This is a genomic window from Paenibacillus cremeus (assembly GCF_007786445.1).
Classification (GTDB): Bacteria; Bacillota; Bacilli; order Paenibacillales; family NBRC-103111; genus Paenibacillus_G; species Paenibacillus_G cremeus.
Genome location: NZ_VNJI01000013.1, coordinates 1 through 115,343, shown reverse-complemented (window position 1 = coordinate 115,343; position 115,343 = coordinate 1). Strand labels below are relative to the sequence as shown.

Genomic DNA, 115,343 nt, shown 5'->3' with positions numbered 1-115,343 from the left:
AGCAGCTGCTTGATGCATTAATCGTTCAAGCGCCGGATATTTATTCGCGACTGGAGTACATCAGTATTGAATCAAGCGGCTCTCATCGCCGGCTCCAGGAGGAAGCGCTTGCAGCCCATGCAGCCAAGCTGCGGTTTCTAACCGCAGATGATTGGTATGAGGAGGGGCCATGGCGGAGCGTGCTGCTCTTCTCTAATGAGCTGCCGGATGCCTTTCCTGTTCACCGCATCGTGGCGAGGGACGGAGCTTGGTATGAAATTTACGTGTGCTGGGATGCCGAGTTGAGCGCATTGAAGGAAATCGAGCTGCCATTGAAGAATGCTGCTGTGCAAGCCTATCTTCATGATGAAGCGCTCCCGATGCGTGATGGCCAGCAGTTTGAGGTGAATTTGGCTGCGCTGAGTTGGTTGAAGAGTGTTGCGCTAGGGATTGGCCAAGGAACCGTAATGACGATCGATTATGGGGATGTGAGGGAGGAGCTGTACGCAGCCCATCGAATGCGCGGCACGCTGCTATGCTATTGGAAGCATCAGGCGGAGGATGCGCCGCTTAGTCGGCCAGGCGAGCAGGATATGACGGCGCACGTGAACTTCAGCAGCTTGATCCGGGCCGGTGAGGAGGCAGGCCTGACGTCTTCGCAATTACTTACGCAGAAGCAATTCCTAGTCGAGAATGGGCTGCTGCTGAAGCTGCAGGATCACGATGCCAGAGATCCGTTCTCGCCCGCGGCAAAGCGCAACCGTGCGATTCGTCAGCTGCTGATCAGCGACCAGATGAGCGAACTGTTTAAAGTATTGATCCAAAAAAAAGAAGAAGCGCGGCCTGAGTAGGCGGTGCTTCTTCTTTTTCGTTCTTAGGCGGGCAAGCTTGTCTCGTTCGTACCGTTGGTTTATACGGTCAATCGGAAGAAAGACCAGTAGGTAAACCCTACGAATGAAACGATCATGTACCCCCAAAAAATCAATATGTAGGCACGTTCGGTCAATTTCATATATCCTAACAGCACAAAAATCGCCGTTTGGGCGAAAAAGATCAGAGCCATTGGAATGAAATCCCCTGCTAACGCCATAAGCCCGATCGCGAGTGTCCAAAAGCCGAGAACTCGAAACATGCGATCCATCCTGCATCCCCCTCTCTTCGGTCGCGTCTACGATACATTATAACTTCTCTCACTTCGAGTGTAAACGACAAAACAGTGACGAAATTAAGTCAATTTAGCCTGCTTTGAATATGATTCCCTTTTCCGATTGAATTCATGTATGCCGACCTTGAAAAATGGCAATACAAAATACTAGAAAAGTATTCTATGAACTCTACTATGGGCATAGAGATAAAGTAACGCAACATACCACGAATAACCACTATAGATGTGATGATACCCCAGGGGTTAGGAGGACTGCTTCGATGACAGCAATCAGACAAGACGCATGGAGCGAGGAAGACGATTTGATTTTAGCGGAGGTGACGTTAAGACATATCCGGGAGGGCAGCACGCAGCTCTCTGCATTTGAAGAAGTAGGGGAAAAGATAGGTAGAACGGCCGCAGCCTGCGGATTCCGGTGGAATAGTTTTGTGAGGAAAAAATACGAGGCAGCTATTCAAATTGCCAAGGCCCAACGTCAAAAGCGCAATCAGCAGAAGAAGCATACCGCAGCTGCATTCGCTTCCGTTGCGGGCGGAGGGATGACAGCTACTCTGACAGCCGAGGGCTCGGTGCGAAGCGACGGCATTGTGGAGGAGCTATCGATCGACGCAGTCATTCGCTTTTTACGGCAGTGGAAAGGCAGCTATCAAGAGATGGTGCGCCATATCCGTCAGCTCGAGAAGGAAATAAACGACAAGCAGGATGAGTTGGAACGGCTTCGGAACGAGAATGATGTGCTGAAAAGTCAAGTAAATGAAGTGTCCACAGACTATCGTGTCGTTAACGATGATTATAAGGCGTTGATTCAAATTATGGATCGGGCGCGCAAGCTGGCGTTTCTAGCGGAAGAAGATGAGGAAGCCAAGACGAGATTTAAAATGGATGAGAACGGGAACCTGGAGAGAATCGAATAGCCTGTAACACCTAAACCTCTGCTTTCCATGAAAATGGATGCCAGAGGTTTTATTCATTTCAGAGGATTTGCTATGATAGAAACAGATTTGGACAAGGAAGTGAGCGCAAAATGTCGGAAGCTCGATTCACGATCGTAGGGGCGGGCAGCATGGGCTTGCTATTTGCGGCGAAGCTTGCTTTATCCGGGCACGCCCTGGAGGTAGAAGTAGGCGTCAAGCGCCGCGAGCACAAGGAAGCGTTAATCGCAGAAGGCATCAAGCTGCATGATGGCAATGTTGACGAGGGAAAGGACAAACAACCTGCCATCGTTCACCCTGCAATTGGCTTGTTGACGGAGCTTGGACAAGCCCACACGCTGGGGCAGGTGCATTTTATCGTGCTAACGGTGAAGCAGTCTGCATTTAACCCGGAGTTTGTTCGAGAAATTCGCGCGATGATGGGACCCGAGAGCTGGGTGGTTTGTATGCAGAACGGGATTGGACATGTCGAGCTCCTTGAACTTGAAATACCACGAGAGCGGATTTTGCTGGGGATTACGACGGAAGGAGCGATGAAAAGCTCAGACGTCGAGACTTGGCATACGGGCAAAGGAGAGACGAGCCTAGGCGCAGTGGTGTATAACCCTGCTTCACCGGCTCTAGCTGCACAAAAAAAACTAGCTGAATGCTTAGAGCGTGCAGGATTTCGTACGTTTTTGTCGAAAGACATCACTAGAAGAGTTTGGCAGAAGCTGGTCATCAATTCCGTGATCAATCCACTGACTGCGATATTACAGGTTCGTAACGGACAGCTTCCGGAAATCCCTTCATCCTTGCAGCTGATGAGAGAGCTGTTCGATGAGGCAATGGCGATGGCTGCCGCGCTGCAGCTGAAGCTGGACACGGAGCTTTGGGAGCAGCTGCTTGAGGTATGCCGCAAGACGGCGGGGAACCGCTCCTCCATGCTTCAGGACTTACAGTCCGGAAGGCCGACCGAGATCGAAGCGATCACAGGCGGGTTGGTAAGGGAAGCGGGCAAAATGGGCATGACGCTTCAGACACATCAGACCGTGTACCGGCTGGTGAAAGCGCTGGAAGGCAGCGCAACGGGCAGAGACTAACCACGATTCACCCCAAACCCGAAGCAGCCGTCTAAAGCAGGGTATTAATTCGCAGCGATCGGGTGGGAAGTATGGATACTTTGTTCCGATGGATTCATCAAATTTATACGATGCTGTCGCTGGTTCCCTTCGTAGCCTTTTTTATTACTTGGTTTATTGTATTTATGATAAGCCGGAATAAACGCCAAGCGACCTATATGAGCATGGACATCACAACGCTGTTTCTGATTGGCTCCGTGGCTTATATGAGTCGTAATTTGTTCGGGTCGGCCATGCTGTTGTGGACGATTGTGCTTCTGTTTTTGGTCGCCGCGGGACTGCTCGGGAACGTGCAGAATCGGATGAAGGGCCGGATCGACCTAGTCAAAATTGCCCGCATGCTAAGCCGGGTGGGGTTCCTGGCGCTTACGGCTTGCTACGTGGTCTTGCTTATATTAGGCATTGGAAAATATATGCTCAGCCACTAGAAGGCGACCAAGCAGTCTGCAGGGACGCCGCTTAAATCCGCTGATGGTTAAGGAGATGTTTGTATGCCCATTCATAATTTGATGGAAGAAATCGTGAAGTCTTGCTTGAAAGAGTTGATGCAGCACCAAGATCAGCTGTCCAGTCTCGATGAGAAAGCTCAAAGTGATGTCATGGCGATCGCGTTGAATCATCTTCCTGCGCGCTATGTGTCTACCGATAAAGGCGAGGTGCTCGCCAAATCGCAATTGCGGCTGCAGGTCGAAACCGATGTATACCGGGAACTGACCAATGCCATCGATAAAGTGCTGCATAATAATCGGAAATCAGATATTTAACGGAACAAGTATAAAAATACGAGTGGTTTGAGAGCCTATTTTATAGGCTCTTTTTGTGTTGTTTAGGGACGTTGTGCATCAAATGGAGGCGAAAGTTCGTCTGACTTTAGTGGACTGTAAAAAATTTACCTAGATTTAATTGACCACTGGTTGTATAATTTCTATTTGGTAACGGTTACACGCTTTACTTTTTGATATAAATCTTATATTATCAATAAGGCGAAAATTTTGGGTGTTATCTCCACGTCATATTAACTAACATAGTGGTGGGATGTGGGGTTGCCATATATTTACATAATTTGAAGGAGGAGTCTTTTTTAATGAAGATTCAAAAACTTCTTGTTTTTGCAACGGTAACGGCGATGCTTAGCGCACTCGCGGCCGGCTGCGGAGGCAACAATGCGGCACAACCAGGGGGAGCTGCAAATAATACAAAGGCGCCAGCTCAGGAGCTTCGCATAAACCTGAATGCTGAACCGCCAGCAATTGATAGCTCGCTTGCAACAACCAACCCTACATTTACTGTATTGAACGCAGTCAATGAAGGCTTGTACCGTTTGGATGCAGACGGAAAAGCACAGCCGGGTCTGGCCAAAGAGCTTCCGAAAATTTCTCCAGACGGTCTGACTTACACCATCACCTTGCGTGACGGACTGAAATGGGCAGACGGAACGCCGTTGAAAGCCAGCGACTTCGTATGGTCCTATCAGCGCACATTGGACCCAGCTACCAAAGCAAAGTACGCTACTATGCTGTCTTGGATCAAGGGTGGAGCCGCTTTGAACAAAGCGAAGCCTGAAGAGGTGGAAGCGAAGAAAGCGGAGCTTGGCATTAAAGCTAAAGATGACAAGACACTGGAAATTACACTGGAAAGACCAGTAGCGTTCTTTACCGATCAATTGGCGATGCCGACATTCTTCCCGCAACAACCTGATTTTGTGAAGAAGCAGGGCGACAAGAACGGTGCTGATGCTGACAAGATCATGGGCGCAGGTCCGTTCAAGATGGAAAAATGGGATCATGAGCAATCTTTCGTCATGGTTAAAAACGACAACTACTGGGATGCAGCGAACGTGAAGCTGACCAAAGTGACTGTCAATATCGTTAAAGACCCGAACACATCACTTAACATGTACGATACAAATCAGGTGGATGTGACTCAATTGACCGGCGAGCAGCCAAAGGCGTTCCAAGGTAAGCCGGATCTGGTCTTTAAGAAAGAATTTGTTACGGCGTACGTAATGTTCCAAAATAAGAAGGTGCCTGCCTTTGCCAATGCGAAAATCAGACAAGCTCTTAGCATGGCTATTGACCGTAAAACCTTTAACGACGTTGTTCTAGGCGGTACGTCAGTTCCATCGACGGGTCTGGTACCAGGTGTCGTTCTTGACGGGAACAAACAAGAATTCCGTAAAGTAGCTGGCGATACTGAGCCTGCGTTTGACGCTACCAAGGCAAAGCAATTGCTTGCTGAAGGCTTGAAAGAGTTGAATATGACTTCCTTGCCGAAGTTTAAGCTGACATCCGACGACACAGATACGTCGAAGAAATCCATTGAGTTCATCCAAGCCCAATGGAAGCAAAACTTAGGTGTGGATGTTGATGGAGAACCGTTGCCTTTTGCGCTGCGCGTCAAGAACATGGAGTCCAACAACTTTGACGCACTGATCGCTCTTTGGGGCGCGGATTACAACGATCCGATGACCTTCCTTGATATGTGGCTGTCTGACAACAAATCGTTTAACTACGTGGAATACAACAGCAAAGCCTATGATGATCTTGTGAAAGCGGCCGATAAAGAAGTTGACCTGGCTAAACGTTCCAAAATGCTGGTCGATGCTGAAAAGCTGTTGATGACGGATCTGCCGATCTCCCCACTTTATTTCCGGATGAGACCATACGCGAAAAGACCGAACGTAGATGGATTGATTTTGCCATCGATGTCTAAAGAGTGGGAGCTTAAGTGGGTTTCCATTAAGTAAGCAATGAATTCATGTTTCAGCTATGGTAAGCTTTGAGTGCGGGGCCGTTCTGATGAATCGTGTTGGAACGGCTTCGCTTTTTCTCTCATTTCGCTATGAGAAGCGGAACTGCTTCGCAAACATAGTCCACCTTAGATTTCGCGTCTATGCTTGCGAAGCAGTTTGGCTTGCGCATTCGGACCTTTGCGTTGCCTGAACTGTTTTGATTTGCGTTTTATCATGATCAGGAGGTGTGCCATGCTTCGCTATTTCACGCGTCGTTTGGTTTATATGTTAATAACCTTGTGGTTAATCGTCACATTTACATTTGTTCTGATGAAAAACTTGCCGGGCGATCCGTTCGGTGAAGAGTCTCAGAAGCTGACGATTGAGCAGAAGCAGCTTTTGTATGCTCAATATGGCTTGGACAAGCCAGTTTGGGAGCAGTATCTGAAGTATATGAATAATGTCATTCATGGCGACCTTGGCGTTTCCTATGCTTTCCCGACGCGTAAAGTAACGGACATTATTTCTCAGGGCTTTCCTGCTTCGCTTGAACTGGGACTTTGGGCGCTGGCCATTGCTATTGCAGTTGGCTTGACGCTGGGTGTTATTGCCTCCCTTAACCATAATAAAGGCTTGGACGTAGCTGCGATGTTCACAGCGGTTGCTGGTATTTCTGTACCATCCTTTGTGCTTGGTCCATTATTGTCGTATTTCGTCGGTGTTAAACTGGGCTGGCTGCCTCCGGGTATGTGGCAAGGCCCACAATCAAGAGTCCTGCCGGCGATTGCATTGTCTTTTGGTACAATAGCCATCTTAGCCCGGTTGATGCGGACGTCCATGCTGGATGTGCTCAATCAGGATTACGTTAAAACAGCAAAAGCCAAAGGTTTGTCCCAACCTCAGATGGTTTTCCGGCACACTTTGCGAAACGCAATTTTACCGGTTGTAACGGTGCTTGGTCCGGTATTCGTTAACTTGATCACTGGTACGCTTGTAGTCGAGCAAATTTTTGTCGTTCCTGGTCTTGGCAAGCATTTCGTTCAATCGATTTATTCAAACGATTACACCATGATCACCGGCCTTACTATTTTCTACTCGTTTATTCTAGTGGTAGTGTTGTTTTTGACGGATCTTGTGTATGGATTCATTGATCCGCGCATTCGTCTGACCAAGGGAGGGAAGTAAGCATGGCAATGTCGAAAGAGATGTTTCAGCCGCTGGAAAAAGATGCGGTTAGTAAAGAAATCATTGTCCGCCCTTCCCTGACGTATTGGCAGGACGCTTGGCGCCGACTCAAGAAAAATAAATTGGCCATGTTCGGCTTGATCGTATTGATCACACTTTCTTTGCTTGCGATTTTTGGACCTTTACTCTCGCACAATGACTACGCAACGCAAAATTATGCGATTAAAAACGAGAGCCCTTCTGCTGCGCACTGGTTTGGTACCGATGATTTTGGCCGTGACTTATGGGTACGTGTATGGTGGGGAACTCGTATCTCCCTCATGATCGGTCTCACAGCGGCGCTGCTTGATTTGATTATCGGGGTTGCGTATGGCGGTATTTCCGCTTACTATGGCGGTCGAATCGATGATTTGATGCAGCGTTTCATCGAAATTATTTATTCGATTCCATTTTTGCTGATTTCAATCCTGTTGATCATTGTTATCGGTCCAGGCTTTAAGACGATCATCATCGCCTACGCGATTACTGGATGGGTTCCTATGGCACGCCTTGTTCGCGGTCAGATTTTGACCCTCAAGGAGCAGGAGTATGTCCTCGCGGCTAAAACTTTAGGCGCCGGCGGCGCTCGTATTATATTGAAGCATTTAGTGCCGAACGCACTCGGCTTAATTATTGTTCAGATTACGTTTATCGTTCCATCCGCTATTTTCGTGGAAGCATTCCTCAGCTTTATCGGCTTAGGTATCCGAGTACCGCTTGCTTCGCTTGGATCGCTGTTGTCTGACGGCGCGAACAATATTCGTCTGTACCCGCACCGGGTTATTAGTCCGACGATTGTGTTCAGCATGATCCTAATGAGCTTCAACCTGCTCGGCGACGGGCTTCGCGATGCGCTTGATCCGAAAATGCGGAAGTAATCAAGAGCTAATGGGGGTGTAATAATCATGAGTAACAATATTTTAGAGGTTCGCGACCTTAAAGTATCCTTTCGCACGTATGCCGGTGAAGTACAGGCCGTCCGCGGAGTCACCTTCGAATTGAAAAAGGGTGAAGTGCTTGCGATCGTAGGCGAATCGGGTTGCGGCAAATCGGTAACAGCGCAAACGATCATGAGATTGAATCCTTCGCCTCCTAGCATGATCAAGAACGGCTCCATCAAATTTGATGGCAAAACGGAAATTACGAAACTTTCAAATAGAGAAATGGAAAAAATCCGCGGCTCTGAGATGGGCATGATTTTCCAGGATCCGATGACCTCGCTGAATCCGACGATGACGATCGGGAAGCAGATCACGGAAGGTCTGGTGAAGCATCAAGGGCTAAGCAACGCGGAAGCAACCAAGCGTGCAATTGAAATTTTGAAGCTGGTTGGAATTTCTAATCCGGAAGGCCGTGTGAATCAGTACCCGCACGAATTTTCCGGCGGGATGCGCCAGCGGGTTATGATTGCCATCGCTTTGGCCTGTAACCCGAAGCTGCTGATAGCCGATGAGCCGACGACAGCGCTCGATGTTACGATTCAAGCTCAAATCATCGAGTTGATGGTGAAGCTCTCTGAGCAAACGGAAACTTCGATTATCGTCATTACGCATGATTTGGGCGTCGTCGCTGAAATGGCACAGCGCGTCATTGTCATGTATGCTGGGAAAGTAGCGGAACAAGGCACGGTGGATGAGATTTTCTACAATCCGAAGCACCCGTATACTTGGGGCTTGCTTCGTTCCGTTCCGCGTCTTGACCAAGATAAAGACAGCGAGTTGATTCCGATTCCGGGGACACCTCCGGATTTGTTCGCCCCGCCGAAGGGCTGTGCCTTCGCTGCGCGTTGTCCATACGCGATGAAGGTTTGTCTTGAGATTGATCCGGAGCATACGACGCTCTCCGATACGCATTCGGCCGCCTGTTGGCTGCTGCATGAAGGAGCTCCAAAGGTTGAGCGTCCGGTTGAAATAGGAGGTGCGGCACGATGAGTCAGAAACAACCTTTATTAGAGGTTCGCAATTTACAGAAGCATTTCAATTTGGGAAACGGTAAAATCCTGAAAGCCGTCGATAACGTAAGCTTTGCGATTCAGCAGGGCGAAACGTTCGGTTTGGTTGGGGAATCCGGCTGTGGTAAATCGACCACTGGCCGTACCATTATCAATTTGTACGATACAACCGGTGGAGAAGTGATTTTCAACGGCGAAAACGTACACAAGATGAAGGGCAAGAAGCAGCAGGAGTTCCGCCGCAATATGCAGATGGTATTCCAAGATCCTTATGCTTCTTTGAATCCGCGGATGACCGTTGGTAATATTATTGCCGAAGGTATCGACATCCATGGTCTGAATTCTGGCAAGGAGCGCAAAGAGCGGGTACTCCAGCTGCTGCGCGACGTAGGCTTGAACGAAGAGCATGCCAGCCGTTTCCCGCATGAGTTCTCAGGTGGTCAGCGCCAGCGGATCGGGATTGCGCGTGCACTGGCGATCGAGCCGAAGTTCATCATTGCCGATGAGCCGATTTCGGCGCTTGACGTGTCCGTACAGGCTCAGGTCGTGAACTTGTTCAAAAAGCTGCAGAAGGAGCGCGGCTTGACGTACCTGTTTATTGCGCATGACCTTGCGATGGTGAAGCATATTTCCGACCGGATCGGTGTTATGTATCTCGGGAAGCTGGTTGAGGTTACAACTTCGGAAGAGCTGTATGCGAAGCCGCTGCATCCGTACACGCAATCGCTCTTGTCGGCGATTCCGATTCCAGATCCGGAGATTGAGCGTACCCGCGAGCGGATTATTCTCGAGGGAGAAATTCCAAGCCCGCTGAACCCGCCTAGCGGCTGTCCTTTCCGGACCCGCTGCCCGCATGCGATGCCGGAATGTGCGGCGGCCATGCCGGAATTTAAAGAAGTGGAGCCTGGCCACTACGTAGCCTGCCATTTATATTAAGATCATTCATTGCAGCCCTTTTTCCTTCGGGAAGGAGGGCTGTTATTTTTTGACGATATGTAGGAACATGTGTACAATATATAAAGTTGCTATTCGTAAGTAAGTGAGTGAACCGCGGCTCATATGGGGCCGAATTATTAATAAGCAAGGCATGAAATCATTACATACGAGGGGCGGCGTCAGAATGCAGGTGGAAGCATTTCATTGGGAGTCCGGCCAGCCATTAACGGAGGACTATATTCACCGGTTTGACCAAACGGGCGGCCTGTATGAATATAATCCGTGGGATCCTGCGAGCTGGAAGGAACGAGCCGCTTGGCTGGACTGCGCGAGGGGGATGTCTGCAGATCGCTCAGAGCTTGTCCGCGTGCTGGCGAGCTTTAACGAGCGAGCAGGGGCATCGCCTGAAACGCTGGCTAACGTGCGTCTTCTGGGCGAGTCGAACACCTTGGCGGTGGTAGGCGGGCAGCAGGCCAGTTTGTTTACAGGACCACTCTTAGTTATTTATAAAGCCATTACTCTAATCAGTATGGCTCGTCAAGCTTCGGAGAAGCTGCAGAGGCCGGTTGTTCCGGTGTTTTGGATTGCTGGGGAGGACCATGATTTTGATGAAGTCAATCATCTGAACTGGTTGACCTCCGAGCTTAAGGTAGAAAAGGTGAAGCTGGAGCATCCGACCGGCATTCGGACCTCCGTCAGCCAGACGAAGATTTCCCCAGAACAGTGGGAGACCGTGCTGGAACAGCTGGAAAAGTCATTGCTGCCAACGGAGTTCCGCGCAGATCTGATGGCATCGTTGCAGGCGATGGCCGGAGAATCTGTGACGCTAGTCGATTTGTTCGCGCGTTTCATGGCTCAGCTGTTCGGCCCCTCGGGACTTGTGCTGCTGGACTCGGATGATCCGGAAATTCGGCAGCTGGAGGCGCCGATGTTTCGACTGTTAGTCGAGCGCAATGGCGAGATGAATCAAGCGCTTCTAAGAAGCCGTGCGCGGCTCGTTTCCAATGGGTATCAGCCGCAGGTTGAACTGCATGATAGGGGAGCTAATCTGTTCGTCTACGATCAGGGAGAGCGCGTGCTGCTCTATTCGAATGAAGAAGGCGGATTTACCGATCGGAGAGGGGAACGTCAATATACACGTGAGCAGCTGCTCGATTGGGCTGTCTCATCCCCTGAACGACTGAGCAACAACGTCATGACGCGTCCGCTCATGCAGGATTTCTTGTTTCCTGTACTGGGCACGGTGCTGGGGCCGGCTGAGATCGCCTATTGGGGGCTCACGCGCGATGCCTTTGAATGGGCTGCAATGCAGATGCCGATTTTAATTCCGCGGTTTGCCTTCACGCTGCTGGAGGGCACCATCCAGAAAAATATGACCAAATATGGTCTGACGCTGGACGATGTGCTATATCATTTAGAGGAGCGGCAGCAGGCATGGCTTCGGGAACAGGATCAGCTGAAGCTGGACGATCGATTTGCCGAAGTGAAGACGCAATTTAGAGAGCACTACGAGCCGCTGATCGAGGCGCTGGCTGGCATTAATCCCGGGCTTAAGAAGCTGGGGGACACGAATCTTGGCAAAATCATCGAGCAGATCGAGTTCCTTGAGCAAAAAGCCGGAGACGGGCTTCGTCAGCAGTTCGATTCGGGCCTCCGCCAGTTCCAACGCATCGGCATGTCGGTGCTGCCGGGAGGCAAGCCGCAAGAGCGACTGTACAATGTCATTGCGTATTTGAATAAATACGGTGATGGCTGGCTGAAAACGTTACTGGAGCTTCCAATTGAGATGGACGGCAAGCATCGGATATGTTATATGTAAAGAGTCAATTCTACATATAGATGGATTATCCAATTGATTTGTACTTGTGGAATTTTTAATTAGGAGGAACGAATTTAATGGCTAGCACTAAAGACCGCAGCATTATCCGCGACATTGCGCTCGCGCCGGAAGGACATTTAAAAATTGACTGGGTTAACGCCCATATGCCGGTATTGAACCGGATTCGTGAGCAGTTTGAGAAGGAGCAGCCGTTTAAAGGGCTGAAAGTGGCGATTTCCCTTCACTTGGAGGCCAAAACCGCTTACCTGGCAAAGGTCGTGCAAGCCGGTGGTGCGGATGTAACGATTTGCGGAAGCAATCCGCTGTCGACACAAGACGATGTGTGCGCGGCGCTCGTCGAAGACGGGATTACCGTTTTCGCCAAATATAACCCGGATCCGCAGGAGTACAAGGATCTGCTGATCAAGACGCTGGAAACCGAGCCGGACCTGATCATCGACGACGGTGGTGACTTGGTGACGATTCTTCATTCCGAGCGTAAAGACTTGCTGAAAAACGTGCGCGGCGGAGCCGAAGAAACAACGACAGGCATCCTGCGTTTGAAGTCGCTTGAAAAAGAGGGTCAGCTGCAGTTCCCGATGGTTGCTGTAAACGACGCATTCTGCAAATATTTGTTCGATAACCGCTATGGCACGGGCCAATCCGTATGGGATGGCATCAACCGGACGACCAACCTGGTCGTAGCAGGTAAAACGGTGGTTGTAGTCGGCTACGGCTGGTGCGGTAAAGGCGTGGCGATGCGTGCTAAGGGACTTGGTGCGAACGTCATCGTTACCGAGATCGATGCGATCAAAGCGGTTGAAGCTTACATGGACGGTTTTGCCGTCATGCCGATGGTGGAAGCAGCAAAAGTGGGCGATTTCTTCGTCACGGTAACCGGTAACCGGGATGTCATCCGCGGTGAGCATTACCAAGTGATGAAGGACGGCGCGATTTTGTCCAATGCCGGTCACTTCGATGTGGAAGTGAATAAGCCGGAGCTGGAGGCACTGGCGGTTTCCAAGCGTACTGTACGCCGCAATATTGAAGAATATAAACTGGCGGACGGCCGCAAGTTCTACATTTTGGCGGAAGGTCGTTTGGTTAACCTGGCGGCAGGCGATGGTCACCCGGCGGAAATCATGGATATGACATTCGCGCTGCAAGCGATGTCGCTGAAATATGTGAACGACAACTATAAGCAAATCGGCAGCAAAGTCGTTAACGTACCTTATGAGCTGGATGAGCAAGTGGCGCGCTTCAAGCTTGCGGCGATGGGTATGGGGATCGATACGCTGACGGAGCAGCAAAAATCGTATTTGGACAGCTGGGCGGAGCACTAAGCCGCATAAGTAAGCCAACACCTCTTTCTTGGACGTAAGTCTGAGAGAGGGGTTCTTTTTTTTCCAAAATCATGCAACAACGTCATCACCCATCCCGTCTATGGGGTAAGCGAATCCAGAAATTCATGGTCGCTGGAAAGCCATCAGACCAGGGGGGAAGAAGATGGAAGAGAAAGAAAGAAGAGTGTGGCCCAGGCATGCTAGGGGGCTTGCGGGTGCGGTAGCATTGCTGCTGCTTCTGTCGGGCTGCAGCGCCTTGTCGTCAAAGGCGGACATGGCGGTATCAACCGGAACGGCGGGCCACGCCGAGAGTAAAGCTGTCGCTCCGCAAGGGGCGGCCGATAGTGCGGGGGGACCGGCTGCGGTGGCGGACATGGCCAAGATGGCTAATGCAACGGCATCGAACACCGTGAGTGCGCCGGCAGGAGCACAAGGCAGCTTCACGGGGCAAGCATTACCTGACAACTCAGACGCGTACACCCGCAAAATCATTTACACCGCCCATCTTGTGATGCAGGTAGAGAAATATCAGGACGTCGCGCAGCAGGTGCAGGAGACGGTCAAACAGGCCGGTGCGTACATTTTACAGTTCAATGAAAATACGATGACGAACGAGAAGAGCGGGACATTCACGATCAAGGTACCGGCGAACGGCTTTCAATCGCTCTTATCGCAGCTGGAGAAGCTTAATCCGACGATGCAGAAAAGCCTGCAGGGGCAGGATGTGACAGAAGAATACGTGGATTTGACTGCGAGGCTGAAAGCCAAACAAGTGGTGGAAAGCCGCTTGACCGCGTTTATGGAAAAGGCGACTAAGGCGGAGGAGCTGGTGTCGTTCTCGAACGAGCTTGGTAAGGTGCAGGAGGAAATCGAGCGGATTAAAGGCCGAATGCGTTATCTGGAGCAAAATGTCGCCTACTCCACCATCGAGCTGCGGGTAACGCAAAAAATCGGCTCCGCGGAGATCATCCAGTCCCGGGATCGGGGGCCATTAATCACACGCTCGGCCGCCGCATTGAACGGAAGCGTGGTGGTTCTGTCTGTTGCGCTGCAGTGGCTTGTGGTCATTTTGGCCGGGGCGCTTCCGGTCCTAATCCTGCTGGCTCTCATCGGAATTCCTTTGTGGATGGTCCGCAAGAGGAGGCTGGCAAAGCTCGTCAGTGTCCGCAGCACTCTTTTGGAACACAACCAGGCACAAGCGAATACTCAAACCGAGACGAAAGACCCCAACGAGTAACCCAAAAAATCCTGCTTACGTCATACGACGAAGCAGGATTTTTTGTTAATGTGGCGAATAATTAGTTTACAGGTGGTGGAAAGTGGGTTAAAGTGGTGGAAAGGGGGTGCAATGTGGGATGTTTATGGGGGAATATCAACACACCGTTGATGAGAAAGGCCGGATGATCGTGCCTGCCAAGTTTCGTGAAGCCCTCGGAACATCGTTCATTGTCACTCGCGGATTAGACCAATGCTTATTTGTATACCCCATGGATGAGTGGGCTGTGCTGGAGCAGAAGCTTAAAGCGCTCCCGCTTATGAAGTCTGATGCTCGGGCATTCACCCGGTTTTTTTTCTCCGGGGCGACGGAGTGCGAGCTGGACAAGCAGGGCAGAGTCAATCTGCCGAACAATTTGCTCGAACATGCCAAGTTAGAGAAGGATTGCGTAGTCATCGGTGTTTCTAATCGGGTGGAGATTTGGAGCAAGGCAATCTGGGAAAACTATGCCGAGCAATCGGAAGAATCGTTTAACGAGATTGCGGAAAAATTGGTCGATTTCAACTTCGATTTGTAAATGCAGGAGGACACTAGACGATGTTTCATCATGTGACGGTTTTAAAGGACGAAGCAGTGCAAGGATTACATATAAAGCCAGACGGTGTTTACGTGGACTGTACGCTAGGCGGCGCAGGCCACAGCTACGAAATCGCTTCCCGGCTCGGACCGGAGGGGCTCTTGATCGCCTTTGATCAGGACGATGCGGCGCTAGCCAATGCAGCTGAGCGACTGGCTCCGGTGGCGGATCGCGTTAAGCTGGTCCGCAGCAATTTTCGCTTTTTGGAGCGGGAGTTGTCCCGCATTCCGCAAGCGATGAAGGACGGACGACCGCAGGTGGACGGCATCTTGTTCGATCTGGGCGTCTCGTCGCCGCAGCTGGATGAAGCGGATCGCGGCTTCAGCTATAACCACGACGCGGAGCTCGATATGCGGATGGATCGCACCGCGCCGCTGACGGCCAGAGATATCGTGAACGATTGGTCGGAGAAGGAAATAGCCGATATTTTGTTCGAATACGGCGAAGAGAAGTTCTCGCGGCGCATTGCAGCCAGCATTGCCGCGGCTAGGGCGAAGAAGCCGATCGAAACGACCGGCGAGCTCGTGGAGCTGATCAAGGAAGGGATTCCCGCAGCCGCGCGCCGCACGGGCCCCCATCCGGCGAAACGCAGCTTTCAGGCGCTGCGCATCGCGGTCAATGATGAGCTGGGCGCTTTCGAAGACGCGCTGGAGCAGTCGATTCGCTGCCTTGCACCAGGCGGCCGGGCGGCCGTCATTACGTTTCACTCGCTTGAGGATCGCATTTGCAAGCAAACCTTTAACAAGTACGTGGCGAAGTGCACCTGCCCACCGGATTTTCCAATGTGCGTTTGCGGCAACGAAGGCGTAGTCAAATTAGTCAATCGTAAGCCGATCGAGGCGAGCAGTGAAGAGCTGGAAGCTAATAACCGCGCACGTTCGGCCAAGCTTAGAATAGCGGAGAAACTTTCGACCTAAGGGGGAAACCATTTTGCCGGCATACATGCACGGAAGTTTAGCTGTAGAACAGCGGACAACGACGAAGAATCAAGTGAAGGTGAACTTGAATGAACCAAGCAAACCGGCGGTACGTGCGAAGGTGGGCCTGCCGGTGCAGGAGAAGCTGCTCTATTTATTCACCGTGGCGATTTGCGTCGTAGTGGCAGGTTTAATCATCTGGCGCTACGCGCAAATCTATGAAATGAACACGAACATTATGAAGATCGAGCAGCAGCTGAAGAAGCTGGAAGCGGAGAACAGTGTACTGAAGCGCAAGGTGGAAACGCTCTCTAGTCCGGAGCGCTTCGAACAAGAGGCTAAGAAGTACGGATACACCGTTCCCGATGAGAAGCAGATCAAAGCGGCGGGTCCGGCGAAGACGAATGCACCTGGCACCGGATCACAGGGAATTGCACCAGGCAGCACGGCAAGCGCCAAAAAAACCAAGGAACAGCCTTGATGTAAGGGGCGAGATGAGATGACAAAAAAAGTTAAATTACGGTCGTTACTTGTCGGAGGGCTATTCACCCTCCTTTTTGTTTTCCTGGTTACGCGACTCTATTGGGTACAGGTGGTCCAAGGAGCGGAACTGCTCTCGATGGCTAAGGAGCGCTGGGCGGCGGATGATGAGCTGCGAGCGGTCCGAGGAGCGATTTTGGACCGGAATGACAAGGTGCTGGCGGAGGATGCCCCGGCATTCACATTGGCACTGAATCCGAAGACCATTCACGATAAGCACATTGAGAACGATGTGGTCAGAGGACTGGCCGCGATCCTGGCACCGCCTCAAAACAGTGGCGCGGCAGCAGGTCTGGAGGATAAAATCCGGGAGCGGATCAACAAGAAGAAAGACAACGGCGATTATTATACGCAAATTGAACTTGGCAATGAAGGGTGGAAAATTGACGCAGATGTAGCTGACCAGATCAACAAGCTGGTCGAAGATTTGCAGAAGCGTATCGATGGGAAGAACAAAAGTGTCGGGATTTTGCTGCTGCCCGAGAGCAAGCGGTTTTATCCTGGCGGCAAGCTGGCATCGCATATCCTCGGCTACACCAGTAAAGAAGGAAAGCCGATCATGGGGATCGAGGCTCAGCTCGACAATTTTTTGAAAGGGACGCCGGGCTTCTTAAAGACCGAAACGGACCGCTACGGCGTGGAGCTGCCCAATTCAACGGCCAACTTCCAGAAAGCGATCAACGGAGACAACGTTCGCTTGACGATCGATAAGAACATCCAGTTTTATATCGAGAACGCGCTGGACAAGGTGAATGAGAAGTGGCATCCGAAAAGCTTGACGGCCATCGCAGTGGATCCGAAAACGATGGAAATTTTAGGGATCGCCAACACGCCTTCGTTCAACCCGAACCGATATTGGGATACGAAGCAAATGAGCGATTTTCAAAATCACGCTGTCGCATCGCAGTACGAGCCGGGGTCAACCTTTAAGCTGGTTACGTTGGCCGCTACGGTGGAGGAGGGGCTGTTTAACCCGACGGAAACGTACCAATCTGGCTCCATTCAAGTGCCGGGGCGCAAGCTCCATGACCATAACGTAACCGGTTGGGGGAAAATCACTTATCTGGAAGGCTTGAAGCGCTCCAGTAACGTGGCATTCGTGAAGCTGGGCTACGAGAAGCTGGGCGAAACCAAGCTGCGCCAATACATAGACAAATTCGGCTTTGGCGCCAAAACGAACGTCGATATTCCCGGCGAGGTACCCGGGCTCGTGAACATGAAGTATCCTGCGGAGTTTGCAACGGCAACCTACGGACAAGGCTTAACGGCAACGGCAATCCAGCAGACGGCGGCCTACGGGGCGATCGCCAACGGCGGTAAATTAATGTGGCCTCATATTATCAAAGAAATTTATAACCCCGAAACCGGCGAAGTCATTCAAAAAAATGAGCCTCAAGTTGTCCGTCAGGTCGTTTCAGAGAAAACGGCCAAGCAAGTTAGCGACTATTTGGAAGGTGTCGTGTCGGACAAGGATATTGGTACCGGCCGTAAAGCTTATATCGAAGGCTACCGCATTGCAGGTAAAACAGGAACCGCCAACCTCGTTGATCCGGGGGAAAAAGGCTATGCTGAAGGCAAGTGGGTTATTTCGTTCATCGGGTATGCGCCGATTGAAGACCCTCGGATTCTTGTGACGATTATTGCCGATCAACCGGATCTCGGCGGCGACTATCACTTGGGCGGCGACGTGGCAGCTCCCGCGTTTAAGGAGATCGTATCCCAAACGCTGCGCTATATGGGCATCGCGCCATCGACCGTGCAGCAACAGCAGCAGATTCAAGCAACGGAGCGGGATACACGGACGACGACGCCGGACTTAACGGGCATGCCGCTGGATCAAGTGAAATCTACGATGAACAAATTCGGTGTCACTGTGGAAGCTCTTGGCAAAGGCGCGAAAGTCCTCGCCCAATCTCCGGTCCCTGGTACTGAAATCGGCAGCTCGCAGCGAATTTATGTATTGATGCAGGAAGGCGGCAGTGATATCTCGGTGCCCGATCTAAGCGGCAAGTCGCTGCGCGATGCGCTGGAGGTGTGCTCCTTCATCAAGCTGCACTGCAGCTCTACGGGAGAAGGCTATGTTACTTCGCAGACACTCGATGGTACCGGCGATAGCCGAGTGCTGACACTGCAGCTGAAACCACTTAACCAAATCCAGGATACAACGGATAACGATAAGCAGGATAAATCGGATAAATCGGATAAAACCGATAAACCGGACAAAAAAGTGAAAGCCGAAAGCGTGTCAGTAAAGCCGCAGAACGGTACGACGGCGAAAAAGCCCTAGCTCCTCTGCAGGACCGACTTTGAAAGCGGAAAAGAGCTTGTTCTAACCCCTGGTTGTCCCGAATAGGGATGATATGAACGATTCTCTGTTCAGGGAGGGATTAGCGAGCATGAGGGCATCGAACGTTACGGTACGCCGACGATTATTCGCCGCACTGGTCGTAGGAACGCTACTTTTCTTGGCGCTGGTAGTGCGGCTCGCGTACGTGCAGTTGTGGATCGGTCCGGAAATATCGGACAAAGCAGAGGACTCTTGGCGCAGGGAAATTCCGGTCACGGCCAAGCGGGGGGAAGTTCTCGACCGCAATGGCGTGCAGCTCGCCTACAACATCAGTACACCGACGGTGATTGCGATCCCGGCGCAGATCGAAGACGCGCAAGGAACCGCTGCAAAATTAGCTGCTGCTCTGCAGATGAGCCAGGACGAGGTTTATAAGCTGATTACGAAGCGGGCAAAAGACGTGTTTATTAAACCGGCGGGCCGCAAGATGACGCAGGAAAAAGCAGAGGAAATTCGCAAGCTGGAGCTTCCGGGCATACGAGTGACGGAAGATAATAAACGGTATTATCCATTCGGCGGGCTGGCTGCCCATGTGCTTGGCTTTACAGGGATTGATAATCAAGGGTTGACGGGCATAGAATTGAAATACGATAAAAACCTGCGTGGTATCGAAGGCAATATTTCGTATTTGGCTGCGGCCAATGGAGACAAGATGCCTGGCTCGACGGATGCCTACAAGCCTCCGCTGGATGGTATGAATCTGCAGCTGACGATCGACAGTCACATCCAATCGATCATGGAGCGAGAGCTGGATCAGGCCATGGTGAAGTACCAGCCGAAGCACGTCATTGCGATTGCGATGGATCCGAACAACGGCGAAATATTGGCAATGGGCTCGCGTCCGGGGTATGAGCCGGGCAATTACAGGAATTATCCGGTAGAGAATTATAACCGGAACTTGCCGATCTGGATGACCTACGAGCCCGGTTCCACGTTCAAAATCATTACACTCGCCGCAGCGCTGGAAGAGAAGAAGGTTAACCTCAACGAAGGCTTCTACGATGACGGCTCGATTGAAGTCGCTGGCGCACGGCTCCGCTGCTGGAAACGGGGCGGACATGGAAGTGAGACGTTCCTCGGTGTCGTAGAGAACTCTTGCAACCCGGGCTTTGTCGTGATGGGTCAACGTCTTGGCAAAGACACATTATTCAATTATATTTATAACTTCGGCTTCGGCAAAAAGACCGGCATCGATCTCGGCGGGGAAGAGAACGGAATCATGTTCAAGCCGTCCCGAGTAGGTCCGGTCGAGCTGGCAACGACGTCGTTCGGTCAAGGGGTTTCGGTCACGCCGATTCAGCAGATTACAGCGGTTTCCGCTGCGATTAACGGCGGCAAGCTGTTCAAGCCGCATGTGGGCAGAGCGTGGTATAAACCGGACACCGGGGAGCTGGTCGAGACGATCAAGCCGGAGCTGGTACGCCAAGTGATCTCGGAGGCGACCTCCAAGCAAGTACGAGAAACCCTCGAGAGCGTCGTCGCCAACGGGACCGGTCGCAACGCATTTATCGACGGCTACCGCGTCGGAGGCAAGACGGGGACCGCGCAGAAGGTTATCAACGGCCGCTATTCCGCTGACGAGCACATCGTTTCTTTCATCGGCTTTGCTCCGGCAGACGATCCGAAGGTGGTCATTTACGCTGCCGTCGACGATCCGCAGGGCATTCAATTCGGGGGGCTGATCGCTGCGCCGCTCGTTAAGAACATCATGGAGGATACGCTTCGTTACATGAAGGTGCCGCCCCGCAAGGATCAGATGGAGCGGACGAAGTACTTGTACGGTGAACCGAAGGTTGTAGAAGTGCCTAACCTGATCGGGATGAGCATTACCGATATTTATGAGGATTTAAACATGAACTTCCAGCTGGCCAAGTCGGGAGCAGGCAAAAACGTTATTAATCAAGTGCCGAAGCCAGGGGCAAGGGTAGAGACAGGCTCGACCATCCGCATCTACTTGTCTGACGCTGCGCCGCCTCCGGAGACCGACGGAGCAAAGCCGCAAAGCAATTAATCGGTTGTTCGGTCGGGTGCCCAGGCTGTTTTTGGCAACCTTGACATAGACGCTCTTTAGAGCCTGATGGTACCCCGATGGTTCACTGACTTTTTGCAAAAAAGGCTTTTCATTGCGCACTTTTTTGTCCATAATAGATACCACGTGCAAAATGGAGGGGGACCTTGTATGCAATTAAAGGAACTGGCGGCGCTCTTGACCGTAAGTCGACTTTCGGGAGATGGCGATACGGAATGTACCGGAATCCAATTCGATTCCCGCAAAGTAAAGCCTGGAGATTTATTTTTCTGCTTTTCCGGGCTCCATTTTGACGGCCATGATTTCGCTGCCGAAGTCATAGAGAAGGGCGCTGTCGCTTTGGTAACGGAGCGTGATCTGCAGGCCGGGGTCCCCGCTTTGATCGTGAAAGACGCCAGATATGCCATGGCGGTGATCGCCTCACACTTTTACGGCTATCCAAGCCGGGAGCTGAAGGTCATCGGCGTTACCGGCACGAATGGGAAAACGACGACGACCTATTTGCTGGAGCAAATGTTTAGAGATCAAGGCCTTCGGACCGGTCTCATGGGCAATATTCACGTGAAGATCGGAGAGACGTTCATACCGAACCAAGCGACGAATACGCAGGAAGCGCTTGAACTGCAGCGCATTTTACGCGAGATGGTGAACGTTCAAACCGATTACTGTGTGATGGAGGTCACCTCGCAAGGGATCGATCGGGGACGGGTGAAGGGCTGCAGCTTCCGGACCGGAATATTTACGAATTTGACCCAAGATCATTTGGATTATCATAAAACGATGGAGCAGTACCAGGCGGCTAAGGGACTTCTGTTCTCCAGGATGGGCAACGAGTTTTCAGCGGATCCGGATCGCAGGCATTTCGCTGTGTTGAATGCGGATGACCCGGCGTCAGAGCAATTTGCAAAACAAACGACGGCCGAAGTGATCACGTATGGCATTGAGAGTCCGACAGCAGATGTGCGCGCGGTAAATATTGAAATGACTGCCGGAGGCACGCGGTTCGATTGCGTCACCTTCAAGGGAGCGGTACCGATGCAGCTTCGTCTCGTAGGGCGGTTCAACGTGTACAACGCGCTGGGCGCCATTGCGGCCATTCTGGTTGAAGGCATTGAACTGGGGCGGATTGCCGAGAGCTTAAGCCGGATTCAATCGGTTGAAGGGCGCATGGAAATCGTCGACGAAGGACAGCCGTTTCTTGTGCTAGTCGATTATGCCCATACCCCGGATGGCCTTGAGAATGCGTTATCCACGATTCGTCAGTTCGCGGAAGGAAAAGTGTACTGCGTCTTCGGCTGCGGCGGAGACCGCGACCGCGCCAAGCGCCCGATTATGGGAAGGCTGGCGGCGCAATACAGCGACTATGTCCTCGTGACGTCCGATAATCCGCGGACAGAGGATGCGCTGAGCATTTTGCAGGATATCGAGCCTGGCATTACTGAAGCGGGCTGGACGAACGAACGGTATGAGATGATCGTGGACCGCCGGCAGGCGATTCAAAAAGCCATTGATTTGGCAACCCCAAAGGATGTAGTATTGATTGCGGGGAAAGGGCATGAAGCCTATCAAGAAATCGGAGGCGTGAAGCACGATTTCGACGATCGGCTGGTGGCTAAGGAAGCGATAAGGGGACGATGACGTGATCAAACGGACGCTGGCAGAGATCGCCGTAATGGCGGGAGGCAGATTAGCGGAAGGAACGCCCGCGGATCTAATGATTAGCGGCGTGTCGAAGGATACACGGACGATCGGAGCAGGCAATCTCTATGTGCCGCTCATTGGGGAATCGTTCGACGGGCATGACTTTGTGAGCGATGCCATAGAGAAGGGGGCGACAGCCGCCTTATGGCAGATCGACCACGCGGATGCTCCGGTAGGTGTGCCGCTTGTCATCGTGGATGACACGCTTGGCGCATTGCAGCGGCTGGCCAAAGCCTATCGCCGGGAGCTTGCAGTACGGATTGTCGGCGTGACCGGCAGCAATGGGAAAACAACGACCAAAGACATGACGGCGGCGGTTTTGTCGACCGGATTTCAGGTGCATAAGACGGCGGGCAATTATAACAATCATATCGGTCTTCCGCTGACGCTGCTTGCCTTGTCGGAGGATACCGAGGTTGCTGTGCTCGAAATGGGTATGAGCGGCCGATGGGAGATTGATTTGCTATCCCGGCTCGCCGAGCCGGAAGTGGCTATTATTACGAATATTGGCGAAGCGCATCTGCTTCAGCTCGGCTCACGCAAGGAAATCGCCCGGGCGAAGACGGAGATTTTGGCCGGTCTGCGGAATGGCGGCGTGCTGGTCTATAACGGCGATGAGCCGTTGATCGAAGAAGTGCTGCCCGAGATGGCCGAGAGCGGACGGATGCAGAACGGTTCGTATAGCAAAATTCGGTTTGGCACCGCAGCGGATAACGACCTTTATCTTAAACATATGAGGCTGGATGCAAAGGGCACGCGGTTTACCGTCCATTCGGAGCCGGAGGCTGCCTTTACGATTCCGGTCCTAGGAGCACACAATGCGGTGAATGCGCTGGCGGCCATAGCTGTCGGCAGGCATTTCGGGCTCAGCGATGAGCAGATTGCTGCGGGGCTGGAGAGCGCGGTGATGACGGGCATGCGGATCGAGGTCATGCAGACGCCTAGCGGCATCACTTTGCTTAATGATGCCTATAATGCGAGTCCGACTTCGATGCGGGCGGCCATTGAGCTGCTGCACGAAATGAAGGGCTATCATAAGAAATTCGCGGTTCTCGGCGATATGCTGGAGCTTGGGGATCAGGAGGCGGAGTTCCACCGCGAGGTCGGAACCTGGCTGGATCCGCAGGAGATTCAAGCCGTCTTTTTATTTGGCCCGCTCTCCCAGCATACAGCGGCAGGTGTGCAGGAGCACTTTGACGGGGAGCGAGTGAAGCACTACACAGATAAAGCAGAGCTGGCAGAGGCGCTGTCCCAAGTCGCTGCTGCGCAGGATCTGGTCTTAATTAAAGGCTCGCGTGGAATGAAAATGGAGCAAGTCGCAGCCTTCTTAGGGGGATTTACCGGTGGATTTTAATATCGTCATGATCACGCTCGGAGTGGCCTTTTTACTTGCGGTCATTATGGGGCCGTTATTCATACCATTGCTGCGCAGGCTGAAGTTCGGACAACAGATCCGGACCGACGGTCCGCAAGGGCATCTGAAGAAGGCTGGCACGCCAACTATGGGCGGGATCATTATATTGCTGGCGCTAACGCTGGCTGTGCTTCGTTTTGGAGAGAAGAACCTGGAGACGGTGACGCTGCTGGTTGCAACGCTAGGGTATGGCCTGGTCGGATTTTTGGATGATTATATCAAAATCTTATTCAAACGCTCTCTCGGTCTTACCGCGAAGCAGAAGCTGATCGGCCAACTTACCGTTTCGGTTATCGTGTGCGTGATGCTCTCAATGTTAGGGCACAGCACGGATATTCGAATCCCGTATGTCGATATCTCTTTCAACCTCAGCTGGCTGTATTTCCCATTCGTCTGCTTCCTGATGCTCGGCACCTCCAATGCCGTCAACTTCACCGATGGACTTGACGGGCTGCTTGCAGGTACGAGCGCCATTGCTTTTGGTGCATATGCGGTTATCGCGCTGAATAACTCGCAGCCGAATGTGGCGATATTCTCGGCGGCTATGGTAGGCGCTGTGCTCGGATTTTTGGTCTTTAACGCGCATCCGGCCAAAGTGTTCATGGGAGACTCCGGTTCGCTGGGCATCGGCGGAGGTCTGGCGGTGGTCGCCATTTTGACCAAGGCGGAGATTTTGCTTGCGCTGATCGGCGGTGTGTTCGTCGTAGAAGTGCTCTCGGTTATCATTCAAGTAGTATCGTTTAAAACCCGCGGAAAACGCGTATTCAAAATGAGCCCGATTCACCATCACTTTGAGCTGGTAGGCTGGTCGGAATGGCGCGTGGTCATTTCGTTCTGGGCGGCGGCGTTGATTTTGGCGGGCATTGGACTATATCTGGGCGAGGTGTTATAGGCATGGAGCATCTAGACAATTATCGGGGCCGGCAGGTCGTCATCCTAGGCCTCGCCCGAAGCGGCGTCGCTGTGGCAAAGCTGTTTCACGAGGCCGGTGCGTTAGTGACCGTCAATGATAAAAAGGAACGCCATCTATGCCCTGAGGCTGATGAACTTTCGGCCCTGGGTATTTCTGTTGTTTGCGGCAGTCATCCGTCCGGGCTCGTTCATGAGGGCGTAGCGCTGGTCGTGAAAAATCCGGGTATTCCTTACACGATTGATCCGATTCAAAAGGCAGAGCAGCTCGGAATCGAAGTGATCACTGAAGTGGAGGTTGCTTACCACATTTGCAAGGCGCCGCTCATTTGCATTACTGGCTCTAACGGGAAAACAACCACAACGACGTGGACCGGACTGATGCTGGAAGCCGCCGGACTGAAGCCGATCGTGGCAGGAAACATTGGCCGGGCGCTGACAGAAGCGGCACTGGAAGCGGAAGCGGACAATCACTTGGTAGTGGAGCTGAGCAGCTTTCAGCTGAAAGGAACGAATGCGTTCCGTCCGCAGATTGCTTGTTTAACCAATGTATATGAGACGCACCTGGACTACCATCAGACGATGGAAGACTATGTCAATTCGAAGCTTAAGCTGTTCGCCAATCAGACGGAGGAGGATACCGCCGTGCTGAATTGGGATAATCCCGTATGCCGCAGAGTGATGAGTGAGGTTCGTTCCCAAGTGCTTCCTTTTTCCACAACAACGGAGCTGGAGTACGGCTTGTTCGTACAGCCTCCGCTGGGCGCGAAGGATGACGGAGTCGAACGGACGCTGGTATACCGTGATCGGCAGGGCGAGGTGCATACCGTTGTGAAGTCCGATGAGCTGGGCATCCCAGGCAGCTTCAACATCGAGAATGCGTTAGCGGCCAGCGCTTTGGCTATTACCGTCGGCGTACCGATCGAGACGATTGCCGAAGTCCTGAAATCATTCCGCGGCGTGGAGCACCGTCTGGAGTATGTCGGAAGCAAAGACGATGTCGCGTTCTACAATAACTCCAAGGCGACCAATCCTACGGCTACGATCAAAACGATCGAGGCGATGAAGCAAAATATTATCCTGATCGCAGGGGGCCTAGACCGGGGCTCGGATTATATGGAGCTGCTGCCGGTATTCCAGCGTCAGGTTCACGGCTTGGTCACACTGGGCGAAACGAAAGAAAAGATCGAGCATGTGGCTCGCTTGGCAGGTCTGAGTCAAGTGAAAACGGTCGATACTGCTACTAATGTGCAGGACACGGTGACCGCTGCGGTTCGGGCGGCCTTCGAGATGGCGAAGCCGGGCGATGTTGTGCTGCTTTCTCCCGCGTGCGCCAGCTGGGACATGTTTCCTTCCTACGAGGAAAGGGGAAGAATGTTTAAGCAGTCCGTGCATAACCTTTAAAAGGGGGGTATACAAGCTGTAGTTGGTGTGCGGTTTACGCCGCATGCAATCTATCTGCTGTTGCCTGCCCTAGTAACCAAAGGTTAGAGGTGTGGGCGGTATGGTCAAAGCGCGTTCGACTCCGGATTTGTTATTGTTAGGCTCTACTTTGATGCTGCTCGTGATCGGCATCGTGATGGTGTACAGCGCGAGCGCCGTGCTCGCGTTTCGCGAATTCGGCGACAGCTTCTACTACTTGAAGCGCCAAGCGTTGTTTGCCGTGCTAGGCGTGGTAGCTATGATTTTTACGATGAACACCGATTACATGGTCTGGAAAAAGTATGCCAAAATCGCGATGATCGTTTGCTTTATTTTGCTCATCGGTGTGCTCATCCCAGGAGTGGGCGTAGTGCGCGGCGGTGCACGCAGCTGGCTGGGCATCGGCGCGTTCGGGATTCAGCCGTCCGAGTTTATGAAGATGGGAATGATCATCTTTTTGTCCAAGTGGCTATCGGAGCAGCAAAGCACGATTACGCAATTTACCAGAGGACTGCTTCCTCCGCTGGGATTGGTCGGACTAGCCTTCGGTCTGATCATGCTGCAGCCGGACCTGGGCACCGGCGTGGTGCTGGTTGGCGCATCGCTGCTGATCATATATACGGCTGGCGCTAGACTCTTGCATTTGTCTTACCTGGGCTTTGTCGGCATCGCCGGCTTTGTGGGCCTCATTATTGCGGCTCCCTATCGCTTGAAGCGAATTACCGCGTTTCTCGATCCATGGCAGGATCCGCTCGGCGCAGGCTATCAGGCCATTCAGTCGCTTTATGCGATCGGACCTGGCGGGCTAGTCGGACTTGGCCTCGGAATGAGTAGGCAAAAATACAGCTACCTGCCCGAGCCCCAAACGGACTTTATATTTTCCATTATAGCCGAAGAGCTCGGCTTTATCGGCGGCTCGTTCGTCTTGATATTATTTACAATGCTGCTTTGGCGCGGAATGCGCACGGCGATTACAGCGCCAGATACGTTCGGCAGCCTGCTTGCAACAGGTATCGTCGGGATGATTGCCGTTCAGGTCATCATTAACATCGGCGTCGTCATCGGCATGTTCCCGGTCACCGGCATCACCCTTCCTTTGATCAGTGCGGGAGGGTCCTCTCTTACGCTCATGCTGACCTCCATCGGCGTACTGCTTAATATTTCCCGATATTCGAGGTGACCTTATCAATGAAAAAAATCGTCTTCACCGGAGGCGGGACAGCGGGCCATGTGACTCCGAATTTGGCGATCATGGCCAAGCTCCGCTCGCAGGGCTGGGAGATGGAATATATCGGCTCGAAGGATGGAATTGAGAAGGAGATTATCGACCACGAGGGCATTCCTTTTCATCATATTTCGTCCGGAAAGCTTAGAAGATATTTCGATTTGAAAAATTTTAAAGATCCATTCAAGGTGCTCCAAGGCGTAGTCGATGCGTATCGGCTGCTCGGCACCATCAAGCCCCACATCGTCTTTTCGAAGGGGGGCTTTGTTGCTGTCCCGGTCATTTTGGCCAGTAAGCTGCGCGGGATTCCGGTCATTTCCCATGAGTCCGACCTGACGCCGGGGCTAGCGAACAAAATTTCCATGCCGTTCGTCTCCAAAATTTGCGTCACCTTCCCGGAAACGCTGAAGCTGGTTCACAGCCCGAAGGCGGAATGCACAGGGCTGCCCATCCGCGAGCAAATTACGCAGGGCAAACGGTCCCGCGGACTGCAGCTGTGCGATTTTCATTCGCAGAAGCCTGTTCTTTTCATTATGGGCGGAAGTCTGGGCGCTCAGCGGATCAATGCAGCGATTCGTCAATCGCTGGATGCACTATTGCAGCGATTCCAGCTGATCCATATTTGCGGAAAAGGACACGTCGACCCGTCGCTGACCTCGGTTCGTGGGTATCAGCAGTTCGAGTATGTGAAGGATGAGTTGGCGGATTTGCTGGCTTGCTCCGATGTGGTGGTGTCCCGGGCTGGCTCCACCTCGATCTTTGAATTTTTGGCGCTGCGCAAGCCGATGCTGCTTATTCCGCTTTCGAGGCAGGCCAGCCGCGGAGATCAAATCTTGAACGCGGAATCGTTTGAACGGATGGGGTACGCGAAGGTCCTCTACGAAGAAGATTTAACCCCGGACACGCTGTTAAAGCAGCTTTCCGAGCTGCAAGACAGCGTTTCTGCCGTACAAGAGCGCATGGCTATGAATCCGTTCGGCAACGGGACGGATACGATTGTAAGCCTAATTGAGAAGCACCGTCGTACCGGCATTTGACGAAAAATGCGATGGGCGATTGTCACACTCTATCCGATTGCACATAAACTACACTATAACCGTGACAGACACCTGGCGAAGCAGCAGATACGAGCGAAAGACATGGAGAACCCGCTTGTGAAAAGCTCAATCCGCCTTGCTCATAACGGAGATGGACCAACCATGTTTCCGCTATAGCATTGCGATTCGGGATTTCAATTGAAGTCCGCGCGCCTTGCCGTTCTGTGAAGGAGGATTTCCCATGCAACAGGTCATTTCAGAACTTAGGAGCGGCTCCTACGGTGACGTTCGATTGAACGAACCGCTTGCTCCCCATACCACATGGAAAATCGGCGGCCCCGCCGACGTCTTGCTTATTCCACAAACGAAGCAGCAGCTGGTTGATGCGGTGAAATTGTTCTATACCCATCAAACGCCATGGTTCGTTCTTGGAAGAGGCTCCAATCTGCTGGTGTCCGACAAAGGCATTCGCGGAGTCGTCGTCAAGCTGGGTGATGCGCTCGAGACCATTCGGATCGATGGGGAGCAGGTGACGGCCGGAGGGGCTTGTTCGTTCATTGTCCTGTGCCTTACCGTAGCGCGGGAAGGGTTGACCGGATTGGAATTCGCAGGTGGAATTCCGGGAACCGTGGGAGGCGCCGTCTACATGAACGCGGGGGCGCACGGGTCTGATGTGTCACGCATTTTACTGCGAGCTGAGGTGCTGCTGCCGACAGGAGAGTTGGTTACGCTGCAGAAGGATGATCTGGCTTATGCTTATCGGCATTCGTTGCTGCATTTGCAGCCGGGCATCGTAACGGAAGCGGTCTTCCAGTTAAAGTATGGAGACCGGAAGGAGATCGGGGCATCGCTTGCGGCGTTTAAAGACCGGCGTCTGCGGACGCAGCCGCTGCAGCTGGCCTGCGCCGGCAGTGTGTTCCGTAATCCGGAGGGCAATTTTGCCGCCAAGCTGATCGAAGAGGCCGGGTTAAAGGGTCTACGGGTCGGAGGCGCCGAGGTATCCCCGCTGCACGCCAACTTTATTGTCAACACCGGGCAGGCTACAGCTCACGACGTGCTCACCTTAATCGAACAAGTAAAGGATACCGTACTGAACGTTTACGGTGTGCGTCTTGTGCCTGAAGTATTGGCGGTGGGGGAGCGGTAAATCGGAGGTGGGACTTTGGAAAAGTTGGTAATCGAAGGTGGGAAACCTCTTACGGGAGCCATCAAGATTCACGGTGCAAAAAATGCGGCACTGCCCATCATGGCAGCCAGCATTATGGCGGAAGGTACGATTACGATTGAAAATGTGCCGGAGCTTTCCGACATTGGGGTCATGCTCGACATCTTGCGTTCGCTCGGATGTAAAGCAGAGCACCAAGGCGAGAAAGTAACGGTCAACACGATTGACGTGCATCAGTTTCACATTCCGGAGCATTTGATGAGCCAGATGCGCTCTTCGATTTTTTTGATGGGGCCGCTTCTTGCTAGGGTCGGTAGAGTAGAGCTGTATCAGCCCGGCGGGTGTGCGATCGGAGAGCGGAAGATCGACCTGCATCTTCGCGGTTTGACCGCACTGGGCGCGGAAATCGAGGAGAGCGGCAACAAAATTGTATGTACGGCCAAAGAGCTGCAAGGCACCGAAATCGTACTGGACTATCCAAGCGTGGGCGCGACCGAGAATATTATGATGGCGGCCGTGATGGCCAAAGGCTTGACGACGATCACAGGTGCGGCCCGCGAGCCGGAAATTCAGGATCTGCAAAACTTCCTGAACGCGATGGGGGCCAAAATTATAGGAGCCGGCACAGATACCATAACGATCGAGGGCGTTTCGCAGCTTACCCCTTGTACTTATCGAATTATTCCAGACCGCATCGTGGCAGGAACGCTAATGATCGCTGCAGCGGTTACCCGAGGCAACATTACTTTGAACCGGGTGTGCCCGGCTCATTTGACCTCCGCCATCCATGTTTTAAAACGGGCGGGTGTTCAAATTACAATCGACGGTGATATAATGAACGTATGCGCGCTAACCCGGCCTAAGTCGGTGGAGCGGATCGTCACCTCACCGTATCCGTCATTTCCGACGGATTTGCAATCGCAGATCATGGTGCTCTTAAGCTTGGCAGATGGAGTCAGCATTGTGAAAGAAACCGTATTTGAAGGCAGATTTAAGCATGTGGATGAACTTTCGCGCATGGGTGCAGATATTCGAGTCGATTTGAACTCGGCCTTTATCAGAGGGGTACCGAGACTGTATGGAGCCACAGTAGAGGCTACCGACTTACGTGCCGGAGCTGCCCTGGTTATCGCGGGGCTTGCCGCTCAAGGAACGACGATCATAGAGCAGATTCATCACATTGATCGTGGATATGACCGCATCGAGCAGATGCTCGGCCGATTGGGCGCCAGCATTCACCGCACGACCCCGGTAGCCACAGAGTAAGCATTTATTAATCCTTATGCACGCTGCCGCTGAATTATCCCTTTTCCTTCCATTGAGGTTGAAGAGGGATATTCGGCGGTTTACATAGGTTTAAGACAAGATCGCTCTTTACATCCTTTAAATCCCAACCCGAGTAGACTACTCGGGTGCTTTATTTTTATTATCCCGCTTTTGAATGTAACGTTTTTTTATCCGCCAGGAAGGTGGAGGGCAATGTGTCTGCTGTAGAGTTTAAGTGCCGCCTTTGAAATGGGATTATCACCGCTCAGGTCTAGTAATAATAATCCCATTTCAACAGCGGCCGAAAGCAGATACAGTTGCCCCGGAACCACACCCAAGCGGTTAACGAAACCCCACATTCAAAGCGCCCCCTCAGGAGGCAACCATGCCAGAAGACCGCTTACCCATCATCAAAAATCCAAGCCCGAGAGGCCGAGGCCGCAGCAGCAAGAAGCTGCTCACCTTTCTGTTCATTTTTTTCGTGACCCTGCTGGCGGTGCTGTTCTTTCAATCCTCGCTCAGTAAAATTACGGTAATCGAGATTCAGGGAGAGGAACTGGTGTCGGAGGCTGAGATTGGACAAGCCGCTGCGGTCAAGCCGGGGGATCATTTCTTTTCGGTGTCCTCTAGCAGCATTGAGGAGCAAGTCAAAGCGCTCAAAATGATAGAGTCGGTAACGGTATCCAAGCACTTCCCCGGCCGGATTTTGATCGAGATTAAAGAATATCCCAAAGTCGCGTATCAAATTGGTGACGGTGGACAGATTGAGGCGCTCCTGGCTGATGCCAGCGTAGTTCCTATTACTGTGCAAGGCGTGGCGCTGGATAAACCGATTTTAACCGGCTGGGCGAAGGACGATCCGCTCAAGACCAAGCTGTGTCTCGCCATGGCTTCGCTGTCGCCAGCGTATTTTTCCGATATTTCCGAAATCAAGCCGGCGTCTAGCGATTCGTATCCGGATAAGATCAAGATGTATACGCGATCCCAATTCGAGGTTCAGACCACGATCGGGTATTTACCGCAAAAAATGAAGAATCTCGAGTCCTACATTGCCAGCCTGCACGAAAACAAAATTAATAGCGGCATTATTAAAATGCTAGAAGCGGACTCCCATATGCCATTCGAAGCGGAGAGCGCTCCTTCTAAAGACAATGGAAACGGGAAACCAGCTGGCCCGCAGACCAAAGACCCAGGCAAGCCGGCATCGGGCGCAGCCTCGAACAGCGCACCCGCAAGTGGAGCAACTGGAAAAGATGCAAAGCCGCCAAGCAAAGACACACCTCGAAACTAAAGGATTTTCATAGGCTCAATAGGCCAAAATACTCTACTCAATAGTCCAAAAGAATGATAGAATTACAATTATGGTATAAACTTGTGTAAATTATGAAATTGTTTTGAAAAAGTTTGCGCAAAAAAGAGGGAATTCGTGAGCCATGTGGAATAAATACAGGAGGTTTGCTGACCAAGGCTCATTTATTACATTAGTCACAGGAGGTGCCACGGGTTGAGCAGCAATGACATCATTGTTAGTTTGGACATCGGTACATCCAAAGTTCGTGCTATTATTGGGGAAGTCGTAAACGGCGCCATTAATATAATTGGAGTTGGATCTGCCGACTCCCAAGGAATACGCAAGGGAGCTATTGTTGATATCGATCAAACGGTGCAGTCGATCCGAAGCGCCATCGACCATGCGGAGCGCATGGTTGGAATTCAAATTTCCGAAGTATACGTGGGCATTTCAGGCAACCATATTTCTTTGCAATCGAGCCATGGCGTAGTAGCCGTCTCGAACGAAGACCGGGAAATCGGAAACGACGATATCGAACGCGTGATTCAAGCGGCCAAAGTGATTCCTTTAGCACCTGAACGGGAGATTATCGGTGTGGTCCCCAACCAGTACGTAGTGGATGGAACGGATCAAATTCATGACCCAAGAAGCATGATCGGGGTACGTCTCGAAGTAGAAGCAACGATTGTAACAGGAACGAAGACAGCCATACATAATTTACTGCGTGTGGTGGAAAAATCAGGGCTGAAAGTGACAGGATTAATTCTGATGTCGCTTGCCGCAGGGCATTTGGCCTTGTCCAAGGATGAGAAAGCCGTTGGAACAGTGCTAGTAGACATCGGAGCGGGTGCTACTACGATCGCCGTCTATAACGAAGGCAATCTGGTAGCGACATCGACATTGCCGATCGGCGGCGAATATATCACCAATGACATTGCATACGGATTAAGAACGCAAGCGGATATTGCTGAGAAAATTAAGCTGAAATTCGGCTGCGCCGTCGTCGAGCACGCAGCAGCGGATCAAGTGTTTAAAGTAAACCGAATCGGCAGCAATGTGGACAAGGAGTTTTCCCAAGTCGACTTGGCTAACATTGTAGAGCCTCGCGTACAGGAAATTTTCCACCTGATTCTGCTTGAAGTGCAGCGCTTAGGATTTACCGAGCTTCCTGGCGGTTATGTGCTGACGGGCGGAACGGTATCGATGCCGGGGATGCTGGCCGTTGCACAACATGAATTAGGTACCTCCGTACGAATCGCGGTGCCGGACTTCATCGGAGTACGCGATCCATCGTTCACAAGCGGTGTAGGAATCATCCAGTATGCATCCAAATATTTGCGCAATGCCAAACAAAGCGCGGTTAAGAAAATGGTGACCAGCACGGCAAAAAAAGCGTCGTCCTCTCCGGAAGAAGCAAAGCCCTCGGCTATGGAACGGTTTAAAAATTGGCTAAGTGAATTTATTTAAGACATAGTAAGGCTACGAAATAGATAGCCGAATGAAGGGGAAGACGCTGAAATGTTTGAACTTGACATGGACTTGGACCATCTGGCGAAAATTAAGGTCATCGGCGTAGGAGGCGGCGGCAGCAACGCAGTCAACCGAATGATAGATAACGGCGTTAAAGGCGTTGAATTCATTACGGTGAACACTGACGCTCAGGCGCTTCACTATGCGAAATCGGAGCAGAAGTTGCAAATTGGCGATAAACTGACTCGAGGATTAGGCGCGGGTGCGAATCCGGAGGTCGGCAAGAAAGCGGCTGAAGAAACCCGCGAGCAGATCATTAACACGCTCAAAGGTGCGGATATGGTATTCGTTACAGCGGGGATGGGCGGAGGTACTGGAACGGGTGCTGCTCCGGTCATCGCTGAAATCGCCAAAGAGTGCGGAGCATTAACGGTGGGCGTAGTGACTCGTCCCTTTACCTTTGAAGGTCGGAAGCGTCAATTGCAAGCAGAGCAAGGGATCGCTGCGCTGAAAGAGAAAGTGGATACATTGATCGTGATTCCGAACGATCGATTGCTTGAAATTATCGACAAGAAGACGCCGATGCTGGAAGCATTCCGTGAAGCGGATAACGTACTCCGTCAAGGGGTTCAAGGTATTTCCAACCTGATTGCCATTCCAGGTCTGATCAACCTGGACTTTGCGGACGTGAAGACGATTATGACCGAGCGCGGCTCCGCGCTGATGGGTATCGGTGTCGCTACGGGAGAAAACCGTGCGGCCGAAGCCGCGAAGAAAGCTATTTCGTCCCCATTGCTGGAAACGTCCATCGACGGCGCTCGCGGCGTGCTGCTCAACATTACTGGCGGAACAAGCCTCTCCTTGTATGAGGTCAATGAAGCGGCCGATATCGTGGCATCCGCTGCGGATATGGAAGTGAATATGATTTTCGGTGCGGTGATCGACGAGAACCTCAAAGATGAGATCGTCGTAACGGTCATTGCCACCGGCTTTGAATATAAGTCGGTCACCCCAGGCCTTCGCAAGCCTACAGGAACCGGTACAGCAGCACCACAAGCGCAGCAGCAGGAAACAGCAGACTCGCGTCTGAATAACTTGCGTCCGTTTGGGAACCAACCATCGAGCGACCAGCTCGACATCCCAACCTTCCTGCGCAACCGCAACCGCAACGGATTTGATAAGTAAGTATTTAAAGTATAAAAATGAGCCGTCTCCAGCACCCCCTGGAGACGGCTTTTTTGTCTTTCCTACCCCAACTCAGAGGCAGTTGGAGAAAGTAGATCATGGATCCCTTGGAGAGTGGAGAGCAGTGTATGTGCCGCAGAGTTTACGTGCCGCCTTTGAAAACGGGTTATGACCACAAGCTAAATTCAAGATAACCCGTTTTCAACAGCGGCCGAAGGCACATACAGCTGTCTCGCAGCGAACGGAAGGATCTAGAACTCTTTTTCCAACTGCCCCCTCTCGACAAAAATAGTCTCTCCCAATCGGCACAATTAGACAGACTTCGGAATAAGTTTCCAGTATACTTGTCTCTATCGAGTGAAGTAGAGTGCTCCGAAAGGCAGGTGGGCAAGGGGAATGGTCGTATACATCGATATCATTTTCCTGTTCAATCTGCTGGTAGACGGGGCGCTGCTGTGGACGACGGCGTGGTCGCGAAGAATCAAAGTGCGATTCTGGCGGCTGGCTGCGGCAGCTGGGATCGGCGCAAGCTATGCCGTGCTATTGTTTTTTCCTCCGTTAACCTTTCTGTACACGATGGCTATTAAGTTTCTCCTCTCCCTGATCATGCTGCTGGTAGCCTTTGGCTTTAGCGGAATGCAGCATTTTATACGCAATTTGGGCGCGTTCTACGTGATCAACTTCATTGCAGCCGGCGGCGTGCTTGCGGTAACGTACTTTTGGCAATCCTCCAGTGAGCTAGTCAGCGGCATCTTAATGAGCCGGGATGTGAAAGTAACCGCACCGCTGCTCGTGCTCTCCATCCCCTTTTCCATATGGGTGTACCGGCAAGTCGTGGAGGGACTGAAGCGGAAGCAGGAAATCAGCGCATTCATGGCACAAGTCGTGGTGCATATCGATGAATTTGCTTCCAGCTGTACCGGGCTTATTGATACGGGCAATCAGCTCTATGATCCGCTGACCAAGACACCGGTGATGGTGATGGAGGCAGGACAGTGGGTCGAGCAAATCCCGGAGGCCTGGATGCAAAAAATACGCCGCTCGGAAGTGGATCAACTAGTGTCGGCCATTGGTACGGAGCCTTTTATATGGCAGGATCGGCTTCGGCTGGTTCCCTATCGGGGGGTGAACCGAAACACGCAGTTTATGCTGGCGATCAAACCGGACCGCGTCGTCATTACGACGGAAGGCAAACAGGTTGAAGCGAGCAAGGTGCTGATTGGACTCGACGGCGGGCGACTAAGCTCGGACAATGCGTATCAAGCGATAATTCATCCTTCTTTGCTGCAGCTGTAATCGATAGTTTGGCATTCGAAGTCGCTGCCCACCCAACATAACTCAGCCTAATGCTGACGATGCCGCTTTCTGCGGAAAGCCTTTAGGAGGTAACCTACTATGCTGATCAAATGGAAGCTGATGCTGCAAATTAACTATTTCCGTCTGCTGCTGCTGCTCGGGCTCAAAGGCGAAGAAATCTATTATATCGGAGGCAGTGAAGCGCTGCCGCCCCCGCTCACCCGCGAAGAGGAAGAGTATTTGCTGGAAAAGCTTCCATCGGGGGACGCGGCGATCCGCGGGATGCTCATTGAGCGCAACCTCCGGCTAGTGGTTTATATTGCTCGAAAGTTTGAGAACACCGGAATCAATATCGAGGATTTGGTATCCATCGGTGCCATCGGACTGATTAAAGCGGTCAATACGTTCGACCCCGAGAAAAAAATTAAACTGGCCACTTACGCCTCCCGCTGTATTGAGAACGAAATCTTGATGTATCTGCGCCGTAACAGCAAAATCCGCACGGAGGTTTCGTTTGACGAGCCGCTGAATATTGACTGGGACGGCAACGAGCTGCTGCTATCCGATGTTCTTGGGACGGAGAACGATACGATTTACCGCAATATCGAAGAGCAGGTGGACCGCAAGCTGCTGCACAAGGCGCTCGATAAGCTGTCGGAGCGGGAGCGGATTATTATGGAGCTGCGCTTTGGCTTGCAGGACGGGGAAGAGAAGACGCAAAAGGATGTAGCGGATATGCTGGGCATTTCGCAATCCTATATTTCCAGGCTGGAGAAGCGCATCATTAAGCGGCTGCGTAAAGAATTTAACAAAATGGTGTAAACTGGAAAAAAACTTTTTTTGTGTCGAATGAAAGCGAAAACGGGCTTATCCTGACTGGATTTGACCTGTTTTTTCATTGTAGAGGGGCAGTTAGGGGCTAGGAGGCAGCGCATAAAAAAACATTCCGAGGAGATAATTAACAGTAATGTTTCTCCTTGGGAGGTAATCACGGTGACCCGAAATAAAGTCGAAATATGCGGCGTCGATACGGCAAAGCTACCCGTTTTGACCAATGCGGAAATGCGTGAACTATTCGTGGGCTTGCAAACGAAGAATGAGCGATCTGCAAGAGAGAAATTAGTCAACGGCAACCTCAGGCTCGTTCTGAGCGTCATCCAGCGCTTTAACAACCGGGGCGAGTTTGTCGACGACCTGTTCCAAGTAGGATGTATCGGACTGATGAAGGCCATTGATAATTTTGATTTGAGCCAAAATGTAAAGTTTTCCACGTATGCCGTACCGATGATCATTGGCGAAATTCGCCGCTACTTGAGGGACAACAACCCGATTCGCGTGTCGCGTTCCCTTCGGGATATTGCCTATAAGGCGCTCCAGGTACGTGATCAGCTGACGAATCAAAACTCCCGTGAGCCGACGATCTACGAAATTTCCGAAGCGCTCAATGTGCCGAAGGAGGATGTGGTGTTTGCGCTGGATGCGATTCAGGATCCGGTGTCGCTGTTCGAGCCGATTTATCATGACGGGGGCGATCCGATCTATGTGATGGATCAAATCAGTGACGATCGCAACAAGGATGTTTCTTGGATTGAAGGCATTGCCCTACGGGAAGCGATGAGAAAGCTCAACGACCGCGAGAAAATGATTTTGTCCATGCGGTTTTTTGATGGCAAGACGCAAATGGAGGTAGCCGACGAGATCGGTATTTCCCAAGCGCAAGTATCCAGACTGGAAAAATCGGCGATATCTCAAATGCAAAAGCACGTAAAAAATTGACAAGCCGACCTGACCTGCAGGTGTGTCCGCAGGAAAGGTCTTTTTTTATGCGGTGCATGGACATTTTGCCAGGCTGCCACATATAGTATACAAAAGGGCGGATGCGGATCGCCTAAATCCATGAGAATACGTGGTGGTTGCATCGTGAAAATATCGGATTTCCAAACCAAAGACGTAATAAACATCGTGGACGGAAAAAAGCTGGGGCAAGTGAGCGATCTAGAGCTGGATTTGCAGAACGGGCGAATCGAAGCGATTGTGGTGCCGAATTCGGCGAGGTTTTTTGGTCTGTTCGGCGGGACGATGGATGTGGTGATCCCTTGGAAAAATATCGTGAAAATCGGCATGGATGTCGTATTGGTTAAATTGGACGATCTTCGCAGCTACCGTCCTCAGGAAGAGTCGGACACATCTTATAATGAATATCATCGATCCTACCGCAATTAAATAAAGTGGGGCAGAAAGAGCACGAGGCATCCGTGTAACGGATGCTCTTTTTTTTGGTATGGTGTATACTGGAAAGAAACTAGTTGGAGGGAATTCAGTGAGAGAACCTTTCGTGGAACATACATCGCCTAATGATACGGTTGTGCTGCAGCTTCAAGGATGGATGGCATCCTACCCTGAGTTGTCTGCTGGATTTACTTCAAGGATTGGCGGAGTTAGCAAGGAAGCCTACGGGAGCCTGAACTGCGGTCTGCACGTAGGGGACGATCCGGAGGATGTCGTCCAGAATCGAATCCGCTTGGCGGAGGCGCTGAGCATCTCGTTTGATGCGTGTACCTATGCGGAGCAGGTGCATGGCAAAGAAATTCAAGTCGTTGGTCCAGCACAACGCGGGGCGGGCAAGAATTCGCGGGAGACGGCGCTGCAAGCGAAGGATGGATTTGTGACCCAAGAGCGAGGCTTGTTTTTGTTCGCGCAGTTTGCCGATTGCGTCCCGCTCTTTTTTTATGATCCGGTTCATCATGCGGTCGGACTCGCTCATGCGGGCTGGAAGGGGACGGCTCTCCAGATCGCCAAGGCGACGCTGGAAACGATGAGCGCAGCGTTCGGGACGAAGCCTCGCGACGTGCTCGCCGCCATCGGCCCGTCGATCGGAGGGTGCTGCTATGAAGTGGATGATACGGTCATTTCCCGGATCGACAATGTGATTCAGGACCTTCATAAGGGAGGGGGCGCTCCCCATGGAGAGCAGCCGATTTACAAGACCAAGGACAACGGGAAGTACAATTTGAACTTGCAAGAACTGAATCGACAAATTATGATGAAAGCAGGAATTTTGCCGATTCATATCGAAGTAAGTAGTTTATGCACAAGCTGTCGCACGGATCTGTTTTTTTCCCATCGCAAAGAGGGCGGGAAGACAGGGCGGATGGCAGCATGGATTGGATTGCGGGCTCCATCGATTTGACGGTGATATCCGATTCGCATCAGATACGAAATCATAAGGTGAGGTGACCCGTCGAAGGTGACTACCACGCTGCAGGAACGAATACAACTGGTGGAATCGAAGGTGTCTGAGGCATGCCAACGTGCAGGCCGGGACCGGCGTGAAGTGGAAATAATCGCTGTGACCAAGTATGTTTCCTTGGAAACGACGGGGCAGGCATTGCGGCAAGGCTTGTCGCATATTGGAGAAAATCGCTGGCAGGATGTGCAGTCCAAGTGGGAGGCATTCGGTGCCGAGGGGACCTGGCATTTTATAGGTCATTTGCAAACGAATAAAGTCAAAGACGTCCTAGGGAAATTTGCATACATACATTCGTTGGACAGGCTGTCGCTGGCGAAGGAGATCGAGAAGAAGGCCGCTCAGCTTGGCGTTACGGTTCAGTGCTTTATTCAAGTGAACGTATCTGGAGAAGACACTAAGTATGGATTGGCACCGGAAGCGCTTCTGGAGTTCGCGGGTGCGATTCGTGAGATGCCCCATATCCGAATTGTCGGTCTGATGACGATGGCGCCTTATGAGGCGGAGCCGGAGTCGACGCGTCCGGTGTTCAGAGGACTTCGAGAACTGCGGGATCAGCTGAATGAGGCCAACATTTTGGATTACCCGGTCTCGCATCTATCGATGGGGATGTCCAATGATTTCGAGGTCGCTATTGAGGAAGGCGCTACATGGGTGCGCCTGGGTTCCATTTTGGTGGGCAAGGAATAGGAGTGTAATCAGTTATTGCTTACGAAGCAGGCTTTCCTACGGAAAGCCCAGCTTATGCTTGCGAAGTCAGTTTTACCTACGGCAAAACTCTTAGGAGGAGAGGTCATGAAAGTAATGAATAAATTCATGAATTTTCTTGGTTTGCAGGAAGAGGAGGAAGCACCTGAACGCGAACGTGAACGGGAACGCGAGCGGGTGGTAGAAACGAATGAAGATCATGAAACCCTGGCCCACGATTTACGTAAGAATACGAATAAGGGGAACATTGTGAGCATCCATTCGCAGAAAAATGTTCGTGTGGTGCTTCATGAGCCGCGATCGTATGAGGAAACGCAGGAAATTGCCGACCATCTTCGCTCGCGCCGCCCTGTTGTGGTCAATCTTCATCGCGTTCGTCCGGACCAAGCCACACGCATCGTCGATTTTCTCAGCGGCACCGTGTATGCGCTGAATGGCTCGATTTCGAAGATCGGCCCAAATATCTTTTTATGTACTCCGGATACCGTTGAAATTCACGGCTCCATCTCGGAAATAATGAATCATGAAGGGTAATTCACATTAAAGAAGAACGAGGTGAACAGCGGATTGTACTCTATTGACGGTTACATTCGCACGCTGCTTGATATTTACCAGTACGTAATCATCGCTTACGTTCTGCTGTCATGGCTGCCTAGTGCAAGAGAAAGCTTCATCGGTGAAATTTTGGGCAAGCTGAGCGAGCCATATTTGGGCGTGTTTCGCCGTTTTATTCCGCCGATTGCCGGGATGATTGACATTTCCCCGATCGTTGCGCTGATCGCGCTTCGTTTTGTGGGTGAAGGCATCATTGCCGTGGTCAACTTTATCATTCCGGGCTAGAATGCAGGTGAACTCACAACATGAATGAACTACTTTATACGCACTTTCATCCAGATGAGCACCGTTTCGTCGATAAGGCGTCAGAATGGGTCGAACGGGCGGAGCAGCATGCAGTCAAGCTGACGGATTTCTTAGATCCGCGGCAAGCGTTCATCTTAACGACACTGGTGAATCGAAGCCAGGATGTACAGGTGCGCTTTGACGGCGGCCATCCGGACGCCGAACGGAGAAGGGCGCTGGTGGCGCCGGACTATCGCGTGCTGGACGCAGAGGACACGGGAATTCGGCTGATCGAAGTGACGTCACTCGACGATAAGCTGAAGGAATTGGACCATGGCGATTACATGGGTGCGATTCTGGGCCTTGGTATCAAGCGTGACAAAATCGGCGATATTTATCCAAGCGAGAACGGCTGTCACTTCCTTGTTGCGGCCGAGGTGGCCGACTATATGCGGCTCAATCTGAGCCAAGTGCATCGAGTTCATGTACAAACGGAGCTGCTCCCGCTCGAGAAGCTGCATGCGACGGGCACGAAGCTGGAGGAGATGAGCCTTTCGGTCGCCTCGCTTCGGCTCGATGGCATTGTCAGCGATGTGTATCGTCTGAGCCGCGCCAAGGTGCTGATTCCGATCAAGGCCGGACGCTGCAAGGTGAATTGGAAGCAGGAGGAAGACCCGAGCAAAGCCTTGAAGCAGGACGATGTCATTTCACTTCAGGGCTTCGGGCGATTTAAGGTGCTTGAGATCGAAGGCTTGACAAAAAAAGGAAGGTTTCGACTGAAAATCGGCAAATATGCATAGTTGCCGATTTTTTTTGTTCGCGTGTGCAGGAATATGAAACGGATTGTCGAATATAGCACTTTATGGATAGCAAGCTGAACAGGGGAACTGGTTCGCCCAAAATTGCAGGAGGTGCAGCAATGCCTTTAACACCGCTCGATATACATAACAAAGAATTCGGTCGATCGTTCCGCGGCTATGACGAAGATGAAGTAAATGAATTTTTGGATCAGGTCATAAAGGATTATGAAGCGCTGATCCGTGAAAATAAAGAACTGCAAAATCAGCTCCAAACGATCCAAGAGCGGTTGGATCATTTCTCCAACATCGAAGAGACCCTCAGCAAAACCATCATTGTCGCTCAAGAAGCGGCGGATGAAGTGAAGTCGAATTCGAAGAAGGAAGCGCAGCTCATCTTGAAGGAAGCGGAGAAGAATGCGGACCGGATTATTAACGAGTCGCTGTCCAAGTCCCGCAAGATTGCGCTGGAGATCGAGGAGCTGAAGAAGCAGGCCTCCATCTACCGCACGCGTTTCCGGACGTTGATCGAAGCCCAGCTGGAGCTTCTTAGCCAAGAAGACTGGAGCACGCTGGAGCGGACGGAGATCGAGCAAGCTTAAGCCATACTTACATGCTCAAGGCCTCTCGGAGCGGAGAGGTCTTGGTTCTGCGCGGAGCGGGAAGTTGACGTAACGCTTTTTTTTCGCTATACTCCAGTATAAGTTAACCAGCAGGAAAGCGTTGATTGGGACGAGTACGTTGCGCATGACGAAGTCAGCGAACCGGGGATTTGGTGGGAGCCCGGCCTTCGGCGGCAATGGAAGATCACCCAGGAGCGTCTCTTGAACCTTCACGGCAGTAAAGAGGATCGGGTGATCCCGTTATCGATCAGTTGAGTGAAGACCTTTAAGCGAACAGTTGCCGGGTCTTAATCAGGGTGGTACCGCGAGACTTCTCGTCCCTGGGTGTGTTTTTCAGAACATGCCCGAGGAGATGCAGGGTCTTTTTTTTGTTGGTCTTGTTGCAACTAATTATGGATAAGTCAAGCTAGGAGTGGAATGGACATGGATTATGGCAAAACGTTAAATTTGCTGCAAACGGATTTTCCGATGCGCGGGAATTTGCCTCAGGCGGAACCGAAGATGCAGCAGCAATGGGAAGAAATGAACCTCTACAAGGTAGTGCAGGACAGCCGGAAGGGCAAACCGAAGTTTATTTTGCACGATGGACCGCCGTACGCGAACGGGGATATTCATATTGGCCATGCACTGAACAAAATTTTGAAGGATATTATTGTCCGCTTTAAAACGATGCAGGGCTATGACGCTCCATACGTACCGGGTTGGGATACTCACGGTCTTCCGATCGAGCAGGCGATTGCGAACAGCGGCAAAGTGGATCGCAAGAAGATGAGCGTGTCCGAATTCCGCGATTACTGCAAGGAGTATGCGCTGCAGTGGGTCGAGCGGCAAAAAGGGCAGTTCAAGCGCCTCAGCATCCGCGGAGACTGGAACAACCCCTATATTACGCTGCAGCCGAAATATGAAGCACAGCAAATTCGCGTCTTCGGCGGCATGGTCAACAAAGGCTACATCTATAAAGGCTTGAAGCCGGTTTACTGGTCTCCATCGTCCGAGAGCGCGCTCGCGGAAGCGGAGATCGAATATAAGGACAAAACTTCGTCCTCGATCTATGTGGCGTTCCAAGTTCAGGACGGCAAGGGCAAGCTTCCGGAAGATGCAGCGATTGTCATCTGGACGACAACGCCTTGGACGCTGCCTGCCAACCTGGGGATCAGCGTGCATCCTGATTTTGATTACGTGGTTGTCGAAGCTGCAGGGAAGAAGTACGTTCTGGCGCAAGGGCTGCTGGAAGCGGCAGCGAAGGAAATCGGCTGGTCCGACGTGTCTGTATTGTCTACGGTAAAAGGCAGCGAGCTGGAGCACGTGCTGTGCCGCCATCCGTTTTATGATCGTACGTCGCTTGTTATGGTCGGAGAGCACGTTACCCTCGAAGCGGGTACAGGCTGCGTGCATACGGCACCGGGTCATGGTGAAGATGACTTTATCGTGAGCGGGCGGTATAACTTAGGCGTCCTGTGTCCGGTGGACAACCAGGGCCATTTTACGGCGGAGGCGCCTGGCTTTGAAGGGATGTTCTATGAGAAGGCCAACAAAGTGATTATCGATATGCTGACGGAATCCGGGCATCTGCTTCACGTGTCGACGATTCAGCATCAATACCCGCACGATTGGCGGACGAAGAAGCCGGTCATTTACCGTGCCACCGAGCAATGGTTTGCTTCGATCGACAAATTCAGAAGCGAGATGCTGGAAGAGATCAAGCGCATCAAATGGACGCCAGAGTGGGGCGAAATTCGTCTACACAACATGATCGCCGACCGCGGAGATTGGTGTATTTCCCGTCAGCGCGCGTGGGGTGTGCCGATCCCGATTTTCTATTGCAAGAGCTGTAACGAGCCGCTCGCGAACCAAGAGACGATTGAGCACGTGGCGGGCATTTTCGAACAGGAAGGCTCCAACGCCTGGTTTGTAAGAGAGGAAAAAGATCTTCTTCCATCCGGCGTCACCTGCTCTAAGTGCGGTCATGAACATTTCCGCAAAGAAACAGACATTATGGACGTATGGTTTGACTCCGGCTCCAGCCATGTGGCTGTGCTTGACTCCCGCGAGGAGCTGCAGTGGCCGGCGGACCTGTACCTGGAAGGCTCGGACCAATACCGCGGCTGGTACAACTCGTCTTTGATCACCGGTGTAGCGGTAAAAGGCCAGTCGCCGTACAAAGGCATCCTGAGCCACGGCTTTACGCTAGACGGCGAAGGGCGCAAAATGTCCAAGTCGCTCGGCAATACCATCGATCCGAATCAAGTGTGCGACAAGCTCGGTGCCGATATTCTCCGCCTTTGGGTATCTTCGGTGGATTATCAGTCCGATGTTCGTATCTCGGATAACATTTTGAACCAAATCTCGGAAAATTACCGTAAAATCCGCAACACGCTGCGCTTCTTGCTCGGCAATCTGTCAGACTTTAATCCGGCAACGGATCGTGTAGCTGCCGCGGATATGAGAGAGCTGGATCGATTTGCATTGCTGCGGATGAACCGGATGATCGAGCGTGTCGTCAAAGCATATGACAACTATGAATTCCACATCGTTTATCAGACTGTGCACCATTTCTGCGCTGTGGAGATGAGTGCGTTCTATCTGGATATTTTGAAAGATCGCTTGTATGCAAGCTTGCCATCCGATGCGGGCCGACGCGCGGCGCAAACGGTATTATATGATGCACTCACGGCAATAACTAAACTGATCGCTCCAATTCTTCCGCACACAGCAGATGAGGTTTGGAAGTATATCCCTGGAACGGAGCTGCCTACAGTTCAAGTCGCGGAGCTGCCGGTCGTGGATGCCAGCCTGTTTAACGATACGTTGGAAGAAAAGTGGGAGAAGTTTATCGAGCTTCGAGATGAAGTATTGAAAGCACTCGAGGAAGCACGGAAAGAGAAGCTCATCGGCAACTCACTCAGCGCGGCTGTACAGCTGTATCCGAATGCGGAAACGGCAGAGCTTTTAAAAGGCTTCGATCAGCTCGATCAGCTGTTCATTGTCTCGGCCGTTCAAGTGTATGAAGGGGCAGCTGTACCAGAGGGAGCACACAGCTTTAAGGGCGGCGCGGTAAAAATCACAGTCGCTGACGGTGAAAAATGCGAGCGCTGCTGGATCGTCACACCTGAAGTCGGGCACGACGAGGAGCACTCCACGCTGTGCAAACGATGCGCCAACGTTATTAAATCCGGTGCCGCCGGAGCGGCATCCTAAGTATAGGCTTGGAATGTAAAGAAAGAACGAGCTGAATCTCCAAGGGAAGCCATGCTTCTGACTTGGAGCAGCTCGTTGTTTCTGCGTTATCGGGCTCAATTGTAGTCGTCTTCGACAGATCGTTCGGGCTCCAGCAGTCCATCACCTTCGCCGCTATGCATATAGTTCTGGTAAGCTTTGTTGCGGACGACGGTGATCTGCTTGCCGTACATGTCCGTGGCGACGAAGCTTTCGAACGATTCCACATAGCCGACGTTTTCGTCGGGCTCGACCTCCATATCACTGTAGTTGTCGGATTCGTTGGGATTCTCGGCCATGGCGGGCGTGTTAGACGAGCCCCAGCTCTCGACGATTTGCCAGGCGTCTTCGCCGTCAAACTCCGTCTGATCCTGCTTCTCGTCTAAGCTGGAGCGTCCGAAGGACATGACCTCCTCTTCGATCGGCCGGTCATGCTCCGCTGACTGAGGAGTCGGCACGTGGTTAATACAATAAGCCGCGGTAGGCATAGCTTGCAGCCGTTCGAAGGGAATAGGCTGACCGCAGGTGCGGCAAAGGCCGTAGTCGCCGGCTTCCATGCGCTGCAATGCGTCGTTAACGTCGCTTAGGTGACGGGAAGCATTTTCGTTTAAGGCCAGATCTTTTCCACGCTCAAAGGTTTCTGAGCCAAGATCGCCGGGATGATTATCGTAAGCGGAGAGCTCGCCGGTTTGAATGCGAAGCGAATCCTCCAGCCCGTAATGATGATCAGCTTCAAAATGATGATCCAGCCACTCTTTTTCCTCGCGCAGCGCTGCGGTTAACTGCTCAAGCTGTGCGGCGGAAAGCCCGTTTGGATTATTCGGATTGTTCGGATGGTTCGTCATCAATGACGCCTCCTTTTCAAAATTGCATGTGCTTGTATTTTTAGCGTATCCGGCTGTTTTTAGCGAAGGAAAATCCTTGCATCGCAGGAAAGTCCGCCGCGCAATAAACATCGGGAACAGAAGAAGGAGCTGTTAGTAGTTGAGATATTATGTTTATGCATTGATCGTATTACTGCTGGATCAAGCCTCCAAGTGGATGATTGTGAACCGACTCATGCTGGGGGAATCGCGCTCGGTGATCGGCGAGTTTTTCCAAATTACGTCGCATCGGAATCGCGGGGCTGCTTTCGGGATTTTGCAGAACCAGCGCTGGTTCTTCATCGTCATTACGCTCGCCGTAGCGCTCGGCATCATTTGGTACTTGAGAAAAACGATGAAAGAAGGCAAGCAGCTGCTGCCGGTGGCTTTGAGCCTGCTGCTCGGCGGGGCGCTAGGCAACTTCATTGATCGCGCATTCTTTGGCGAGGTGGTGGACTTTTTGCAGCTCCGCTTCCAATTCAACTTGTTCGGAAAAGCGGTCGATTATACGTATCCGATTTTTAACTTGGCGGATTCGGCGATTTGCATCGGGGTGGCACTGATCTTCCTGGATTCCTTCCTGAACTGGCGCCGCGAGGCGAAGCAGAACGGCCGTACGACACTGGAAAGCGGGGACGCACAATCATGAGCGGAATCACCGGGCCGGAGTTGGAAACGTCGGAGCAGCGGCATGAGTGGGTCACGGTCGCGGAGGATTCAGGCGAGAGGCTGGATAAGTTTTTGACGGAAGCGATAGAGGAAGAGACGTCGCGGACACAAATTCAGCAGTGGATTAAGGATGGCTTTGTATTGGTGGATGGACGTACGGTCAAGCCGAATCAGAAGCTTTCAGAAGGGCAGACGATCGTACTTACGATGCCGGAGCCGGAAGAACTGGATATGAAGCCGGAGGACATTCCGCTGGAGGTTGTTTACGAGGATTCGGATGTCATCGTCATTAATAAGCCGCGGGGAATGGTCGTTCATCCGGCCTTCGGACATCACAGCGGAACGCTCGTAAATGCGCTCCTGCACCACTGTAAGGATTTGTCCGGAATTAACGGGGTGATGCGTCCAGGAATCGTTCACCGGATTGATAAAGACACGTCTGGACTTCTGATGGTCGCTAAAAACGATCTAGCACACGCCGGTTTAACGGAACAGCTCAAGGCGCATACGGTCACGCGCAAGTATATCGCTTTGGTTCACCGCAATGTGCCTCATGACAACGGGACCATAGATGCACCAATCGGACGCGATCCGAAGGACCGTAAGCTTTATACCGTAACGGAGAAAAACAGTAAGCACGCGGTGACGCATTTCGTCGTACTGGAGCGGTTCGGCGATTACACCTTGCTGGAGCTGAAGCTGGAGACCGGAAGAACGCACCAGATCCGGGTGCATATGAAATTTATCGGCCACCCGCTGGTTGGCGATCCGGCTTACGGACCGGTCCGCAATCGGGGGCTGACGATGGATGGCCAAGCGCTGCATGCTGCTGTACTTGGCTTTAAGCATCCACGAACAGGGGAAATGCTGCAATTTGAAGCGCCGCTGCCGGAGGATATGAACCAGCTGCTGGAGCTGTTAAAAACAAGGTAAGTCATGGGGGGCATTGGGATGGAGAGGCTGGAGCGTTTAATTAACCCGCGGGTAAACGAGATTCAAATTTCGGGCATCCGGAAAATCTCGAATTTGGTCAGCACTTATAAAGACGCCATCACATTAACGATTGGCCAGCCGGATTTCCCGACGCCGGAGCACATTCTGAGATCGGCTGAGCAGGCGATTGCAGATCATCGGACAACCTATACGCCGAATCCCGGTCTGCCGGAGCTAAGGCAAGCGATCTCATCGTTTGCGGAAGCAAAATACGGCCTCAAGTATAACGCGGCGGATGAAATCATTGTAACAACCGGCGCCAGCCAGGCACTGGATATTACGCTGAGAACGATCCTAACCGAAGGCGCAGAGGTGATTTTGCCAGGCCCGATCTATCCGGGGTATGAGCCATTGGTTCGGCTTTGTGGAGGCGTGCCTGTCTATGTCGATACGCGGGACAATGGCTTTAAGCTGACGGCTGAGCTGCTGGAGCCGCATTTGACGGACAAGACGCGCTGCATCATTTTATGCTACCCTTCGAATCCGACCGGCCGGGTGATGACGGAGGACGAGCTGCTCGAGATGGCTCGGCTGCTGGAAGCCCGTGATCTCTTTATCATTTCGGACGAAATCTACAGTGAGCTCATCTATGATGCGCCTCACCGTTCGATCGCTGCGCTGCCGGGCATGCGGGACAAGACGATTGTCATTAACGGACTCTCCAAATCGCATTCGATGACCGGTTGGCGAATTGGCTTCACGCTGGCTCCAGCCTACTTGTCCCAGCATATGGTGAAGGTGCATCAGTATAACGTCACCTGCGCGAGTTCGATCAGCCAGTACGCGGCGATTGAAGCCCTGACGGCGGGCATCGACGATGCGCTCCCGATGAAGGCGGAGTACGTGAAGCGGCGCGATTTCGTGTATGATCGATTGGTTGGGATGGGGATCGATTTGGTTAAGCCGGAAGGCGCCTTCTACTTGTTCCCTTCGATCCAGCAGTACGGATTAAGCTCTATGGATTTTACAATGCGATTGCTGGAGGAGCAGCGTGTGGCGGTCGTGCCTGGCGATGCGTTCTCGATTTATGGCGAGGGCTATATCCGAATCTCCTATGCTTACGGTATGGAAGTGCTGGAGCGGGCCATGGAGAAGCTGGAAATGTTCGTGAAGACATTGTAATAGGGATTAGATACTGGTGTATAAAAAAACAAGCTGTTTCCCTTTGGCGTGATGCTGGAGGAAAAGCAGCTTGTTTATTTTTATTTAAAGCGAATCCTTGAAATTACTTGGATGCTCTCCACGTGAGGTAGCGGGTCATCAGCTGGATCGCGGTATCGATCGCATTCTCGCTTGGTTCGAGCTTGGCATGGTGCAGGCCATAAGGTGTGTCGACACCGAGCCAGAACATAAAGCCAGGGATTCGCTCCAGGAAGTACCCGAAATCTTCGCCCGTCATTGCTTCTTTACTCTCGATGAACTGAATCGCATCCTGCTGGGTTTCTTGAACCCACGTCATAAATTCGCTTGTGACCTGCGGGTCGTTGAACACCTGGCGGTAGTTGGAGCCGTAGTCGATGCTTGCGCTGCACTCAAAACCAGCTTCAATCCCTCGCACGAGCGCTTCGATCCGAGCTTTTACCCGAGTCATCGTCTCCGCGGAAAAGGTTCTTATCGTTCCTTCCAAGCGAGCGTTCTCGGCGATGATGTTTTGTTTCGTGCCGCCTTCGATTTTGCCGATCGTAATGACCGAAGAATCTAACGGATCGACGTTTCTCGAGATGATGGTTTGCAGCTGGCCAACAAGCTGACAGGCCGCAATCACCATGTCGTTCGCTTTGTGCGGGAATGCGGCATGTCCGCCTTTTCCCTTGAGGTCGATGAACAGCTCCGAGGTGTTGGCGAACAAGATGCCCGGCTTCGTTGCAACGGTTCCAACTGGGTATTCAGGCGCAATATGCAGGCCGAAGATTTCGTCCGGCATCAGATCCTGCAGCTCCTCGCATTCGAGCATCGGCTTCGCGCCCCCCGGACCTTCCTCCGCAGGCTGAAAAATGAACGTCAGATCGTCGCGGATCGCATGGTGGGCAAAATGGCTGAGGATGCCGAGGCCGATCGTCATGTGCAGATCGTGGCCGCAGGCATGCATAAAGCCCGGATGCGTCGATTTGAATTCGTAGCCTGTATCCTCAGGAATAGGCAGGCCGTCCATGTCGGCGCGGTAGCCGTATCTGCGTTCGGGAGCCGTCCCTTTCACATTTACAAGGATGCCGGTCCGCCAGGTTCTAACCTCTAGCCGTTCCTGCGGCAAGCTGGCGATATAGTCTAGCAGGTATTGCTGCGTTTTGAACTCTTGAAAGCCGGGCTCCGGAATTTGATGCAAATCGCGGCGAATTTGTACGAATCGGTTGGATGCGATGGTGGTCATGGGCTTGTCGATGCCTCCTTACATAGTTTATAGATAAGAGAAAGGCCCGGCGTGGATTCGCCGAGCCTGACCTGTGCGCTGCTGCGTCTTACAGGGTGCGCAAGTCTTTCAAAATTTCGGTCTTGGACTTCGTCTTGTCGTCTACTTTCTTAATAACGCGAGCCGGTGTACCAGCTACAACGGTGTATTCCGGCACATCTTCAACAACGACCGCGCCTGCAGCAACGACGGAGCCTTTGCCTACGCGTACGCCTTCGAGTACAACTGCGTTAGCGCCGATCAGAACGTCGTCTTCGATCACTACTGGTTGAGCGGAAGGCGGTTCGATAACGCCAGCGAGGACGGAGCCTGCGCCGATGTGGCACATGTTACCGACTTTTACGCGGCCGCCGATGACAACGCCCATGTCGATCATGGTGCCAGCACCGATGGAAGCGCCGATGTTGATCACAGCGCCCATCATGATGATGGCATTGTCGCCGATGCCGACCATTTCACGAATGACCGCGCCTGGCTCAATGCGGGCATTGATGCCTTTGAGGTCTAACAGAGGAATCGCCGAGTTGCGGCGGTCGTTTTCAACGACATAATCTTCGATTTTAGCCGCTTGCTCGTCCAGCACAGCTTTGATGGCGGTCCATTCGCCGAACAGTACGCCGCTCTTACCGGATACGAAGGCTTGAATGCCGTCTCCGAAGGAGATCGATTCCAGGTCGCCCTTCACATATACTTTCACAGGTGTTTTTTTCTTGCTGGTTTTGATCAGGTTGATGACTTCTTCTGTATTCATTTCAATAGACATAAAAGAAATTCCAGCTCCTTATGTAATGGCCTGTACTATGCAGCTTGCGATGCAATTGCTGCCAGCCGCCAATCAAATGATACCTCTTTTATAGCATAAAACCCCCGCCGCAAGCAATGCTTGTCGACACTCCGCGGCACCTATTGACAACCGATGTCGAACATGGGATAATGCTGGTAACTGAAAAGCACCTTTAAAATCAGTCCCGTGAGGCTGGCAAGGTGAGCGATAGAGAACAGGTCTACCCGATGCGGCTAGAGGCTGGATAAGCCATAGGCACGTGCGGAGGGAGAAGGACCGTTCTGCTCTGCTGTATGCAAACCTTGCCCGCTGGGCAAGGTTTTTTTATGTCTCACGGTAGCAAGCTCGAATAAGGAGGTAGATGCCTTAATGGATTCCGAGCATGTACTTATGGATGAAATCGCCATGCGGCGGGCGCTGACGCGGATCGCTCATGAGATTTTGGAACGAAACAAGGGCTTTGAGAACTGCATGCTGATCGGTATTCGCACTCGCGGAATATACCTGGCCCACCGCATCGCAGAGCGCATTCACGAAATCGAGGGTGTGCCTGCCCCGGTAGGTGAAGTGGACGTCACGAAGTACCGGGATGACCGGAGCTGGGAGACGGAAGCGAGCTTTGTAGGCAGCGGGGAAGAAGCAGCGGCGGTCGAAGCCAAGCTGGAAGTGCAGAACAAGAAGCTGATTCTGGTCGATGACGTGCTGTTTACGGGTCGCACTGTGCGAGCGGCGATGGATGCCCTGATGGATCTCGGACGACCGCAGATGATTCAGCTGGCCGTACTGGTAGACCGCGGTCATCGCGAGCTGCCCATCCGACCTGATTTTGTAGGGAAGAACATTCCGACCTCCCGCCTGGAAAGCATTGTAGTGAAGCTTCAGGAAGTGGATGGCAAGGATCAAGTAGTAATTAAAGGACAAAGGAGGCCAACCGAATGAGCAGCGTCAAAATTCAAACGGAGAAGCATCTGCTCGGCACCAAGCATTTGAGCGCACAGGAGCTGACCAACATCTTGGACCGCGCGGCCTACTGGGAGCAGCATCCGGTGAAGGTGTCCAATCATTTGCAGGGCCGATTTGTTGCGAATATGTTTTTCGAAAATAGTACGCGCACACGATTTTCCTTCGAAGTGGCTGAGAAGCGGCTGGGCGCAGAGGTGCTGAACTTCTCGGCGGCCGTCTCCAGTGTGGAAAAAGGGGAATCGATTTACGATACGGTAAAAACACTAGAGTCGATGGGCATTGACGCCGGGGTCATCCGGATGAAGCCCAACGGGCTGCTCGCCCAGCTGGCGGAGAAAGTCAAAGTGCCGCTGATCAACGCAGGGGACGGGAACAACGAGCATCCGACGCAGGCACTGCTGGACTTGTACACGATGCGGAAGCACTTCGGACATCTAAGCGGACTGCATGTGGCGATCATCGGTGACATTCTCCACAGCCGTGTAGCACGCTCGAACCTGTGGGCACTGCGGTCGCTGGGAGCAAAAGTAAGCTTCTGCGCGCCGTCTGGCATGCAGGCACCCGAGCTTGCCGAGTATGCGCCGTACATCTCGATGGACGAGGCGCTGAAGGCTGACGTCGTGATGATGCTTCGGGTGCAGCTGGAGCGTCACGAAGGCGCGCTGTTTAGCTCGGCGGCCGATTACCGGGCAGCTTACGGGCTGACCGTGGAGCGCTCGGAACGGATGGCGCGGCACGCGATCATTATGCATCCGGCGCCGGTCAACCGGAATGTGGAAATCGACGACGAGCTCGTAGAGTGCCCGAAATCGAAAATTTTTGAGCAAATGGGTCACGGTGTTCCGATTCGGATGGCCGTCATAGAGCGGGCGTTAAGCTAGCACATTACCTGATAAGCGCACTTATTTCATCGACAAGGTAAACGGAGGTTCCTATGGGAATTTGGATCTTAAACGCAGCAGTAGCTTCTGGCGAGGGTTTGAGGCATGTATTAGTAGAAGGCAAGCAAATTGAAAGCATTTTGAATGCAGGCGGAGCGGCTCCAGAGGTGGCGGGTCACACGGTGATCGATGCGGCTGGCAAGCTGCTCACGCCGGGCCTGATCGATATGCACGTGCATTTGCGTGAGCCGGGCTTCGAGCATAAAGAAACGATTGCAACCGGTACTCGCTCTGCGGCAAGAGGCGGTTTTACAACGATCGCTTGCATGCCGAATACGAGACCAGTGATCGACACGGTGGAAACCGTTAAGTATGTGCTGGATAAAGCGGAGACCGAAGGGATCGTTCGTGTTCTGCCTTACGGCTGCATCACGAAAAACGAGCTGGGCCGTGAGCTGACGGACTTCGATGCATTGAAGGAAGCCGGTGTTATTGGCTACACGGATGACGGCGTAGGCGTACAAAGCGCTCAAATGATGAAGGATGCGATGGCCAAAGCGGCTTCGATCGGCATGCCGATCATCGCTCACTGCGAGGACAATACGCTGGTTGAAGGCGCGGCGTTCTCCGAAGGCGAATTCGTTCGCAAGCATGGCTTGAAGGGGATTCCGAACGAGTCGGAAGCGATTCACGTAGGACGTGACATTTTGCTGGCGGAAGCTACGGGCGTGCACTACCATGTATGCCACGTGAGCACGGAGCAGTCGGTTCGCCTGATTCGCCACGCGAAGCAGTTCGGCATTAAAGTGACCGCTGAGGTGTGTCCGCACCATCTGCTCTTGTCCGATGAAGACATCCCGGGCATGGATGCGAACTGGAAAATGAACCCGCCGCTGCGTACCCCGCGCGACGTGCAAGCATGCATCGAAGGCTTGGTGGACGGAACGATCGACATCGTCGTCACCGACCATGCACCGCACAGCGAAGAAGAGAAGGCACGCGGAGTGCAGCTGGCTCCGTTCGGGATCGTCGGCTTCGAGACTGCCTTCCCGCTCTTGTACACGAAGTTCGTGGCCACAGGTCAATGGACGCTGGAGTTCCTTGTCGACAAAATGACCAAGCTCCCAGCAGACGTGTTCGGCTTGCCTTGGGGTAAGCTGGAAGTTGGCGGTATCGCAGACCTGACCTTGATCGACCTGGAGAACGAGAAAGAAGTGAATCCTGAGGAGTTCGCTTCCAAGGGCCGCAACACTCCGTTTACTGGCTGGAAGCTGAAAGGCTGGCCGACAATGACGATGGTAGAAGGACAAGTTGTCTGGTCGGAGTAGGAGCAGCGGTGTGTGGAACTAGATTCCGTAAATTATGCAAAAGCTAGTGGTGCTGGCGCTTTAGAGGAACTGTATGCCGTTATTCATAACAAATAAGCAATTGTAAGAACACATAGAGTCAAGCGTGTCATGTCGGCGAAAGTGCAGCGCACTTTGCCGGTATGACAAACGCGCTCCTGCTCAAACCTAACGTCGAAGCCACGCCGTGACTCATGCAATAGGGTTATACGGTCCAGGGGCAGTGCCCAGGGGGGGGCCCTCTCTGGGGGATTTAGGGGAGCGGGGGGTTAAGGGAAGCCCATTAACATCAAAGGGAGTTGAAATCGATGCAAGCAAGATTGTTGTTGGAAGACGGTACATTGTTTACCGGTAAAGCATTCGGAAGCGAAGGCGACTCGGTTGGCGAGGTCGTTTTTAATACAGGGATTACAGGATACCAAGAGGTTCTCTCCGATCCGTCCTACTGTGGACAAATCGTAACGATGACTTACCCGCTGATCGGGAACTACGGGATTGCGCGCGACGATTTTGAATCGATCCGCCCATTCATCCACGGCTTTGTAGTGCGCGAGCACGAAATGGTGCCAAGCAACTGGAGAGCCGAGTACACCTTGGACAGCTTGCTTAAAGAATATGGCATCATCGGAATCAGCGGCATCGACACCCGCATGCTGACCCGCCGTATCCGCCACCATGGCGTAATGAAAGGCATTTTGACCACCTCGACGAAGCGCGTTGAGGAACTGCTGGAGCAGCTGAAAGCTAATCCGCTCATGACCGATCAAGTGTCGCGCGTGTCCACGAAGAGCGTCTTCGGCTGCCCAGGCACGAAAGAGCGTGTAGTGCTCGTTGACTTCGGCTCCAAGAGCGGGATTCTCCGCGACTTGACGAAGCGCGGCTGCGACGTGGTAGTGGTGCCGCAAGACGCAACGGCAGACCAAATCCGCCGTCTGGCTCCGGATGGCATTCTGCTGTCCAACGGCCCTGGGGATCCAAAGGACGTTCCGCATGCAGCCAAAATGATCTCCGAGCTGCTAGGCGAGTTCCCGATCTTCGGCATTTGCCTGGGTCACCAGCTGTTCGCTCTGGCAAGCGGTGCAGACACGGAGAAGCTCAAGTTCGGCCATCGCGGTGGAAACCATCCGGTGAAGGATCTGCAAACCGGCCGCTGCTACATCACCTCCCAAAACCACGGTTACACGGTCAAAGAGGAGTCAATTGCAGGCACCGAGCTGGAAGTAACACATATCAACAACAACGACCGCACGATCGAAGGTCTGAAGCATAAGAAATACCCTGCGTTCTCGGTGCAGTACCATCCGGAAGCCGCGCCAGGTCCTTTTGACTCGAGCTATCTGTTCGACGATTTCATTCAAATGATCCGTGATTTCAAACAAAGCCGTCCGCAGCTGTCGCGCCAAGCGCAAATCGCTGCAGCATTCCAAGCAGGAAGCACAGCACAGGCATCCGCATCGAAAGGGGAACTGCACTATGCCGAAAAATAATACACTCAAAAAAATTCTCGTAATCGGTTCGGGTCCGATCGTTATCGGCCAAGCGGCGGAGTTCGACTACGCTGGAACACAAGCTTGTCAAGCGTTGAAAGAAGAAGGCTACGAGGTTGTCCTGATCAACTCTAATCCAGCAACGATCATGACCGACACGAACATGGCGGATAAAGTATATATCGAGCCTATCACCCTGGAGTTTGTAACACAAATCATCCGTCAAGAGCGTCCTGATGGCTTGCTGCCTACACTCGGCGGTCAAACCGGCTTGAACATGGCCGTAGCACTGGCGCGCGCAGGCGTGCTCGAGCGTGAAAATGTTCGCCTGCTCGGCACTCAGCTGACAGCGATTGAAAAAGCGGAAGACCGCGATTTGTTCCGCGATCTGATGCGCGAGCTGGAGCAGCCGGTACCGGAGAGCGTTATCGTTACAACGGTCCAAGAAGCGTTGGATTTTGCTAACGAAATCGGGTATCCGATCATCGTTCGTCCAGCCTACACCTTGGGTGGTACTGGCGGCGGGATTTGTGCGTCGGAAGAGGAGCTTCTTGAAACGGTTTCGTCCGGGATCCGCTACAGCCCGATCGGCCAGTGCTTGATCGAGAAGAGCATTGCCGGCATGAAAGAAGTCGAGTACGAGGTAATGCGCGACGCGAACGACAACTGTATCGTAGTTTGTAACATGGAAAACTTTGACCCGGTAGGCGTACATACGGGCGACAGTATCGTAGTGGCGCCAAGCCAAACGCTGTCCGACCGTGAATACCAAATGCTGCGTTCGGCATCGCTGAAAATTATCCGCGCGCTGAGCATCGAAGGCGGCTGTAATGTACAGTTCGCACTTGATCCGCTCAGCTACCAATACTATGTTATCGAAGTTAACCCGCGAGTTAGCCGTTCCTCTGCGCTTGCTTCCAAAGCGACTGGATATCCAATTGCCAAGATGGCAGCTAAAATTGCGATCGGCTATACGCTGGACGAAATCATCAACCCGGTTACGGGACAAACCTATGCATGCTTTGAGCCAACGCTGGACTATATCGTATCGAAAATCCCGCGCTGGCCGTTCGATAAATTTACTTCTGCAAACCGCAAGCTCGGAACACAAATGAAAGCAACCGGCGAAGTTATGGCCATTGGCCGCTGCTTCGAGGAATCGATTCACAAAGCGATCCGTTCGTTGGAAATCGGCGTACACCGTCTGTACCTGAAGGATGCCGAGACATTGGATCAAGCTACTTTAGATCTGCGTTTGGCAAAGCCGGATGATGAGCGTATGTTCCTGATTGCTGAAGCCTTGCGCCGCGGCTACACGGTTCAACAGCTTCAAGATTTGACCAAAGTCGACTGGTGGTTCCTGCACAAGCTGGAAGGCATGATCAAGTTCGAAGCTGAGCTGCAACAGCCGGAGCTGACCCAAGAGCTGCTGCTGGATGCGAAGCGCAAAGGCTTTACGGACCGTGCGATTGCTGAGATTCGCCGTCAATCGGAGAATGGCCTGAACTTCACGCAAGAAGCGGATGTGCGCGCTTATCGCTTGAGCCTTGGTCTGAAACCGGTTTACAAAATGGTTGATACGTGCGCAGCCGAGTTTGAAGCGACTACACCATACTACTACTCGACTTATGAAACCGAAGATGAAGTGAAAGAAACGACGAAAGAGAAGGTCGTGGTTCTCGGCTCCGGTCCAATCCGGATCGGCCAAGGGATCGAGTTCGACTACTCTACGGTTCACGCGGTATGGGCGATTCAAGCGGCTGGCTATGAAGCGGTTATTATCAACAACAACCCGGAGACGGTGTCGACGGACTTTAACACATCTGATCGTTTGTACTTCGAGCCATTATTCTTCGAAGATGTCATGAACGTCATCGAGCGTGAAAAGCCAATCGGCGTTATCGTCCAATTCGGCGGCCAAACGGCGATCAACCTGGCAGCTCCGCTGACCAAAGCCGGCGTGCGTATCCTGGGTACGGATCTGGAGAACATTGACGCTGCGGAAGACCGTAAGAAGTTCGAAGCGCTGCTGCGTTCGCTGGATATCGCTCAACCGCCAGGCGGCACCGTAACGTCTGTGGATCAAGCTGTAGGCATGGCTTCCAACTTCGGTTATCCGGTGCTGGTTCGTCCTTCCTACGTCTTGGGCGGACGCGCGATGGAAATCGTATACTCCGATGAAGAGCTGCTGAGCTACATGGAGTACGCGGTTAAGATCAACCCTGAGCATCCGGTTCTGATCGACCGTTATATGCTGGGTAAAGAAGTAGAGGTTGACGCGATTTGCGATAAGGAAACGGTTCTGATCCCAGGCATCATGGAGCACATCGAAAGAGCCGGCGTTCACTCCGGTGACTCGATTGCCGTGTATCCGACACAAACGATTTCCGCTGAGCTGAAGCAAAAAATTATCGACATCACTACGAAGATCGCTAGAGGCCTTCAAGTAGTCGGTCTTGTGAATATCCAGTTCGTCATCTACAAAGATGAAGTGTATGTCATCGAAGTGAATCCGCGCTCCTCGCGTACGGTTCCATTCTTGAGCAAAATCACGAACATTCCTATGGCTAACGTGGCGACTCGTGCGATCATGGGCGAGAAGCTGGCAGACATGGGTTATGAAACCGGATTGTGGCCGGAAGATGATTATGTATCGGTTAAAGTGCCTGTGTTCTCCTTCGCGAAGCTGCGCCGTGTAGACACGACCCTGGGGCCGGAAATGAAGTCGACGGGCGAAGTTATGGGCCGCGACAAAACGTTTGCTAAGGCACTGTACAAAGGCTTGATCGGCTCCGGTATGAAAATACCGCCAACAGGTGCTATCATCGCCACGATCGCAGACAAGGACAAAGACGAAGCGATTCCGATTTTCCGCGGCTTCGATCGGCTGGGCTACCGCATTGTAGCTACTGGCGGCACAGCTAAAACGCTAGAAGAAGCGGGACTGCCTGTCAACCGCGTGAACAAGCTGAGCGAAGGCTCGCCGAACATCCTAGACCTGATTCGCAATGGCGAAGCGCATTTTGTCGTCAACACGCTGACCAAAGGGAAAACTCCAGAGCGTGACGGCTTCCGCATCCGCCGCGAAGCGGTTGAGAACGGCATCGTTTGTATGACATCGCTGGATACGGTAAGCGCACTGCTGCACGTGCTGGAATCCATCTACTTCCAATCGACACCAATGCCGGTGCATCAATAATACGAGTTGAATTAGCACAGTGTCCTGCGATTTGTGAGCGGGGTGCTGTGCTAATCCCTTGATTGGACCCAATCATAGGGTAAACAGCGGATCATTTAGGATACAGGAGGCGCAAGCGGTGACGACAACGAATAAGCAAGTAGCGGAACGCATCATGGTAGCCTTGGACTATGCCTATGCCGAACAGGCGGAAGCGCTGGTTAGCGCATTGCAAGGCATTCCATGCTACATGAAGGTAGGGATGCAGCTGTTTTACAGCGCAGGCCCACAATTTGTAGCGAGGCTCAAAGAGAAGGGGTACCAAGTGTTTTTAGACCTTAAGATGCACGATATTCCGAATACGGTCAAAGGCGGAGCGGAGAGCATCACCCGGATGGGTGTAGATATGTTTAACGTCCATGCGGCAGGCGGCAAAACGATGATGGAAGCGGCTATGGAAGGCGTAGACAAGGGGCTTCAAGCAGGGGGCTTGCGTCCAGTGGTGATTGGCGTGACTCAACTGACAAGCACAAGCCAAGCCGTCATGAACGACGAGATTGGCATCGCAGGAACGGTTGAAGAGGCCGTGGTACGGTATGCTTCGCTGGCCAAATCAGCGGGTCTAAACGGCGTAGTCGCCTCACCTCTGGAGGTCGTACGCATTAAGCAGGCGTGTGGAGCAGGCTTTGTCACCGTAACGCCTGGCATTCGTCCTGCAGGAGCAGACATTGGGGATCAATCCCGAGTGATGACACCAAAGGAAGCTTTCACGCAGGGCACGGATTTTGTCGTGATTGGACGTCCGATCACCGAGGCGGCAAATCCGCGTGAGGCACTGGAATCGATCATTGCATCGGTAAATTAATATCCTGTTCAAATTCGAAGGAGGACATTTGATATGAGTCAAATCACCATCCCAACCCGCCCGGAGCTGGCGGAACAAATCGCATCGGATTTGCTGAAAATCAATGCCGTATCGCTGCGTCCGAACGAGCCATTCACTTGGACTTCCGGATTGAAATCGCCGATCTATTGCGATAACCGCATTACGATCTCGTACCCTGAAGTGCGTGAGCGCATCGCCGAGGGCTTTGTCGCCTTGATTCGCGAGCTGCATCCAGACGCAGAAGTGATTGCTGGAGCAGCGACAGGCGGAATTCCCCATGCGGCATGGGTAGCGCAGAAGCTAGGGCTTCCAATGGTTTATGTTCGCGACAAGGCGAAGGGCCACGGTAAAGAGAACTTGATCGAAGGCGTCATCCGCCCAGGTCAAAAAACGGTTGTTATCGAGGATCTCATCTCCACAGGCGGAAGCTCGCTGAAGGTGGCATTGGCCGTAAATGAGGCTGGTGGACAAGCGCTTAGCGTACTGGCGATCTTCTCGTACCAGTTCCAAAAGGCAAAGGAAGCGTTCGAGAACGCTGGCGTGCCATTCGGTACGTTGACGAATTACAGCTCGCTGCTGGACGTTGCTCTGAAGCAGGGCAGCATTCAAGAGCAGGATCTGGCAGCGCTGAAAGCTTGGAGCGCGAACCCGAGCGAGTACGGTAAATAATAAGCGAGCGGCGAAAGAAAGCAGCCTCTAACCGTCCGAAAGGATGAGTAGAGGCTGTTTACGTTTAATTCGGTGGAATTACTTTTTCAGCAAGGCCAAGCGATACACATACTCGAACAAAAATTCAAACGCTTCGAGATGACGCTTAGCTTCAAACGCATTCGCGCCCCACGCGTAGATACCATGCTTGCGCAGCATGATTCCTGGAATGCGGGGTTGGATCGCACCTTCCACTAGCTCGGCGATTCGTGGGATATCCGCATAGTTTGGCAAAATCGGGATTTCGATCTGCGCTTCCTCTTCCCAGATGTTGAACGCCTTGATCAGCTCTACGCCGTCCACCGGAATGGAGCCGCGCTCCCAGTACAGCTCTGATGCCAAGGCATTGAATACCGTATGCACATGGAAAATCGCTCCGCAACCTGTGGCACGGTAAATTTCGCAGTGAATCAGCGTTTCTGCCGAAGGCTTGAGCCCGGTGGCTTCGATTGGCTTGCCGTTCTGATCGACCAGCAAGTAGTCGGACGGCGTATTGACCGACTTGTCTTTGCCGCTGGCCGTGATGGCGAACGCGAATTCATCTTTTGAAAACTCTCCGGTGCGGATCGACAAATTCCCGCTCGTGCCCGGAAACCAGCCGCGCTCCGCCAGCAAGGTTTTGATCTCGCGCAGCTCGGCGAAGGCCTGCTGCTTTTCCTCTAATCGAATGGTGCTGAAGCTCACTTTACCTTCATCTCCTCTAGCTGCTTAATGACGTCATGGAAATCCTCGAAAGGATAATAATTCAGCTTCAGCTCCTCGCAGAGCTGGATCAGGTGCGAGCGGGCGAACACGGTGTCCACCAGCTTCGCACCTGCAAAATCGGTGATGCTGTCGCCGATCAGAATGCGCTCATACTGATCCGCGCTGTAGGAGCGAATAATCGCGGTTTTGCACATGCCGCAATGGTTCGTGCAGTGCTCGTCGCAGGCATGCGGCCATAAAATCTCGATCTGGCTGCCGCTGAAGTCACTGCCGTTGCAGTAAATGTGCTCCTTCGGAATCGGAAACGCCGACAACACAGGATAAACAAAGAAATCGATGCCGCCGCTCGTGACTAAAAACTGGATGTGTTCTTCACGGCAGTAGTCCAGCAGCTGCTGGAAGCCGGCACGAATGGTCACATTGCCGATCGCGTAGTCGACAATTTCTTGCTTGCGTGAGGTAGGAAGGAGCGCGAACATGCGTCCGACGCCTTCCTGAACCGAAATTTGCTTCGAAATCACTTGATTGACAAGCTCATCCCAGCCCGGAGGCTGAAAATGCTTCATAATCGCCACGATGTTGTCATTCACAGTAATCGTGCCATCAAAATCGCAAAAAATAACTCGCTGCTTGCTCATTCTTTGATCCCCCACGCGTCGATTGCCGCTTGCAGCTCAGGATGTCCTTCTGCAGCGTACTCTCTCAGCGGGCGGCCGGCTAAGCAGCCGTCGATCGCTTGACGGAACGCGCGGCCACCTGCTGCAGCACCCATCGGATGCCCGTGAACGCCGCCTCCAGCATTAACGACAACCTCGCCGCCGAAGTCCTTGAGGATGAGCGGTACAAGGCCAGGATGAATGCCTGCGCTCGGTACTGGGAAGCTAGTGGCTAGATGACCCGCATGTGCAGTAAGCAGCGCTTCCTTGATCGCAAGATTCTCTTCCCGCGGCATAACGACGGAGCCGTATGGGGAAGGGAACAGCACAAGATCCGCTCCTGCAAGCCGCATCAGCTTGCCGAGCAGCACGTTCGCGGCGATGCCGTGATACTGCGACGGGTACAGTGCTCCAGCCAGCGCCGGATGGGCCATAATCGGCACACGGATGTCCGGGTGGCGGCTCAGCTCGCTAAGCGCATCGAAGCCGTAGGCGAGCACGTTGAAAAGCAGGGCGTTCGCACCTGCGTTAATCGCTTTGCGCGCTTGGTCAATCAGACTAAACGTCGGTCCAGTGAGGTTAACAGCATACAGCAGCTTTTGTCCTGTAACCTGCGACGCTTGGGCCGCGGCCTCCATGCATATCTCTACGCGGCGCTCAATCGGCGTCAGCGGGTTTTCAAACAGGATCTCGTCATCCTTAATCAGATCGACACCGCCGGCTGCTTGCTGATAAAACTGTTCACGCAGCGCAGGCAGATCGTGGCCGATGACCGATTTGAAAATGCTCATGAGGAGCGGGCGGTTATGTACGCCGAGCAGATCGCGGACGCCTTGAAGGCCAAAGCGCGGACCAGGGAAAGCGGACAAGAAGCCATCGGAAAATCCAAGGTCGATCAGCTTAATTTTGCCGTCCATGGACAGCTTGCCGAAGACGGTGACCAGCAGAGCGGGGATATCGCGGCTGAAATTGACGTCCGGATAGGCGACGGTAATATCGGCATACCGACCGGATGCCGGTTCACCTGCAGCAGGCTCATGCACATCAACGCTCACGACGCGGCCAAGATGCTTTTCCATCTCGGCTTTACGTGCTTCAGGGAGGTCTGTCCAGCTGCCAACGGTAAGGCCGACGGCGATGCCTTGTGCTTTTTTATTGAAATCAGCTTTTTCATCGTAACAACGGTAGGTGGCCGTGCAATATGCTGCACGGGATTCTGTCAAATTCAAAGTAGACACCTGCTTTACTTATTTTACTTGGTATGGGAAGTAACGGAGGCGCTGATGGCAGCACCCATCTCGGCAGCACGCTCGGCGCAGCGGAACTCGGCTTTGATGACGCCTTCGGAGAAGCCGCAGCGGTCCAGCGTTTCCAGCGCTGCTTGCGTAGTCCCGTTCGGGGAAGTGACCTTGCGGCGCAGGTCCGCCGGCTCTTCACCGGTAGCCTGCACCATGCTGGCGGCGCCAAGCACGGTTTGCACCGTTAAGCGGCGAGCCTCTTCCGGCTCCAGTCCCAGCTCGACGCCGCCGGCGATCATGGCCTCCATCATGTAGTAGATATAAGCGGGACCGCTGCCGGAAACGGCATTGACCGCGTTCAGCAGTGGCTCCGCAACGACGGAGACGATGCCAGTTGAAGCGAACATATCCAGCGCCAGCTGACGCTGCTCATCGCTCACGCCGGAGGAGAAGCTGATACCGGTTGCACCGAGACCGATCGTGCTGGACGTATTCGGCATCGTGCGGGCAATCGGCTGGCCGGTCACGCCGAGCAAGCCTTCCATCGTGTCGATCGACATGCCGGCGATGACCGACACGAGCAGCTGCTCCTTGCGCAGCAGCGGCTTCAAGCTGAGCAGTCCTTCAGCGGCATCCTTGGGCTTGAACGCGATAACCACGACGTCTGCGGTAGCAATCGCATCGTCTTTGGCGGGCTGCTCCGTCATGTAGCTGACGCCGTAACGCTCATGAAGCGATTGAAGCTTAGCGACATCGGACCGGTTCATGACGCGGACGCGGCTGGCATCGCCTTCGCCGGTCGAGGTGAGGCCGCGAATGATGGCCTCCGCCATCGAGCCTGCGCCGATAAACGTGATTTTGGCTTGGGATAAAGAAAGTGTCATTCGAATTGCTCCTTTATACGATTATCCGCGGATTTGACCGCTTCCCTGAATGCAATACTTGGTGGACGTGAGCGCAGGCAGCCCCATCGGACCACGTGCGTGCAGCTTCTGGGTGCTGATGCCGATCTCGGCGCCGAAGCCGAATTCAAAGCCATCGGTGAAGCGGGTGGAAGCATTGTGATACACTGCAGCCGCATCGACCTCCTGCAAGAACCGAACCGCATTCTCGGCATTTTCCGTAACGATGCATTCGGAGTGCATGGTGCCGTGCAAACGAATATGCTCCAGCGCTTCATCTATATCATTTACGACTCGCACGTTAAGTATATAGTCGTTGTATTCCGTATCCCAATCCTCGTCGGCAGCTTCCTTGAAAGCCGGTACCAGCTTTCGGGCTTCCACATCTCCGCGAAGCTCCACGCTCTGCTGCACGAATTGATCCGCAATCATCGATAAGTGACGCTCGGCAAACGCGCGGTGCACGAGCAAGGTCTCCATCGAATTGCAGACAGAAGGGCGCTGAACCTTGGCGTTCAGGCCGATTTGCAGTGCCATAACGACTTGCGCGCTTGCGTCGATGTAAGTATGGCAGATACCGGCGCCCGTTTCAATGACAGGTACGGTGGCGTTTTTGACGACATTTTGAATTAGCGATGCGCCGCCCCGAGGGATGAGCACATCGAGCAGACCGTTCAGCTTCAGCATCTCATCTACCGATGCGCGGCTTGGATCTTCCACGAGCTGAAGCGCATCTGCAGGCAGATCGGTTTCAGAGAGCGCAGCATGAAGCACTTCGACGATCCGTTTGTTGGACGAAAGGGCAGAGGAGCCTCCGCGAAGCACGACGGCGTTGCCTGTTTTCAGACATAAGCCCGCTGCATCGACCGTAACGTTCGGGCGCGCTTCATAGATAATGCCAATGACGCCTAAAGGCACGCGCAGCTTGCGAATGTGCAGCCCGTTCGGGCGCGTCGTTTCCTCCAGCAGCTCACCGATCGGATCCGGCAGTTCCACGACTTGGCGAAGGCCTTCCGCCATCGCTTCGATCCGCTTGTGATTGAGCGCCAATCGATCCAATAGGGAGGCGCTGGTGCCGTTCTCTTGGCCCCGCTGAAGATCCTCTGTATTTGCGGCAATGATCGATTCCGCTTCCGCTACAAGGCTATCCGCCATGCGGAGAAGGGCATGATTTTTTTGCTCAGTAGTCAGTAAACCCAGCTTTGGAGCCGCTTGCTTGGCAAGCGCGGCCTTGCGAGCCGCTTCACTGGCCGTCTGGGATTGATTCGTGTTCGTCATCGGATATTCTCCTCCTTATTGCCATTGTTTTCGGTGCTTCTACGATAGCCATTGTCAATGTTGTGGGCTTTCAGTGGCTGTGCGAGTGTAATCCATTCATCCCGATGGATGACTTCAATACGCAGCACTTCAATTCGGTTTTGGACCTCCTCCGTGCTCATCCCGGCTACGGCTCTGAGCTGCCAGGAAGCGTAGTTCACGACACCGCGCCCGATGGTATGGCCAGTTAGATTGACCACTTCAATGACATCGCCAGGGTGAAAATCACCAGTAACCTCTCGGACACCGGCAGGCAGCAGACTTTTGCCGCCATTTACGAGCGCCGATTGAGCGCCGTCATCGACGGCAACACGGCCTTGGGGCTGAGAGTGGAAGCCTAGCCATTGCTTTTTCATCGGCAAATTGTGCGCACTCGTATCAAAATAAGTCCCCTTGCCGACCCCATCCACAGCGATCGCAAGGTCACCGGGCTCCTTCACCTGACCGATGAAGACCGGTACGCCGCCGCGCATGGCAATGCGGGCCGCTTCGATCTTGGAGCGGAACCCACCTGTGCCGACACTGGAGCCGGAGTCACCGGCAATCCGGTAAATCTCCTCGTCGATCTCCAGCACACGGTCGATCCGTTTGGCGTCGCGATTTTTACGCGGATCCTCGGTGTACAAGCCGTCTGTGTCTGTCAAAATCAGCAGCTGACGCGCGCGCACCAGATTGGCAACCAGCGCAGACAGCGTGTCGTTGTCCCCGAATTTCAGCTCATCGACAGCCACCGTGTCATTCTCGTTAATGATCGGAATAATCCGGCCGCGCAGCAGCTCTTCGATCGTCATCTGTGCATTGTGGATCCGTTTGCGGTTGGAGAAGTCGGAGCGGGTCAACAAAATTTGGCCAACGCCGATCTCGTGCTGAGCAAAAGCCGCATGATATGCCTGCATCAAGAGCGCCTGACCAACGGAGGCGGACGCTTGTTTTTCGTGAAGAATCTTTGGTCTGGACGCGAAGCCCATCGCCCGGAAGCCGGCAGCTACAGCGCCTGAGGTCACCAGGAGGACGGAGTAGCCCTTCCGATGAAGCTCCGCCAGCTCTCCGGCAAAAAACACAATCTTCTCACGGTTCAGCCCGCCTTCATCTGAGGTGAGCGAGCTGCTGCCGATTTTGATCACAATCGTTTGCTGCATTCCGAATCCCTTCTTTCCTCAATCAACGTTTGAATTTATGTAGGAATAATGGAGGAGAAAAAAACAAAAAAGGCCCCGTCCTGATTAAGGACGAAAGCCTTCTAACTTCCGCGGTACCACCTTACTTGATGAGCCTAGCTCATCCGTCTTCAGTCCCGAATAACGACAGGGAAAGCCGTCCAACTCCTCGTTGGCCGTTCAGGGGCGGGTTCGGCAAGGGTTCACGGTAAATTCTCGCAGCCGGTGGAATTTACTTTCTGGTCATGAACGGGGCTTCCTACTATTCCCATCAATACGTTTGCTATCTAATAAGAATAGCACGCAAGGCAACTATTTGTAAAGGCGTCAAAAGGCCGCCCTTCCTATAGCCAAGAGTCAAAACTAGCCGAACAGGTTAAGCTTCGCGATCCGGTTCACCGCTTCTTGCAGTCTTTCTTCCGATGTAAGAAGACCGAGCCGGACGTAGCCTTCGCCGCTTTCCCCGAATCCGACGCCGGGGGCGACGACGATTTTCGCTTCTTCCAGCAGACGGTCGGCCAGTGATTCGGAGGTGTAGCCCTTAGGCACCGGCAGCCAGGTGAAGAACGAGCCCTGCGAGCGGTTCGCTTGCCAGCCGATGCGGTCGAGAGCACTGTATAGCGCATTGCGCCGGCTTTGGTACACCGAAACGAGCTCGTGAACGCAATCCTGTGGACCTGTGAGCGCTTCGGCTGCAGCGACTTGAATGCCTCCGAAGAGACTGCAGTAATAATGGTCTTGGATCAGGTTGATCATGCGAACAACTTCCGCGTTGCCGAGCGCAAAGCCGACACGCCAGCCGGCCATGTTGTACGTTTTGGAGAGGGTGTAAAATTCCACGCCCACCTCTTTGGCGCCGGGAATTTGCAGGAAGCTGATCGGCTTCTGCCCGTCGAATCCAATCGCGCCATACGCAAAGTCACTTGCAACGACGATGTTATGCTTAGCCGCAAACTGAATCGTTTCCTCATAGAAGGAAGCGGGAGCCGAAACAGCCGTAGGGTTGTTCGGATAGTTGATAAACATAAGCTTCGCTTTGTTCACATCGTCCATCGACAGGGAGCTGTAATCCGGTAAAAAGTTGTTCGACTCACGCAGCGGCATGAACGCCATCCTTGCGCCGGACAGAGCCACCCCGGACCAGTAATCCGGATACCCTGGATCAGGTACGAGACAGACGTCGCCAGGATTCAGAAGACATTGGCTGATTTCAACCAGACCGGTTTTGCCGCCGAATAGAATCGCGACTTCCTTCTCCGGATCGAGGTCGACGCCGAAATCCTCTTTGTATCGCTTCGCAACGGCTTCTTTCAAGAACATATAGCCGTTAAAAGGCGGGTAGCGGTGATATTGCGGGTTTTCAGCTGCCTGCTGAAGCGCACGGACAATATGAGGCGGGGTCGGGCGATCCGGGTTGCCTTGGCCTAAATTAATGACGTCATGGCCTTGGGCGACCTGCGCATTGGCTTTGCCGACCAGCTTGGCGAAAAATTGCGTCGGAAGCTCCTGCAGCCGCTCGGCCGGTTGAATCGAGAATCCGCTGATGGCGGATGAAGTCGTCGGGTTCATCTATGGTTTCACTCCAATGGGTTAAGGTTATATGTACAATAAAAATAATGTATCATGAATTGTCTGGAGTGTACACTGGAGGGTATTCAGAGGGAAGGTCCTATGGTATAGTAAAAACAGTAAGTTGCGATGAATGAAATATTATTTCATTAGATGAAACTTTGATGTTTGGGGGAGCTGCACATGCCGATCGAATTTCATGATGAGAAAAATAAGCATACGTACGTCGGCAGACGCGCCGATCAGGAATGGCTTACAATTATAGAAGAAAAGGTTGACGTAAAAGGTACAGTTGCGGTTGATATCGGCTGCGGCGGAGGCGTATACTCCATTGCACTAGCTGATCTGGGTGCTGCTGAGGTAATAGGAGTCGATTTCTCTGAGGCGATGCTGCAGGGAGCAAGGGAGTATTGTGCTGGCTATTCGCAAATTAGGTTTAAGCAAGGAAGCGCTGCAGATACCGGGCTTCAAGATGCCAGTGCTTGCGTGGTGTTGGAGCGGGCGTTGATTCATCATCTTACCGTGACGGAGCTTAAGAAAGCGATGAAGGAAGCGCGCAGAATTTTAAAAAACGGTGGAACCCTGATCGTGCAGGACCGGACGCCGGAGGATTGCTTGCTGGAAGGAAGCCGGGAGCATGCGCGAGGCTATTGGTTCGAACGCTTCCCAAAGCTCGCGTCGATGGAGACGAAGCGACGTCATTCGTTAACGACAGTAGGTGAGGCCTTGAGGGAAGCAGGCTTTCGGCAGGTCGAGGCTGTGCAGCTATGGGAGACTCGCAAGCGGTATGTGTCATTTGCGGACTACCGGGAAGAGCTATTGCAGCGAACGGGCCGATCGATTTTGCATGAGCTTACGGATGAGGAATTGAAGGTGCTGGCTGACAGGATTGAAAGCGAAGCGGGATACCGGCCTCAGGACACCGTTGTGGAAAAGGACCGCTGGACTGTGTGGTTTGCCAAATCATGAAGACAACACCCACCGAAGCCACCAAGAATCCGTATATCCTAATGCCTATTTTGCTTCTCATGTGGGGCTCGTTTGCTGCAGTCAATAAACTATTGCTCCGACATTTGGACAGTTATCAAGTGCTTTTTTATACGTATGGCATTGCCGCTGTGTCATTCTCTATCCTATTCATCGTGTGGTGGAAACGGAAGCCGAAGACAATCTGGACGGGCAAAAGCGTCATCTTATTGATGTGTTGCGGCGTGTTCACGTTTCTATACGACATACTATATGTCAAAGCGCTGGAGATGCTGCCCGCCGTCGAGGCGTCCATGCTCAATTATTTGTTTCCGATCTTTATCGTTTTGTTCGCCGTCCCCATGAATCATGAGAAGCTGAATAAATATAAGGTGATCTCCATCATCTTGGGCTTTGCCGGTACACTCCTGCTGGTGACCAAGGGAGACCTGGCCAGCCTCCATCTGACCAATCTGCTGGGCGACCTAATGGCAATCGCTGCGGCAGTATGCTGGGGCTTATATACGAACCTGCTCAAGAAAAATACGCTCGACCTATTTCACAGCACCTTGATCATCACGATAACTGCGTCTTTACTCTCAACCATTGGGATGGCCTTGAACTCGCGCTTCACGGTTCCGTCACTCCCGGATTTCTCATACCTGGCTTGGATCAGCTTGAGCACGCACGTTGTGGGCTTTTTTCTGTATTATCGGGCGCTGCAGTATGCCTCCGCTTCGCTAGTGGCGAGCTTTACGTATTTTACCCCTTTTATTACGCTGGGGCTGATTGTTCTGATGCTCGGTGAAAAGCTGACGCCGGTCGATCTGACGGCTTTCGCCCTAATATGTCTAGGAATGGTGTACAGCCGCAAGGTTAAAGCGACAGCAACGGGTTGAAGTTCGGGCCTGCTTGCACTATCATTTAAGAAACGTTGATTATAAAAAAGGTGGAGAAATCGGATGGCACAACAAGCATGGAATCTCGCACTGCTGCAAATGGACATCGCCATCGGCGAGCCGGAGCGCAATTTTGCCAAGCTGGAGCGGCTGCTGGAGGAAGCGGCAGCACATGAGCCGAAGCCGGATGTCATTATGTTTCCGGAGATGTGGAACACGGGGTACGCGTTGGAGCAGATTCAAGAGCTCTCCGATGTGAACGGAGAACGGACGGATGCGCTGCTCTCGGCTTTCAGCAAGAAGCATGGGGTGCTCATAATCGGCGGATCGATCGCGGAGAAAAAAGAAGGCGGCGTTTATAACACCATCTACGCCTATGACCGGGAAGGCGGCCGTGTGGCGGATTATTCGAAAATTCACCTGTTCCGTCTAATGGACGAGGAGAAGTTTCTGCAAAGCGGCGAGCGCGTAGGCCAGCTGGAGCTCGATGGCGTGCCGGCCGGGATGATGATCTGCTATGATATCCGGTTCCCGGAGCTGACCCGGAAGCTGGCGCTCGGGGGAGCGCAAATCGTCTTCGTGCCTGCCGAGTGGCCGAATCCGCGGCTGCATCATTGGCGCACGCTCTTGATGGCCCGGGCGATCGAAAATCAAATGTTCGTCGTGTCCTGCAACCGGGTGGGCGTGAGCGGGACGACGGAATTTTTCGGCCATTCGATGGTCATCGACCCGTGGGGCGAGGTGCTGGCCGAAGGCGATGAATCGGAGCAAATCATTCGCGCCCAGGTGGACCTGAGCACGGTAGCAGAGGTTCGCAGCCGCATTCCGATCTTCGAGGACCGTAGACCGCAGCTGTACTAAAAATGAGTTGAAATAGAGCGCAGAGCTGGCAGCGATGAGGTCAGTTTAGCGCTTTATTTTTTTGCACATACTAAATTTGATTTAGCAAACATTTATATTTATAATGTATATGAACCACAAATCTACTTAAGGGAGTGCGCGTACCTATGTATGATATCGCTATTATTGGTGCAGGTCCTGCAGGAGCCAGCGCGGCGCTTTTTGCTGCCAAAGCGGGGAAGAAAACCTTGGTTATCGATAATGACAAGAGCATAACCAAGCGGGCATGGATTCAAAATCATTACGGTATCAAGGATATTACGGGACCTGAGCTAGTGGATATTGGGAAGCAGCAGGCCATTCAGTTCGGAGCCGAAATCAAGACGGAGTCCGTCGTGAATATCGTGAAGTCGGAGTCCGGCTTTCAAGTCGAGACCGACGCCGGTACATATGATGCGAATCAAGTCATCGTAGCAACAGGGCTTTCGATCGATTTGGCGGAAAAAGCAGGGCTGAAGGTGAAGGACGGCACGGAGCCTCGCGTGAAATCGGTGATCGACGCGGATCAGAACGGGAAAACGAGCGTAGAGGGAATCTGGGCGGCAGGTGCTGCAGCAGGAGTCAGCCTGCATACGATTATTACGGCTGGGGACGGCGCGAAGGTAGCTATTAACGTGATCAGCCAGCTCAATGGCGCGCGGTATGTGGATCATGATGTGCTGAAGTCATAAGTTTAATATTATTGGATAGTTAGCGGTGATAATTCTTCTGGAATTATCACCGTTTTTGCTTTGCCCGAGTTAACCGTACACAGGGGTACTAGCTGGGAGAGACGACCTCTCTGAACGTTTCCATAAACTTAATGACGGCTTTGGATAAGTAGCGGCCCTTGCGATAGGCAACGACGAGCGTCCGGGTCGGCTTGCTCGACAGCGAACGATAGATGGGCGACAGCTCGCTCCAGCGCCCGCGAGTCAGCATCTGCGGGACAAAGGCGATGCCCATGCCTGCGGCGACCAAGGATTGTACCGTTTCAATATTGCTGCTCTCAAAGACGATGTTTGGCATAAAGCCGGCGTCATTGCACAGCTCGATGGCGATCTGGCGAAAGCCCTGCCCTTTTTTCAACGCGATAAAAGGCTCGTCCTTGAGCTGTCCGATCTCAATGGGGGCGGAGCTTTGCGCTAACGGATGCTGCGGCGGCACCGCCAGGATGATCTCTTCATCCATCAGCGGCTCGTAGGTGAGCGATTGATCCCCAAGCGGCAAAGACAGCAAGCTAATATCGGCTCCGCCGTTGCCCGTCAAATGCTCGAGGTTCGCCGTCGTTTCCTCGACCAGTACGATCTCAATCTCGGGGTACCGCGCCTGAAAGACAGGCAGCACCAGGGGAAGCACGTGGGCACCGGTGATTGGAAGGCTGCCGACGACCAGCTTCCCTTTGCGCATAAGTGAAATGTCTTCCATTTCCTGCTTCAGCTGCTCGACCATATCGAGTATTTTTTGCGCCTTCTCCACGAATTGCGAGCCAGCGTGCGTCACCTCGACCGAGTTGGTGGTGCGTTGAAATAACAGAACGCCGAGCTCCTTTTCCAATTTGGATAGCTGCTGGCTTAAGGAAGGCTGGGCGATATGAAGCTTTTCGGCGGCGCGGGAAAAGTTTTTCTCGATGGCAATTTGCAATGCATATTGAAGCTGACGAAGTTCCATAGTCTCGGATCTCCTTGTAGCGAGTTAGTTATTATTTTTACCTATAAGGATAACAGAAGTATAACAGAAAAAGGACCCCTTGCGGAGTCCTTCCCGACGGTGAATTGGATGGGTAATTCTGCCATGATCCTTAGGTTCTTACCTGTCCCCACGATTGCAGTACGGATACTACATCTACGTGCTGAAGGCACATCCCCTCACTTCAGTTGTAAACGAATTTACAACGAATTGGTTTCATTAACAACTACCTTAGTATTCTTCGTTAGATGGTCCAACGGAAAACACCTCTCTTTTCACCGTCGAAATCTAGAATGTCCGCAAAAAGGGATCGATATACTTTAGTGCCCTATAATAAATACCTATGAATGCTATAGATATTATATCTTGGAACAATGAAGATGGAAGTGCTAGTATAAGGTTATAGAAAATGCAATTATCGCATCGTTGCAGCGGATTGCAACATACTTAACACATTGAGGTGGAACCGATGGCAAAAACAATGTTCGAGAAAATTTGGGACAATCATGTCATTCATTCGGAGCAGGGCAAGCCAAGCATCATCTACATCGACCTGCAGCTCGTTCATGAAGTAACTTCCCCGCAAGCCTTCGAAGGTCTGCGCTTATCCGGCCGCAAGGTTCGCCGCCCGGATCTGACATTCGCAACAATGGATCACAACGTTCCAACGAAGGATCGTTTCAATATCACCGATCCGATCTCCAAGCAGCAAATCGACACGCTGTCGCAGAACTGTAAAGATTTCGGCGTTACCCTGTTCGACCTGGACAGCATCGACCAAGGTGTCGTGCACGTTATGGGTCCTGAGCTGGGCCTGACTCATCCAGGTAAAACGATTGTTTGCGGCGACAGCCACACTTCGACTCACGGCGCATTCGGCGCACTGGCTTTTGGTATCGGTACGAGTGAGGTTGAGCACGTGCTTGCTACGCAATGCTTGCAGCAAGCGAAGCCTAAGACGCTGGAAGTGCGCATCAACGGCAAGCTGAACGCAGGCGTAACGGCTAAGGACTTGATCCTCGGCGTGATCGCGAAGTACGGTACGGATTTTGCAACGGGCTATGTTCTCGAGTACACAGGTGAAGCGATTCGCGGCTTGTCCATGGAAGAGCGCATGACCGTATGTAACATGTCCATTGAAGCCGGCGCACGGGCAGGCTTGATCGCTCCGGACGAAACGACATTCGAATACCTGCGCGGACGCGAGTATGTGCCTCAAGGCGCTGCATTCGACGCTGCTGTAGCTGAATGGAAGCAATTGACTACGGACAGCGGTGCAGTTTATGACCGTGTAGTGGATTTTGACGCTGACAGCCTGATTCCGCAAGTTACCTGGGGCACAAGCCCAGGCATGGGTACAGACATTTCGGCTGCCGTTCCAAACCCAGCGGATTTTGCAACAGAGAACGAGCGTAAAGCATCCGAGAAAGCACTCGAGTACATGGGTCTGACACCAGGCACTCCGATGACGGAAATTCCTGTTGATTATGTATTTATCGGCTCCTGTACGAACGGCCGGATCGAAGACCTGCGCGCTGCGGCGGCTGTAGCTCAAGGCTACAAGGTATCTTCGAACGTAACTGCGATTGTGGTTCCAGGCTCGGGCCGCGTCAAAATTCAAGCGGAAAAAGAAGGCTTGGACAAAGTCTTCACCGAAGCAGGCTTTGAATGGCGCGATGCGGGCTGCAGCATGTGCCTTGCGATGAACCCTGACGTTCTGAAGCCAGGTCAACGCTGCGCATCGACATCGAACCGGAACTTCGAAGGTCGTCAAGGCCGCGATGGACGTACGCACCTCGTATCCCCGGCTATGGCAGCAGCTGCTGCAATCGAAGGACGCTTCACTGACGTGCGGAATTGGGAATTCAAATTAAAGCAGGAAGCTTAAAATACATTATTAATCAATAGCGAGGAGCAGACCGACATGGAAGCTTTTAAACAGCATACCGGCCTTGTAGGTCCGGTGGACCGCGTAAACGTGGATACGGACGCCATTATCCCTAAACAATTTTTGAAGCGGATCGAGCGTTCCGGCTTCGGACAATTCTTATTCTTCGAATGGCGCTTTGACCAAAGCGGCAAAGAAATCGCCAGCTTCAGCTTGAATCAACCGCGCTACCAAGGCGCATCGGTATTGATCTCCCGTGCCAACTTCGGCTGCGGCTCCTCCCGTGAGCACGCGCCATGGGCGATTCAAGACTACGGATTCCGCGTCGTGATCGCACCGTCGTATGCGGACATTTTCTACAACAACTGCTTCAAAAACGGCATCCTGCCGATCAAGCTCAGCGAAGAGCAAGTAGAAGAGCTGTTCCAACGCACAGCGGCTACAGAAGGCTACAAGCTGAACGTAGATCTGGAAAACAAAGTGATCACGGATGACCAAGGGTTGTCTATCAGCTTTGATCTGGATGAGCACCGCCGTCAATTCCTGCTGCTTGGGCTCGACGATATCGGCCTGACGCTGCAGCATGACGATAAGATCGCAGAATACGAAGCGAAGCATGAAGCTCGCTTGGCTTATAAGTAAGAAGCAAGCTCGTTGTCCCATTGGGGCGGCGGGCTTTTTTTTGTGCGTGAAAAGGGCTGGATATGGGAAATATAAGCATTATTTTCGTGCAAGGATCATTTATGAGCGGCTAACAGGTATTGGCGAACATGTGTTTGTGTATACGAAAATGATGTGCTAAGATTTAGATATACGTTGGATTGGCGCGGCAGATTATTTTTCGTACTATGACTGCTATCACAGACAAGAGCTAGCGATCTATAATAAGCTTGAATCATAACAGGGATAACCGTACAGGGGGGGCAGCATGGTGTTTACGAAAATCGGTGTGGTTGGGGCAGGCACGATGGGACAAGGTATTGCGGAGATGCTTTCCGCCAGCGGTCTTGAGGTCATCTTAATTGAACGTACGGCTGAGAAGCTGGAGCAGGCGATGGAATGCATCGTCATCAGCTTGGATAAGCAGCTGGAGAAGTGGGCAATAACCGAGGCGGAGAAAAAGTTGATCTTATCCCGCATTCATCCATATACAGAGTGGCAGCGGCTGGTTGATTGCCAGCTGGTGATCGAGTCGGTGAGCGAGGATATGGAGCTGAAGAAAGAGGTATTTCGCCAGCTGGACCAGCTTTGTCCGGAGGAAGTGATTTTGGCGAGTAATACATCAACGCTCAGCTTGACCGAGATGGCGGCAGTTACCGCACGCCCGGAGCGCGTGATAGGACTTCATTTTTTATATCCGGTGTCTAAAATTAATCTGGTGGAAATTATTCGCGGATTGAGAACGAGTGATGAGACCGCTGCACTAATCAAGCAGTTTGTCGAGGAGACGATCCAAAAACGCGGCATCCAAGTTTACGAATCGCCGGGCTTCGTGACAACGCGGCTCATCTGCGTGCTCATTAACGAGGCGCTGCATACGTTATCGGAGCGGGTGGCAAGTGCCGAGGATATCGATAGCGCGATGCGGATCGGCTATTCGTTTCATTATGGGCCGCTGGAGATGGCCGACCGTTTCGGGCTCGATTCCGTGTTGGATGCGATGGAGCGGATATTCCGAGAGTTCGGCGATGTGAAGTATCGGCCGTCGGTGCTGCTCAAACAAATGGTCAGGGCAGGGCAGCTGGGGACGAAGACAGGACAAGGCTTTTTTCGCTATGATAAGGATGGTGACCGGCTGTGAACATCTTGGTTATTAATGCCGGCAGCTCCTCGCTCAAGTTTCAGCTTTACGCGATGCAGTGGGAGTCTGTTTTGGCCAAAGGCAAGGTTGAGCGGATCGGCATGGACTCGGCGATTTTGACCTATGAGCCGACTGACATGCGGGAGGTTCGCGAAGTCAGCGAAATTCTGGAGCATACGACGGCCATCCGCAAAATGCTGAAGCTGCTCCTGCATCCGGAGCACGGGGTGCTGAAGGACATTCATGAGATTAATGCCGTAGGGCATCGCGTGGTGCATGGCGGGGAGTCGTTTTCCGGCTCGGCGATCGTCGATGATGAAGTGAAGCGCGAAATCAGGCGGCTGTTTGATCTTGCTCCTCTGCACAACCCGGCGCATATGCTCGGCATTCAGGCGGTCGAAGCGAATATGCCCAGCGTGCCGCAGGCGGTTGTTTTTGATACGGCGTTTCATCAGACGATGCCACCGGTAGCGTACCTGTATCCGATTCCGATGGTGCTGTACAAAAAGCATCAAATTCGGCGCTACGGGTTTCACGGTACCTCACATGCGTATGTCAGCGAGCGCGCTGCGGCGATTTTGGGGCGTCCTTTAGAAGATTTGAAAATCGTCACATGCCATATCGGCAACGGGGCGAGCTGTACCGCGGTAATGAACGGGAAATCGATGGATACTAGCATGGGTATGACTCCGCTCGAGGGGCTCATGATGGGGACACGCAGCGGCGACATCGATCCGGCGATCGTTCCGTATGCGATGGATAAGGAGGAGCTGACGCTCGGCGAAGTCAGTTCGATGCTCAACAAGCACAGCGGGTTAACGGCGATCTCACAGCTCGGGAGCGATATGCGCGAGATTACGGAGGCGATGGAAGCGGGGGACCGGAGCGCCCGCCTGGCGTTCGAGATGTACGAATACCGGCTGCGCAAATATATCGGAGCCTATGCGGCGGCGATGAACGGAATGGATGCGATTGTGTTTACGGCCGGTGTCGGTGAAAATTCGGCGGTGCTGCGCGCGGCGGTTTGCCGGAATCTTAGCTTTTTTGGGGTCGAGCTGGACGAAGAAGCGAACAGCCGGAGGGAATCCGGTGAACGGGTTATTACGCGGAACAGTTCGCGGGTTCAGGTGCTAGTCATCCCAACCAATGAGGAGCTTGTGATTGCCCGGGAAACGCACCAGTTGATTTTAAACCAAAATAATGTAGTATAATGGAGTAGAGAACCGCCCCGAACGTCTGTTCAGGGGATATCAGGAGGAAGTTTAATGAGCCGAACATTATGCATGATCCGCGAAGTAGGCGGACATATAAACGAGACGGTGACCATTGGCTGCTGGCTGCACAATATTCGTTCCAGCGGAAAAATCCGCTTTTTGCAGCTGCGCGACGGTTCCGGCTACATTCAAGGCGTTGTCGTTAAGAGCGAAGTGAGTGAACAGGTCTGGGAGGATGCCGGCAAGCTGACTCAAGAAAGCTCTGTATACGTTACGGGTACTGTGCGCGAGGATACGCGGAGCAAAGGCGGCTTTGAGCTGACGGTTACCGGCGTGGAAATCATTCAAGTAGCGACCGACTATCCGATTACACCTAAGGAGCATGGGGTCGATTTTCTGATGGATCATCGCCATCTTTGGATTCGTTCCCCGAAGCAGCGTGCTATTCTGGTTGTCCGGGCGCAAATTATTCGGGCAGTGCAGCAGTTTTTTGATGAGCGCGGCTTCCATTTGGTCGATCCGCCGATTTTGACGCCATCGTCATGTGAAGGTACGACGAACTTGTTCCATACGAAGTATTTTGACGAGGATGCGTTCTTGACTCAGAGCGGACAGCTGTACATGGAAGCTGCAGCGATGGCGCTGGGCCGGGTGTATTCCTTCGGGCCCACGTTCCGTGCCGAGAAGTCGAAGACGCGCCGGCATTTGATCGAGTTTTGGATGATCGAGCCGGAGATGGCGTTTGTGACGCATGAAGAAAACCTTGAGGTGCAGGAGCAGTTTATCTCGTATATCGTTTCTTCGGTGCTGGAGCACTGCCGTGCTGAGCTTGAGGTGCTGGGCCGCGATGTTTCCAAGCTGGAGAACATTCAAGCTCCGTTCCCACGGATTACATACGATGAAGCGGTCAAGTTCCTGAAATCGGAAGGCCATGAGTTCGACTGGGGCGAAGACTTCGGTGCGCCGCATGAAACGGCGATTGCGGAGAAATACGAGAAGCCGGTGTTCATTACCCACTATCCGACGGAGATTAAGGCGTTTTATATGAAGCCGGATCCGAACCGGCCGGAGGTTGTGCTGTGCGCGGACATGATCGCGCCGGAAGGCTATGGGGAAATCATCGGCGGAAGCCAGCGGATCGATGATCCGGACCTGATGGAGGAGCGCTTCCAGCAGCACGAGCTGTCCAAAGAAGCGTACCAATGGTATCTGGATCTTCGCAAATACGGCACGGTGCCGCATTCCGGCTTCGGGCTTGGGTTGGAGCGTACAGTAGCTTGGATTTGCGGCTTGGATCATGTGCGTGAGACGATTCCGTTCCCTCGTTTGCTGTATCGTTTGTATCCATAATGAAAGTTCATCGGGGGGCTGCGGCCTCCCGATTTTACGCGGTGTTGACAACGGATTGCTAGCGAATGGCAGTAACCGTTGCAACTCAAGGAGGGGCATCGCATGAGACGTGGCGATACGGATGCTCAGCCCCTGCCGTCCATGCTGCTCATGGGCTGGCAGGAGGGGAATGTCGACGTTCCCTACTGGCTGTTCCAATATTATACGCAGCTTCGGCTGCACGAGCTCGATGTCATGCTGATTCTTCATGTGATGGCGTTCAAGCAGAAGGAAGGCAAAGACTTTCCGACACTGGAGGAGCTCAAATCGCGCATGTCGGTCCCGCAGGAGAAGGTCATTACATCTCTGCAAAAGCTGCTGAAGGAAGGGCTGCTCCTGATCGACGAGGAGACCGACCCGGTCAGCGGCGTGCATTCGGAGAAGTACAACTGGCGGCCGCTGATGCAGCGGCTGGCGGAATGTCGGGCGGACGAGCTCCAGCAGGCGCGATTGATGCAGCGCAAAGCTGCGGAGGGGAAAGGGCGCTCGGAGCGGAAGGATGTGTTCTCGATTTTCGAGAACGAGTTCGGCCGGCCGCTTACGCCGATGGAGCTGGAGTCGATCGCCGGCTGGATCGATAAGGACGGCTATCCGGAGGAACTGATCCTCGCCGGCTTGAAGGAAGCGGTGTTTGCAGGTAAGGTGCATTTTCGCTACATTGACCGCATTTTGCTGGAATGGCAGCGCAACCGGATTACAACGGTGGAGCAGGCGAAGGAGCATTCGCAGAAGTTCCGCTCGCGATAAGATGTTGAAAGGGCCCTTGCCGCTGGAATCTCAGGCGGCAAGGGCCCTTTGGTGTTTAGCGCGCGAGCAGCGGCTCGAGCTGCTCCGCGTGGCCGGCGCGGCGCGCGAGCTCGAGCGGCGTCGCGCCGTCGTCACTCGCGGCGTGCGGGTCCGCGCCGCGCTCGAGCAGCAGGCGGACGAGCTCCGCCTGCCCGTTCTGGGACGCCGAGTGCAGCGGCGTCCAACCGCTTTGCTGGCGCGCGTGCACGTCCGCGCCATGCTCGATCAGCATGCGCGCGAGCGCCGCATGCCGGCCTGCGGCAGCCGAGTGCAGCGGCTGCACGCGCATCGCGTTGCGCGACGCCGCGTGGACGTCGGCGCCGCGCAGCAGCAGCTCGCCCGCGACGTCGACGCGGCCGAAGAACGCCGCGAGCCCGAGCGGCGAAAAGCCGTCGTGCGAGACGCCGTTCACCAGGCTGGGCTCGGCATCGAGCCCAGCCTGGACGGCGTCCAGCCGCCCGACGGCCGCCGCCTCGAACACGCTCAGCGTGACCCCTCGCTGCAGCAGCAGCTCCACGATCGGCTTCGCGCCGTAGTATTGCGCCAGCAGCAGCGGACTGTTACCCTGCGCGTCCCGTTCATGGGCCGCGTGCGGCGAGGCGTCCAGCACAGCATTCGCCTGTGCGGCATCCCGGGCTTTGATGGCTTTGATCAATTGCTCCAATGAGGTACTGGTATTCATGCTGCGAAACCCCTCCCCGATTCGATTAACTCCCATAATATGCCAAGCTATGCTGGCGGTCAATTGGTTTTCAGCGCCCAAATTTTTTACAAAAACTGTAGTCTTTTCGTAACCTTTTTTTCACGGCCGACGTCTATACTTATGAAGAATGGATGAAATATCCAATTTGCTAGATTGATAGGAAAGGAACAAGGGAGGAACAGAGAATCCAGATGAGAACATGGCTGCGTAGACAAAGACCGACAGCCGACTTACAGGCACAACGCGAAGAGAGCAACCCCAGCTTGCTGCCGCCGATCGATACGAGCCAGCCACTGCTGACGGTCAGCGGGGTGGAGCGCTCGTTTCCCGTTGGGGGACAGCAGCTGCACGTGCTGCGGGGCATTGAGCTGGAGCTGTACCCGCTGCAGCTGGTCATGCTGAAGGGGCGCTCCGGCTCGGGTAAGACGACGCTGCTGAACCTGATTGGCGGGCTGGATCAGCCGAATCGGGGGACGATTCATTTTCAAGGCCATCCGTTTCATCTTTGCAGTGACGACCAGCGGACCGTAATCCGGCGCAAGGAGCTAGGCTTTATTTTTCAATCGTTTGCGTTAATGCCGCTGCTCTCCGCCTGGGAGAATGTGGAGCTGTCGCTGCGGATGGCGGACGTGCCGCGACCCGGGTGGAAGGCACGGGTGACGCATTGCTTGGAGCTGGTGGGCTTAAGCAAACGGATGCACCATCGGCCGTTTGAGCTGTCCGGGGGAGAGCAGCAGCGGGTAGCGATAGCCAAAGCGATTGCTCACAAGCCGAGTCTGCTGCTGGCGGATGAGCCGACCGCGGAGCTTGATTCCCAGATGGGCGCCCAGGTCATGGGGGTATTCCGTGAAATCATCCAAACCGAGCGCATGACCATCTGCATGACGACGCATGACCCGACGATAATGGAGGTTGCCGACCGTGTTTACGAAATGGTGGACGGAAAATTTATTAACAGTTAAGGCAGTAACGAAACCACTGCTGCTCGTCTGCATCGCGGCATCCCTGCTGGTTTCTTCAGGCTGCTCCTTGCTGCCCAAGGAGGAGGTCGAGGAGACGCTGCCGGCGATTACGCCGCCAAAGCTGTCCAAGAAGCCGGAATACGTCGTCAAGACGGATACGCTGGAAACGAAGGTTCGGGGCTCAGGCAAGCTGATGGCAACTGTGGAAGAGGACTTATATTTTACCGATGAGGCTAACCGTAGAATCAAGAACGTGGCTGTCAAAAGCGGCGACAAAGTGGAGAAGGGCCAGCTCATCGCTGAGCTGGATGTGACGGAGCTGGAGAGCCAGGTGAAGCAAAAAAGGCTGCAAACCCGCAAAGATGAGCTCGATATGATCGATAAGCTGCGAAAAGCGGATGAGATGAGCGCGGATCAGCTGGAGCAGGCGAAGATCGATTTTGAGCTGAAGCGCGAGGAGCTGAACAAGCTGGAGAGCACGATTGCCGGGGCGAAGCTGACGGCGCCGTTCACTGGCACGATCGTTTCCGTGTATCTGCAAAAAGGCGATACTGCCAAAGCCTACGATGCCGTAGCAACGATAGCCGATCTGGCTCAATTGACGGTGGCGGCGACGCTGAGTGCGGACGATTTGAAGAAAGTGGCCGTCGGGATGGACGCCGTGATCGATATTAATGCCGCCGGCCAGCATAAAGGCAAGGTACTTCAGCTTCCGAATCCTAGAACGACGAACACGAACGGAGGGGCAAACGGCAGCGGTGCGGCAGGGGGACAGCAAAAGCAGCCGGATTCGATCGACAATTACTTGATCGTTCAGTTGGATCCGTTTCCGCCAGGGTTGAACAGGGGAACGCCGCTTAGCGTATCCATCATTACACAGCGCAAGGAGAAGGCGATCACGATTCCGCTGGCGGCGCTGCGCTCCTATGCTGGACGCAACTACGTGCAGATTGTAGACGATCAAGGCAATAAACGGGAAGTGGATGTGGAAATCGGCCAGCAGACATCTACTGATGTGGAGATTGTGAAAGGCCTCACGCCGGGACAGAAAGTAGTGGGACGCTGATGCCGATGCTCCGATTTTTGTTCCGAAAAATGTGGAATACCCGCTGGCTGACGCTCAGTACGCTGGCCGGGCTGATCATGGCGGTCGCCTTTACGACCAGCATTCCCATGTACTCGGACGGCTCACTGAAGCGGGTCGTATCCAAATCGCTGGAGGAAAAAAGCGAAGGCTTGCCGGCCGGCTCCGTGCTGATCCGCTATCAGGCGTCCGGCAGCGACCGTGCCGATCTGGATGCGCTTAGCGATGTCGATCAATATATCAAGGAGCAGCTGCCTCAAGAGATTGCTTTTCCGACGCAGGCTTATGTTCGCAGCTATTCGATCCGCGGTTCGCAGCTGGTGCCTGACGATCCGACCAAGGTGGATCCCAGCAAGCGCAGGCAGCTTACCTTAATGGCTCAGAACGGGCTGAAGGAGCAGGTCGAGCTGACCCAGGGCAGCTGGTATGCGGAGCAGCCGCAAAATGGCGTCGTCGAGGTCGTTATCTATGAGGAAGCGATGTATCGGAACGACATCCATGTCGGGGACGTGTATAGCTATCCGATCACGGGCGGGCTCGGCATCGCGCCGCTGAAGGTGAAGGTGACCGGAGCATTCAAGCCGAAGAATGACGCGAATCCGTACTGGTTTCAAGGTATGGAGGGACTTGCGACCTCCTTTTTCATGAGCGAAGCGGGCTTTTCCGACTATCTATTGAAAAACAAGAAGATTCCGCTCAACTTGGCGAACTGGTTTTATGCGTTCGATCTGAGAGAAATTCAAACCAGCCAGCTCTCGCCATTGGAGCGCAAGTTGGAGCGGCTGGACATTACACTGTACCAAAAGCTGAAAAATACGCGTGTAGACATCTCGTTCGTGCCGATGCTGCAGGAATTCAAGGTGCAAAGCGTGCAGCTTCAAATTTTGCTGTTTACGTTGGCGGCGCCGATGATTGCGATGGTGTTCTACTACATCGTGATGAACGCCCGACAGTCGTTGGATCGTCAGCGCAACGTCATCGCCGTGATTCGCAGCCGGGGCGGCAGCACGCGGCAAATCATTTGGATCTACCTGCTTGAAGGCTTAATCCTGGGCGTAACAGCGATGCTGCTGGGACCGATGCTCGGCTGGTTTATGGCGAAGAGCATCGGCTCCTCGAGCGGCTTTCTAACCTTCGTTGACCGTCAAGCGGTCCCGGTCGGCGTATCCACGGAAGCGCTAATGTACGGTGTTGCGGCGGTTGTCATCGCGCTGCTTGCCAGTGTCATTCCCGCCATCGTGTATGCCAAAGCGTCGATTGTCAGCTACAAGCAGAAGCTGGCGCGTTCGGACCACAAACCATTTTGGCAAAAGTGGTTTCTGGATGTGCTGCTGCTCGCACTTGTCGGCTATGGCTATTACTTGTTTGGTCAGCGGCAGGATTTGTTCGGCCAGACTGGGCTGACGACCGATCAGCTGCAGGTGCATCCACTGTTGTTCTTTATTCCGGCGCTGTCGATTATCGGGCTGGGGCTGTTTATTCTGCGGCTCTTCCCGTGGCTCTTGAAGATGGGCAATTGGCTCGGCCAGCGAATTTTGCCGGTTCCGGTGTACTTGACGCTGACGCAGCTGTCCCGTTCGTCCACGGCTTATTATCCCCTCATGCTGCTGCTGATTTTGACACTCGGTCTGGGCGTATACAATGCGTCGGCGGCGCGGACCATCGATTTGAACTCGACCGACCGCATACTGTATGCCTATGGCACGGATGTCGTGCTGAAGGCGGATTGGGAAGCGGTGTCTGATGAGCTGCCGCAGGCTCCCGATCAGAACGATAAGCAAGGCGGCGCGGGGCAAGGCGGATCTGGTCAAGGCAGCGGCAGCGGTAGCGGTACGGGCCAAGGACAAGGTCAAGGCCAGGGCGGTGCGGGCCAGCCTGGTGCAGGCAGTGGCGTGGAGCCTCCTCCGAAAATGCGCTACATCGAGCCGCCGTTTGCCGTGTTCCGCGAGCTGGAAGGCGTCGAGCATGCCGCACGGGTGCTGCAGACCAAGAGCAATATCATCGTCTCCGGCAAGTCGCTCGGTCAAGGGATGCTGATGGGCATCGATAATGTTGATTTTGCCCAAGTGGCGTGGTTCCGCAAGGATTTGTTCAAGGTACATCCCAACATTTACTTGAATTTGCTCGGACAATATGAGCAGGCGGTCATCATCCCTACGTCTTTTGCCGAGAAAAATCATCTAAAGCCGGGCGATTTAATGAGCATTACGGTGGCTCAGCAGCCGGTGGAGTTTATTGTCGTCGCGACGGTTCCGTACTGGCCTAGCCAATATCCCGAGCAGACGCCGTTTTTTATCGCCAATCTGGACTATATTTACGATCAAGCGCCGGTCACGCCGTACGATGTCTGGATCAAAATGAAGGATAACGCTAAAGTCACGCCGATCCTCGAGGGGCTCAAAGCGAAAAAAATCGATATCGCCAGCGTCAAGGACGTTCGCAATGAGCTGATTACGCAGAAAAAGCATCCGGCCAGGGGCGGTGTGTTCGGCATTCTCAGCCTGGGCTTCCTCGTTTCCGTGCTGGTATCGCTGATCGGGTATATTTTGTACTGGTTCTTTAATTTATCGAATCGGGTGGTGCAATTCGGCGTGCTGAGGGCGATGGGTTTGTCCAGAAAACAGCTGACCGGCATGCTGCTGCTCGAGCAGGTATTCACTGCAGGACTGGCGATTGCGCTCGGTTTTGGCATCGGCAAATTGACGAGCTATCTGTTTCTGCCGTTTCTGCAAACTGCAGAGAACGTGAAGACGCAGGTGCCGCCGTTTCGTGTCGTATTTGACGCTCGGGATAACGATCAGCTGCTTGGCGTCGTGGCCGTCATGATGTTAACCGGAGCAGCGCTCCTGTTTCTGCACATTCGTCGCCTTCGCGTCCATCAGGCCGTGAAGCTGGGAGAGGAGAAATAAGCCTGTGATTATATGCGAGGGACTCGTCAAAATTTACAAAACCGACGAGATCGAGGTCGTGGCGCTGCAAGGGCTGAACATCTCCGTCTCTGAAGGCGAGATGATGGCGATTATTGGCAACAGCGGCAGCGGTAAATCGACGCTTCTGAACATTCTTGGTGGGCTTGACCGCCCTTCGGCCGGACAGGTGCAGGTGGGCGACTGGAATTTGCTGAAAATTACCGATGACGAGCTGGTCCGCTACAAACGCGAAACCGTCGGCTTTATCTGGCAAAATAACGCGCGCAACCTCGTGCCCTATTTGACGGCGCTGGAGAACGTGGAAATGCCGATGATGCTCAGCGGCAAGTATGATCGGGCGTATGCCAAGCAGCTGCTCGAATGGGTGGGGCTCAAGGAGCGGTTTCATAACAAGCTGCAGCAGCTATCCGGCGGTGAACAGCAGCGGGTCGCTATTGCCATTGCGCTGGCGAATCGTCCGTCCATGCTGCTCGCTGACGAGCCGACCGGCTCCGTCGATACGCGAACGTCGGATATGATCATGGATATTTTCCGGCGGCTTAACCGGGAGCTTGGCGTCACGATTGTCATTGTCACCCACGATATGACGCTGGCCAGCAAAGTGGACCGTGTAGTAGCGATTCGCGACGGGATGACGAGCACCGAATTCATCAAGCGGAATCCGAACCTGGATCGGGCAGAGCAGGAGACGGCTGCAGGGCGGGGCTCCATTCATGACGTGCATGAGGAATATGTCGTGTTGGACCGCGCAGGCCGGCTGCAAATTCCTAAGGCCTACCTGCAGGCGCTGGGCATCGAGGGGAAGGCTTCCATGGAATTTGATGGCGAGAAAATCATTATCCGTCCGCCGAAGTCGATCTAATTGAAGTTTCGTACACATATATAAAATACGATTTTTCGGAGGGAACCCTATGAACAACAAGCATGTGCAACGAACGGTTCTAGCCACATTAAGCGTTGGTCTGATGGGTACGGTGCTGGCCGCTTGTACCAAAGTGAATCCGGCGGACAGTAAAACCGAGCGGGTCATCCGCATTGCCACCAGCATGGGCTACAGCGCGCAGGACGATTATTTTCGGCAGCGGTTCACGGAGCTGTTTGAGTTTGCCAATCCGAACATTAAGATCGAGCTGATTCCGACGAATGACGAGCGCTACATGTACGGCGGACGCCCGAATCCGGGGGAGCGGCCCAAGGATCCGTACGATACGCTGAAGGAGGTCATGCAGGGCGATAATCCGCCGGATGTGGTCATGGTTAGTTACGAACAATTGCCTGACTTGATCTCCAACAACATGTTGTCGCAGCTGGACCCGATGATTACCAAAGACAAATTCGATACGTCGGATTTCGTCCCAGCGGTCATTGACGGCATCAAGAAGATGGGGGAAGGCAAGCTGTACGCTTTGGCGCCGACATTCAACTCGTCTGCGGTCATCTATAATAAGAAGATGTTCGACGAGGCCGGTGTGCCGTATCCGAAGGATAAGATGACCTGGGAGGAAATGTTCGACCTGGCCCGCCGGATGGCGAAGGGTGACGGTGCCGACCGCAAATACGGCTTTTCGTTCTCCACGCAAAATATGGGCGGCGACATTTATAACACGTCCCAAATTTATACTGCTCCGCTGCAGCTGAGAATGTTTGATGAAAAAGGCGAAAAAATGACCGTCGACTCCGATCAGTGGGAGAAGGTGTGGAAAGCGCTGCTGCAGCTCAAAACAGAAAAGCTCGTGCCGGAGCAGCAGGATCCCGCCCAGATGAAGGCCCGGATGATAAACGCAAGCTCGGATAACTATAACCCGTTCCAGTATGACGATTTCCTATCCAATCGCGTCGCGACGGCGGTCATCAATTACGGCCAAATTAATCAAATCACCAATGCGATGAAAAACGCCCAAAATATTAAAGGCTTTACGCCATTCGATTGGGATGTCGTGACGCTCCCGGTTCATCAAGAAGCGCCAGATGTAGGCGGTTATATAAGCATGGACGGCATCATGGCGATCAACGCGAAAGCGCAAAATGCCAGTGACGCCTGGAAATACATCAAGTTTATTAACGGTGAAGAATGGGCTCGTCTGAAAGCCGGCAGCTCCTACCAGATCGTGTCGCGCCAAAAGTACATTAAGCCGAGAGACGGCGTGCAGATGAATATTAAAGCATTCACCACGCTCCTGCCGGCACCGCAGCTGGATTCCAAGCTATATCGCGATAAGCCGGGCTTATATCAAGTGAACAGCATCGGCAGCAAATTGTTCAAGGATGTCGTCGACGGCAAGCTGCAGGTGAGAGCCGCATTAAAGCAGTGGCAGACGGAAGGCGACGCCATGCTGCAGCAGATCAAAGAAAATCCGAACGGTCCGATCAAGCCGCTGCCGAGATAATAACAATCGCACCAGGGAGGTAACAGCCAGATGAGTCCGATGAAACTAAAACAACGTTCAAGCATCCTGCTGCTTGCAGCCGCTTTAACCTTTACTTCCGCGTGCCCGGCAAGGGCAGACGATGGGGGCGGCACAACCGTACCTCCTTCTGGCAGCAGCACCGTTTTCTCCACCGGCAGTGCGCCTGCGCTTGGACAAATTCCGATCGGCAACACGGGCAGCATCGTACTGAAAAATGTCATGCTGCTGCCCGAGCAGGGGAAGCAGACGGTGACGTTCACGCTGACGGTCAACAATGAAGGCAGCAGTGATTTGCTTTTTATCGATTATTGGGTCCGGTTGAAGACGACTACGGGGAATCAAATTTCCGTACACGTGCTTCCGCAGGATAAAGATAAGAACCGCGTAACGCCAAAGTCCAGCCTGGATATTAGCTTTTATGCCGAAGTGAACGAGTCGACGGAGCTGAAAGACTTGATATTCCAATTCATTAAGTGGGATTTCAATCAATCCAGCTTTGAACGCACCATCGGTGAAATTGCCGTGCCAAGCGACTACAGCATCGTTACTTCCGCCGGCGAAGCGCAAACGATCCAAATGGCGAGCAGTCCGGTAAAGACTTCGATCAAGAAAGTGCTGCTCAGCAAAAATGAGAAGAACTATACGCCGACCGTCGTGCTGACCTTAGACAATGCAGGGACTCGAAGCGCACAGCTGCCGGGCTATCAATATTTGCTGCGTACCACGGAAGGGTATATGTATCCTTTGGATCTGAGGGGGGGCAAGGATTTAACGATCAATCCGCAAATGAGCAAAGACGTGGAGCTTACAGGCTCCGTGCCCGTGTCGGTGTCCACCGAGGGCTGGCAGCTTGTGATCATTCAAAATGCGGCGGATCTGAAGCTGAACCTGCCGATCGCGTTTTTTGCGATGCCGGCCGTGTCCCAAGCCGACACCGTTGATTCGGGAAAGCCATACCCGTTTACGACTAATGCAGGAACGTATACCGCGACGCTCAACAACATTCAGCGCTTGCCGTGGGAGGATCAGGATATCGTGACGGCCAGTCTGACGCTGTCCAATACCGGGACGGAGTCATTGCCGATCCCGGATTTGACGGGTTATTTTATGCTCGATGATGCCGTGAAGGTGGAGACGAAGCTGGTCCGCACGGACAAAGTGATCGGTCTGGCACCGAATGGGGCGGCACAATTCCAATTCGTCGGCAAAATTCCATATACTTATGAGTTCGCCAAAATCAAGCTGGTGCTGCAGGAGAAAACGGCTGGCGGCGATGCGGCGGCCTCTGGGACTTCGGGAAGCTCTGGCGTCTCTAGTTCAGGACAACCGAGCGATCTGCTCGAATTCGTCCATCAGTCCGAGCTGCTGCAGGTGCCGTATCACAACATCGGCGAAGCGTACAAAATTAAGAGCGTCGGACGCAGGGCCAGCTACAAGGTAAGTACAGTCGCCACCTACAAGGGGGAGACAGGAGACACGTTTGCAGTTCAGCTGGAGGCGTCGAACCTGGAAAAGCGCTTCACGGATGTGACGAAGCTGGTGGCCCACTTCAAAACGATCGACGGCACCGTCTACCCGGCCAACGTCTCCGAAATCAAGAAGAAGATCAGCCCGGGCGGCGCTGCGCTTCTGTTATTGACCAGCAGCATTCCCAAGGGCCTCAGCACAACCGGCATGACACTTATGATTGGTGAAGCAGTGACCGAAGATAAGCTGACGGAGGTGGATAAGAAGCCTGATGCGTATGTGAATGCCGCCGTGCTTTGGCTGCCGGAAGAGCAGACTAACGTGGCGGAACAATTTAAGGAGCTGGATCTCGAGCCGTACAAATTCTCGATGAGCAAGATCTATACGCAGCTGAACTCGGAGGGCGTGACGCTGACCTTTGACTATGAGCTGAGTAAAAATTTGCTGCTGGAGTCCAATATGGAGGGGCGCAAGCTGATCATTAACCTGGAGGACGAGAACGGCAAGGTATCGCTGTCCAAGGAATTTGATCTCAAAGCGCTGGAAGGCTCGGCGGACGGAGGCGGCTCGTCAGGGGGAAGTGTTACTAATGACGCGGGCGCGCTGAAGCTGGGCAAGCACGAGGAATTCAAGGTTGTCGTGAACGATCGGAATCTGATTTATGCCCTGCAATTCCTCAAAACGTATAAGCTGAATGTGTACGATGCCTTCCAAGGGCAAAAGAAGCTGCTGGCCTCCAGACAAATCGCGTGGTTTACACAAACGGACTAACTTCTGTGAAACCGCTCCTGCACTGATCGCGTATGACAGTGCAGGGCGTTTTTTTTATTGCTGTTTTCCCGGTAGTTAAGGAATGGTTAAATTTCACTGGGGCATATTGACACAATTTAGCAGTTCGATTATGTTATTATCGTTAACAACTTTCTTAACGATAATAACGCGGAATCCAAGGAGACAGTCATGAAAGAGAGACAGCCTACGTTCTCAGATTTGAAGCAAAATGTCAGCAACCACATGTCATTGACCTTTGACACGGATGGCTTTAGTCCGCTGGTCGGGAGAATTTTTGCGCTGCTGCTGTTTGCGCCTGGGCCTCGGAGCTTGCAGGAGATGGCCGATGAGCTCGGAGTAACGAAGGCTGCGATCAGCGTGCAGGTCCGTACCTTGGAGAAATTCGCCATGTGTCAGAAGCTTCCCACCAGCAATGACCGAAAAGATTATTACTACATATCGGACGACTTCAGCTTAACGGCGATGCGGTCGGGTCTGAACAAGATCCAGGCGATCCAGCGCCAAGTGCAGGCGACGTTAGATGCTTTTCATGCCTTGCCGGCCGTTAGCGAAGAGGAGAAGGCTTCTCATGATGCCGCCAAACGGCGTTATTTGGAAATGGGCGAGATGTATAAGCTGTATATGTCGCGTCTGGAAGGGATCGAGGAGGAATGGGAGAAACGGCGTAAGCTGCTGGACTAAAGGCAGGGGGGATTGCCGGATTAAATTTTTGACTGAAGGTGAAGGGGTTCGCATAAAAGCCTCGTCTAAGTATTCAGCCATCCCGATTTACCATATTTTACGGTGATTTCGGTTGTTAACCATAATGGAGGAGTAGAGAGATGAATAAATTAACCCAATTTTCCATGAAGAACATCATGGCGGTCATTATCATTGTGCTGCTGTTGTTCGGTGGCGGGGCCTATTCGGCAACGTCGCTTAAGGTGGAGAGTTTCCCGGACATTTCGTTTCCGGTCGTCTTGGTGAATACCCAATACCTGGCTCCGCCGAAGGACGTGCTGGAGGATGTGACGAAGCCGCTCGAGAAAGCTGTGGCGGGTCTCGAAGGACTGAAAAATTTAACGTCCACCTCAAGCGATAACTTCTCCACGATCGTGCTTGAGCTTGAGCAGGATAAGAAGCCGGATGACGTGAAGAAGGACGTCGAGAGCTTGATCGCCAACGTCAAGCTGCCGCTTAGCTCGGAGAAGCCGAAGGTACAGACGCTTGGCTTTGCATCCCAGCCGGTGTATTACTTATCGGTTTATGGAACGAACGGAATGAGCCAGCAAGAGCTTGATAAAGTTTACAAAGACGTCATCCTCCCTGGCTTTACAGCGATGAAGGGCGTCGACCATATCGACTCCATCGGCAACCAGGAAGCCGTACTGACGCTGAAGATGGACGCCAACGTCATTAACGCTTACAACCTGACCCCGGCGCAATTATCGCAGAGCATCAAAGCAGCGATAGCGAGCAGCCCGGCCGGTTCGGTGGATTTTAACGGCAACACCCAGATGGTTCGTGTCAAGAGCGATCTGAATACGATCTACAATTTGGAAAATATGAAGATTTCGACGCCAAAAGGCGATACGCTGCTCCTAAAGCAAGCGGCCAAGGTCGAAGCGATTACGGAAGCCACGTTCATGTCACGGCTTAACGGCTTGCCGGCGATCGGCGTGCATTTGTACAAAACCAAGAATGCCAACGCAGTTGAGTTCGGTGCTGATGCGGATAAGCTGATGGCCGGCTGGAAGACGGAGTTCCCGAACATTGTGTTCCATACGGTTTATAACGCTGCGAAAGATATTAAAGGCTCCATCGACGGGATGATCAAGGAAGGCGGCTTGGGAGCGCTTTTGGCCTCAGTCATGATCCTGCTCTTTTTAAGAAATGTTCGCATGACGATTATTGTTTTGGTCTCAATTCCTTTATCCATTATGATTACGCTGCTTGTTATGGCCCCTCTAGGGATCACACTGAACATCATGACCCTGGGCGGGATGGCGATTGCCGTCGGGCGGGTTGTGGATGACAGTATTGTCGTCATTGAGAACATCTACAGCCAATTGGTCAAAGCGCATGATCGCGATGAATCGGTTATCCGATTAGCTACAGCGCAGGTGGCCTCGGCGATCACCTCCTCCACGATAACGACGGTGGGGGTATTCACACCGATTACGTTCGTCAGCGGGGTGCTCGGTGAAGTATTCCGTCCCTTCGCCATTACGCTCGTCGTTGCGCTGCTGTCCTCGCTCATTGTAGCGCTGACGGTCATTCCGATGCTTGCCAAACTAATGGTGCTGCGCAGCAAGAACATTAAAATGCACGATGAGAACGAAGTCGGCAAAGTGGCGATGAGCTACAAGAAAGCGCTGCTGTGGTCGTTGAATAACCGTAAGAAAACGGTGTTTTTATCCATCCTGCTCTTTTTCGGTACGATCGCTGGAACGGTTCCTTTCTTAGCCACCTCGTTTATGCCGGAGAGCGAGTCGGATAAAATGATGCAGTTTACGATCAAAATGCCTCGTGAAACGACCATCGAAACGATGAACGAAAAGGTCAAGGAGCTTGAAGCGACCATGCGCGAGTCGAAGGACCCGGTCGGTCAGCCAACCTTTGACTACGTAGAATCGCTGATCGGCTACAACGGGACCGAGCAGAACGGGATTACAGATCGGATTGCGTATCGTTCCATGTTCTTTGCTTCTGCATCTCAAGCATCGAACGCTAAGCAAGTGGTGAAGGATTTTAAAGAGAAGCTGCTTTACTTATTGCCTAAGGGCTCGGAAGTGGAAGGCATGCTGTTGTCTGGCGGAGGACCTCCAGCGAGTAATTATGACTTCTCCTATATGCTCAAAGGGGACGACTTGAACAGCTTGAAAGAGGGCGCTGAGCTGATCAAGGCGAAAATGCGGGAGAACCCTAAGCTGCTTGAAATTAAGGACAGCTTGAGCGAATCCAAAACCGAGGTCGAGGTGGCGGTCGATCAGAACAAAGCCCGTTTGTACGGACTTTCGTCCGCTCAGATCATGGATGCGCTGCACAGCTGGCTGGCCGAAGACAATATCGGCGATTTGAAATTTGACAACACGCTGTTTAAAACGAAAATTATGCTCGACCCAAGCTTTAAAAACTCGGTAGATAAAATCGGTAAATTCACGATTACAACGCCAACCGGTGTGAAGCTGAATTTGAACGAAATCGCTAAAGTACAGCAGATCGATGCTCCGGTGGCGATCACGCGCGAGAAGCAGGAGCAGTATGTCAGCGTTACAGCGAAGATCGACTCCCCCGACAAGGGCGGAATCAGTAAAACATTAACGGATTCTCTGAAAACCGTCGAGCTTCCGTCTGGGGTTCGTACCGAGGTCAAAGGGGTAACCGACGACATCCAACGCAGCTTTAATCAAATGTTTATTGCCATGATAGCATCGATTTTTATCGTATTCTTGGTTATGGTGCTTGCTTTCGGGAATGCCAGCGCGCCATTCTCCATCCTGTTCTCGCTGCCGCTTGCGGCGATCGGCGGTTTGCTTGGCTTGCTCGTAACGCACGAATCGATCAACATTACATCGCTGATCGGCTTCCTGATGCTGATCGGGGTCGTTGTTACCAACGCGATTGTATTGGTTGACCGTGTGCAGCAGCTGCGTGAAGCGGGGCACTCCGTCCGTGATGCGCTGATTGAAGCGGGGTTGACACGGCTGCGGCCGATCATCATGACCGCCGGTGCCACCATTATCGCCTTGATGCCGCTGGCGCTCGGATTGTCTAAAGGGACGTTGATTTCCAAAGGTCTTGCGGTGGTCGTTATTGGCGGCTTGACAACATCGACGTTGCTGACACTCGTGATTGTGCCGATTATGTATGAGATGATCGAAGGGTTCAAGAGACGGATTAGCCGCAGATTTAATAAGAAGGACCACGTGATGCTGGACGTCAAGGCGATCGGCACAGAGCAATAATAGAGCGGCTTACGTTAAATAGAGATTGACATGGGGAAAAGGAGAATCGGCCAATGAATAAGGCTTTCACAAACACCGTTAAGCATAGTAGCAAAGTTGTAGGGGCCGTGGTGATCAGTACCGCTTTGATGGCGGGCTGCTCCACGAAGCCGCCGGCGCCGCCGACGGCAAACGCTGCAGAAGCGCAAACCAAGGTGGTCAAGACCGCCAAGATCGAGAAGAAAAAAATCGGTGATCCGCTTGAGCAGGTAGCCGATGTCGTTTCTTCCATTCAGCTTGACGTCACGACGAAGGTAGGCGGCGACGTTCTGGAAATTCTGAAGAAACGAGGCGAGATGGTGGAGAAGGGCGACGTGATTTTTCGCTTAGATCCAACGGACGTTCAGATTCAGAAGGAAAAAGCGCAAATCGCGCTGAGCGGTACCCAGCAGCAAATGACGAAATCCCGTGAGGATTTGGTGAACTCCAAGCAAGATCTGCAGAACGGGATCGCCAAGCTGGAAGCCTCGATTAAGGATACGGAGAAAAACTACTCTAAAATGCGCAACGACTACGACCAGGGTCTAGTCACCAAGTTCCAGCTGGAGCAGCTGGAAACGACGCTGAACAATCTTAAGCTGGATTTGGATGGCTCGCGCAGCAAGCTGAAGACGCTGGAGTCGACCAATTCACTCGCCCAGCTGGATCAGGCGCTGCAAACGTCGGCAGTATCGATCAAGGAGGCGGATCGCACCTTGAGCAACATGGAAGTGAAAGCGACCGTGAGCGGTGTGTTGACGGAGCTGCCGATCGAAGTGGGCATGACGCTTCCGGCGGGGTTCAAGGCGGCGCAGGTGCAGCAGCTGGATCCGATCAAGATCAAGGCGGAGCTGACGGAGGATGCGGCAAAGCTGGTTCGCGGCAAGTCCGAGCTAACGTTCTACGTAGCTGGCTCAACGGATAAGATGAAGGCTAAAATCAGCTACTTGGCTGACGTGATGACGAGCTCGTCGAAGTCGTTCTCTCTGGAGCTGGAGGTTCCAAACGCGGACCGCAAGCTGAAGCCAGGGATGAAGGCGCAAGTGCAGCTGACGGATGAAAACGAGCAGCAGGTGGTTACTGTGCCGACTCTGAGCGTCGTCCGTGAGGGTGGAGATACATTTGTATTTGTCTTTGTCGGCGATCACGCAGAGAAGCGTAAAGTCGAGCTCGGCCGCTTGAATGAGACGTTCCAAGAGGTGATTTCCGGAGTGAAGGAAGGCGAGCAGCTGATCGTCTCCGGTCAGAACCAGCTGAAGGATAAAGAGAAAGTTCAACTTGCCAATTAGGTCAGGAGGAGAATCACTTGAACAACAAACTTACCAAAACCGCAGCATCCATCGTTATCTCTGCAGCACTTCTGAGCACGGGAGGGTACACCGCATTAGCTGCAGATGAGCCGACAGCAGCCGCCCAAACTGCAGCAATTTATAAACTGACCGATTTGCTGGACGTGGAAGTGAAGACCGTACTCAACGAACGAATCGTCGATGGTACGCGTCTGGGCGTCGTCATCCGGATGAAAAATAACGGCAGCACGTTGACCCGGGTTCCAGAGTATGAGCTGCGCGTAAAGACCAACGAGGGCATCGAGTACACGCTGCAGCCTAGCGCCTCCAATCCAAAAGCGATCCAACCCAAAGCGAATACAGAGCTGAGCTATATGGCCGTCATCGACCGCACGGACGATGTCACTTTGACCGACGTGAGCTGGACCGATGTGGATTACTATGTGTATCCGAAGAAGGAGACGCTGATCGTCTCTGCACCGATTACCGTTCAGCCTTGGAAGGGCAGTGACACGGCTATTACCGACCCTTCAGCAGTCAAGAAATGGTCCGAGACCTTCAGCATTCCGTCCTTGACGTCGCCGATCCTTTACACACCTATTGCGATCAATAAAGAAACGTCGGCGCAAGGAACAGTCTACGTTTTGCAGCTGCTCGCCTACAACCCGACTGAGAAGCGGGAAACGGTACCGGATTTCTTGATCGACGGGAAGTCGAACAATAAAGTGTACTCAGGGAAAAAAGTGGAGCAAAGCACGCTGGCACTGGATGCGAAGGAAGAACAATACATTCATTTTGCCTTCACGACGGATCAGGACGATGTACTCACGAGCTTAAACGTGCTGACGCCGGAGAAGTTCGCACAGGCTGGCACAACGCTTACGGCGGTCGGGGCATATAATGTAGGACGACTGAACATCCTGCTGCCGACTAAAACCGATCCTAGCACATACGAGGCGTACACGCTTGGAACACCGATGAAGTTTGACAGCCGCAGCGAGCTCATTAATCCGGATATGCAGGTTTCCGTTGTTGAATTCACGATGTCCAAAAACAAAGAAGAGGGCTCCCAAACGGTTACGGCGAAGTTCAAGCTGACGAATAAGAGTGACCGCCCGATTGCCGTTCCGGCCTTCCAAACGGATCTCGTGAGCTCCGACGGGTACGAATACAGCGGAAGCCGCCAAAATGTAACTTCCCAATACGTTCTGCCGAACAGTGCCATCCCGGTCAGCTACTCATATACGGTGCCGGATTCGGAAACAGGCAAGGGGTTTGGGATCAAAATTCAGGATACCAAAATGGCAGCGCCATACAAAACGACCATTGCTTCTTACGCAGTGGAGCTGCAGCAAGGTCAGGCTGATGATGCAGCAACAGCTAACCAATTCAGCGTCTATCCGTTTAATGTGAAGGTCACCGCTGCGACCACGAGCTTCAGTTATTTGCCAGCGACTTTAAACTATACTTATAGAACGAAGATGACCATGGAGCTTTCACGCTTGGAGCAAGTGCAGGTTGACCCGAACTTCTCGCATCTCCAGTTCGATTTGTATGACAACTCCGATCGTCTCATCGGCAGCGCAACAGGCTCTTTCATTGGCACTAGCCGTCTGGTGACCGGCGACAATGTCTTGAAGTTTAATTCCGGTACAGAAAGTTTTGAGCCACATACCTATATCAAGGTATACGAGGTGTTTACAAGTGCAAACGGCGAATCGAAACGATTGTTAAGTGTATTGAAGTAATCATATATACAAAAAGAGCAGGACCGCGTCGCAATGACATGGGCCTGCTCTTTTTATTGAAAGCACGGTTACAGCTTAAACTCCTTGATTCGAGCCCACTGGCCATCCGCTTCCTTTCTGAGGAGCGCAATGGTATCGATGGTACATTTAAAGTTCAGCTTCGTATTTTTCAAGCTGGCCAGTACATCATGCAGCTCATCGTCGTTCAACTCTTGAGCAATCGTCAAATGAGGCGTATACACATAAGGCTTGCCTGTCTCTACGAGCGGGCCGCTGCAGATCGCTTCGTGCAGCTTAAGGAGCGGCTGTGGATTCGACAGCGCCATATAGATAACATTACTAACGGGATAAAAGGCGGAGAAGCGGTTGAAATGAAGCTCTATCGGCTTTACGGATTCGATATTGCGCTCGATCTCGGCGATCGCCTCTTCGAGCTGCTGCTCGTTCCATTCTTCCTTTTCTCGAACGGTCAAATGAGGCTCTATCGACTGGAAATGTGGGTCATACCGGCGCCGGTAGTCGTTTGCAAACTCTTGAATTTCTTTAGACGGGAATACAGCTATACCATAGTACATAACTATCCCTCCTGTAAGTTAGCCGATAGCGTCTTGCTTTGCTTAACATTATACCGTGTCCGCCCACCTGATTCCAATGATTAAAATGGGCGCTGGGCATCTAGTGCCAACATACAAACTTTCATGCGTATCGAGTCATACCATGGTATAATAAGATATTTCCCAATCAAAGGGGGCGATTTCCATGAAGCGTCAGGTACACAGCAGCGAACTGAAAGCCGCGGTATACGAGAAGCTCCGAGAACGCGGTGTAGGAATCGAAGATATTGCCCTGATCGTACGCGAAATGCAGCTGCCTTATCATCCTAACCTGACCGTGGAACGTTGTATCGACTCCGTGCATGCGGTGCTTAAGAAGCGAGAAATGCAGCATGCGATCCTTGTCGGGATCGAGCTGGATGTGCTTGCTGAGAAAGGCCTGTTGTCCGAACCAATCCAATCGATAATCGAATCAGATGAAGGCTTGTTCGGCTGCGATGAGACGCTTGCGCTGGGCTCCGTATTTACGTACGGCAGCATCGGTGTGACGACATTCGGCCATCTGGATAAGCATAAGATTGGCATTATTAAGAAGCTCGATACGAAGGCGGGCAGTCATGTGCATACGTTTCTGGATGACCTGGTAGCTGCCGTTGCGGCTTCGGCCTCCAGCCGAATCGCGCATCACCATCGTGATGCTGACGAAGCGGAGCGCGCGGCGCACTACCATCCAACGGAAGAGAGTGCCAGTTAGTTTCAATCGCATACCAACATTTACCAATCATCGCTGTTTAATCTTTGGAAGCTTCCTTGTACAAATAAGGGGGCTTCTTTTTGGTTATGATACAAGCAAGGACTATCTATTCATTATTCAAGCGGAGTGAGGAGCATGAACTGGATCTATTGGGTAAAGCTATACGACAGTAAATTTCAAGCCGGCTGCTTAGCGAAACGGATGGAAGAGGACTGGTGGATCTACGGGTATGAATGCCCATCCGAGGTCGAGGTCTTCCGTTCCAAGAAGGGCAAGTTCGGCGTTCGCTACATGGTATAAAATTTAAAACATTTTCCTTGACTATGATGTTTTGTTTAGTGTATATTTAACGTTGTCGCTGTTAACGGTGACAAGCCTTATTTGACGCGGGGTGGAGCAGCCCGGTAGCTCGTCGGGCTCATAACCCGAAGGCCGCAGGTTCAAATCCTGCCCCCGCAACCAATTTCTTTAGTTTTGCTCTACCATGTAATCGCGCAAAACATACATTGTGGGCCCTTAGCTCAGTTGGTTAGAGCGGTCGGCTCATAACCGATTGGTCGGGGGTTCGAGTCCCTCAGGGCCCACCACAATTGGTTCTGCCGGAGTGGCGGAATAGGCAGACGCACAGGACTTAAAATCCTGCGGTAGGTGACTACCGTACCGGTTCGACCCCGGTCTTCGGCATACATAGGGCTAAGATGAAAAATCCCCGTTTCGGGGATTTTTTGCTTTTCTTGTGATTTTTATGCGCCGCCCACATATATATGAAGTACTTAGGCGGAGAAGTCCGACGCGTTCCCATTGGTCGGACTTCTCCGCCTGGAACGTAGAAGAAGGGAGAGGACTCTATGCCTGCCATTATTGTAGCCCCCATCAAAATCACAGGCGCGAGCGGAGAAGTGACGTTTGGCGATGTGCTCCAGATTACACCGAAAAGCACATCCAAGACAAATTCCGGCGCGGCGACCGGCAGTACCGGCGATTTTTGCGTCAATATTTCCGTCCTCAGCTTTACGAATACGCTTGATGCCGATGTGAACGACTCCAACAATCAAGGCAACAATTAGCGTTATGCGCCGCACGCACCCTAACTCCGAGACTTGGAGCGTAGGGTGCTTTTTTTCTTTACGTAAATCGGACGTCGATCTCGTAGTAGGTTTCCTCGGACGATTGCTTGCGGATGTGGAATTGCATAATGCCGTTTTTGTAGACGGCCTTACAGCTGCTGGGGACGACCATGCTGTTCAGACGGATCGTCTGCGCTCCTTTGTCCGGCAGGCCCTCCAGCCGCAGCTGGTTAGGGCTGAGCAGCACCCGAAGCTTCCGTGCCTGGTTCCGGTCCGGAATGTGCACCTTGACAATGACATTGTTGTGCGTGTCGAACACTTCCGTGTGCAGATGATGCTTTAAAGAAGCCATTTCGAGATTCGGCATCGCTTGACTGAGCATATCCTTGACGTAGCTTTCGACCCAGGCCATCTGGTCTCCGCTGCCATTGGCTGTTCCTGGAAACGGAACTCTGCCGCCGAAAAACTGCTCGAAATTTTTCCAGTTCATATCGAAAAACGACTTGTTGCTGTCCCTAGGATCTGCCATCATCACCACTCCTTACTGGTTCAATTATATGAGGCTTCCTGTGAAAGCATGATCATTACAAAAACATACTTCAATCAAAAGAGTCATATAATGAATTAAATTCACTCCGAAACAGGGTGCTTTCCGATGCCAGCGATAGTAGGTGCGATCAAGATTTTAAGTGTCGGTACCAGCTCCATTGTTCATATCGGCGATTCCATCCAGCTTGCACCGGTTGCCACGGTCAAGACATTCGCCGGAGCGGGGTCTTTCAATACGGGAGATTACGTGCGCACATACAGTGTAGTCAGCCATACGAACACCTATGATAATGACGTGAACGATGCGAATAACGTGACGACAGAGAAGGTAGGTGTGGTGTAAAGCCGCTATGATACAGTTCACGATCCATCAAAGCATTGTCATTCATCAGCTCAAGGTTGGCTCCGTCTCCAACTCTTCGGTGCTGCAGATCGGGACGGCGGGGACGATTCGATCGTTATCCAATCTGTATAATTCAGGCGGGTTTACCGGACCGGCTCCGGAATTGACGCAAGCGGGGACGAGCATTTCGGAATCTCCGCTGCCCTATGTACCGCTGCCTTCAGTTGGAACGCGATGAAACGGAGGACCCATTCATGTATCCATCTTACTTGGAATCGTACTTCTGCCAGCTCAATGAATACCTGCAATGGCAAACTGAGCGGATCCGCCTGCTGGAAGCGCGAGTGAATGCCCTAACCGTAGAGGTGGAGGAGCTTAAAGCGCAGCGCGCGATCAAAATCGATAAAATTGAATATAAGTTTGATCAGCTGAAAGTGGAGAAGCTGGATGGGACGCTCAACATCGGGCTATCGCCAGCCGGACTCGGTGATCAATCGCTGGACGACTTAAGCGTAGGCGGAGCGTCGGTGATCAAGACGAATACGGCCAGGTCGGAATCGTTTGCCCGGATCCAGGCGGCGGTTTATTCGTATTTGGACCAGCAATGCCCAATGGAGCTTCAGCAATTTGAATACCAATACCAATTGCAGCTCGGGGATTCGTTTGGGAGACTGATGATCGAGGATTTACGCCGGCAAACGGGCGATCGCATTCAGCACTACCTCACACACACGATCGATCCTAACCAATTGGAGCTGACCCCCGAGCAGGAGCAGGACATTATTATGCGAGTACAGCGCGATATTCGAACCGGGATGGAAACGTATGTTAAAAATAAAAAAAGAGATGGAGATGAATTAAATGATCTTACAGGTGGTCAATAAGGAATTGACGGTAGGCTCGGTTCGCATCACGGGGGTCTCGGCATCTTCCGTGTTTCTTATTGGAGATACGCAAGAAATCAACCTGTCCTCCGTGTTTGATACACCGCCGGAATCGCTTATCATCGGACCTATGGTTCCGTTATCGGCCGAAGAAACGTAGGCGACGCTGAGCTCATGCGAATCTCGGTGATTGATCAAGTAAAGGTAGAGGATGTCACGATTTGCTCTACGTTATTTGTTGGTGACATGAAGAGCTTCACGCCCGAGACCCGTGCGCTTGCCGTGCAGCGGGAGATCCCTACGTATAACGGGAACGAGGGGAATCTGTCCCAGTTTTCCCTGTTCCAGGCCGTCCTTCCACGCCCCTCGAATCAAAACCCAGTGCATGCCGATATTGTCAATGAGAATCCGTATATACGCGTGGGTGCGGTGAAAGTGCTGTCCGTTTCCACGTGTTCTTTGTATCAAATGGGCTCAAACGTTTATATTGACTGCGAAGCGCGGATCAAGCATATTCGTCAATTGCTTCACGGCGAGCGGCCGGTGAAGAAAAAATAAAAACGCAATCAACCCCAAACCCATTCTCCAGATCGTACGTTACCTTAAATGAAAAGGAGCTTCATTCATCCAATCATTTGAGGAGGAATCGTATGAACAAGAGAAACAAAACAGCATCGCTGCTCATCGCGGGTGCCATCACACTGAGCGGCGCGCTCCCGGCCTGGGCAGCCGATCAACCAACCACTGCTGCACCGGCAGCTACAGCAGCCAGCGTTAAGACCGACGTACAAGTCGCGGCAGACCTCGGGGTGATCCAAGGGGACGGCAACGGCGTGACCGACAGCTACTTGGCTAAGGCAACTACACGCCTGCAGGCGGCGATTTTGTTCCTTCGTTTGAAGGGGCTGGAGGCGGAAGCGCTCGCGTACATGGGACCAGGGATGGGGGATAATTTCTCCGATGCGAAGCTGGTCAGCGAAAGCAACCAAATGGTGCTGGGCTACCTGAAGGCGAACCCGCAGCTGGGCTGGACCGGTACGGGCAACGGCAAGTTTGAGCCGATGGCGCAGATTACGGCGCAGCAATACTATAAGGTGCTGCTGGAGTCGCTCGGCTATAAGCAGGATACCGACTTCACCTATGACAACGTCCTTACATATGCCAAAACCGTCGGCCTGGGCCAAGTGGCCAAAGCCGGCGCTCTCCGCAACGGACATATTGCTTCGGCTACCGTGGAAGCGCTTAAGCTGAAGGTCAAAGGCGGTACGGCAACGCTGCTCGATTCGTTGGTGCAGTCGAAGGTCGTCTCTGCGGACAAAGCCGCATTGGCCAAAGTCTCCGCGATCAAAATCGCTTCGGACGCTACCCTTGGCTCCTTCCTGACGGATGAAGCCGGCAAAACGCTGTATTTGTACACGAAGGATTCCACGAATGTGAGCACTTGCAAAGATCAATGCGCTGTCAATTGGCCGATCTACTACGCGGAGAGCCTGCAGGTGCCTGCCGAGCTGAAAGCGGAAGACTTTAAGACGATCGTTCGGGAAGACGGCAAAAAGCAAACCACCTATAAAGGGATTCCGCTTTATTATTTTGTGAAGGACGAGAAAGCCGGTGACACGAAGGGGCAAGGCGTCAATAACGTCTGGTATGTGATAAACCATTCCGGTGTCGGTGTAGCTTCGCAGGACGCGCTGGGCAAATTCTTGGTCGATTCCCGCGGCAAATCGCTGTACCTGTACACGAAAGACAATAAAGATGTAAGTGTATGCAAAGGGAAATGCGAAGACGCTTGGCCGATTTTCTACACCGAGAACCTGAAGGATACGGCAGACCTCAAAGCAGCTGACTTCGGTACGATCGTTAGAGAAGACGGCACAAAGCAAACCACCTATAAAGGCTGGCCGCTGTATTATTATGTGAAGGACGTTAAGGCTGGCGATGTAACGGGTCAAGGCGTAGGCAATGTATGGTACGTCATCGACCCGACGACGGCTAAAACCGCTGCTCCGGTGCAAACGGCTGCCAAAGAATATCAAGTGAGCATGACGGGATTTGCGTTCTCCGAGAAAGAACTGACCGTGGAGGTAGGCTCCAAAGTAACTTTTACAAACATGGACCCTGCGAAGCATAATGTAGTGTCCGACGCGCTGAACGCGGACGGCAAGCCGCTCTTCGAATTGCCGCTTTTGGCCAAAGGCGAGTCCGGTTCGCTCGTGTTCGATAAGCCAGGCACTTACACGTATTACTGCATGCCGCATAAAAACATGATGAAAGCCACCATTATCGTGAAATAATGGACTTTAGCCGAGCCTGAACCTTCGTTGCAGCTTACGGAGGTTCGGGCTTTTTTCATTTTATGCCCGGGTCTCCTCGAAAAACGTGAAAAACGTATTGCCAAAAAGACGGGAATGTAAGAAGATGACTATAAAACCTTTTTCCGTTTTTATGCGTTTACTACTACGAGAGGGTCTATGCTTCAGACCCGGGGAGTGCCGATCGTGCAGCAATATTCAGATGAACAATTGATGCTGTTGATCAAGAACAAGAAGGACGATGCGCTGCATGAGCTGTACGACCGCTATGCGAAGCTCGTCTATTCGTTTGCGATGAAGTCCAAGCGAGACCCCCAATTTGCCGGCGAAATCGTGCAGATGGTCTTTACGCGTCTATGGACTACGGAAAGAGGTTATGATGCTTCCAAGGGCAAGTTTGTGAACTGGCTATTGACCATTACGCGCAATTTATCCATAGATTTATTACGCAAAGAACGCAAGCAGGAGGCGCTCGTCCCTCTCGATCCCGCAATGGAAGCAGGGACGGCAGAAATGGCATCGCTGTCGTTCGAAGACCCGCTGTCCCGCAGGCTGTTCAAGCAGCAGGTCGAAGAGGCATATCGCTATTTATCCGATAATCAAGTGAAGCTGATTCGGTTATTTTATTGGGAGGGCTATTCGCTTTCCGAAATCGCGCAGATGGGCGGGGAGCCGGTGGGAACCGTGAAAAGCCGTCTGCACCAAACGCTAAAGCTGCTTCGCAGGCACGTGACACCATGGAGAGAGGAGTGAGCCGAACATGTCCGAAGACCGGAAGCTGTGTGAAGACCGATTTGCTTTTTTTCTACAGGAGCTACCGCCGGAAGAGACATTACGTTATGAGCAGCATCTGACGCATTGTCCGGAGTGTAGGGAAGAGCTAGCCGAACTGCAGCAGGCATGGGCGGCGATCCCCTTCGAGATGGAGGAAGTGGAGCTTCCGGAGTCGTTGAGAGATCAGGTGATGGGGGCGATTTTGCCGCCGAAGCCAATGTTGGATGCCGTAGAGGAGCCGAAGCGGCGCAGTGTCTTCAGTCGTTGGACCTACGCTGCGGCGGCCTTGCTGCTGTTTCTGGCGGGGGGAGCGACGGTATGGAGCCTGAGCAGGCAGGCGGCGTCTCATGCGCCGAAGCTGGCGATCGACGAGCGGCTTAATGTGCCGATGCAGCCGGTTTCGCAGGTGAGCCTGAAGGCTTTCGACCAGTCGATGCCTGGCGCCAGCGGTAACGGGATGGTGATGCAGCAGGGCGATGGGGCGGCCTTAATGCTGCACGTGAGCGGTTTGAAGCCGACGGAAGGGGCGCAGGCGTATCAAGTTTGGCTCGTGAAGGATGGGAAACGGAAAAACTGCGGTACGTTCCGCGTTGATGCGCAGGGGAACGGCGGCATCATGTATGAGCTGACGCCAGCGGAATCGAAATTTGATGCGATCGGCATCACCTTGGAGCCGGATTCGGAAGGCAATGCACCACGCGGAAAGAAAGTGCTGGGTACTTAATAATTAGGAGGAAATCCAATCTATGGCACGCAGAAAAATCGAGCATGTCGGTATCATGGTGAAGGATATCGACACATCCGCCGCCTTTTATCAAGAGATTGTAGGACTTACGCTCAAAGGCAAGCTGGATCATACGAATGGCGTTATTAAGCTGGCGTTTCTCGGGTTCAATCAATCCGACGAGACCGAGCTGGAGCTCATTCAAGGGTACAACGACAATCTGCCGCAGGAGGGCAAGGTGCATCATGTGGCCTTCACAGTGGATGATATTCACGAGGAGTGGGAGCGAATTCATCAGCTGCCTGTCCGTTTGATCGATCAAGAGATTACGACGCTGCCGAACGGGGCTCAATATTTCTTCTTCTATGGTCCGGACGGAGAGTGGATCGAGTTTTTCCAGCCGGCCCGATGAAAAGCGAAGCAACGAATGTATCAGTGAGAATCAACTGTAATCAGTGCAAGCATTTCTTTGTGACGTGGGACCCTGCCTTTCCTCGAGGCTGCCGGTCTTATGGATTAAAGACGAGCGGGATCCCGTCGGCTGACGTTCAGCGCGCTTCGGGCAAGCCGTGCATGGCCTTTGAACCGAAAATAGCAAAACAGGCTCCCTGACGACCAGTCGCATTGGGGGCCTGTTTTTTTCGTACGTTATTTTTTGATCAGCCCGAGCTTGACCGCCTGCTCCTCCGTTAAAATAAATTCCTCGTTAGGCCACACCTCTTCATGCGCATCCCTTCCGAACAGGCGAAGAATCTCGAGCCAGACTCCTTTTTGCCGGGCCTCTGAGGCAGTGATGATGATTTTCATCGGCATGTCCCCCTTCGTAAACGTTTACGGTCTTACTGATAGTTTATGCAGCGGCTCATAGACATAAACCGTTTACCTTCTAGGGCTGCGTGGGATACTGGTTACTAGTTAGGGAGGGGACGGGAATATGTTGTTTAATGCACTTAAGCCGATGCTGGCGGATTGGGGAGTCGAGGCGTTTGACGATGAGGATTATTTGTTCGAGCCGAAATGGGACGGGGCACGGATATTGCTGCATAAGCAGGGGGAACGAATTGAGGCGTATACACGCAGCGGGATCATGGTGAGCGCTAAATTTCCGGAATTGAAGGAAGTGGCCGCTTGTATCCGTTCACACACCGCGATTTTGGATTGTGAAGGCATCTGTTTACAGGGGGGCCAGCCTGTGTTTGATGATTTTATGTACCGTCTGCGCCTCGGACAGTCTTTGAAAATTGACCATGCCTGCCGCACCCATCCGGCTTCGTTCATCGTGTTTGATGTGCTGCTGACGCACCGAGAGCATCTGGACGAACCGCTGCTGGATCGAAAGCGCCGGATCGAGGAGCTGCTTGCGCCAAGCCCGGTGCTGGCCAAGACGCTGTCTGTGGAAAACCAGGGCCAAGCCTTGTTCGCCTTAACCAAGCAGCAGGGGATGGAAGGGATGGTGGCCAAGCGTAAGCAGTCCAAGTACAGGCTAAATACGACGAGCAGGGATTGGCTTAAACTGAAGCATCGGCGAACGATCGATACCGTAATTCTTGGCTATAAGCTGGAGCCGTTCCAATTGGTCGTAGGATTGCAGTTCCGCACGGTGAAAAATAAACCGGTGGGCATCGTGGAGAGCGGCATGGGGCCGAAGGAGCAAGCTTGGTTTCTGGGATACGTCCAAGCATGGCCTTATCATCAAGAGGGGACGAAACGCTGGATCGAGCCGCAGCTGTGCTGCCGGATTCAGTACGGCGATCGATCCGATATGCATCAGCTGAACAGGACGCAATTCGTACAGTTTTTGCCGGAGCAGCGGGCGGAGGAGTGTGTTTGGGATGGCGGCAAGGGCTCGTGATTCGAGCCGGGTGCGGTCAAAAGAAAAACAGGGACCGTAAGGATCCCTGTTAGTGAACTTGATTGCCTTGATTTTGCTGCTGCTTGCCCACATAATCGACAGTCCAGTCAATCATGCCGTTCATCATGTTTAGTATGAGGTTAATGATGTCTTCCTCGCTGACATTATTTTTCTTGGAGCTCGAGCTTGAGATGTAATCCTGCATTTTCGATTCCAGATCGTTCGTCATTTCTTTTAGCTTCAAGAAGTCGTTCGCAATCACCGACATCGGATTCGGGCCGCCGTTGCCGTTATTGTTGTTTTGCTTCTGGCTTCCACCACCACTGGCCTGCTGACTGGAATCATTGGATTGATCCTGCTTTTGATCTTGATCTTGACCTTGACCTTGTGCTTGCTTTTGATCTTGGCCTTGCTTTTGATCCTGCCCTTGAAATTGGTTTTGATTTTGACCTTGAAATTGGTTTTGATTTTGACCTTTATTTTGCTGAAGCTGACCTAACTGGTTCTGCAGCATCTCTTTAATGTCCTGCAGCTCTTGCGTCAACAGCTCGTTGGATTCCGTCAGCTCTTCAATTTGCCCTTTGAGTTCGCGGTTGCTTATCATTTGGAAGCTCCTTGGATTCAGTTTGTCGTAAGTATTTTTACCACTCCCGAACGGATTATCCATTTCTTTGTAAAAATAGGTATCCGCTGTTCCCCTTTGAATCTATCAGCCAATAAGATATATAGCATCGAGTATAGATGTAGTTTAGAAGGGAGATCAGAAGGAATGGCCACTCCAAAGAAAAACGTCCGGATCCAGCTCTCGCCGCCGCAAAATATTTATTTCAGCAAGGTGCTTAACTCCGTAGGCAACGACCCGTTAGTGCAAGTGGAGCCCTTACAGCAAGTGAACAACGAGTATCTGATGACAATACGGGTCAGCGGTGATCAAAAAGCCTCGGCGATCGCCACCTTGATGGTGTTGAACAAAAAGATCGGCAATATTCAGATTCGTGTGCAAGTTCGGAATCAGCGCGGGCAGCTGATTAATCCAATTCGGCGTACCCTTACCGCGGCTGAAATCGCTGCCTTATTCCGCACCGCCTTCCGAACCAACCGCCTGTTTAATAACGTGGTAGTTCGGTCGACGCGCCCGGTTAGAGGCGTGTTCCCCGTGTTTCGGGCTAGAGTGGTGCAATTTTTTGCCGACAATTTGGCCGATTTGAACCGCAACTTAAACTTTGTCGCGTTCGCGGTCTTCCGGGATGTGCTCCGAAATTCGATCAGCAGCACAGCGATTCTCTTTTCCACGGCTCAGAAGAAATAGAAAGCAAAGAAGCCCTTTCCAATTTGCGATTGGAAGGGCTTATTCTTTATGCTCAATTCATATTCGATTGCTGGTAATGGTCGCATTCTTCCAAAATAAAGTCGATGATTTCCTCCTGCGTATCTTCAACAAAGCCATTGCGCAGCTCCGTAATAAAATGAATAAAGAGCAGTGATACCAGCTCGTCGACTTCCATCTCGAAATGCCCGTGATACTGTAAGCGCCAGTCCTCAAAGCACATTTTCACGCGATCGATCACTTTGGTGTGGACTTGAATGCGCAGTACCGGGTTTTGGCCTTCCTCCGGGTTGCTGCCACCTTTTTTTGTCAAGCTCCAGTGAAACGAGTCTGTGCCGGCATTGGATGGTTTGTTGGTTTGAGGCGGCGGCGTCACCTTCGTCTCGTACACGTCCCCATAGGTTCTGCGAAGATTCACGACATACTGGAATTTATCTCGTCCCTGCCGAACATCCTCTAGAAAATTATCCAGCAGGACTTTGATTAATAGCGATTTATTGAGGTCTGGCAGCTCCGCTTCCTTCAAATGTCTAATATCCTCGATAAACACGTCCGCTCGTTTAAAATAATACCGCGGCACGCAGACCTCGATCGTATCGTAGGAGCTTGTGTCCTGCTTTTTAAACATTTTCGTGAATAAACGGAACATCGCCAGAACCTCCCGACTGTTTATAGTAACTAGTATTCGGAATCTAGTATTTTTATGACTAGAGTCATAATAAAAAATGCCGGTTACATAAAATGTCCAATTCCGAGGGATGCTAGAAAATATATTTCCTTAATTATTCCATCTGGTGCGGGACAGTTATTTCTGTTTTCTTAGCAGCAAGAAGGTTCGAATGAGCTTTCTGCCTCTTATAACGTACCAAGCGATCAACGGAGACAAGATATTGACCGCCAGCACCGTATAAACGACCGTCCACATAAACCACTCCGTATTGATCACATACATGTACACCCATGAATGATAAAAATCCATCTTTGAACTCCTTAGGTCAAGTTTCGAGCGAATGAATGATTCCTTTTATTGTCAACCATCGGTGTACGGTTTATACCGCTGAGCAAGTGAGGTGAGGATGTGCCCCCTGTTCAAGAGCTGCTGCAGGAACGGTTTCAGAAAAATTTGCAAGACAATGCTGACATCATAACCGCGATCTTGGGCCCAAGCGTGGACATTCAGAAGCGGGAGTTTATATTCTGCGGGAATATGGACACGCCTGGCCAATGCTATTATATGGACGGGTTGGCAGATTCGACGGTCGTGGAAAATGTGCTGAAGGCTTTGGTAATCTCCGCCATCGAATTAGGCGCTGAGGCCGAGGAGTTTACGACGGCCGATGAGATTCGAACCGCGCTCCTGATTAATGCCTCCATTAAAGGCTGCAGCCAGGTGGAGGAAGGCATCTCGGCCATTTTGTCCGGGGATACTTTGATCCTTATCCACGAAATCGATCAGGCGCTCATTGTAAGCTCTAGAGGATGGAAAGATCGCAGTGTGGAGGAGCCCTCGTCGGAAAATAACGTCCGCGGCCCGAGGGACGGCTTTACGGAAAGCATTCGGACCAATACGGCGCATGTGAGAAGACGAATTCGGGACCCGCTGCTGCGCTTCGATGCTGTGACGGTAGGAACTAGGACGAAGACCGATATTAACATCGCCTATATACAGGATTTGGTGAAGGACGGGCTCGTCGAAGAGGTTAAGCACCGCTTGGCCAAAATTCAAGTCGATGCCATTCTGGAAAGCGGCTATATCGAAGAGCTGATTGAGGACGCTCCGCTATCTCCTTTTAATACGGTGCAGAGCACGGAACGGCCGGATAAAGTCGCATCCGCGCTGTTGGAAGGCCGAGTCGCTATTTTTACGGATAACACACCGGTCGTATTGATCGTTCCCACGTTATTCTGGCAATTCATTCAAGCTCCGGACGATTATTATAATCGGTATTGGGTGGGGACGTTTTTTCGCGTCGTCCGGTATTTCGCCTTGCTGATCAGCCTGATGCTGCCGTCCATCTATGTCATGCTGGTTTCGTTCCATCATGAAATGATTCCGACGTCGCTTGCCCTAACGATCGCCTCCGGACGTGAGGTCGTGCCGTTTCCGGTTTTGCTGGAAGCGATCTTGATGGAGCTTGCGTTTGAGCTGATGCGCGAGGCCGGGCTGCGAATGCCGAAGCCGATCGGTCAAGCCGTCAGCATCGTAGGCTCCCTCATTATTGGGCAGGCCGCCGTACAGGCTGGCTTGGTTTCTCCCTTCATGGTCATTGTCATCGCCATAACGGGCATCTCGTCTTTTGCGATTCCGAGCTACTCGTCCTCTTTGGCGCTGCGTATTTGTCGTTTTCCGTTATTGATCGCCTCCGGAACGATGGGGCTGCTGGGATTTGCTACGATGTTCTTCATCCTCCTTCTTCATGCGCTCTCGATTCGTTCCTTTGGCGAATCCTACTTGGCGCCGGCCAGCCCGTTTTACCAGTCCGATCAGCGTGACACGATCCTGCGAGTGCCTATGTGGATGATGGACCAGCGCCCGGAATTTGCAAAGGATCAGGAACGGATGGGGAGTCGCCAAATGCCGAGGACACCCGATCCAAAGGAAGGTTCATCATGAAGCGGATCGTAGGCTTGCCTTGTGTTCTGTTTAGTTTAATGCTATTGTGCTGCTCTTGCTTTGGCTCAAGGCAAATTAATGAGCTTGCCATTGTCACGGCGGTGGGACTGGACGTTGGGGAAAATCCGGAAATGGTAAAGCTTTCTGCGCAAATTATTCGTCCTGCGGATGCAAGGGGACAGACTGGTGCTCCTTCAGGGGGCACGGGGCAGCCGATCTACTCGGTCAGCGCGGAAGGAAAAAGCATTTTCGAAGCGATCCGCAATTTGGGGCGCTTTACATCGCGGCGAGTGTATTGGGCGCACAATTTTGTCATCGTCATGCATGAGGATTATGCAAGGAGAGGCATTAAGGATATGATCGACTTTTTTACCCGCAACCATGAACTTCGCATGAATACTTGGATCGCGGTCACACCAGACTCGCCGGACGAAGTGATTTCCACGATTACCGGGCTGGAGGTCGTTCCAGGTGAGGCGGTGAACCGGCTGTTTCGCGATAATAAAATCGTACGATTGGCCGTCGGCAGTAATATGATGTCACTGGAGGAATCCTTCTTAAGTCCGTCCACCGAGCCGGTGATTGCCAAGCTTCAGCTGGTGTCACGGGGGATTTCAAACAAGAAGCCGGGAGAGCACGGTTCGCTGAAGCAGGTGGAGCTGGCGGGAGCAGCGGCGTTCAAGGAGGAGAAGATGGTCGGATGGCTTACCCTCAAAGAGACGCGGGGATTACTGTTCTTTCTCGAAAGTCTGGAAAGTGGGATTGAAGTCGTTGCCTGTCCTGACCCGAGTCGAAATTTGACCGTAGAATTTAAAAATGTGAAGTTCAAAGTCACGCCTGATGTTCAAAATCAAAAGCCCCAATTTAAAATTCAGCTGACCACCTCCGCGGATATTGTAGAAAGCAACTGTGAGGAGACTCCTGAGGAAATCCTTGGCCAGATCGAAGAGAAGCTGCAGCAAGAGCTGAAATCCAGCATTGAAAGTGTCATTAAAAAGGCGCAGAAGCAGTACAAGTCCGACTTTCTAAAGCTCGGGGATGTATTCCGCAATAGCTATCCCGAGGAATGGCGCGGGGTCAAAGCGAACTGGGATGAAAGCTTTGCAGCAGCCAAAACGACCGTGGAGGTCGAAGCGAAGATCAAGAGCGCCGTGCTGAAAGCGGCGGGAACCGGGGTCAAATGAGCGGGAAAATCCAAATTACGAATGGCATGTTTATCGCGATGATCGTCAATCTTATGTTCAACAAGGCGATTGGTGTCACCCAAGGTGTGTTAGCCCGCATCGTCGGTCAAGATATGTGGATTGCCACGCTGTTAGGTACACTGCAAGGGGCGGTGATGATGTTTGTCACGTACCTGGTCATCCGTAAAAAGCCGCATTGCGATTTTATTGCAATCAGCGAGATGCTGCTGGGTAAATGGTTTGCCAAAATCGTGGCGCTGGTGATTTTTTTGTTTTTTCTGACCGGCTTCGGTCCGATTATGTTCACGCTCGTTTATCACTTGCGGGATTACTTCCTGCCGGAGGCTCCGCTAGTGCTGTTTATCGTCGCTCCGCTACTCGTTGGAGCGCTCGGCTGCTTTTACGGGCTGGAGGTGATGGCACGTGTGGCGCTGGTGGGGCTGCTGTTTATATTTTTGCTCAATGCGCTGATTACGGTCGGGTCCACCAATGAATTCGATATCCGGAATTTGCTGCCTGTACTAGAGAACGGCTTTCCTCATACCGCATTTGCGAGCATCCATTTCGATGCCGATTGGGCTTATTCCATCATGCTGGCCACGTTGGTCATGCCATTTGTAAAAGACAATAAGACGCGCGGCGGTCAGTTAGGTGTCACCGGTATTCTCGTGAGCGGGATGCTGATCGTGATCTGGGCGATTCTGGAGGGAGCCGTGCTGTCGGCTGAAGTGACCAGCCAGTATGCCGTTTCCTGCATGAAGCTGGCACGTAACGCGCACATCGGGAACTTTATGCAGCGGTACGAGATGGTGATGATTGCGCTGTACTCCTTGTCAATGCTTTTTGAAGTGATGTTCTCGATCTATGGTGCATCGGTCAGTATATCCAAATGTTTTGGCCTTAAAAGTAACAGGGTCATGATCGTGCCGGTCAGCGTCTTACTGGGCTTGTTCAGCTACTGGGTGATTGAGGATCATTTTCGCGCGATGCATTTTGTCGAGCATGACTGGCCGCGCATTGCGCTGCCTATTGCTTTCGGGTTGCCGCTTATTCTGCTGGGACTGCGGTTTATGTTTGGACGGAAGCTGGAGTCGGTGTAAGGAGAGAGAAAGAAAAAAGGCGAGTGGCCGCTATGGACCACTCACCTCTGTTGAATCTAATTATTGAACGTGAACTTCTGTTTGTGCTTGCTGACCATTCATAGCTGTAGCTGTCAGGTCAAAGCTTGCAACGTTAGTACCGATTTTTACTGTACCGTCAGTATTAATCGTAACTTTGTCGTTGTCGGTTCCCGTAGCAGCACCCTTCAATGTTACGTGCTGTGCAGTAAACACAAGACCAAGGTAGAAGTTGTAGCTGTTTACGTCGCTGCCGCTGATGCTGATACCATACTGATCTGTAACATTCAGGTTCATCAAACCATAAGCGAGCGATGGAGCAGCCTTGTAATCAAAGTCGTTGGACAAGTTATAAGTTCCTGCTGCTACTTGTACCTTCTTGTTAAGAGCTTCAACTTTGGTAACTGCTGGCATATCGGACTTCACAGTCACGGTTGTGGTAGCTACTTTCGCATTGCCTTTTTGATCCGTGTAGCTTGCGGAAATCGTTGCTGTACCTGCTTTGTTACCAATCACATACACTTTGCCAGAGCCGGATTTGTCCATTTTAGCTACAAGCGGGTTGGAAGATGTGAACGACTTAACGAAATCAGTCGGAATAGCTACCACATCACCACTTGCATTTTTAACCGTGAAATTCACGCGGCGTGCCAAGTCACTGCCTGTTGGCGAAATCATGCTGTCTTTGATCGAAGCTGGAGCCGAAAGGTTCAGGTCGCTATCGATCACGTTGAACAAATCTCCAACTTTGTTCAGCGAGTAAGTCAGATCTTCAGTTGTTGTTGTTCCTGTTAATGTTTTGTCAAGGGATGTGATTTCTACAGGTGTACCGCCATTGACGGACTTGCGAATCGCAATGTGCAATTTGCCTTCCTTGCCAGCAACGGAATCATTTGCCCATACTCTCAAGCCTTGATTAAATTGTTTGAAGGAATGTGCATCCCACTCATTAGCACCTGTGTAAACCGGGTTGTTAAGAACTGCATTTGGATCTCCAGACGTTGCATAAGGATTTTCAGCGCTATCGTTTCTAGTAATCTTGAAGTTATCGCCGGTCATTGTCACAGCCACATCATAGTTTACGTTGGTACCGATATTGCCGCTTCCGTTGGATGCAATGTTGCTATCCATTTGTTGCCCGTATTGGTCATAAACCACATATTGGAAGCTGCTGTAGCTGTTTGCCATATAAGCCTTGGCTGGTGCTGCAATTTCTTTAATCGTATCCGGAACACGTACATCAGATACAGTATACGTTTTGCTATCTGTGCTGTTCGCATTCGGCGTAGCAATCGTCGCAGTTACCGAAATCATGCTCTTGGAAGGTGCAGTAATGTTCGTCAGGTGGATCGAACCTCTGTGTGCACCCGAGTTCAAGATTTGTGCATCATAGCTAGCGCCATTCACAGTCAGCGTGATTCTGGAACGGTTCGTGTCGCTTGTCAGGTCATCTGTGCTCAAAGTGTTGCCTTGTGCGTCAAAAGCTACGACTGGGATATATACGTCTTGGTCGCCAGATGCAATGATGTTATTGTAATCGCCCAATTGAATCTTGTTAGCAACCTTCGTGGATTGAACCGTTACTTTACCTGTTGCCATTGCTGCTTGATCGGAAACCGTAAAGGTGTAATCGCCCGGTTTGTCCATATCGTCAATCATCGTAACTTTCAGTTCAGGAATGTTATTGCCGTTGTCTTCGATTTCAGTCTTCACGTTCTTCGAATCAATGTAGTTGTTCCATACAAAGTTCACTTGGCTTGCATCGAAGTCTTTCGAGTTATAAGCAATATTATTTCCGTATTGATCATAAAGATTCAAATCAAATTTCGCTGTGTCGCCTTTGCCTGTCAATGCTTTTGCAGTGTTGGAGTATTGTACGTCACCTAGCTCGAGCTTCGACAGGAACGGTGTTTGACCCAGCTTGAAGTTCTTCTGAGCAGTAACATGCTGATCATTGTTAACTACATTCACGGAGACCATAGAAACGCCTGGCGTGTTCGTCTTGCCATCCATCAGGGTA

The 115,343-nt window shown here is 52.5% G+C and carries 107 protein-coding genes, 3 tRNA genes, 1 pseudogene and 1 other annotated feature (1 of these 112 running past the window's edge); of the genes and pseudogenes, 90 read left to right on the top strand and 21 right to left on the bottom strand.

The window, feature by feature from the left end:
• Positions 1-830, top strand: the 3' portion of a protein-coding gene (locus FPZ49_RS12785) for a class I SAM-dependent methyltransferase (protein WP_144847217.1). The gene continues 304 nt to the left of window position 1, outside the view; 830 of the gene's 1,134 nt are visible here — the last part of the coding sequence; its start codon lies off the left edge, out of view; the stop codon is at positions 828-830.
• 59 nt (positions 831-889) lie between these two features.
• Here the strand turns inward: FPZ49_RS12785 and FPZ49_RS12780 are convergent, their stop codons facing one another.
• Positions 890-1,120 (bottom strand): DUF2626 domain-containing protein, encoded by a 231-nt coding sequence (locus FPZ49_RS12780; RefSeq protein ID WP_144847215.1) that lies wholly within the window; start codon positions 1,118-1,120, stop codon positions 890-892.
• 284 nt (positions 1,121-1,404) lie between these two features.
• Here FPZ49_RS12780 and FPZ49_RS12775 point away from each other — a divergent pair, with 284 nt between their 5' ends.
• The 25 genes from FPZ49_RS12775 to murA all read left to right on the top strand — a co-directional run bounded on the left by FPZ49_RS12775 (position 1,405) and on the right by murA (position 31,026).
• On the top strand, positions 1,405-2,058 hold the full coding sequence (locus tag FPZ49_RS12775; RefSeq protein ID WP_144847213.1) for an RsfA family transcriptional regulator: 654 nt from the start codon (positions 1,405-1,407) through the stop codon (positions 2,056-2,058).
• 110 nt (positions 2,059-2,168) lie between these two features.
• Positions 2,169-3,158: a ketopantoate reductase family protein gene (locus FPZ49_RS12770; RefSeq protein ID WP_144847211.1), complete on the top strand. Its 990-nt coding sequence runs from the start codon at positions 2,169-2,171 to the stop codon at positions 3,156-3,158.
• Positions 3,159-3,229: 71 nt separating this feature from the next.
• A complete protein-coding gene (locus FPZ49_RS12765) occupies positions 3,230-3,625 on the top strand; it encodes a DUF3397 domain-containing protein (RefSeq protein ID WP_144847209.1) in 396 nt (131 codons plus the stop codon).
• 63 nt (positions 3,626-3,688) lie between these two features.
• On the top strand, positions 3,689-3,961 hold the full coding sequence (locus FPZ49_RS12760) for a late competence development ComFB family protein (RefSeq protein WP_144847207.1): 273 nt from the start codon (positions 3,689-3,691) through the stop codon (positions 3,959-3,961).
• A gap of 320 nt (positions 3,962-4,281) precedes the next feature.
• A complete protein-coding gene (locus tag FPZ49_RS12755; RefSeq protein WP_144847205.1) occupies positions 4,282-5,943 on the top strand; it encodes a peptide ABC transporter substrate-binding protein in 1,662 nt (553 codons plus the stop codon).
• A gap of 237 nt (positions 5,944-6,180) precedes the next feature.
• Positions 6,181-7,113 carry an ABC transporter permease gene (locus FPZ49_RS12750; protein WP_144847203.1) on the top strand — a complete coding sequence of 311 codons (933 nt, stop codon included), beginning with the start codon at positions 6,181-6,183 and terminating at the stop codon, positions 7,111-7,113.
• 2 nt (positions 7,114-7,115) lie between these two features.
• Positions 7,116-8,030, top strand: a complete 915-nt coding sequence (locus FPZ49_RS12745; protein ID WP_144847201.1) for an ABC transporter permease — start codon at positions 7,116-7,118, stop codon at positions 8,028-8,030.
• 27 nt (positions 8,031-8,057) lie between these two features.
• Positions 8,058-9,083, top strand: coding sequence for an ABC transporter ATP-binding protein (locus FPZ49_RS12740; protein ID WP_144847199.1), 1,026 nt, complete (start codon positions 8,058-8,060; stop codon positions 9,081-9,083).
• Positions 9,080-10,039, top strand: a complete 960-nt coding sequence (locus FPZ49_RS12735; protein WP_144847198.1) for an ABC transporter ATP-binding protein — start codon at positions 9,080-9,082, stop codon at positions 10,037-10,039. Before FPZ49_RS12740 ends, FPZ49_RS12735 begins: the two co-directional genes overlap by 4 nt.
• A 184-nt stretch (positions 10,040-10,223) precedes the next feature.
• Positions 10,224-11,858: a bacillithiol biosynthesis cysteine-adding enzyme BshC gene (gene bshC, locus FPZ49_RS12730; protein ID WP_144847196.1), complete on the top strand. Its 1,635-nt coding sequence runs from the start codon at positions 10,224-10,226 to the stop codon at positions 11,856-11,858.
• Between the two features lie 77 nt (positions 11,859-11,935).
• Positions 11,936-13,201 (top strand): adenosylhomocysteinase, encoded by a 1,266-nt coding sequence (locus tag FPZ49_RS12725; RefSeq protein ID WP_144847194.1) that lies wholly within the window; start codon positions 11,936-11,938, stop codon positions 13,199-13,201.
• Positions 13,202-13,364: 163 nt separating this feature from the next.
• Positions 13,365-14,438 (top strand): DUF4349 domain-containing protein, encoded by a 1,074-nt coding sequence (locus tag FPZ49_RS12720; protein ID WP_144847192.1) that lies wholly within the window; start codon positions 13,365-13,367, stop codon positions 14,436-14,438.
• Positions 14,439-14,556: 118 nt separating this feature from the next.
• Positions 14,557-14,994 carry a division/cell wall cluster transcriptional repressor MraZ gene (gene mraZ / locus FPZ49_RS12715; protein WP_144847190.1) on the top strand — a complete coding sequence of 146 codons (438 nt, stop codon included), beginning with the start codon at positions 14,557-14,559 and terminating at the stop codon, positions 14,992-14,994.
• 20 nt (positions 14,995-15,014) lie between these two features.
• A complete protein-coding gene (gene rsmH, locus FPZ49_RS12710) occupies positions 15,015-15,971 on the top strand; it encodes a 16S rRNA (cytosine(1402)-N(4))-methyltransferase RsmH (RefSeq protein WP_144847188.1) in 957 nt (318 codons plus the stop codon).
• A 13-nt stretch (positions 15,972-15,984) separates the two neighbouring features.
• Entirely contained in the window at positions 15,985-16,452 is a 468-nt protein-coding gene (ftsL, locus tag FPZ49_RS12705) for a cell division protein FtsL (RefSeq protein ID WP_144847186.1), read from the top strand.
• An 18-nt stretch (positions 16,453-16,470) separates the two neighbouring features.
• Complete coding sequence (locus tag FPZ49_RS12700; protein ID WP_144847184.1) at positions 16,471-18,798, top strand: penicillin-binding transpeptidase domain-containing protein; 2,328 nt, start codon at positions 16,471-16,473, stop codon at positions 18,796-18,798.
• A 109-nt stretch (positions 18,799-18,907) separates the two neighbouring features.
• On the top strand, positions 18,908-20,869 hold the full coding sequence (locus FPZ49_RS12695; RefSeq protein ID WP_144847182.1) for a stage V sporulation protein D: 1,962 nt from the start codon (positions 18,908-18,910) through the stop codon (positions 20,867-20,869).
• Positions 20,870-21,037: 168 nt separating this feature from the next.
• A complete protein-coding gene (locus FPZ49_RS12690; protein WP_144847180.1) occupies positions 21,038-22,525 on the top strand; it encodes a UDP-N-acetylmuramoyl-L-alanyl-D-glutamate--2,6-diaminopimelate ligase in 1,488 nt (495 codons plus the stop codon).
• Position 22,526: 1 nt separating this feature from the next.
• Positions 22,527-23,942, top strand: coding sequence for a UDP-N-acetylmuramoyl-tripeptide--D-alanyl-D-alanine ligase (locus FPZ49_RS12685; RefSeq protein WP_144847178.1), 1,416 nt, complete (start codon positions 22,527-22,529; stop codon positions 23,940-23,942).
• Entirely contained in the window at positions 23,932-24,894 is a 963-nt protein-coding gene (gene mraY / locus FPZ49_RS12680) for a phospho-N-acetylmuramoyl-pentapeptide-transferase (RefSeq protein ID WP_144847176.1), read from the top strand. Before FPZ49_RS12685 ends, mraY begins: the two co-directional genes overlap by 11 nt.
• Positions 24,895-24,896: 2 nt before the next feature.
• Positions 24,897-26,315 (top strand): UDP-N-acetylmuramoyl-L-alanine--D-glutamate ligase, encoded by a 1,419-nt coding sequence (gene murD, locus FPZ49_RS12675; protein ID WP_144847174.1) that lies wholly within the window; start codon positions 24,897-24,899, stop codon positions 26,313-26,315.
• Positions 26,316-26,415: 100 nt separating this feature from the next.
• Entirely contained in the window at positions 26,416-27,513 is a 1,098-nt protein-coding gene (gene spoVE, locus FPZ49_RS12670; RefSeq protein WP_144847172.1) for a stage V sporulation protein E, read from the top strand.
• 8 nt (positions 27,514-27,521) lie between these two features.
• Entirely contained in the window at positions 27,522-28,595 is a 1,074-nt protein-coding gene (locus tag FPZ49_RS12665; protein WP_144847170.1) for an undecaprenyldiphospho-muramoylpentapeptide beta-N-acetylglucosaminyltransferase, read from the top strand.
• A gap of 241 nt (positions 28,596-28,836) precedes the next feature.
• Positions 28,837-29,742 carry a UDP-N-acetylmuramate dehydrogenase gene (gene murB, locus FPZ49_RS12660; protein ID WP_144847168.1) on the top strand — a complete coding sequence of 302 codons (906 nt, stop codon included), beginning with the start codon at positions 28,837-28,839 and terminating at the stop codon, positions 29,740-29,742.
• Between the two features lie 15 nt (positions 29,743-29,757).
• Positions 29,758-31,026, top strand: coding sequence for a UDP-N-acetylglucosamine 1-carboxyvinyltransferase (murA, locus tag FPZ49_RS12655; protein ID WP_144847166.1), 1,269 nt, complete (start codon positions 29,758-29,760; stop codon positions 31,024-31,026).
• 188 nt (positions 31,027-31,214) lie between these two features.
• Here the strand turns inward: murA and FPZ49_RS35710 are convergent, their stop codons facing one another.
• Positions 31,215-31,385 (bottom strand): hypothetical protein, encoded by a 171-nt coding sequence (locus FPZ49_RS35710; RefSeq protein WP_186445799.1) that lies wholly within the window; start codon positions 31,383-31,385, stop codon positions 31,215-31,217.
• Between the two features lie 26 nt (positions 31,386-31,411).
• Here FPZ49_RS35710 and FPZ49_RS12650 point away from each other — a divergent pair, with 26 nt between their 5' ends.
• The 14 genes from FPZ49_RS12650 (at position 31,412) to ileS (ending at position 45,681) form a co-directional block, all read left to right on the top strand.
• On the top strand, positions 31,412-32,317 hold the full coding sequence (locus FPZ49_RS12650) for a cell division protein FtsQ/DivIB (RefSeq protein ID WP_144847164.1): 906 nt from the start codon (positions 31,412-31,414) through the stop codon (positions 32,315-32,317).
• Positions 32,318-32,530: 213 nt separating this feature from the next.
• Entirely contained in the window at positions 32,531-33,784 is a 1,254-nt protein-coding gene (gene ftsA / locus FPZ49_RS12645) for a cell division protein FtsA (protein ID WP_144847162.1), read from the top strand.
• Between the two features lie 51 nt (positions 33,785-33,835).
• Entirely contained in the window at positions 33,836-34,972 is a 1,137-nt protein-coding gene (gene ftsZ, locus FPZ49_RS12640; RefSeq protein ID WP_144847160.1) for a cell division protein FtsZ, read from the top strand.
• 396 nt (positions 34,973-35,368) lie between these two features.
• Positions 35,369-36,268, top strand: a complete 900-nt coding sequence (spoIIGA, locus tag FPZ49_RS12635) for a sigma-E processing peptidase SpoIIGA (RefSeq protein WP_144847158.1) — start codon at positions 35,369-35,371, stop codon at positions 36,266-36,268.
• 99 nt (positions 36,269-36,367) lie between these two features.
• The gene (gene sigE, locus FPZ49_RS12630; protein ID WP_144847156.1) at positions 36,368-37,090 is read left to right on the top strand and encodes an RNA polymerase sporulation sigma factor SigE; all 723 of its coding nucleotides are present in this window, start codon (positions 36,368-36,370) and stop codon (positions 37,088-37,090) included.
• Positions 37,091-37,261: 171 nt separating this feature from the next.
• Positions 37,262-38,044, top strand: a complete 783-nt coding sequence (gene sigG, locus FPZ49_RS12625; protein ID WP_144847154.1) for an RNA polymerase sporulation sigma factor SigG — start codon at positions 37,262-37,264, stop codon at positions 38,042-38,044.
• A 144-nt stretch (positions 38,045-38,188) separates the two neighbouring features.
• Complete coding sequence (locus FPZ49_RS12620; RefSeq protein WP_186445798.1) at positions 38,189-38,491, top strand: YlmC/YmxH family sporulation protein; 303 nt, start codon at positions 38,189-38,191, stop codon at positions 38,489-38,491.
• A gap of 163 nt (positions 38,492-38,654) precedes the next feature.
• A complete protein-coding gene (gene pgeF, locus FPZ49_RS12615; protein ID WP_144847318.1) occupies positions 38,655-39,458 on the top strand; it encodes a peptidoglycan editing factor PgeF in 804 nt (267 codons plus the stop codon).
• A gap of 57 nt (positions 39,459-39,515) precedes the next feature.
• The gene (locus FPZ49_RS12610) at positions 39,516-40,205 is read left to right on the top strand and encodes a YggS family pyridoxal phosphate-dependent enzyme (protein WP_144847150.1); all 690 of its coding nucleotides are present in this window, start codon (positions 39,516-39,518) and stop codon (positions 40,203-40,205) included.
• 105 nt (positions 40,206-40,310) lie between these two features.
• Complete coding sequence (locus FPZ49_RS12605) at positions 40,311-40,757, top strand: cell division protein SepF (RefSeq protein ID WP_144847148.1); 447 nt, start codon at positions 40,311-40,313, stop codon at positions 40,755-40,757.
• 21 nt (positions 40,758-40,778) lie between these two features.
• Positions 40,779-41,063: a YggT family protein gene (locus FPZ49_RS12600; protein ID WP_261381375.1), complete on the top strand. Its 285-nt coding sequence runs from the start codon at positions 40,779-40,781 to the stop codon at positions 41,061-41,063.
• Positions 41,064-41,083: 20 nt separating this feature from the next.
• Positions 41,084-41,863, top strand: a complete 780-nt coding sequence (locus FPZ49_RS12595; protein ID WP_144847146.1) for a YlmH family RNA-binding protein — start codon at positions 41,084-41,086, stop codon at positions 41,861-41,863.
• Positions 41,864-41,982: 119 nt separating this feature from the next.
• Positions 41,983-42,462 carry a DivIVA domain-containing protein gene (locus tag FPZ49_RS12590; RefSeq protein WP_144847144.1) on the top strand — a complete coding sequence of 160 codons (480 nt, stop codon included), beginning with the start codon at positions 41,983-41,985 and terminating at the stop codon, positions 42,460-42,462.
• Positions 42,463-42,574: 112 nt separating this feature from the next.
• Positions 42,575-42,808 (top strand) — a binding site (T-box leader).
• A 98-nt stretch (positions 42,809-42,906) separates the two neighbouring features.
• Positions 42,907-45,681, top strand: a complete 2,775-nt coding sequence (gene ileS, locus FPZ49_RS12585; RefSeq protein WP_144847142.1) for an isoleucine--tRNA ligase — start codon at positions 42,907-42,909, stop codon at positions 45,679-45,681.
• A 95-nt stretch (positions 45,682-45,776) separates the two neighbouring features.
• On the opposite strand, the gene FPZ49_RS12580 is transcribed toward ileS, so the two are convergent.
• Positions 45,777-46,544: a TraR/DksA C4-type zinc finger protein gene (locus tag FPZ49_RS12580; RefSeq protein WP_144847140.1), complete on the bottom strand. Its 768-nt coding sequence runs from the start codon at positions 46,542-46,544 to the stop codon at positions 45,777-45,779.
• A 139-nt stretch (positions 46,545-46,683) separates the two neighbouring features.
• On the opposite strand from FPZ49_RS12580, the gene lspA reads away from it, so the two are divergent.
• Genes lspA through FPZ49_RS12565 form a run of 3 tightly spaced genes read left to right on the top strand, consistent with a single transcriptional unit; the run spans position 46,684 to position 49,346 of the window.
• Positions 46,684-47,211: a signal peptidase II gene (gene lspA, locus FPZ49_RS12575; RefSeq protein ID WP_144847138.1), complete on the top strand. Its 528-nt coding sequence runs from the start codon at positions 46,684-46,686 to the stop codon at positions 47,209-47,211.
• Positions 47,208-48,164: an RluA family pseudouridine synthase gene (locus tag FPZ49_RS12570; RefSeq protein ID WP_144847136.1), complete on the top strand. Its 957-nt coding sequence runs from the start codon at positions 47,208-47,210 to the stop codon at positions 48,162-48,164. The genes lspA and FPZ49_RS12570 overlap by 4 nt, the downstream gene beginning before the upstream one ends.
• An 18-nt stretch (positions 48,165-48,182) precedes the next feature.
• Complete coding sequence (locus FPZ49_RS12565) at positions 48,183-49,346, top strand: aminotransferase A (protein ID WP_144847134.1); 1,164 nt, start codon at positions 48,183-48,185, stop codon at positions 49,344-49,346.
• Positions 49,347-49,449: 103 nt separating this feature from the next.
• Here the strand turns inward: FPZ49_RS12565 and FPZ49_RS12560 are convergent, their stop codons facing one another.
• Together FPZ49_RS12560 and dapD are read right to left on the bottom strand one after the other, a co-directional pair.
• On the bottom strand, positions 49,450-50,592 hold the full coding sequence (locus tag FPZ49_RS12560) for an N-acetyldiaminopimelate deacetylase (RefSeq protein WP_144847132.1): 1,143 nt from the start codon (positions 50,590-50,592) through the stop codon (positions 49,450-49,452).
• 88 nt (positions 50,593-50,680) lie between these two features.
• Entirely contained in the window at positions 50,681-51,394 is a 714-nt protein-coding gene (gene dapD, locus FPZ49_RS12555) for a 2,3,4,5-tetrahydropyridine-2,6-dicarboxylate N-acetyltransferase (RefSeq protein WP_144847130.1), read from the bottom strand.
• Between the two features lie 390 nt (positions 51,395-51,784).
• Here dapD and pyrR point away from each other — a divergent pair, with 390 nt between their 5' ends.
• The 7 genes from pyrR (at position 51,785) to pyrE (ending at position 60,825) form a co-directional block, all read left to right on the top strand.
• On the top strand, positions 51,785-52,354 hold the full coding sequence (gene pyrR, locus FPZ49_RS12550) for a bifunctional pyr operon transcriptional regulator/uracil phosphoribosyltransferase PyrR (protein WP_144847128.1): 570 nt from the start codon (positions 51,785-51,787) through the stop codon (positions 52,352-52,354).
• Positions 52,351-53,259, top strand: a complete 909-nt coding sequence (locus FPZ49_RS12545; protein ID WP_144847126.1) for an aspartate carbamoyltransferase catalytic subunit — start codon at positions 52,351-52,353, stop codon at positions 53,257-53,259. The genes pyrR and FPZ49_RS12545 overlap by 4 nt, the downstream gene beginning before the upstream one ends.
• Before the next feature lie 53 nt (positions 53,260-53,312).
• The gene (locus tag FPZ49_RS12540) at positions 53,313-54,587 is read left to right on the top strand and encodes a dihydroorotase (protein ID WP_144847124.1); all 1,275 of its coding nucleotides are present in this window, start codon (positions 53,313-53,315) and stop codon (positions 54,585-54,587) included.
• Between the two features lie 326 nt (positions 54,588-54,913).
• Positions 54,914-56,092 (top strand): glutamine-hydrolyzing carbamoyl-phosphate synthase small subunit, encoded by a 1,179-nt coding sequence (gene carA / locus FPZ49_RS12535; RefSeq protein ID WP_144847122.1) that lies wholly within the window; start codon positions 54,914-54,916, stop codon positions 56,090-56,092.
• On the top strand, positions 56,079-59,291 hold the full coding sequence (gene carB / locus FPZ49_RS12530) for a carbamoyl-phosphate synthase large subunit (protein ID WP_144847120.1): 3,213 nt from the start codon (positions 56,079-56,081) through the stop codon (positions 59,289-59,291). Before carA ends, carB begins: the two co-directional genes overlap by 14 nt.
• Before the next feature lie 118 nt (positions 59,292-59,409).
• The gene (pyrF, locus tag FPZ49_RS12525) at positions 59,410-60,135 is read left to right on the top strand and encodes an orotidine-5'-phosphate decarboxylase (protein WP_261381374.1); all 726 of its coding nucleotides are present in this window, start codon (positions 59,410-59,412) and stop codon (positions 60,133-60,135) included.
• Between the two features lie 33 nt (positions 60,136-60,168).
• Positions 60,169-60,825 carry an orotate phosphoribosyltransferase gene (gene pyrE, locus FPZ49_RS12520; RefSeq protein ID WP_144847118.1) on the top strand — a complete coding sequence of 219 codons (657 nt, stop codon included), beginning with the start codon at positions 60,169-60,171 and terminating at the stop codon, positions 60,823-60,825.
• A 78-nt stretch (positions 60,826-60,903) separates the two neighbouring features.
• Here pyrE and mtnB read toward each other — a convergent pair whose 3' ends face one another.
• The 7 genes from mtnB to FPZ49_RS12485 all read right to left on the bottom strand — a co-directional run bounded on the left by mtnB (position 60,904) and on the right by FPZ49_RS12485 (position 68,408).
• Positions 60,904-61,548 (bottom strand): methylthioribulose 1-phosphate dehydratase, encoded by a 645-nt coding sequence (gene mtnB, locus FPZ49_RS12515; RefSeq protein ID WP_144847116.1) that lies wholly within the window; start codon positions 61,546-61,548, stop codon positions 60,904-60,906.
• A complete protein-coding gene (locus FPZ49_RS12510) occupies positions 61,545-62,207 on the bottom strand; it encodes a 2-hydroxy-3-keto-5-methylthiopentenyl-1-phosphate phosphatase (RefSeq protein ID WP_144847114.1) in 663 nt (220 codons plus the stop codon). Before FPZ49_RS12510 ends, mtnB begins: the two co-directional genes overlap by 4 nt.
• The gene (locus FPZ49_RS12505; RefSeq protein ID WP_144847112.1) at positions 62,204-63,454 is read right to left on the bottom strand and encodes a 2,3-diketo-5-methylthiopentyl-1-phosphate enolase; all 1,251 of its coding nucleotides are present in this window, start codon (positions 63,452-63,454) and stop codon (positions 62,204-62,206) included. The genes FPZ49_RS12510 and FPZ49_RS12505 overlap by 4 nt, the downstream gene beginning before the upstream one ends.
• Positions 63,455-63,477: 23 nt before the next feature.
• Entirely contained in the window at positions 63,478-64,347 is an 870-nt protein-coding gene (gene proC / locus FPZ49_RS12500; protein WP_144847110.1) for a pyrroline-5-carboxylate reductase, read from the bottom strand.
• Between the two features lie 21 nt (positions 64,348-64,368).
• Positions 64,369-65,643: a glutamate-5-semialdehyde dehydrogenase gene (locus FPZ49_RS12495; protein ID WP_144847108.1), complete on the bottom strand. Its 1,275-nt coding sequence runs from the start codon at positions 65,641-65,643 to the stop codon at positions 64,369-64,371.
• Positions 65,640-66,821, bottom strand: a complete 1,182-nt coding sequence (proB, locus tag FPZ49_RS12490) for a glutamate 5-kinase (protein ID WP_144847106.1) — start codon at positions 66,819-66,821, stop codon at positions 65,640-65,642. Before proB ends, FPZ49_RS12495 begins: the two co-directional genes overlap by 4 nt.
• A 381-nt stretch (positions 66,822-67,202) precedes the next feature.
• Positions 67,203-68,408, bottom strand: a complete 1,206-nt coding sequence (locus FPZ49_RS12485) for a pyridoxal phosphate-dependent aminotransferase (RefSeq protein ID WP_144847104.1) — start codon at positions 68,406-68,408, stop codon at positions 67,203-67,205.
• Positions 68,409-68,591: 183 nt separating this feature from the next.
• Between FPZ49_RS12485 and FPZ49_RS12480 the strand changes: the two genes are divergently transcribed.
• The 4 genes from FPZ49_RS12480 (at position 68,592) to FPZ49_RS12465 (ending at position 71,844) form a co-directional block, all read left to right on the top strand.
• Positions 68,592-69,377 carry a class I SAM-dependent methyltransferase gene (locus FPZ49_RS12480; RefSeq protein ID WP_144847102.1) on the top strand — a complete coding sequence of 262 codons (786 nt, stop codon included), beginning with the start codon at positions 68,592-68,594 and terminating at the stop codon, positions 69,375-69,377.
• Complete coding sequence (locus tag FPZ49_RS12475; RefSeq protein ID WP_144847100.1) at positions 69,374-70,273, top strand: DMT family transporter; 900 nt, start codon at positions 69,374-69,376, stop codon at positions 70,271-70,273. The genes FPZ49_RS12480 and FPZ49_RS12475 overlap by 4 nt, the downstream gene beginning before the upstream one ends.
• Before the next feature lie 63 nt (positions 70,274-70,336).
• Entirely contained in the window at positions 70,337-71,134 is a 798-nt protein-coding gene (locus FPZ49_RS12470; RefSeq protein WP_144847098.1) for a carbon-nitrogen family hydrolase, read from the top strand.
• Between the two features lie 146 nt (positions 71,135-71,280).
• Positions 71,281-71,844, top strand: coding sequence for an FAD-dependent oxidoreductase (locus FPZ49_RS12465; RefSeq protein WP_144847096.1), 564 nt, complete (start codon positions 71,281-71,283; stop codon positions 71,842-71,844).
• Positions 71,845-71,932: 88 nt separating this feature from the next.
• Here FPZ49_RS12465 and FPZ49_RS12460 read toward each other — a convergent pair whose 3' ends face one another.
• Positions 71,933-72,823: a LysR family transcriptional regulator gene (locus tag FPZ49_RS12460; protein WP_144847094.1), complete on the bottom strand. Its 891-nt coding sequence runs from the start codon at positions 72,821-72,823 to the stop codon at positions 71,933-71,935.
• 487 nt (positions 72,824-73,310) lie between these two features.
• Between FPZ49_RS12460 and leuC the strand changes: the two genes are divergently transcribed.
• The 6 genes from leuC (at position 73,311) to FPZ49_RS12430 (ending at position 79,880) form a co-directional block, all read left to right on the top strand.
• Positions 73,311-74,729, top strand: a complete 1,419-nt coding sequence (gene leuC, locus FPZ49_RS12455) for a 3-isopropylmalate dehydratase large subunit (RefSeq protein WP_144847092.1) — start codon at positions 73,311-73,313, stop codon at positions 74,727-74,729.
• Positions 74,730-74,765: 36 nt separating this feature from the next.
• Positions 74,766-75,371, top strand: a complete 606-nt coding sequence (gene leuD, locus FPZ49_RS12450) for a 3-isopropylmalate dehydratase small subunit (protein ID WP_144847090.1) — start codon at positions 74,766-74,768, stop codon at positions 75,369-75,371.
• Positions 75,372-75,657: 286 nt separating this feature from the next.
• The gene (locus tag FPZ49_RS12445; RefSeq protein ID WP_144847088.1) at positions 75,658-76,530 is read left to right on the top strand and encodes a 3-hydroxyacyl-CoA dehydrogenase family protein; all 873 of its coding nucleotides are present in this window, start codon (positions 75,658-75,660) and stop codon (positions 76,528-76,530) included.
• Entirely contained in the window at positions 76,527-77,741 is a 1,215-nt protein-coding gene (locus FPZ49_RS12440; protein WP_144847086.1) for an acetate/propionate family kinase, read from the top strand. Before FPZ49_RS12445 ends, FPZ49_RS12440 begins: the two co-directional genes overlap by 4 nt.
• 54 nt (positions 77,742-77,795) lie before the next feature.
• Positions 77,796-79,094, top strand: coding sequence for an asparagine--tRNA ligase (gene asnS / locus FPZ49_RS12435; RefSeq protein WP_144847085.1), 1,299 nt, complete (start codon positions 77,796-77,798; stop codon positions 79,092-79,094).
• A gap of 102 nt (positions 79,095-79,196) precedes the next feature.
• On the top strand, positions 79,197-79,880 hold the full coding sequence (locus FPZ49_RS12430; RefSeq protein ID WP_144847083.1) for a DnaD domain protein: 684 nt from the start codon (positions 79,197-79,199) through the stop codon (positions 79,878-79,880).
• Positions 79,881-79,935: 55 nt separating this feature from the next.
• On the opposite strand, the gene FPZ49_RS12425 is transcribed toward FPZ49_RS12430, so the two are convergent.
• The gene (locus FPZ49_RS12425; RefSeq protein ID WP_186445796.1) at positions 79,936-80,601 is read right to left on the bottom strand and encodes an ankyrin repeat domain-containing protein; all 666 of its coding nucleotides are present in this window, start codon (positions 80,599-80,601) and stop codon (positions 79,936-79,938) included.
• A 212-nt stretch (positions 80,602-80,813) separates the two neighbouring features.
• Here FPZ49_RS12425 and FPZ49_RS12420 point away from each other — a divergent pair, with 212 nt between their 5' ends.
• The 10 genes from FPZ49_RS12420 to FPZ49_RS12375 all read left to right on the top strand — a co-directional run bounded on the left by FPZ49_RS12420 (position 80,814) and on the right by FPZ49_RS12375 (position 97,267).
• Positions 80,814-81,584 (top strand): ABC transporter ATP-binding protein, encoded by a 771-nt coding sequence (locus FPZ49_RS12420; protein ID WP_144847079.1) that lies wholly within the window; start codon positions 80,814-80,816, stop codon positions 81,582-81,584.
• Entirely contained in the window at positions 81,544-82,650 is a 1,107-nt protein-coding gene (locus FPZ49_RS12415; protein ID WP_261381373.1) for an efflux RND transporter periplasmic adaptor subunit, read from the top strand. The genes FPZ49_RS12420 and FPZ49_RS12415 overlap by 41 nt, the downstream gene beginning before the upstream one ends.
• The gene (locus tag FPZ49_RS12410) at positions 82,650-85,577 is read left to right on the top strand and encodes an ABC transporter permease (RefSeq protein WP_144847077.1); all 2,928 of its coding nucleotides are present in this window, start codon (positions 82,650-82,652) and stop codon (positions 85,575-85,577) included. The genes FPZ49_RS12415 and FPZ49_RS12410 overlap by 1 nt, the downstream gene beginning before the upstream one ends.
• A 4-nt stretch (positions 85,578-85,581) precedes the next feature.
• Entirely contained in the window at positions 85,582-86,460 is an 879-nt protein-coding gene (locus FPZ49_RS12405; RefSeq protein ID WP_144847075.1) for an ABC transporter ATP-binding protein, read from the top strand.
• Between the two features lie 49 nt (positions 86,461-86,509).
• Positions 86,510-87,985 (top strand): ABC transporter substrate-binding protein, encoded by a 1,476-nt coding sequence (locus FPZ49_RS12400; RefSeq protein ID WP_144847073.1) that lies wholly within the window; start codon positions 86,510-86,512, stop codon positions 87,983-87,985.
• Positions 87,986-88,015: 30 nt separating this feature from the next.
• Complete coding sequence (locus FPZ49_RS12395; RefSeq protein WP_261381372.1) at positions 88,016-90,244, top strand: hypothetical protein; 2,229 nt, start codon at positions 88,016-88,018, stop codon at positions 90,242-90,244.
• A gap of 189 nt (positions 90,245-90,433) precedes the next feature.
• Positions 90,434-90,946 carry a GbsR/MarR family transcriptional regulator gene (locus FPZ49_RS12390; RefSeq protein WP_144847071.1) on the top strand — a complete coding sequence of 171 codons (513 nt, stop codon included), beginning with the start codon at positions 90,434-90,436 and terminating at the stop codon, positions 90,944-90,946.
• A 140-nt stretch (positions 90,947-91,086) separates the two neighbouring features.
• On the top strand, positions 91,087-94,212 hold the full coding sequence (locus FPZ49_RS12385; protein ID WP_144847069.1) for an efflux RND transporter permease subunit: 3,126 nt from the start codon (positions 91,087-91,089) through the stop codon (positions 94,210-94,212).
• 53 nt (positions 94,213-94,265) lie between these two features.
• Complete coding sequence (locus FPZ49_RS12380; RefSeq protein WP_144847068.1) at positions 94,266-95,519, top strand: efflux RND transporter periplasmic adaptor subunit; 1,254 nt, start codon at positions 94,266-94,268, stop codon at positions 95,517-95,519.
• A gap of 17 nt (positions 95,520-95,536) precedes the next feature.
• On the top strand, positions 95,537-97,267 hold the full coding sequence (locus FPZ49_RS12375; protein ID WP_144847066.1) for a hypothetical protein: 1,731 nt from the start codon (positions 95,537-95,539) through the stop codon (positions 97,265-97,267).
• A 68-nt stretch (positions 97,268-97,335) separates the two neighbouring features.
• Here FPZ49_RS12375 and FPZ49_RS12370 read toward each other — a convergent pair whose 3' ends face one another.
• Positions 97,336-97,842, bottom strand: a complete 507-nt coding sequence (locus FPZ49_RS12370) for a 2'-5' RNA ligase family protein (protein WP_144847064.1) — start codon at positions 97,840-97,842, stop codon at positions 97,336-97,338.
• Positions 97,843-98,026: 184 nt separating this feature from the next.
• Between FPZ49_RS12370 and FPZ49_RS12365 the strand changes: the two genes are divergently transcribed.
• From FPZ49_RS12365 to FPZ49_RS12345, 6 genes are all read left to right on the top strand, one after another.
• Positions 98,027-98,575 (top strand): phosphatidylglycerophosphatase A family protein, encoded by a 549-nt coding sequence (locus FPZ49_RS12365; protein ID WP_144847062.1) that lies wholly within the window; start codon positions 98,027-98,029, stop codon positions 98,573-98,575.
• A gap of 135 nt (positions 98,576-98,710) precedes the next feature.
• A complete protein-coding gene (locus FPZ49_RS35705) occupies positions 98,711-98,875 on the top strand; it encodes a hypothetical protein (RefSeq protein WP_186445795.1) in 165 nt (54 codons plus the stop codon).
• A gap of 85 nt (positions 98,876-98,960) precedes the next feature.
• Positions 98,961-99,037: transfer RNA gene (locus tag FPZ49_RS12360), tRNA-Met, on the top strand.
• Positions 99,038-99,085: 48 nt separating this feature from the next.
• A tRNA-Ile gene (locus tag FPZ49_RS12355) sits at positions 99,086-99,162 on the top strand.
• Positions 99,163-99,173: 11 nt separating this feature from the next.
• Positions 99,174-99,259 (top strand) — tRNA-Leu (locus tag FPZ49_RS12350).
• Between the two features lie 164 nt (positions 99,260-99,423).
• Positions 99,424-99,642 (top strand): spore germination protein, encoded by a 219-nt coding sequence (locus FPZ49_RS12345; protein ID WP_144847060.1) that lies wholly within the window; start codon positions 99,424-99,426, stop codon positions 99,640-99,642.
• Between the two features lie 58 nt (positions 99,643-99,700).
• On the opposite strand, the gene FPZ49_RS12340 is transcribed toward FPZ49_RS12345, so the two are convergent.
• Entirely contained in the window at positions 99,701-100,171 is a 471-nt protein-coding gene (locus FPZ49_RS12340) for an Hsp20/alpha crystallin family protein (RefSeq protein ID WP_144847308.1), read from the bottom strand.
• 126 nt (positions 100,172-100,297) lie between these two features.
• Between FPZ49_RS12340 and FPZ49_RS12335 the strand changes: the two genes are divergently transcribed.
• The 9 genes from FPZ49_RS12335 to FPZ49_RS12295 all read left to right on the top strand — a co-directional run bounded on the left by FPZ49_RS12335 (position 100,298) and on the right by FPZ49_RS12295 (position 105,640).
• Positions 100,298-100,534: a spore germination protein gene (locus FPZ49_RS12335; RefSeq protein WP_144847058.1), complete on the top strand. Its 237-nt coding sequence runs from the start codon at positions 100,298-100,300 to the stop codon at positions 100,532-100,534.
• A 10-nt stretch (positions 100,535-100,544) separates the two neighbouring features.
• Entirely contained in the window at positions 100,545-100,772 is a 228-nt protein-coding gene (locus tag FPZ49_RS12330; protein WP_144847306.1) for a spore germination protein GerPB, read from the top strand.
• A 16-nt stretch (positions 100,773-100,788) separates the two neighbouring features.
• Positions 100,789-101,418 carry a spore germination protein GerPC gene (gerPC, locus tag FPZ49_RS12325; RefSeq protein ID WP_144847056.1) on the top strand — a complete coding sequence of 210 codons (630 nt, stop codon included), beginning with the start codon at positions 100,789-100,791 and terminating at the stop codon, positions 101,416-101,418.
• Entirely contained in the window at positions 101,396-101,578 is a 183-nt protein-coding gene (locus FPZ49_RS12320) for a spore gernimation protein GerPD (protein WP_144847054.1), read from the top strand. Before gerPC ends, FPZ49_RS12320 begins: the two co-directional genes overlap by 23 nt.
• Before the next feature lie 14 nt (positions 101,579-101,592).
• Entirely contained in the window at positions 101,593-101,976 is a 384-nt protein-coding gene (locus FPZ49_RS12315) for a spore germination protein GerPE (RefSeq protein ID WP_144847052.1), read from the top strand.
• Positions 101,977-102,068: 92 nt separating this feature from the next.
• Positions 102,069-103,712 carry a plastocyanin/azurin family copper-binding protein gene (locus FPZ49_RS12310; RefSeq protein ID WP_144847050.1) on the top strand — a complete coding sequence of 548 codons (1,644 nt, stop codon included), beginning with the start codon at positions 102,069-102,071 and terminating at the stop codon, positions 103,710-103,712.
• Positions 103,713-103,916: 204 nt separating this feature from the next.
• The gene (locus FPZ49_RS12305) at positions 103,917-104,483 is read left to right on the top strand and encodes an RNA polymerase sigma factor (protein WP_144847048.1); all 567 of its coding nucleotides are present in this window, start codon (positions 103,917-103,919) and stop codon (positions 104,481-104,483) included.
• A gap of 7 nt (positions 104,484-104,490) precedes the next feature.
• Positions 104,491-105,228 carry an anti-sigma factor gene (locus tag FPZ49_RS12300; protein ID WP_144847046.1) on the top strand — a complete coding sequence of 246 codons (738 nt, stop codon included), beginning with the start codon at positions 104,491-104,493 and terminating at the stop codon, positions 105,226-105,228.
• A 22-nt stretch (positions 105,229-105,250) separates the two neighbouring features.
• Positions 105,251-105,640, top strand: coding sequence for a VOC family protein (locus FPZ49_RS12295; RefSeq protein ID WP_144847044.1), 390 nt, complete (start codon positions 105,251-105,253; stop codon positions 105,638-105,640).
• Between the two features lie 236 nt (positions 105,641-105,876).
• Here FPZ49_RS12295 and FPZ49_RS35700 read toward each other — a convergent pair whose 3' ends face one another.
• Positions 105,877-106,035 (bottom strand): hypothetical protein, encoded by a 159-nt coding sequence (locus tag FPZ49_RS35700; RefSeq protein ID WP_186445793.1) that lies wholly within the window; start codon positions 106,033-106,035, stop codon positions 105,877-105,879.
• Positions 106,036-106,162: 127 nt separating this feature from the next.
• Here FPZ49_RS35700 and FPZ49_RS12285 point away from each other — a divergent pair, with 127 nt between their 5' ends.
• The gene (locus FPZ49_RS12285; RefSeq protein WP_144847042.1) at positions 106,163-107,080 is read left to right on the top strand and encodes an ATP-dependent DNA ligase; all 918 of its coding nucleotides are present in this window, start codon (positions 106,163-106,165) and stop codon (positions 107,078-107,080) included.
• 49 nt (positions 107,081-107,129) lie between these two features.
• Here the strand turns inward: FPZ49_RS12285 and FPZ49_RS12280 are convergent, their stop codons facing one another.
• Positions 107,130-107,684, bottom strand: a complete 555-nt coding sequence (locus FPZ49_RS12280; protein WP_144847040.1) for a hypothetical protein — start codon at positions 107,682-107,684, stop codon at positions 107,130-107,132.
• A 165-nt stretch (positions 107,685-107,849) separates the two neighbouring features.
• On the opposite strand from FPZ49_RS12280, the gene FPZ49_RS12275 reads away from it, so the two are divergent.
• On the top strand, positions 107,850-108,389 hold the full coding sequence (locus tag FPZ49_RS12275) for a hypothetical protein (protein ID WP_144847038.1): 540 nt from the start codon (positions 107,850-107,852) through the stop codon (positions 108,387-108,389).
• A gap of 52 nt (positions 108,390-108,441) precedes the next feature.
• Here FPZ49_RS12275 and FPZ49_RS12270 read toward each other — a convergent pair whose 3' ends face one another.
• Together FPZ49_RS12270 and FPZ49_RS35695 are read right to left on the bottom strand one after the other, a co-directional pair.
• Positions 108,442-109,056: a hypothetical protein gene (locus tag FPZ49_RS12270; protein ID WP_144847036.1), complete on the bottom strand. Its 615-nt coding sequence runs from the start codon at positions 109,054-109,056 to the stop codon at positions 108,442-108,444.
• Positions 109,057-109,212: 156 nt separating this feature from the next.
• Positions 109,213-109,386 carry a hypothetical protein gene (locus FPZ49_RS35695; RefSeq protein WP_186445792.1) on the bottom strand — a complete coding sequence of 58 codons (174 nt, stop codon included), beginning with the start codon at positions 109,384-109,386 and terminating at the stop codon, positions 109,213-109,215.
• Positions 109,387-109,485: 99 nt separating this feature from the next.
• Here FPZ49_RS35695 and FPZ49_RS12265 point away from each other — a divergent pair, with 99 nt between their 5' ends.
• Genes FPZ49_RS12265 through FPZ49_RS12255 form a run of 3 tightly spaced genes read left to right on the top strand, consistent with a single transcriptional unit; the run spans position 109,486 to position 113,305 of the window.
• Entirely contained in the window at positions 109,486-111,021 is a 1,536-nt protein-coding gene (locus tag FPZ49_RS12265) for a spore germination protein (protein WP_261381371.1), read from the top strand.
• A complete protein-coding gene (locus FPZ49_RS12260; RefSeq protein ID WP_144847034.1) occupies positions 111,018-112,205 on the top strand; it encodes a Ger(x)C family spore germination protein in 1,188 nt (395 codons plus the stop codon). The genes FPZ49_RS12265 and FPZ49_RS12260 overlap by 4 nt, the downstream gene beginning before the upstream one ends.
• Entirely contained in the window at positions 112,202-113,305 is a 1,104-nt protein-coding gene (locus FPZ49_RS12255; RefSeq protein ID WP_144847032.1) for a GerAB/ArcD/ProY family transporter, read from the top strand. The genes FPZ49_RS12260 and FPZ49_RS12255 overlap by 4 nt, the downstream gene beginning before the upstream one ends.
• Before the next feature lie 60 nt (positions 113,306-113,365).
• Here FPZ49_RS12255 and FPZ49_RS35690 read toward each other — a convergent pair.
• Positions 113,366-115,343, bottom strand: a pseudogene (locus tag FPZ49_RS35690) (hypothetical protein); the annotation flags it as partial.

What these genes read in the sequence shown, in the direction of transcription:
- FPZ49_RS12460 (WP_144847094.1), bottom strand. Translation starts at nt 72,823, where the DNA reads ATGGAACTTCGTCAGCTTCAATATGCATTGCAAATTGCCATCGAGAAA.
- mraZ (WP_144847190.1), top strand. Translation starts at nt 14,557, where the DNA reads ATGTTTATGGGGGAATATCAACACACCGTTGATGAGAAAGGCCGGATG.
- bshC (WP_144847196.1), top strand. Translation starts at nt 10,224, where the DNA reads ATGCAGGTGGAAGCATTTCATTGGGAGTCCGGCCAGCCATTAACGGAG.
- pgeF (WP_144847318.1), top strand. Translation starts at nt 38,655, where the DNA reads ATGGCATCCTACCCTGAGTTGTCTGCTGGATTTACTTCAAGGATTGGC.
- FPZ49_RS12495 (WP_144847108.1), bottom strand. Translation starts at nt 65,643, where the DNA reads ATGACGAACACGAATCAATCCCAGACGGCCAGTGAAGCGGCTCGCAAG.
- sigE (WP_144847156.1), top strand. Translation starts at nt 36,368, where the DNA reads ATGCTGATCAAATGGAAGCTGATGCTGCAAATTAACTATTTCCGTCTG.
- FPZ49_RS35695 (WP_186445792.1), bottom strand. Translation starts at nt 109,386, where the DNA reads ATGGATTTTTATCATTCATGGGTGTACATGTATGTGATCAATACGGAG.
- FPZ49_RS12755 (WP_144847205.1), top strand. Translation starts at nt 4,282, where the DNA reads ATGAAGATTCAAAAACTTCTTGTTTTTGCAACGGTAACGGCGATGCTT.
- ftsZ (WP_144847160.1), top strand. Translation starts at nt 33,836, where the DNA reads ATGTTTGAACTTGACATGGACTTGGACCATCTGGCGAAAATTAAGGTC.
- FPZ49_RS12260 (WP_144847034.1), top strand. Translation starts at nt 111,018, where the DNA reads ATGAAGCGGATCGTAGGCTTGCCTTGTGTTCTGTTTAGTTTAATGCTA.
- FPZ49_RS12335 (WP_144847058.1), top strand. Translation starts at nt 100,298, where the DNA reads ATGCCAGCGATAGTAGGTGCGATCAAGATTTTAAGTGTCGGTACCAGC.
- proB (WP_144847106.1), bottom strand. Translation starts at nt 66,821, where the DNA reads ATGCAGCAAACGATTGTGATCAAAATCGGCAGCAGCTCGCTCACCTCA.
- FPZ49_RS12750 (WP_144847203.1), top strand. Translation starts at nt 6,181, where the DNA reads ATGCTTCGCTATTTCACGCGTCGTTTGGTTTATATGTTAATAACCTTG.
- FPZ49_RS12595 (WP_144847146.1), top strand. Translation starts at nt 41,084, where the DNA reads ATGAATGAACTACTTTATACGCACTTTCATCCAGATGAGCACCGTTTC.
- leuD (WP_144847090.1), top strand. Translation starts at nt 74,766, where the DNA reads ATGGAAGCTTTTAAACAGCATACCGGCCTTGTAGGTCCGGTGGACCGC.
- FPZ49_RS12700 (WP_144847184.1), top strand. Translation starts at nt 16,471, where the DNA reads ATGACAAAAAAAGTTAAATTACGGTCGTTACTTGTCGGAGGGCTATTC.
- spoVE (WP_144847172.1), top strand. Translation starts at nt 26,416, where the DNA reads ATGGTCAAAGCGCGTTCGACTCCGGATTTGTTATTGTTAGGCTCTACT.
- FPZ49_RS12425 (WP_186445796.1), bottom strand. Translation starts at nt 80,601, where the DNA reads ATGAATACCAGTACCTCATTGGAGCAATTGATCAAAGCCATCAAAGCC.
- FPZ49_RS12760 (WP_144847207.1), top strand. Translation starts at nt 3,689, where the DNA reads ATGCCCATTCATAATTTGATGGAAGAAATCGTGAAGTCTTGCTTGAAA.
- FPZ49_RS12735 (WP_144847198.1), top strand. Translation starts at nt 9,080, where the DNA reads ATGAGTCAGAAACAACCTTTATTAGAGGTTCGCAATTTACAGAAGCAT.
- asnS (WP_144847085.1), top strand. Translation starts at nt 77,796, where the DNA reads ATGAGCCGAACATTATGCATGATCCGCGAAGTAGGCGGACATATAAAC.
- carA (WP_144847122.1), top strand. Translation starts at nt 54,914, where the DNA reads ATGCAAGCAAGATTGTTGTTGGAAGACGGTACATTGTTTACCGGTAAA.
- FPZ49_RS12650 (WP_144847164.1), top strand. Translation starts at nt 31,412, where the DNA reads ATGCCAGAAGACCGCTTACCCATCATCAAAAATCCAAGCCCGAGAGGC.
- dapD (WP_144847130.1), bottom strand. Translation starts at nt 51,394, where the DNA reads ATGTCTATTGAAATGAATACAGAAGAAGTCATCAACCTGATCAAAACC.
- FPZ49_RS12340 (WP_144847308.1), bottom strand. Translation starts at nt 100,171, where the DNA reads ATGGCAGATCCTAGGGACAGCAACAAGTCGTTTTTCGATATGAACTGG.
- FPZ49_RS12770 (WP_144847211.1), top strand. Translation starts at nt 2,169, where the DNA reads ATGTCGGAAGCTCGATTCACGATCGTAGGGGCGGGCAGCATGGGCTTG.
- FPZ49_RS12280 (WP_144847040.1), bottom strand. Translation starts at nt 107,684, where the DNA reads ATGATAAGCAACCGCGAACTCAAAGGGCAAATTGAAGAGCTGACGGAA.
- ileS (WP_144847142.1), top strand. Translation starts at nt 42,907, where the DNA reads ATGGATTATGGCAAAACGTTAAATTTGCTGCAAACGGATTTTCCGATG.
- FPZ49_RS12580 (WP_144847140.1), bottom strand. Translation starts at nt 46,544, where the DNA reads ATGACGAACCATCCGAACAATCCGAATAATCCAAACGGGCTTTCCGCC.
- FPZ49_RS12560 (WP_144847132.1), bottom strand. Translation starts at nt 50,592, where the DNA reads ATGACCACCATCGCATCCAACCGATTCGTACAAATTCGCCGCGATTTG.
- FPZ49_RS12665 (WP_144847170.1), top strand. Translation starts at nt 27,522, where the DNA reads ATGAAAAAAATCGTCTTCACCGGAGGCGGGACAGCGGGCCATGTGACT.
- leuC (WP_144847092.1), top strand. Translation starts at nt 73,311, where the DNA reads ATGGCAAAAACAATGTTCGAGAAAATTTGGGACAATCATGTCATTCAT.
- FPZ49_RS12465 (WP_144847096.1), top strand. Translation starts at nt 71,281, where the DNA reads ATGTATGATATCGCTATTATTGGTGCAGGTCCTGCAGGAGCCAGCGCG.
- FPZ49_RS12390 (WP_144847071.1), top strand. Translation starts at nt 90,434, where the DNA reads ATGAAAGAGAGACAGCCTACGTTCTCAGATTTGAAGCAAAATGTCAGC.
- FPZ49_RS12345 (WP_144847060.1), top strand. Translation starts at nt 99,424, where the DNA reads ATGCCTGCCATTATTGTAGCCCCCATCAAAATCACAGGCGCGAGCGGA.
- FPZ49_RS12295 (WP_144847044.1), top strand. Translation starts at nt 105,251, where the DNA reads ATGGCACGCAGAAAAATCGAGCATGTCGGTATCATGGTGAAGGATATC.
- pyrR (WP_144847128.1), top strand. Translation starts at nt 51,785, where the DNA reads ATGGATTCCGAGCATGTACTTATGGATGAAATCGCCATGCGGCGGGCG.
- FPZ49_RS12695 (WP_144847182.1), top strand. Translation starts at nt 18,908, where the DNA reads ATGAGGGCATCGAACGTTACGGTACGCCGACGATTATTCGCCGCACTG.
- FPZ49_RS12605 (WP_144847148.1), top strand. Translation starts at nt 40,311, where the DNA reads ATGAAAGTAATGAATAAATTCATGAATTTTCTTGGTTTGCAGGAAGAG.
- FPZ49_RS12470 (WP_144847098.1), top strand. Translation starts at nt 70,337, where the DNA reads ATGGCACAACAAGCATGGAATCTCGCACTGCTGCAAATGGACATCGCC.
- FPZ49_RS12745 (WP_144847201.1), top strand. Translation starts at nt 7,116, where the DNA reads ATGGCAATGTCGAAAGAGATGTTTCAGCCGCTGGAAAAAGATGCGGTT.
- FPZ49_RS12275 (WP_144847038.1), top strand. Translation starts at nt 107,850, where the DNA reads ATGGCCACTCCAAAGAAAAACGTCCGGATCCAGCTCTCGCCGCCGCAA.
- FPZ49_RS12310 (WP_144847050.1), top strand. Translation starts at nt 102,069, where the DNA reads ATGAACAAGAGAAACAAAACAGCATCGCTGCTCATCGCGGGTGCCATC.
- FPZ49_RS12445 (WP_144847088.1), top strand. Translation starts at nt 75,658, where the DNA reads ATGGTGTTTACGAAAATCGGTGTGGTTGGGGCAGGCACGATGGGACAA.
- rsmH (WP_144847188.1), top strand. Translation starts at nt 15,015, where the DNA reads ATGTTTCATCATGTGACGGTTTTAAAGGACGAAGCAGTGCAAGGATTA.
- FPZ49_RS12765 (WP_144847209.1), top strand. Translation starts at nt 3,230, where the DNA reads ATGGATACTTTGTTCCGATGGATTCATCAAATTTATACGATGCTGTCG.
- FPZ49_RS12420 (WP_144847079.1), top strand. Translation starts at nt 80,814, where the DNA reads ATGAGAACATGGCTGCGTAGACAAAGACCGACAGCCGACTTACAGGCA.
- FPZ49_RS12740 (WP_144847199.1), top strand. Translation starts at nt 8,058, where the DNA reads ATGAGTAACAATATTTTAGAGGTTCGCGACCTTAAAGTATCCTTTCGC.
- FPZ49_RS12410 (WP_144847077.1), top strand. Translation starts at nt 82,650, where the DNA reads ATGCCGATGCTCCGATTTTTGTTCCGAAAAATGTGGAATACCCGCTGG.
- FPZ49_RS12270 (WP_144847036.1), bottom strand. Translation starts at nt 109,056, where the DNA reads ATGTTCCGTTTATTCACGAAAATGTTTAAAAAGCAGGACACAAGCTCC.
- FPZ49_RS12480 (WP_144847102.1), top strand. Translation starts at nt 68,592, where the DNA reads ATGCCGATCGAATTTCATGATGAGAAAAATAAGCATACGTACGTCGGC.
- FPZ49_RS12380 (WP_144847068.1), top strand. Translation starts at nt 94,266, where the DNA reads ATGAATAAGGCTTTCACAAACACCGTTAAGCATAGTAGCAAAGTTGTA.
- murB (WP_144847168.1), top strand. Translation starts at nt 28,837, where the DNA reads ATGCAACAGGTCATTTCAGAACTTAGGAGCGGCTCCTACGGTGACGTT.
- FPZ49_RS12540 (WP_144847124.1), top strand. Translation starts at nt 53,313, where the DNA reads ATGGGAATTTGGATCTTAAACGCAGCAGTAGCTTCTGGCGAGGGTTTG.
- FPZ49_RS12545 (WP_144847126.1), top strand. Translation starts at nt 52,351, where the DNA reads ATGAGCAGCGTCAAAATTCAAACGGAGAAGCATCTGCTCGGCACCAAG.
- spoIIGA (WP_144847158.1), top strand. Translation starts at nt 35,369, where the DNA reads ATGGTCGTATACATCGATATCATTTTCCTGTTCAATCTGCTGGTAGAC.
- FPZ49_RS12400 (WP_144847073.1), top strand. Translation starts at nt 86,510, where the DNA reads ATGAACAACAAGCATGTGCAACGAACGGTTCTAGCCACATTAAGCGTT.
- FPZ49_RS12385 (WP_144847069.1), top strand. Translation starts at nt 91,087, where the DNA reads ATGAATAAATTAACCCAATTTTCCATGAAGAACATCATGGCGGTCATT.
- gerPC (WP_144847056.1), top strand. Translation starts at nt 100,789, where the DNA reads ATGTATCCATCTTACTTGGAATCGTACTTCTGCCAGCTCAATGAATAC.
- FPZ49_RS35705 (WP_186445795.1), top strand. Translation starts at nt 98,711, where the DNA reads ATGAACTGGATCTATTGGGTAAAGCTATACGACAGTAAATTTCAAGCC.
- FPZ49_RS35710 (WP_186445799.1), bottom strand. Translation starts at nt 31,385, where the DNA reads ATGTGGGGTTTCGTTAACCGCTTGGGTGTGGTTCCGGGGCAACTGTAT.
- pyrE (WP_144847118.1), top strand. Translation starts at nt 60,169, where the DNA reads ATGAGTCAAATCACCATCCCAACCCGCCCGGAGCTGGCGGAACAAATC.
- FPZ49_RS12370 (WP_144847064.1), bottom strand. Translation starts at nt 97,842, where the DNA reads ATGTACTATGGTATAGCTGTATTCCCGTCTAAAGAAATTCAAGAGTTT.
- FPZ49_RS12775 (WP_144847213.1), top strand. Translation starts at nt 1,405, where the DNA reads ATGACAGCAATCAGACAAGACGCATGGAGCGAGGAAGACGATTTGATT.
- FPZ49_RS12590 (WP_144847144.1), top strand. Translation starts at nt 41,983, where the DNA reads ATGCCTTTAACACCGCTCGATATACATAACAAAGAATTCGGTCGATCG.
- murD (WP_144847174.1), top strand. Translation starts at nt 24,897, where the DNA reads ATGGAGCATCTAGACAATTATCGGGGCCGGCAGGTCGTCATCCTAGGC.
- FPZ49_RS12475 (WP_144847100.1), top strand. Translation starts at nt 69,374, where the DNA reads ATGAAGACAACACCCACCGAAGCCACCAAGAATCCGTATATCCTAATG.
- FPZ49_RS12510 (WP_144847114.1), bottom strand. Translation starts at nt 62,207, where the DNA reads ATGAGCAAGCAGCGAGTTATTTTTTGCGATTTTGATGGCACGATTACT.
- FPZ49_RS12285 (WP_144847042.1), top strand. Translation starts at nt 106,163, where the DNA reads ATGTTGTTTAATGCACTTAAGCCGATGCTGGCGGATTGGGGAGTCGAG.
- FPZ49_RS12320 (WP_144847054.1), top strand. Translation starts at nt 101,396, where the DNA reads ATGATCTTACAGGTGGTCAATAAGGAATTGACGGTAGGCTCGGTTCGC.
- FPZ49_RS12690 (WP_144847180.1), top strand. Translation starts at nt 21,038, where the DNA reads ATGCAATTAAAGGAACTGGCGGCGCTCTTGACCGTAAGTCGACTTTCG.
- FPZ49_RS12780 (WP_144847215.1), bottom strand. Translation starts at nt 1,120, where the DNA reads ATGGATCGCATGTTTCGAGTTCTCGGCTTTTGGACACTCGCGATCGGG.
- FPZ49_RS12565 (WP_144847134.1), top strand. Translation starts at nt 48,183, where the DNA reads ATGGAGAGGCTGGAGCGTTTAATTAACCCGCGGGTAAACGAGATTCAA.
- FPZ49_RS35700 (WP_186445793.1), bottom strand. Translation starts at nt 106,035, where the DNA reads ATGAAAATCATCATCACTGCCTCAGAGGCCCGGCAAAAAGGAGTCTGG.
- FPZ49_RS12300 (WP_144847046.1), top strand. Translation starts at nt 104,491, where the DNA reads ATGTCCGAAGACCGGAAGCTGTGTGAAGACCGATTTGCTTTTTTTCTA.
- FPZ49_RS12315 (WP_144847052.1), top strand. Translation starts at nt 101,593, where the DNA reads ATGCGAATCTCGGTGATTGATCAAGTAAAGGTAGAGGATGTCACGATT.
- FPZ49_RS12395 (WP_261381372.1), top strand. Translation starts at nt 88,016, where the DNA reads ATGAGTCCGATGAAACTAAAACAACGTTCAAGCATCCTGCTGCTTGCA.
- carB (WP_144847120.1), top strand. Translation starts at nt 56,079, where the DNA reads ATGCCGAAAAATAATACACTCAAAAAAATTCTCGTAATCGGTTCGGGT.
- FPZ49_RS12365 (WP_144847062.1), top strand. Translation starts at nt 98,027, where the DNA reads ATGAAGCGTCAGGTACACAGCAGCGAACTGAAAGCCGCGGTATACGAG.
- FPZ49_RS12430 (WP_144847083.1), top strand. Translation starts at nt 79,197, where the DNA reads ATGAGACGTGGCGATACGGATGCTCAGCCCCTGCCGTCCATGCTGCTC.
- FPZ49_RS12720 (WP_144847192.1), top strand. Translation starts at nt 13,365, where the DNA reads ATGGAAGAGAAAGAAAGAAGAGTGTGGCCCAGGCATGCTAGGGGGCTT.
- FPZ49_RS12485 (WP_144847104.1), bottom strand. Translation starts at nt 68,408, where the DNA reads ATGAACCCGACGACTTCATCCGCCATCAGCGGATTCTCGATTCAACCG.
- FPZ49_RS12725 (WP_144847194.1), top strand. Translation starts at nt 11,936, where the DNA reads ATGGCTAGCACTAAAGACCGCAGCATTATCCGCGACATTGCGCTCGCG.
- FPZ49_RS12570 (WP_144847136.1), top strand. Translation starts at nt 47,208, where the DNA reads ATGAGCGGAATCACCGGGCCGGAGTTGGAAACGTCGGAGCAGCGGCAT.
- proC (WP_144847110.1), bottom strand. Translation starts at nt 64,347, where the DNA reads ATGACACTTTCTTTATCCCAAGCCAAAATCACGTTTATCGGCGCAGGC.
- FPZ49_RS12255 (WP_144847032.1), top strand. Translation starts at nt 112,202, where the DNA reads ATGAGCGGGAAAATCCAAATTACGAATGGCATGTTTATCGCGATGATC.